The organism is Streptoverticillium olivoreticuli subsp. olivoreticuli (assembly GCF_003391135.1).
GTDB classification, from domain to species: Bacteria; Actinomycetota; Actinomycetes; order Streptomycetales; family Streptomycetaceae; genus Streptomyces; species Streptomyces blastmyceticus.
This window is the reverse complement of sequence record NZ_CP031455.1, coordinates 2,225,053-2,312,500: the sequence shown is the minus strand read 5'-3', so window position 1 is coordinate 2,312,500 and position 87,448 is coordinate 2,225,053. Positions and strand designations below refer to the sequence as shown.

Annotated in this window: 61 protein-coding genes, 2 rRNA genes, 1 pseudogene and 1 riboswitch (2 of these 65 running past the window's edge); of the genes and pseudogenes, 40 read left to right on the top strand and 24 right to left on the bottom strand. The window is 71.6% G+C overall.

Annotated elements, in window-relative coordinates; genetic code table 11:
- The 12 genes and pseudogenes from DXZ73_RS09470 to DXZ73_RS09415 all read left to right on the top strand — a co-directional run.
- A 23S ribosomal RNA gene (locus tag DXZ73_RS09470) occupies positions 1-1,261 on the top strand (it extends 1,863 nt beyond the left edge of the window).
- 73 nt (positions 1,262-1,334) lie between these two features.
- Positions 1,335-1,451, top strand: a 5S ribosomal RNA gene (gene rrf, locus DXZ73_RS09465).
- Positions 1,452-1,603: 152 nt separating this feature from the next.
- Positions 1,604-2,224, top strand: coding sequence for a CDP-alcohol phosphatidyltransferase family protein (locus DXZ73_RS09460; RefSeq protein ID WP_116210568.1), 621 nt, complete (start codon positions 1,604-1,606; stop codon positions 2,222-2,224).
- 104 nt (positions 2,225-2,328) lie between these two features.
- Positions 2,329-4,824: a mannose-1-phosphate guanyltransferase gene (locus DXZ73_RS09455; RefSeq protein ID WP_116210567.1), complete on the top strand. Its 2,496-nt coding sequence runs from the start codon at positions 2,329-2,331 to the stop codon at positions 4,822-4,824.
- Between the two features lie 102 nt (positions 4,825-4,926).
- Positions 4,927-5,850 (top strand): DUF881 domain-containing protein, encoded by a 924-nt coding sequence (locus DXZ73_RS09450; RefSeq protein WP_116210566.1) that lies wholly within the window; start codon positions 4,927-4,929, stop codon positions 5,848-5,850.
- Positions 5,847-6,179 carry a small basic family protein gene (locus DXZ73_RS09445; protein ID WP_116210565.1) on the top strand — a complete coding sequence of 111 codons (333 nt, stop codon included), beginning with the start codon at positions 5,847-5,849 and terminating at the stop codon, positions 6,177-6,179. Before DXZ73_RS09450 ends, DXZ73_RS09445 begins: the two co-directional genes overlap by 4 nt.
- A gap of 5 nt (positions 6,180-6,184) precedes the next feature.
- Complete coding sequence (locus tag DXZ73_RS09440; RefSeq protein ID WP_240351281.1) at positions 6,185-7,231, top strand: DUF881 domain-containing protein; 1,047 nt, start codon at positions 6,185-6,187, stop codon at positions 7,229-7,231.
- A 109-nt stretch (positions 7,232-7,340) separates the two neighbouring features.
- Positions 7,341-8,210 carry an FHA domain-containing protein gene (locus DXZ73_RS09435; RefSeq protein ID WP_116210564.1) on the top strand — a complete coding sequence of 290 codons (870 nt, stop codon included), beginning with the start codon at positions 7,341-7,343 and terminating at the stop codon, positions 8,208-8,210.
- A 43-nt stretch (positions 8,211-8,253) separates the two neighbouring features.
- Positions 8,254-9,027, top strand: coding sequence for a MerR family transcriptional regulator (locus tag DXZ73_RS09430; RefSeq protein WP_116210563.1), 774 nt, complete (start codon positions 8,254-8,256; stop codon positions 9,025-9,027).
- A 52-nt stretch (positions 9,028-9,079) separates the two neighbouring features.
- Complete coding sequence (locus tag DXZ73_RS09425) at positions 9,080-9,553, top strand: bifunctional nuclease family protein (RefSeq protein WP_006123076.1); 474 nt, start codon at positions 9,080-9,082, stop codon at positions 9,551-9,553.
- Positions 9,554-9,731: 178 nt separating this feature from the next.
- Positions 9,732-10,346, top strand: a complete 615-nt coding sequence (locus DXZ73_RS09420; RefSeq protein ID WP_116210562.1) for a MerR family transcriptional regulator — start codon at positions 9,732-9,734, stop codon at positions 10,344-10,346.
- A gap of 78 nt (positions 10,347-10,424) precedes the next feature.
- Positions 10,425-11,870 (top strand): annotated as a pseudogene (locus DXZ73_RS09415) (DNA polymerase IV); the annotation flags it as partial.
- On the opposite strand, the gene DXZ73_RS09410 reads toward DXZ73_RS09415, so the two are convergent.
- The gene (locus tag DXZ73_RS09410) at positions 11,786-12,217 is read right to left on the bottom strand and encodes a PRC-barrel domain-containing protein (RefSeq protein ID WP_240351280.1); all 432 of its coding nucleotides are present in this window, start codon (positions 12,215-12,217) and stop codon (positions 11,786-11,788) included. The pseudogene DXZ73_RS09415 and the gene DXZ73_RS09410 overlap by 85 nt on opposite strands.
- A 132-nt stretch (positions 12,218-12,349) precedes the next feature.
- A riboswitch (glycine riboswitch) is annotated at positions 12,350-12,457 on the top strand.
- A gap of 184 nt (positions 12,458-12,641) precedes the next feature.
- On the opposite strand from DXZ73_RS09410, the gene gcvP reads away from it, so the two are divergent.
- A complete protein-coding gene (gcvP, locus tag DXZ73_RS09405; RefSeq protein WP_116210560.1) occupies positions 12,642-15,524 on the top strand; it encodes an aminomethyl-transferring glycine dehydrogenase in 2,883 nt (960 codons plus the stop codon).
- A gap of 180 nt (positions 15,525-15,704) precedes the next feature.
- Here gcvP and DXZ73_RS09400 read toward each other — a convergent pair whose 3' ends face one another.
- Positions 15,705-15,911 (bottom strand): DUF5999 family protein, encoded by a 207-nt coding sequence (locus DXZ73_RS09400; RefSeq protein WP_205519140.1) that lies wholly within the window; start codon positions 15,909-15,911, stop codon positions 15,705-15,707.
- Between the two features lie 308 nt (positions 15,912-16,219).
- On the bottom strand, positions 16,220-16,807 hold the full coding sequence (locus DXZ73_RS09395) for a hypothetical protein (protein ID WP_116210558.1): 588 nt from the start codon (positions 16,805-16,807) through the stop codon (positions 16,220-16,222).
- 492 nt (positions 16,808-17,299) lie between these two features.
- On the opposite strand from DXZ73_RS09395, the gene DXZ73_RS09390 reads away from it, so the two are divergent.
- Together DXZ73_RS09390 and DXZ73_RS09385 are read left to right on the top strand one after the other, a co-directional pair.
- Positions 17,300-18,802 (top strand): glutamate--cysteine ligase, encoded by a 1,503-nt coding sequence (locus DXZ73_RS09390; RefSeq protein ID WP_116210557.1) that lies wholly within the window; start codon positions 17,300-17,302, stop codon positions 18,800-18,802.
- Between the two features lie 103 nt (positions 18,803-18,905).
- A complete protein-coding gene (locus DXZ73_RS09385) occupies positions 18,906-19,742 on the top strand; it encodes a CPBP family intramembrane glutamic endopeptidase (RefSeq protein WP_116210556.1) in 837 nt (278 codons plus the stop codon).
- A 71-nt stretch (positions 19,743-19,813) separates the two neighbouring features.
- On the opposite strand, the gene DXZ73_RS09380 is transcribed toward DXZ73_RS09385, so the two are convergent.
- On the bottom strand, positions 19,814-20,629 hold the full coding sequence (locus DXZ73_RS09380; RefSeq protein ID WP_116215510.1) for a PhzF family phenazine biosynthesis protein: 816 nt from the start codon (positions 20,627-20,629) through the stop codon (positions 19,814-19,816).
- Positions 20,630-20,698: 69 nt separating this feature from the next.
- Here DXZ73_RS09380 and DXZ73_RS09375 point away from each other — a divergent pair, with 69 nt between their 5' ends.
- The 4 genes from DXZ73_RS09375 (at position 20,699) to DXZ73_RS09360 (ending at position 24,331) form a co-directional block, all read left to right on the top strand.
- Entirely contained in the window at positions 20,699-21,382 is a 684-nt protein-coding gene (locus DXZ73_RS09375; protein ID WP_240351711.1) for a PadR family transcriptional regulator, read from the top strand.
- 187 nt (positions 21,383-21,569) lie between these two features.
- On the top strand, positions 21,570-22,136 hold the full coding sequence (locus DXZ73_RS09370) for a Clp protease N-terminal domain-containing protein (RefSeq protein WP_240351279.1): 567 nt from the start codon (positions 21,570-21,572) through the stop codon (positions 22,134-22,136).
- 12 nt (positions 22,137-22,148) lie between these two features.
- Positions 22,149-23,141 carry an EamA family transporter gene (locus DXZ73_RS09365; protein WP_116210553.1) on the top strand — a complete coding sequence of 331 codons (993 nt, stop codon included), beginning with the start codon at positions 22,149-22,151 and terminating at the stop codon, positions 23,139-23,141.
- Between the two features lie 158 nt (positions 23,142-23,299).
- A complete protein-coding gene (locus tag DXZ73_RS09360; protein ID WP_116210552.1) occupies positions 23,300-24,331 on the top strand; it encodes a DMT family transporter in 1,032 nt (343 codons plus the stop codon).
- Here DXZ73_RS09360 and DXZ73_RS09355 read toward each other — a convergent pair.
- Complete coding sequence (locus DXZ73_RS09355) at positions 24,318-25,028, bottom strand: pyridoxamine 5'-phosphate oxidase family protein (protein WP_116215509.1); 711 nt, start codon at positions 25,026-25,028, stop codon at positions 24,318-24,320. The genes DXZ73_RS09360 and DXZ73_RS09355 overlap by 14 nt on opposite strands.
- A gap of 59 nt (positions 25,029-25,087) precedes the next feature.
- On the opposite strand from DXZ73_RS09355, the gene DXZ73_RS09350 reads away from it, so the two are divergent.
- Complete coding sequence (locus DXZ73_RS09350; protein ID WP_116210551.1) at positions 25,088-26,428, top strand: aminotransferase class I/II-fold pyridoxal phosphate-dependent enzyme; 1,341 nt, start codon at positions 25,088-25,090, stop codon at positions 26,426-26,428.
- A 45-nt stretch (positions 26,429-26,473) separates the two neighbouring features.
- Here DXZ73_RS09350 and DXZ73_RS09345 read toward each other — a convergent pair whose 3' ends face one another.
- A complete protein-coding gene (locus DXZ73_RS09345) occupies positions 26,474-27,484 on the bottom strand; it encodes a DMT family transporter (RefSeq protein WP_116210550.1) in 1,011 nt (336 codons plus the stop codon).
- Between the two features lie 74 nt (positions 27,485-27,558).
- Between DXZ73_RS09345 and DXZ73_RS09340 the strand changes: the two genes are divergently transcribed.
- Complete coding sequence (locus DXZ73_RS09340; RefSeq protein ID WP_116210549.1) at positions 27,559-28,479, top strand: LysR family transcriptional regulator; 921 nt, start codon at positions 27,559-27,561, stop codon at positions 28,477-28,479.
- Positions 28,480-28,510: 31 nt separating this feature from the next.
- On the opposite strand, the gene DXZ73_RS09335 is transcribed toward DXZ73_RS09340, so the two are convergent.
- Complete coding sequence (locus DXZ73_RS09335; RefSeq protein WP_116210548.1) at positions 28,511-28,975, bottom strand: pyridoxamine 5'-phosphate oxidase family protein; 465 nt, start codon at positions 28,973-28,975, stop codon at positions 28,511-28,513.
- A 142-nt stretch (positions 28,976-29,117) separates the two neighbouring features.
- Here DXZ73_RS09335 and DXZ73_RS09330 point away from each other — a divergent pair, with 142 nt between their 5' ends.
- On the top strand, positions 29,118-29,729 hold the full coding sequence (locus DXZ73_RS09330) for an isochorismatase family protein (RefSeq protein WP_240351278.1): 612 nt from the start codon (positions 29,118-29,120) through the stop codon (positions 29,727-29,729).
- Here DXZ73_RS09330 and DXZ73_RS09325 read toward each other — a convergent pair whose 3' ends face one another.
- Both DXZ73_RS09325 and DXZ73_RS09320 read right to left on the bottom strand, forming a co-directional pair.
- Positions 29,730-30,203, bottom strand: coding sequence for a Rieske (2Fe-2S) protein (locus DXZ73_RS09325; protein WP_116210546.1), 474 nt, complete (start codon positions 30,201-30,203; stop codon positions 29,730-29,732).
- 59 nt (positions 30,204-30,262) lie between these two features.
- Positions 30,263-32,314 (bottom strand): S9 family peptidase, encoded by a 2,052-nt coding sequence (locus DXZ73_RS09320; RefSeq protein WP_116210545.1) that lies wholly within the window; start codon positions 32,312-32,314, stop codon positions 30,263-30,265.
- Positions 32,315-32,386: 72 nt separating this feature from the next.
- Between DXZ73_RS09320 and DXZ73_RS09315 the strand changes: the two genes are divergently transcribed.
- The 5 genes from DXZ73_RS09315 (at position 32,387) to DXZ73_RS09295 (ending at position 36,088) form a co-directional block, all read left to right on the top strand.
- On the top strand, positions 32,387-33,211 hold the full coding sequence (locus tag DXZ73_RS09315) for a HipA family kinase (RefSeq protein ID WP_116210544.1): 825 nt from the start codon (positions 32,387-32,389) through the stop codon (positions 33,209-33,211).
- Positions 33,208-33,603 (top strand): DUF3037 domain-containing protein, encoded by a 396-nt coding sequence (locus tag DXZ73_RS09310; RefSeq protein ID WP_116210543.1) that lies wholly within the window; start codon positions 33,208-33,210, stop codon positions 33,601-33,603. The genes DXZ73_RS09315 and DXZ73_RS09310 overlap by 4 nt, the downstream gene beginning before the upstream one ends.
- A 146-nt stretch (positions 33,604-33,749) precedes the next feature.
- Positions 33,750-34,511 (top strand): 3-oxoacyl-ACP reductase FabG, encoded by a 762-nt coding sequence (gene fabG, locus DXZ73_RS09305; protein WP_116210542.1) that lies wholly within the window; start codon positions 33,750-33,752, stop codon positions 34,509-34,511.
- Positions 34,512-34,528: 17 nt separating this feature from the next.
- The gene (locus tag DXZ73_RS09300; RefSeq protein WP_116210541.1) at positions 34,529-35,281 is read left to right on the top strand and encodes an SDR family oxidoreductase; all 753 of its coding nucleotides are present in this window, start codon (positions 34,529-34,531) and stop codon (positions 35,279-35,281) included.
- Between the two features lie 120 nt (positions 35,282-35,401).
- Positions 35,402-36,088: a uracil-DNA glycosylase gene (locus tag DXZ73_RS09295; protein ID WP_116210540.1), complete on the top strand. Its 687-nt coding sequence runs from the start codon at positions 35,402-35,404 to the stop codon at positions 36,086-36,088.
- A gap of 84 nt (positions 36,089-36,172) precedes the next feature.
- On the opposite strand, the gene DXZ73_RS38020 is transcribed toward DXZ73_RS09295, so the two are convergent.
- From DXZ73_RS38020 to DXZ73_RS09285, 3 genes are all read right to left on the bottom strand, one after another.
- Entirely contained in the window at positions 36,173-36,838 is a 666-nt protein-coding gene (locus DXZ73_RS38020) for a hypothetical protein (protein WP_162890127.1), read from the bottom strand.
- A 214-nt stretch (positions 36,839-37,052) separates the two neighbouring features.
- Complete coding sequence (locus tag DXZ73_RS09290; protein WP_116210539.1) at positions 37,053-37,568, bottom strand: DinB family protein; 516 nt, start codon at positions 37,566-37,568, stop codon at positions 37,053-37,055.
- A gap of 41 nt (positions 37,569-37,609) precedes the next feature.
- Complete coding sequence (locus DXZ73_RS09285; RefSeq protein ID WP_116210538.1) at positions 37,610-38,206, bottom strand: TetR/AcrR family transcriptional regulator; 597 nt, start codon at positions 38,204-38,206, stop codon at positions 37,610-37,612.
- A gap of 75 nt (positions 38,207-38,281) precedes the next feature.
- Between DXZ73_RS09285 and DXZ73_RS09280 the strand changes: the two genes are divergently transcribed.
- Both DXZ73_RS09280 and DXZ73_RS38755 read left to right on the top strand, forming a co-directional pair.
- On the top strand, positions 38,282-39,493 hold the full coding sequence (locus DXZ73_RS09280) for an FAD-dependent monooxygenase (protein ID WP_116210537.1): 1,212 nt from the start codon (positions 38,282-38,284) through the stop codon (positions 39,491-39,493).
- Positions 39,490-40,413: a Gfo/Idh/MocA family protein gene (locus tag DXZ73_RS38755; RefSeq protein ID WP_205519139.1), complete on the top strand. Its 924-nt coding sequence runs from the start codon at positions 39,490-39,492 to the stop codon at positions 40,411-40,413. Before DXZ73_RS09280 ends, DXZ73_RS38755 begins: the two co-directional genes overlap by 4 nt.
- On the opposite strand, the gene lnt is transcribed toward DXZ73_RS38755, so the two are convergent.
- Positions 40,396-41,976, bottom strand: a complete 1,581-nt coding sequence (gene lnt / locus DXZ73_RS09265) for an apolipoprotein N-acyltransferase (protein WP_205519138.1) — start codon at positions 41,974-41,976, stop codon at positions 40,396-40,398. The genes DXZ73_RS38755 and lnt overlap by 18 nt on opposite strands.
- Positions 41,977-42,334: 358 nt before the next feature.
- Here lnt and DXZ73_RS09260 point away from each other — a divergent pair, with 358 nt between their 5' ends.
- Positions 42,335-43,495, top strand: coding sequence for a terpene synthase family protein (locus DXZ73_RS09260; protein ID WP_116210535.1), 1,161 nt, complete (start codon positions 42,335-42,337; stop codon positions 43,493-43,495).
- Here DXZ73_RS09260 and DXZ73_RS09255 read toward each other — a convergent pair.
- Genes DXZ73_RS09255 through DXZ73_RS09235 form a run of 5 tightly spaced genes read right to left on the bottom strand, consistent with a single transcriptional unit; the run spans position 43,387 to position 47,739 of the window.
- The gene (locus DXZ73_RS09255; protein WP_240351277.1) at positions 43,387-44,778 is read right to left on the bottom strand and encodes a cytochrome P450; all 1,392 of its coding nucleotides are present in this window, start codon (positions 44,776-44,778) and stop codon (positions 43,387-43,389) included. The two genes, DXZ73_RS09260 and DXZ73_RS09255, sit on opposite strands and share 109 nt — an antisense overlap.
- A gap of 38 nt (positions 44,779-44,816) precedes the next feature.
- On the bottom strand, positions 44,817-45,455 hold the full coding sequence (locus tag DXZ73_RS09250) for a GTP-binding protein (RefSeq protein WP_116210533.1): 639 nt from the start codon (positions 45,453-45,455) through the stop codon (positions 44,817-44,819).
- Positions 45,436-45,801: a DUF742 domain-containing protein gene (locus DXZ73_RS09245; protein WP_116210532.1), complete on the bottom strand. Its 366-nt coding sequence runs from the start codon at positions 45,799-45,801 to the stop codon at positions 45,436-45,438. Before DXZ73_RS09245 ends, DXZ73_RS09250 begins: the two co-directional genes overlap by 20 nt.
- Positions 45,798-46,184, bottom strand: a complete 387-nt coding sequence (locus tag DXZ73_RS09240; protein WP_425315908.1) for a roadblock/LC7 domain-containing protein — start codon at positions 46,182-46,184, stop codon at positions 45,798-45,800. Before DXZ73_RS09240 ends, DXZ73_RS09245 begins: the two co-directional genes overlap by 4 nt.
- 25 nt (positions 46,185-46,209) lie before the next feature.
- On the bottom strand, positions 46,210-47,739 hold the full coding sequence (locus tag DXZ73_RS09235) for an ATP-binding protein (RefSeq protein WP_116210530.1): 1,530 nt from the start codon (positions 47,737-47,739) through the stop codon (positions 46,210-46,212).
- A 411-nt stretch (positions 47,740-48,150) separates the two neighbouring features.
- Here DXZ73_RS09235 and DXZ73_RS09230 point away from each other — a divergent pair, with 411 nt between their 5' ends.
- Complete coding sequence (locus DXZ73_RS09230; protein ID WP_116210529.1) at positions 48,151-50,862, top strand: ATP-binding protein; 2,712 nt, start codon at positions 48,151-48,153, stop codon at positions 50,860-50,862.
- A 32-nt stretch (positions 50,863-50,894) separates the two neighbouring features.
- On the opposite strand, the gene DXZ73_RS09225 is transcribed toward DXZ73_RS09230, so the two are convergent.
- Complete coding sequence (locus tag DXZ73_RS09225; RefSeq protein ID WP_240351276.1) at positions 50,895-51,896, bottom strand: Ku protein; 1,002 nt, start codon at positions 51,894-51,896, stop codon at positions 50,895-50,897.
- A gap of 41 nt (positions 51,897-51,937) precedes the next feature.
- Between DXZ73_RS09225 and ligD (DXZ73_RS09220) the strand changes: the two genes are divergently transcribed.
- Entirely contained in the window at positions 51,938-52,840 is a 903-nt protein-coding gene (gene ligD / locus DXZ73_RS09220) for a non-homologous end-joining DNA ligase (RefSeq protein ID WP_116210527.1), read from the top strand.
- Positions 52,841-52,856: 16 nt separating this feature from the next.
- Here ligD (DXZ73_RS09220) and ligD (DXZ73_RS09215) read toward each other — a convergent pair whose 3' ends face one another.
- Together ligD (DXZ73_RS09215) and DXZ73_RS09210 are read right to left on the bottom strand one after the other, a co-directional pair.
- Positions 52,857-53,810 carry a non-homologous end-joining DNA ligase gene (gene ligD / locus DXZ73_RS09215; RefSeq protein WP_116210526.1) on the bottom strand — a complete coding sequence of 318 codons (954 nt, stop codon included), beginning with the start codon at positions 53,808-53,810 and terminating at the stop codon, positions 52,857-52,859.
- 64 nt (positions 53,811-53,874) lie between these two features.
- Positions 53,875-54,891: a PHP domain-containing protein gene (locus DXZ73_RS09210; protein WP_116210525.1), complete on the bottom strand. Its 1,017-nt coding sequence runs from the start codon at positions 54,889-54,891 to the stop codon at positions 53,875-53,877.
- Between the two features lie 120 nt (positions 54,892-55,011).
- Between DXZ73_RS09210 and DXZ73_RS09205 the strand changes: the two genes are divergently transcribed.
- Positions 55,012-56,433, top strand: a complete 1,422-nt coding sequence (locus DXZ73_RS09205) for an NAD(P)/FAD-dependent oxidoreductase (RefSeq protein ID WP_116210524.1) — start codon at positions 55,012-55,014, stop codon at positions 56,431-56,433.
- 4 nt (positions 56,434-56,437) lie between these two features.
- Here DXZ73_RS09205 and DXZ73_RS09200 read toward each other — a convergent pair whose 3' ends face one another.
- Positions 56,438-57,865, bottom strand: a complete 1,428-nt coding sequence (locus DXZ73_RS09200) for a lipase maturation factor family protein (protein ID WP_116210523.1) — start codon at positions 57,863-57,865, stop codon at positions 56,438-56,440.
- A gap of 68 nt (positions 57,866-57,933) precedes the next feature.
- Here DXZ73_RS09200 and DXZ73_RS09195 point away from each other — a divergent pair, with 68 nt between their 5' ends.
- The 4 genes from DXZ73_RS09195 to meaB all read left to right on the top strand — a co-directional run bounded on the left by DXZ73_RS09195 (position 57,934) and on the right by meaB (position 65,206).
- Positions 57,934-60,033 carry a SpoIIE family protein phosphatase gene (locus tag DXZ73_RS09195; protein WP_116210522.1) on the top strand — a complete coding sequence of 700 codons (2,100 nt, stop codon included), beginning with the start codon at positions 57,934-57,936 and terminating at the stop codon, positions 60,031-60,033.
- A gap of 94 nt (positions 60,034-60,127) precedes the next feature.
- Positions 60,128-62,017, top strand: coding sequence for a methylmalonyl-CoA mutase small subunit (gene mutA / locus DXZ73_RS09190; protein ID WP_116210521.1), 1,890 nt, complete (start codon positions 60,128-60,130; stop codon positions 62,015-62,017).
- Positions 62,017-64,218 (top strand): methylmalonyl-CoA mutase, encoded by a 2,202-nt coding sequence (gene scpA, locus DXZ73_RS09185; RefSeq protein WP_116210520.1) that lies wholly within the window; start codon positions 62,017-62,019, stop codon positions 64,216-64,218. The genes mutA and scpA overlap by 1 nt, the downstream gene beginning before the upstream one ends.
- Positions 64,219-64,222: 4 nt before the next feature.
- On the top strand, positions 64,223-65,206 hold the full coding sequence (gene meaB, locus DXZ73_RS09180; RefSeq protein WP_116210519.1) for a methylmalonyl Co-A mutase-associated GTPase MeaB: 984 nt from the start codon (positions 64,223-64,225) through the stop codon (positions 65,204-65,206).
- A 52-nt stretch (positions 65,207-65,258) separates the two neighbouring features.
- On the opposite strand, the gene DXZ73_RS09175 is transcribed toward meaB, so the two are convergent.
- Positions 65,259-66,329 (bottom strand): enoyl-CoA hydratase/isomerase family protein, encoded by a 1,071-nt coding sequence (locus DXZ73_RS09175; RefSeq protein ID WP_116210518.1) that lies wholly within the window; start codon positions 66,327-66,329, stop codon positions 65,259-65,261.
- Positions 66,330-66,380: 51 nt separating this feature from the next.
- On the bottom strand, positions 66,381-66,929 hold the full coding sequence (locus DXZ73_RS09170; RefSeq protein WP_116210517.1) for a hypothetical protein: 549 nt from the start codon (positions 66,927-66,929) through the stop codon (positions 66,381-66,383).
- A 379-nt stretch (positions 66,930-67,308) separates the two neighbouring features.
- On the opposite strand from DXZ73_RS09170, the gene DXZ73_RS09165 reads away from it, so the two are divergent.
- The 3 genes from DXZ73_RS09165 to DXZ73_RS38015 form a co-directional block, all read left to right on the top strand.
- Complete coding sequence (locus DXZ73_RS09165; RefSeq protein ID WP_116210516.1) at positions 67,309-68,286, top strand: acyltransferase domain-containing protein; 978 nt, start codon at positions 67,309-67,311, stop codon at positions 68,284-68,286.
- Between the two features lie 5 nt (positions 68,287-68,291).
- The gene (locus DXZ73_RS09160; protein ID WP_116215508.1) at positions 68,292-69,356 is read left to right on the top strand and encodes an arylcarboxylate reductase; all 1,065 of its coding nucleotides are present in this window, start codon (positions 68,292-68,294) and stop codon (positions 69,354-69,356) included.
- Between the two features lie 344 nt (positions 69,357-69,700).
- On the top strand, positions 69,701-87,448 hold the 5' portion of the coding sequence (locus tag DXZ73_RS38015; RefSeq protein ID WP_425315907.1) for a type I polyketide synthase. Its footprint extends 2,667 nt past the window's final position; the window shows 17,748 of its 20,415 coding nt (coding positions 1-17,748); its start codon is at positions 69,701-69,703; its stop codon lies beyond the right edge, outside the window.

Below are 87,448 nucleotides of genomic sequence, written 5' to 3'. Positions count from 1 at the left end.
CGGGTGAACTATGGTTAAGGAACTCGGCAAAATGCCCCCGTAACTTCGGGAGAAGGGGGGCCATTTCCGGTGATGAGTCTTGCACTCTGAGCTGGGGGTGGCCGCAGAGACCAGCGAGAAGCGACTGTTTACTAAAAACACAGGTCCGTGCGAAGCCGTAAGGCGATGTATACGGACTGACGCCTGCCCGGTGCTGGAACGTTAAGGGGACCGGTTAGCTCCATTTCGGTGGGGCGAAGCTGAGAACTTAAGCGCCAGTAAACGGCGGTGGTAACTATAACCATCCTAAGGTAGCGAAATTCCTTGTCGGGTAAGTTCCGACCTGCACGAATGGCGTAACGACTTCTCGACTGTCTCAACCATAGGCCCGGTGAAATTGCACTACGAGTAAAGATGCTCGTTTCGCGCAGCAGGACGGAAAGACCCCGGGACCTTTACTATAGCTTGATATTGGTGTTCGGTTCGGCTTGTGTAGGATAGGTGGGAGACTGTGAAGCGGGCACGCCAGTGTTCGTGGAGTCGTCGTTGAAATACCACTCTGGTCGTGCTGGATGTCTAACCTGGGTCCGTGATCCGGATCAGGGACAGTGTCTGGTGGGTAGTTTAACTGGGGCGGTTGCCTCCTAAAGAGTAACGGAGGCGCCCAAAGGTTCCCTCAGCCTGGTTGGCAATCAGGTGTTGAGTGTAAGTGCACAAGGGAGCTTGACTGTGAGACCGACGGGTCGAGCAGGGACGAAAGTCGGGACTAGTGATCCGGCGGTGGCTTGTGGAAGCGCCGTCGCTCAACGGATAAAAGGTACCCCGGGGATAACAGGCTGATCTTCCCCAAGAGTCCATATCGACGGGATGGTTTGGCACCTCGATGTCGGCTCGTCGCATCCTGGGGCTGGAGTCGGTCCCAAGGGTTGGGCTGTTCGCCCATTAAAGCGGTACGCGAGCTGGGTTTAGAACGTCGTGAGACAGTTCGGTCCCTATCCGCTGTGCGCGTAGGAATATTGAGAAGGGCTGTCCCTAGTACGAGAGGACCGGGACGGACGAACCTCTGGTGTGCCAGTTGTCCTGCCAAGGGCATGGCTGGTTGGCTACGTTCGGGAGGGATAACCGCTGAAAGCATCTAAGCGGGAAGCCTGCTTCGAGATGAGTATTCCCACCCCCTTTGAGGGGTTAAGGCTCCCAGTAGACGACTGGGTTGATAGGCCAGGTGTGGAAGACCGGTAACGGTTGGAGCTGACTGGTACTAATAGGCCGAGGGCTTGTCCTCAGTTGCTCGCGTCCACTGTGTAGGTTCTGAAGTAACGACCGTGTTGCTATCCGGTTGGTTAATTTCATAGAGTTTCGGTGGTCATAGCGTTAGGGAAACGCCCGGTTACATTCCGAACCCGGAAGCTAAGCCTTTCAGCGCCGATGGTACTGCATGGGGGACCGTGTGGGAGAGTAGGACGCCGCCGAACAATTTTTAGCCTCAGGCCCTGGGTCATAGACCCGGGGCCTGAGGCATTTTTGCGTTCATGGCCGGTCCAACGACCCCTCTGCATGAGCCGACCGCGACTCCGGGTAGGGTCATGGGGCATCGTTGGTACATATCCCCACAGGAGGCCCCCGGGTGGAGGTCCAGGAGACGCGCGTACAGACCGACCGCGTGCTCACCATCCCGAACATCCTCAGCATGGCACGCCTCGTCGGCGTCCCCCTCTTCCTGTGGCTGATCCTCCGGCCGGAGTTCGGCGGCCCGCGCAGTGACGGATGGGCGCTGCTGGTGCTCGCGCTGAGCGGGATCAGTGATTACCTCGACGGAAAGCTCGCCCGGCGCTGGAATCAGATCAGCAGCCTCGGCCGGCTCCTCGACCCCGCCGCCGACCGGCTCTACATCCTTTCCACACTTGTCGGCCTCACCTGGCGCGAGATCCTTCCGCTCTGGCTGACCGCCGCCCTCCTGGCGCGTGAAGCGATGCTGCTGGTCATGGTGTGGATTCTGCGCCGCCACGGCTATCCGCCGCCACAGGTCAACTTCCTCGGCAAGGCCGCCACGTTCAATCTGATGTACGCGTTCCCGTTGCTGCTTCTCAGTGAGGGTGAGGGCTGGTTGCGCTCACTCGCGGCGATTTTCGGATGGGCGTTCGCCGGATGGGGTACAACCCTCTATTGGTGGGCAGGAATCCTCTATGTGGTTCAGGTCCGCCGACTCGTCAAGACGGACCGACAGGCCCGACTGACCTCGCCGTAGTTCCAGAGCCCCAGCGGGGCCGGATGCCGTATGTGCGATACGCAGGCCGGCCCGGGCGCGTGCAGTCGGGATGACCGTCGTCTCTCAAGGAGGACGCTTCCGACATGAAGGCCGTCGTGATGGCCGGTGGCGAAGGCACCCGGCTTCGCCCCATGACCTCGAGCATGCCCAAGCCGCTCCTGCCGGTGGCCAACCGGCCGATCATGGAGCATGTGCTGCGGTTGCTCAAGCGGCACGGGCTCACCGAGACCGTGGTGACCGTGCAGTTCCTCGCCTCCCTCGTCAAGAACTACTTCGGGGACGGCGAGGAGCTGGGCATGGAGCTCACCTATGCCAATGAGGAAAAGCCACTCGGCACCGCGGGCAGCGTGAAGAACGCCGAGGAGGCACTCAAGGACGATGCCTTTCTGGTGATCTCCGGGGACGCCCTCACCGATTTCGACCTGACCGACCTGATCCGTTTCCACAAGGCGAAGGGCGCTCTGGTCACCGTCTGTCTCACCCGGGTGCCCAACCCCCTGGAATTCGGCATCACCATCGTCGACGAGAACGGCAAGGTCGAGCGCTTCCTGGAAAAGCCCACCTGGGGCCAGGTCTTCTCCGACACCGTGAACACCGGCATCTACGTCATGGAGCCGGAGGTCTTCGACTATGTCGAGGCCGATGTCCCGGTCGACTGGTCGGGCGATGTCTTCCCGCAGCTGATGAAGGAAGGCAAGCCGATCTACGGCTATATCGCCGAGGGCTACTGGGAGGACGTCGGCACCCATGAGAGCTACGGCAAGGCCCAGGCCGACGTCCTCGAAGGCAGAGTCGACGTCGACATAGACGGTTTCGAGATCTCACCGGGCGTCTGGGTGGCCGAGGGCGCCGAGGTCCACCCCGACGCCGTCCTGCGCGGTCCGCTCTACATCGGCGACTACGCCAAGGTCGAGGCGGGCGCCGAGATCCGCGAGCACACCGTCGTGGGCTCCAACGTGGTCGTCAAGAGCGGGGCCTTCCTCCACAAGGCCGTCATCCACGACAACGTCTACATCGGCCAGCAGAGCAATCTCCGCGGCTGCGTGATCGGCAAGAACACCGACATCATGCGCGCGGCCCGCATCGAGGACGGCGCCGTGATCGGCGACGAGTGCCTCATCGGCGAGGAATCGATTATTCAGGGCAACGTCCGGGTCTACCCCTTCAAGACCATCGAGGCGGGCGCGTTCGTCAACACCTCGGTCATCTGGGAGTCCCGCGGCCAGGCCCACCTCTTCGGCGCGCGCGGGGTCTCCGGCATCCTCAATGTCGAGATCACCCCCGAGCTCGCGGTCCGGCTCGCCGGCGCGTACGCCACCACGCTCAAGAAGGGGTCGACGGTCACCACTGCGCGGGACCACTCCCGCGGCGCGCGGGCGCTCAAACGCGCGGTGATCTCCGCACTGCAGGCCAGCGCCATAGACGTGCGGGACCTGGAGAACGTACCGCTGCCCGTCGCACGCCAGCAGACCGCACGGGGCAGCGCCGGCGGCATCATGATCCGTACGTCGCCGGGCGTGCCGGACTCCGTGGACATCATGTTCTTCGACGAGCGCGGCGCCGACCTCTCCCAGGCGGGACAGCGCAAGCTCGACCGGGTCTACGCCCGCCAGGAGTACCGGCGCGCTTTCCCCGGCGAGATCGGCGACCTGTCGTTCCCGTCCAGCGTCTATGACTCCTACGCGGGGTCGTTGCTGAGGTCCGTGGACACCAGTGGGGTCGCCGAGGCCGGGCTGAAGGTCGTGGTCGACGCGGCGAACGGCAGCGCGGGGCTTGTGCTGCCCAGCCTGCTCGGCCGGCTCGGCGTGGACGCGTTCACCATCAACCTCGGACTCGACGAATCCCGCCCGACCGAGACGGCCGACGCCCGCCGCGCCGGACTGGTGCGGCTGGGGGAGATCGTCGCGTCGGCGCGGGCCGCCTTCGGCGTCCGGTTCGACCCGGTCGGGGAGCGGATCTCCCTCGTCGACGAGCGCGGGCGCATCGTGGAGGACGACCGGGCGCTGCTGGTCCTCCTCGACCTGGTGGCCGCCGAGCGGCGCAGCGGGAAGGTGGCCCTCCCCGTGACCACGACCCGGATCGCCGAGCAAGTGGCCGCGTACCACGGCACGCAGGTGGAGTGGACGACGACCTCGCCCGACGACCTGACCCGGGTCGGCCGCGCGGAGACCACCATCTTCGGCGGTGACGGGCGGGGCGGGTTCATCGTGCCGGAGTCCAGCAGCGTCTTCGACGGCACGGCCGCGTTCGTACGCCTGATCGGGATGGTGGCGCGCACTCAGCTCACGCTCAGCCAGATAGACGCCAGGATTCCCCGGGCCCATGTCCTCCGTCGCGACCTCGCGACCCCGTGGGCGGTCAAGGGGCTGGTGATGCGTCATGTGGTGGAGGCGGCCGGTGACCGGTCGGTGGACACGACCGACGGTGTACGGGTGGTCGAGGCCGACGGCCGCTGGGTGATGGTCCTCCCCGACCCCGCGGAGGCCGTGACGCACCTCTGGGCGGAGGGTCCTGACGACGCCTCGGCGCAGGCGCTGCTCGACGAGTGGTCGGCGGTCGTGGACGGCGCCGGGCGCTGAGCTGCGGGCGCCGCCGTCCGGGCGCCGTCTCCTTGTTCCCGGATCCGGCACGCCGGTGGGGCCATTGGGAGACGGCGCCCCCGACGTGCGACGATGTGCGGCATGTCGCAGCAGCCCCCCGTTCGGAGGACGGCACCGCCGTCCCCGCGCCCCGATGCCTCCATGTCGCTGCTGACCAATGCGATGCACCACAGCCTCGACGAGGGGTACGCCGAGGCCGCGGCCCGGCGGGAGGCGGAGGGCGGAGAGGGGCTGCCGACCAGGCTGCGCGCCAAGTTGGGGCTCGCAGCGGCCCTGCTGCTCGCCGCCGTGGTGGTGACGCTCGGGGCGGCGCAGGCGCGGATATCGGCACCGACGCTGGCCAAGGAGCGGCAGCAGCTCATCGACCGCATCAACAGGGAGTCCTCGGACGCCGACGAGCTCCAGAAGAACGTCGACACCCTGCGGAACGCGGTCGGCAACAAGCAGCGCGACGTCCTGCAGAAACACGGCGGGGACAAGACCGACTTGGTGGCCCTGCTCGCGGGTGCCACCGCCGTGCAGGGGCCAGGGGTCAAGCTGGTCGTGGACGACGCCAAGCAGACCAAGCAGAGCAGTGGCAATGGTCCCAGGGAGAGCAACGGTTTCTCCGACACGGGCCGGGTGCGCGACCGGGACATGCAACGCATCGTCAACGGCCTGTGGCAGTCGGGCGCCGAGGCGGTCGCGGTGAACGGGCAGCGGCTGACGGCGCTGTCCGCGATCAGGGCCGCCGGCGACGCCATACTGGTCGACAACAAGCCGCTGGTGCCGCCGTACACGGTGCTGGCGATCGGTGACGGGGAGCGCCTGAGCACTGCGTTCCAGAACAGCGCCGACGGGCTCTATCTGCGCGCCTTGCAGCAGAACTACGGGATCCGCACCAGCATTTCCGCTCAGAGCGAGGTACGGCTTCCGGCCGCGCCGAGCCTGATCGTACGAACAGCGAAGCCGCAGGAGGGTGCCGTGGCAGAGCGCGGCACCGACACAGGGAAGGGCACATCGTGATCGCCGTATTGGGCCTCGTCGTGGGAGTCGTGGTGGGCCTCGTGGTCCGACCCGTGGTGCCGACGGTGGTCGAGCCCTACCTTCCCATCGCCGTCGTGGCGGCTCTCGACGCGGTGTTCGGCGGCCTCCGGGCGATGCTGGACGGGATTTTCGACGACAAGGTCTTCGTCGTCTCCTTCCTGTCCAATGTGGTGGTGGCCGCACTGATCGTCTTCCTGGGCGACAAGCTCGGGGTCGGCGCGCAGCTGTCCACCGGTGTCGTGGTCGTCCTGGGCATCCGCATCTTCTCCAACGCGGCCGCCATCCGGCGGCATATCTTCCGGGCGTGAGGCCGATGAGCAGCGACGACACGCCCGAGGAGCCGACACCGGCCGACGGCCCGGCGAAGGCCGGCGAGCCGGGGCCGAAACCGGAGCCGGACAAGCCCGGTGAGCCCGGCAAGTCCAGCAAGCCCGCTGAGCCCGAGAAGGCGGCGGACGAGCCCGGCGAGGCCGCCGCTTCCGCCGAGCCCGTGGACACCGGCGAGGGCCGGAAGGACGAGAAGCCGGACGAGGCGACAGCGCCCGAGCCCGAGCCCGTGAGCCCGCCCGAGCCCGAGCCTGCGCCCCCCTCCGGGCCCGAGGCTCCGTCGCCGTCGCCGGAAGGTGCGGCCGAGGCCAAGCCGTTGACCGGGCGTCAACGACTGCTGAACGGCCTCTGGCCGCCCCGGCTGACGCGGGCCCAGCTCACGGTCGCCGTGCTGCTCTGCGTGCTCGGCCTCGGTCTGGCCATTCAGGTCCGTTCGACGAGCGACAACAGCGCCCTGCGCGGCGCCCGGCAGGAGGATCTCGTACGGATCCTGGACGAGCTGGACAATCGCACCAAACGCCTGGAGGACGAGAAGCGGCGGCTGGAGAGCCAGCGGACGGAGCTGGAGAGCAGCTCCAACCAGGCCGCCGAGGCCCGTAAGCAGACCGCGCAGAAGGAGCAGCAGCTCGCCGTGCTCGCGGGCACGGTCGCGGCGCAGGGGCCCGGCATCGAGCTCACGGTGAGCGACCCCAAGGGGTCGGTCGAACCGGACAAGCTGCTGGACACCATCCAGGAGCTGCGGGCCGCGGGCGCGGAGGCGATCCAGATCAATGACGTCCGGGTGACCGCCGATACGTATTTCTCGGGTGCCGCGGGGAAGGTGGAGATCGACGGCAAAAAGGTCTCGCAGCCCTATCGGTTCAAGGTGATCGGCAAGCCGCAGGACCTGGAGCCGGCGCTGAACATCCCCGGTGGTGTCGTGCAGACCCTGGAGAAGGAGCAGGCAGGCGTGTCGGTCAACAGGTCTGAGAAGATCATTGTTGATGCCTTGCGCCCGGCGAAGCGGCCTGACTACGCTCGGTCGTCATCGTAGTGAGGCGGGCGGGTCCGAGGGCTTCGAGCGGAGGCCACGAGGTTGCGGGGGGTCGGCGCATCAAGTCGAGGGTGCGTGGTGGAAACTGTCTGTTGACCGCGGACGTTGTATGGATGTCCAGGTCGGACGGTGTGTGCATCGAGGGTTCGTCCTGCCCCACGGGCGGGTCTGTTTCGGTCAAGGGGAATCGCCCGTGAAGTTGTTTGCGAAGTTGTTCGGCAAGAGCGCACGCCAGGAGGGTGGCAGCGGCTCGGCCCGCCACCGGGCGTCGCGCCCCGCGGAAGGCGCGGAAGGTGCCCAGGAGGGGCGCCCCCTGTTCCGCGACCAGGTGGGCGCGCCCGGAGGAGACGTTCCGGGCGGGCCCGGCGCGTCCGCTGTTGACCCTGCCGCGGCCGGACGCATAGGTTTCGGGGCACCAGCGACCTCAAGTGCGGGTGGAGGGTTTGCCTTGCCGGTGTGTACGAGGTGTGGCCATCGCAATGCCGAGGCCAGTCGGTTCTGCTCCAACTGCGGCGCGCCGCTGCGCCCCGGGGCCGTGGCGGAGCGGGCCTCGGAGACGACCTCGACCATCTCCATCTCCGGTCTCGAGGCGTACGACTCCGAGACCACCGGTCAGACGCCGATCCCGACGCTCTCCCCCGAGGCCCAGGCGGCCGTCGACGCCCTTCCGCTGGGCTCGGCGCTGCTGGTGGTCCGCCGCGGGCCCAACTCCGGCAGCCGGTTCCTGCTGGACGGCGACCTGACCACCGCGGGCCGACACCCGCAGAGCGACATCTTCCTGGACGACGTCACCGTCTCGCGGCGGCACGTGGAATTCCGCCGCGGGCAGCACGGCGGCTTCACCGTCGCCGACGTCGGCAGCCTCAACGGCACCTATGTGAACCGGGAGCGGATCGACTCGGTCGAGCTGTCCAACGGCGACGAAGTGCAGATCGGCAAGTACCGTCTGGTCTTCTACGGCAGCCAGCGGGGGATCTGACCCTCCTCCGGTCTCCGTCCGGGGGTATCTCCAGGGAAGGGCCATGCTGCGAACACCGTCAGGCGGCGCCGGGTCATCCGGTGCCGCCGGTGTCGAAGGGCGGCTGGTGAGCATCGGCACGGTGCTCAACCTGCTGCGTGAGGAGTTTCCCGAGGTCACGATCTCCAAGATCCGTTTCCTGGAGTCGGAGGGCCTGGTCGAGCCTCAGCGCACGCCGTCCGGATACCGGAAGTTCAGCCCGGAGGACGTGGAGCGGCTGGGATATGTGCTGCGCATGCAGCGCGACCACTATCTGCCGCTCCGGGTCATCAGGGAGCACCTCGACGCGCTCGCCAGGGGCGAGCACGTGCAGCTGCCCGTCGCCGGTCAGGTGCACGGTATCGACGCCCCCGCGGACGGGGCCCAGGGTGCGGGCGAGGTCGCCGTGGCGGCCTTCGAGCGGCCCACGGCCACCCGTCTCGGCAGGCAGGAGCTCCTGGGCGCCACGGGTGTCACGGAGAGCGAGCTGGCCGAGTGGGAGTCGTACGGCCTGGTCGTGGCCCACTCGGACGGCGGATTCGACATTGATTCGGTCAATGTCGCGAAGCTGGTGACGGACCTGGGGCGGTTCGGCCTGGAGCCCCGGCACCTTCGCGTCATGAAGGCCGCCGCCGACCGTCAGGCCGGCCTGGTCGAACAAGTGGTCGCACCGCTGCGCAGGCACCGCAACCCGCAGACCAGGGCGCACGCCGAGGCCACCGCGCGGGAGCTCGCGGCGCTCTCCGTACGGCTGCACGCGGCGCTCGTGCAGGCCGCGCTGCGGGCGCGTTCGCACTGACCGGCGAGTGCCCGACTACCCAAACCTGCCGGGCACGTCCTAGGGTTGCTGTGTGAACGAGCTCGATGTCGTGGGTGTCCGGGTGGAAATGCCCTCCAACCAGCCGATCGTGCTCCTGCGTGAAGTGGGAGGCGATCGATACCTCCCGATCTGGATCGGACCGGGAGAGGCTACGGCCATCGCCTTCGCCCAGCAGGGCATGGCACCGGCCCGGCCGCTGACCCATGACCTTTTCAAGGACGTGCTGGAAGCGGTGGGGCAGGAGCTCACGGAGGTCCGCATCACGGATCTGCGTGAAGGCGTGTTCTACGCGGAGCTCGTCTTCGCCAGCGGGGTGGAGGTCAGCGCCAGGCCGTCCGACGCCATAGCGCTGGCACTGCGCACCGGTACGCCGATCTACGGCAGCGACGGGGTGCTGGACGACGCGGGGATCGCCATCCCGGACGAGCAGGAGGACGAGGTCGAGAAGTTCCGCGAGTTCCTCGACCAGATCTCGCCGGAGGACTTCGGCACCAACAGCCAGTGAGGCGTACGGCGGCCCTGTGAGCGGCAGGCGCGGCGCATTCGATTAGCCTTTCCCGGCACACGGATACGTAAAACCACTCTCTGGGTGATTATCACTCGGCGTGCCGAGTGTGGCGATCGTTGACGCGCCCCGGGTGACTGCCTACCGTCGAGAAGGCAGGTCAAGGACGGAGGTCGGCGTGAGAAGCATGGGCGACGGTACAGCGGTCGGCAGTCCGTATCCGCTGTATGGGGGAACGGTCGAACAGCCCTCCCGTCATACCGTCCCGGCCGCGGTCAGCGCACCGCAGGGGCCGGAGACCGACAAGATCGGGTACCGGGGGCCGACGGCGTGTGCCGCGGCGGGTATCACCTATCGACAGCTCGACTACTGGGCGCGTACGGGCCTGGTCGAGCCGAGTGTGCGACCGGCCTACGGCTCGGGGAGCCAGCGGCTCTACAGTTTCCGGGACGTGGTCGTCCTCAAGATCGTGAAACGGCTGCTGGACGCGGGGGTCTCCCTGCAGAACATCCGCACGGCCGTGCAGCACCTGCGGGCGCGCGGGGTGGGCGACCTCCCGCAGATGACGCTGATGAGCGACGGAGCCACGGTCTACGAGTGCACCTCGCCCGACGAGGTCGTCGACCTGCTCCAGGGCGGCCAGGGCGTCTTCGGGATCGCCGTGGGCGTCGTCTGGCGCGACATCGAGCACGTGCTCTCACAGCTGCACGGCGAGCGTGTGGACACGGGCGAGACCCTCGTCGGCCACAACCCCGCGGACGAGCTGGCGAGGCGCCGCAACCGCGCGGTCTGAGGGCCGGGCGCGGCCCGCTCGCCGACGCTCCGTCGCACGTCAGCGCGATTGTCAGTGGTGTGCGGGAACATCGGTGGTGTGAGATCCGCACCGACGATCCTGCACCTGGACATGGACGCCTTCTACGCCTCGGCGGAGCAGGCGGCCAAGCCCAGTCTGCGCGGGAAGCCCGTGGTGGTCGGCGGGATCGGCCCGCGCGGTGTGGTCGCCACGGCTTCGTACGAGGCGCGCGTCTTCGGCGTCCACTCGGCGATGGCCACCGCCCAGGCGCGCCGGCTGTGTCCCAACGCCGCCTACCTCACCCCGAGGTTCACGCTCTACCGCGAGGTGAGCGAGGTGGTCATGGGCCTGCTGGGCGAGCTCTCGCCGCTGGTGGAGCCGCTCAGCCTCGACGAGGCGTTCGTCGACCTGGAGGCGGGCGGCGTCGAGCCCTCCGTGCATGCGGTCCGGGCCGTGGGCGAGCGGCTGCGGCGGGACATCCGCGCGGCGACGGGTCTCAGCGGCTCGGTGGGGCTCGCCGGGTCCAAGATGCTCGCCAAGATCGCCTCGGAGCAGGCCAAGCCCGACGGCCTGTTCCTCATCGAGCCGGGCACCGAGGCCGAGCTGCTGGGCCCCATGTCCGTCCGCGTCATCCCCGGGGTGGGCCCGGCCACGGCCGAGACGCTGCGCCGCGCGGGCATCACGACGGTCGCGGAGACCGGCGAGGCCGGTGAGGCGGAGCTGGTGCGGCTGCTCGGCAAGGCCCACGGCGCGGGGCTCCACGCCCTGGCCACGGGCCATGACGACCGGCCCGTCGTCGCCGAGCGGGACGCCAAGTCCGTGTCGGTGGAGGACACCTTCGAGGAGGACCTGACCGATCGCGTCCGGGTCCAGCTGGAGCTCGCCCGCCTCGCCGACCGGTGTGTGCAGCGGCTGCGGGCCGCCGGGCGCTCGGGGCGCACGGTCGTGATCAAGGTGCGCCGCTATGACTTCTCCACCCTGACCCGCTCGGAGACGCTGCGCGGGCCCACCGACGACCTGAGCGTGGTGCGGGAGGCGGCAGGGCGGCTGCTGGAGGGCGTGGACACCACGGCGGGCGTGCGGCTGCTGGGCGTCGGTGTCACGGGCCTCGCCGACTACACCCAGGAGGATCTCTTCGCCCAGGCGGCGAGCGAGGCGGCGGCCGCCGCCGAAGCGGCCGCCGCGGAGGTCCACCGGGCCGAGGGGGAGGAGCCCGAGGAGACCCCGGAGGCCGCCGGGGCGCGGCCGCGCCGCTGGCTGCCCGGGCTGGACGTCCGGCACGCGGAGTTCGGAGCGGGCTGGATCCAGGGCAGTGGGGTCGGCCGCGTCACCGTCCGGTTCGAGCAGCCCTGGTCCGAGCCGGGGAGGGTGCGCACGTTCGCCGTCGACGACCCCGCGCTGGAACCGGCCGAGCCCCTGTCCCTGATACGGGCCGGGGATCAGCCGCCCGAGCCGTTGACCGTGCCGAGCCCCCCGTCGGCCCGCTCGGGCGCCGGGGTCCCGGCCGGGCCGGACGCGGCATCCGTCGCGGGCGGGGAGCCCGTCGCGGGGAGCGCGAGGCCGTAGTGGTGGTAGAGCTGGAGCTCCTGCTCGGGGGAGAGGTGCCGGCCGACCCCGAAGTCCGGGGCGTCCTTGATCAGGGCGCGTTCGTAGGGGACGCGCAGCGTGTCGTCCACGACCTCGCTGGGCTCCAGGGGCACGAAGGCGTCGCGGCTGAACAGCCCGGTGCGTACGGCCGCCCACTCGGGCTCGCCGGTCTCGTCGTCGAGATACACCTCGTCCACGGTGCCGATCTTCGCGCCGTCGCGGTCGAACGCCTTGCGGCCGATGAGACTCCGCGGGTCGATATCGGTCTGCACCGTTCCTCCCATGGTTCACGCCGTCCCCGACCGCCTCGGCAAGCCCTTGAACACCCTCCCGACAACTACGAAAAGGCACAAAGCGGGAACCGGCCACTCGAGGGATCCCCTCCCGGCCGCGCTGGTAGGCTGGCGAGTGGCCGCAGACCCCGTGCGGGAGAGTCCTCCGAGAGCCCTGCCGGGCTTCGACGGGGGCGCCGAAGGAGCAAATCCTCCCCGGAATCTCTCAGGCACACGTACCGCATGGACGAGGTCACTCTGGAAAGCAGGGCGGGCCCCGGTAGGCACGACGCCGAAGCCCGTCCTCACCGACGGTGAAAGCCGGTCCCCCGCGGCCCGGTGAAGCTCTCAGGTTGAGATGACAGAGGGGGAGGCCGTCCGGGTACCCGCGCCGTGGTACCCCTCGCAGGTCGCAATGACCAGGAGGCCTCCGCAGATGACAGCCCACCGCATCTCCCTTTCCGACCTGGAGCGTGGCACGCCCTTCGAGCGGCGCCACATAGGGCCCGACAGCGCGGCCCAGGCCAAGATGCTCGCCCAGGTCGGATTCGGCTCCCTCGACGAACTCACCGACGCCGCCGTGCCGGACGTGATCAAGGCCACCGAGGCCTCGGCCCTGCCCGAGGCCCGCAGCGAGGCCGAGGTCCTCGCCGAACTGCGCTCGCTCGCCGACCGCAACCAGGTGCTCGCCCCGATGATCGGGCTCGGCTACCACGGCACCTTCACCCCGCCGGTGATCCTGCGCAACGTCATGGAGAACCCGGCCTGGTACACCGCCTACACCCCGTACCAGCCGGAGATCTCCCAGGGCCGGCTGGAGGCGCTCCTCAACTTCCAGACCGTCGTCGCCGACCTCACCGGCCTGCCCACCTCCGGCGCCTCCCTGCTCGACGAGGGCACCGCGGCGGCCGAGGCCATGGCGCTCTCCCGCCGCGTCGGCAAGGTCAAGCAGGGCGTCTTCCTCGTCGACGCCGACACCCTGCCGCAGACCGTCGCCGTGATCCGGACCCGCGCCGAACCGACCGGCGTCGAGGTCGTCGTCGCCGACCTCTCCCAGGGCATCCCCGAGGAGACCGCCGAGCGCGGGGTCTTCGGCGTGCTGCTGCAGTACCCCGGCGCCTCCGGCGCCGTGCGCGACCTGCGCCCGGTCATCGAGCGCGCCCACGAGCTCGGCGCGATCGTCACCGTCGCCGCCGACCTGCTCGCCCTCACCCTGCTCACCTCGCCCGGCGAGCTCGGCGCGGACATCGCGGTCGGCACGACCCAGCGCTTCGGCGTCCCCATGGGCTTCGGCGGCCCGCACGCCGGATTCATGGCCGTACGCGAACAGTTCGCCCGCAGCCTCCCCGGCCGGCTCGTCGGCGTCTCCGTCGACGCCGACGGCAACAAGGCCTACCGCCTGGCCCTCCAGACGCGTGAGCAGCACATCCGCCGCGAGAAGGCCACCAGCAACATCTGCACCGCCCAGGTGCTGCTCGCCGTCATGGCCGGAATGTACGCCGTCTACCACGGCCCCGACGGCCTCGCCTCGATCGCCCGGCGCACCCACCGCTACGCCACGCTGCTCGCGGCGGGGCTGCGGGCCGGTGGCGTCGAGGTCGCGCACGGCTCGTACTTCGACACCCTGACCGTGAGAGTCCCGGGCCGGGCCGCCGAGGTCGTCGCCGACGCCCGTGACCGCGGCGTCAACCTCCGGCCGATCGACGCCGACCTGGTCGGGATCGCCTGCGACGAGACCACCACCCGTGAGCTCGTGGCCTCCGTGTGGTCGGCGTTCGGGGTGGACGCCGACATCGAGGCGCTGGACGCCACCACGCCGGACGCCCTCCCCGAGGGCCTCCTGCGCACCGACGACTACCTCACCCACCCGGTCTTCCACGAGCACCGCTCCGAGACCGCGATGCTGCGCTACCTGCGCAGCCTCGCCGACCGGGACTACGCCCTGGACCGCGGGATGATCCCGCTCGGTTCCTGCACCATGAAGCTCAACGCCACCACCGAGATGGAGCCGGTCACCTGGCCCGAGTTCGGTGCGCTCCACCCCTTCGCGCCCGTGGAGCAGGCCGGCGGCTACCTCACGCTGATCACGGAGCTGGAGGAGCGGCTCGCCGAGGTCACCGGCTACGACAAGGTCTCCATCCAGCCGAACGCCGGCTCCCAGGGCGAGCTCGCGGGCCTGCTGGCCGTCCGGGCCTACCACCGCGCCAACGGCGACGAGCAGCGCACCGTCTGTCTCATCCCGTCCTCCGCGCACGGCACCAACGCCGCCAGCGCCGTGATGGCCGGGATGAAGGTCGTCGTCGTCAAGACCGGCGAGGACGGCGAGGTGGACGCCGACGACCTGCGCGCGAAGGTCGCGCAGCACGGCGACGAGCTGGCCGTCCTGATGGTCACCTACCCCTCCACGCACGGTGTGTTCGAGGAGCACATCAGCGACATCTGCGCGCTGGTGCACGACGCGGGCGGCCAGGTCTACGTGGACGGGGCGAACCTCAACGCCCTGGTGGGCGTGGCCAAGCCGGGCCGGTTCGGTGGCGACGTCTCGCACCTCAACCTGCACAAGACGTTCTGCATCCCGCACGGCGGCGGCGGTCCGGGCGTCGGCCCGGTCGGCGTCCGCGCCCACTTGGCGCCGTACCTCCCCAACCACCCGCTCCAGCCCGCCGCGGGCCCGGCGACCGGTGTCGGCCCGATCTCGGCCGCTCCGTGGGGTTCCGCGGGCATCCTGCCGATCTCCTGGGCCTACGTCCGGCTGATGGGCGGCGAGGGCCTCAAGCACGCCACGCAGGTCGCGGTGCTCGGCGCCAACTACATCGCCAAGCGGCTGGAGCCCCACTACCCGGTGCTCTACACCGGTCCGAACGGGCTGGTGGCGCACGAGTGCATCGTGGACCTGCGGCCGCTGACGAAGGCCACGGGAGTGAGCGTCGACGATGTCGCCAAGAGGCTGATCGACTACGGCTTCCACGCGCCCACCATGTCGTTCCCGGTCGCGGGCACCCTGATGATCGAGCCGACGGAGAGCGAGGACCTCGCCGAGCTGGATCGTTTCTGCGAGGCGATGATCGCCATCCGCGCCGAGATCGAGAAGGTCGGCTCCGGTGAGTGGGCGAAGGACGACAACCCGCTGCGGAACGCCCCGCACACCGCCGCCTCGGTGACCGGCGCGTGGGAGCACCCGTACACCCGCGAGGAGGCCGCGTACCCGGCCGGGGTGTCCGCCGACAAGTACTGGCCGCCGGTGCGGCGCGTCGACGGCGCCTACGGCGACCGCAACCTCGTCTGCTCCTGCCCTCCGATGGAGGAGTACGACAGCTGAGCCCGACCGGGACCCGGGAGCGCGGCGCCCGGGTCCCTTGAGGCCGGACGCGAGTCGGGGCCGGTTCGGCGACTGCGCCGGGCCGGCCCCTGTCTGTGCGTGGTGCTGTGCGGTACTGCCGTGCGTGGTGCGGATACGCGCTGTGCGCAGTGCCCGTACTGCGTGTGCGGTAGAGCCGTTTCAGGCAGCGGTCACCACATGACCGGTGCCCAGCGGCCGGTGCGGGGCGATGATCTGCCCGTCCGGCAGCAGCTCACCGGTGTCCTCGAAGCAGAGGACGCCGTTGCACAACAGGCTCCAGCCCTGTTCCGGGAAGTGTGCCACGAGGTGGGCGGCCTCCCGGTCGGCGGAGTCGGCTGACGGGCACATGGGCTGGTGCTGGCACATGGGAGGGTTCTTTCGCTGTGATGTGGTGGCTGTCCTGCGGCTCGGTGCTGTGGTCATGCCGCCCCCCGTTGGCGAATGGTTTGGTCGATACCAGTGTTGCCCCACGGGCGCGATTCCGCAGGGATTTCCCGGCAGCGCTCCTCTCCCGATGAGGACGCGTCACCCGTGCGGGCGGTTGCCGCCAACAAGACTGCCTCTTCGGGGGGTTCGGCGTGGCCGCGGTGGGCTAGTCCGGGAGGGTGAGCACAGATGTACGCCCCGTGGCTGCCGGGGCCACGGGGCGTGTCCGATCCACTGCGGAGAGCGGCTCAGGCCGGTGTTTTGAGCAGCGGCGGCGGAGCGAGCCGGTGGGTGAGCACGGACAGCAGCTCGGCGAAGCGGTGCGCGCGGTGCGCGGCGATCCCGGGCGGCGCGGGGGCGAGCGGCACCAGCAGGTCGCCGGGGCCCGGCAGCCCGGACGCCGCGTCCGCGGCGACGTCGCCGTGCAGCCAGAGGGTGAGCATGTAGAGCTCCGGCACGGACAGCAGCCGTGGCTGGTACGGCGTCGGCAGCGCCTCGGCCTGGCGCACCGCGAGCTCGGTGGAGGCGAGATACGGCCCCTCGAAGAAGTGGGAGAACGCCCAGCCGTCCGCGGTCGGCGCCGTCTCGCCCGCGGCCACCGCGCGCTCGGGCCCCCGGATCAGGAAACGCCAGCCGGTGAGCCGGGTGCGAGGGGTGCCGCCGCGCGGGGTGACCTGCTCCAGGACGTGTACGGGAAGCGGGAGTTCGGGGGTCAGCGGCCCGGCCGCGGACCGCAGGGAGGGGGTGCGGGCCTCGCGTACGGCGGTGGGGGAGCCGAGTGCGGCGACGATGCTGAGCAGGGCGGGCGCGGGGGCGGTCAGGGCGTGCAGCGGCATGGTGGGTCGCCTCTCACTTCGGAGACACGTGGTGCTGGGCAGGTGCGGACGACGCTGTCGGCGTGCGGGGTCAGAGGGGGCCGGGGACCGTACCGACTGCCGGGGCCGGGGCGCTGCTCTCTGCCCTGTTCCGAAGTTTATACGACACATGTTCACATGGTGTTTCGGCTAGCTGTCGCGAGTATTTCTCGCAAGAGGAAATCCGGTGCATCGCCCAAGGGTGGTTTCGGTGATTCTGTGCCGAATTCTCTTCCCTCGCCTCGGGTTATTCACCGGGGAGGGTAGGCTGGATCTCGTCGGTGTTTATCACCAGCGCAATGCGCAAAACCGGAGTATTGCACCATGCCGACGGAATGTGCCACGGCGCACGCCTCGCAGAGCCTACCGGGCATGCGGTGCCGACGGGGCGTTATCGATCACATTGGCTGGGCATCATCGACCGTGACGCGGGCCGCCGACGCCGCGGGCGGCCCAGGTGAGGAGGGCGCTGCGATGGGTGAGAAGCTGGTGGCCGAGGGGTTCGACCTCGCCGACCGGCAACGCCACCGGGACAAGCTCCGGCAGTGCCTGGACGCGCTGGCGCGGCTGCTGGCGGAGAAGCGGTTCGACCGGCCCCGGAATCTTATGGGCCTGGAGATCGAGCTGAATCTCGCGGGACCCGACGGGATGCCGAGCATGGTGAACTCGGAAGTGCTGAAACGTATCGCCAGTGGGGATTTCCAGACCGAACTCGGCCGCTTCAACCTCGAAGTGAACATTGTCCCCCACCAGCTCTCCGGGCGGGTTCTCGACCAGCTCTCCGAGGAGTTGCGCACCGGGCTTTCCTATGCCGACCGCAAGGCTATGGAGGTCGATTCGGGGATTGTGATGATCGGCATTCTGCCGACCCTGGAGGACCGGCACCTGGTCTCCTCGAACCTCTCCGACGACCACCGCTACGCGCTGCTCAACGACCAGGTGGTCGCCGCGCGGGGCGAGCACTTCACCATCGACATCGAGGGCGTGGAGCGGCTGACCTGCACCGCGGGCTCGATCGCCCCCGAATCCGCCTGCACCTCCGTGCAGTTGCACCTCCAGGTCACCCCGCGCCGGTTCGCCGCCGTGTGGAACGCCGCCCAGGTCGTCGCCGCCGCCCAGATCGCCGTCGGGGCCAACTCGCCCTTCCTCTTCGGGCGGGAACTGTGGCGCGAGTCCCGGCCGCCGCTGTTCGTGCAGTCCACGGACACCCGCCCGCCCGAGCTGAAGGCGCAGGGGGTCCGGCCGCGGACCTGGTTCGGGGAGCGCTGGATCGATTCGGCGTACGACCTCTTCGAGGAGAACCTGCGCTTCTTCCCGCCGCTGCTGCCCATCTCCCACCCGGAGGACCCGCTCCGGGCGCTGGAGGAGGGCAAGGTGCCCGCGCTGAACGAACTGATCCTGCACAACGGCACGGTCTACCGCTGGAACCGGCCGGTCTACGGGATAGCCGACGGCGTCCCCCACCTGCGGGTCGAGAACAGGGTGCTGCCCGCGGGCCCCACGGTCACCGATGTCATCGCCAACGCCGCCTTCTACTACGGGCTGATCCGCGCGCTCGCGGAGGAGTCCCGCCCGGTGTGGACCCGGATGCCCTTCGCGGTCGCCGCGGACAACTTCGACACCGCATGCCGCCACGGCATCGACGCCTGGCTGCGCTGGCCGAAGGGCGGCCGGAACGCGCCGCTCGTACGGATGCCCGCCGTGCGGCTCGTCCAGGAGGAACTGCTGCCGCTGGCCGCCGCCGGGCTCGACGCGTGGGGCGTCGAACCCGCCGACCGCGACCGCTATCTCGGCGTCATCGAAGGCCGCTGCGCGCGCCGGACGAACGGGGCGTCCTGGCAGGCGGCCACGTACCACCGGGCGCTGGAGCGGGGGTTGGGGCGGGACAAGGCCCTGGCCGCCACCACGCGTCGGTACTGCGAGCTGATGCGCACGGGGGAGCCGGTGCACCTGTGGAGGGCGGGGCTGGGGAGCTGACGGCGGGTCCCTCCCTCTGACGCGCCCGCACCGCGTGTCCCCGGACTCCCCGTCGGCGGGCTGGATTTCCCAGCCCGCCCGGCGTTTGACAAGCTGGGGGCCCATGACGCTGGGGATACGCAAGGTGGAGGCGGTCGTGCCGCAGAACGGGCGGGGTGAAGTCGGCACCCTGCCGAGCGCCGAGGCGGCCGCCCGCCGGCTGCTGGGCGGGGAGACCCTCCTCGTCCTGGCCCTGTCGCTCGGGGCCAGCGCCGTGTCCTCGCTGATCAGCTTCGTCGGAGCGGCCACCCGCCCCGGCGGCCTGGAGCAACAGGCCGCCCGGCTCAACGCCTCGCACGCCCCCGGCCGCCCCTGGCTGGACCTCGCCTGGCAGGTCTTCGGCATCGCGACCGCGCTGGTGCCCGTCTTCCTCGTCGCCCACCTGCTGCTCCGCGAGGGCGCGGGCCTGCGGGCCATCGGCTTCGACCGGCGGCGCCCCGGCTCCGACCTGGCCCGGGGCACGGCGGTCGCGGCGGCCATCGGCGGCACCGGGCTGCTCTTCTACCTCGGCGTACGGGCCGCGGGGTTCAACCTGACGGTGGTGCCCGAGTCGCTGCCCGACGTGTGGTGGAAGCTGCCTGTCCTGATCGCCTCCGCCGTGCAGAACGCCGTGCTGGAGGAGGTCGTGGTCGTCGGCTATCTCCTGCGCCGGCTGGGGCAGCTGGGCTGGACGCCGATGGCGGCCCTGGCGGCGAGCGCCGTGCTGCGCGGCTCGTACCACCTGTACCAGGGGATCGGCGGGTTCATCGGCAACATGGTGATGGGCGTCGTGTTCGTGCTGCTCTACCGGCGCTGGGGGCGGGTCGGGCCGCTGGTCGCCGCGCACGCCCTGATCGACATCGTGGCCTTCGTCGGTTACGCGCTGCTCGCGGGCAAGGTGGGCTGGCTGCCCACGGCGTGACCCACGGTGCGATGGGGCGGGGGCCGTCCGGCGGCCCCCGCCCCATCGCGTTCCGCCCCGTCTAGGCGCGTCTAGGCGAGCAGTTCGCCGTCGATGACGGTGACGGCGGTGCCGGTCAGCAGTGTGCGGTCGCCGCGCACCGAGGTGCGTACGAGACCGGTGCGCGCGGACGCCTGGAGGCCCGTCAGGTCCTCGCGGCCCAGGCGGGCGGACCAGAACGGGGCCAGCGCGGTGTGCGCGCTGCCCGTGACGGGGTCCTCGTCGATGCCGACGTTGGGGAAGAAGCAGCGCGAGACGTAGTCGTAGCCGCGCGAGGGGTCCTCCGCCGCGGCGGTGGCGATGATGCCCCGGCGGGAATGCCGGCCGAGCGCCGCGGTGTCGGGGGCCAGCGCCCGTACGGCCTTCTCGTCGGCGAGCTCCACCAGCAGGTCGCCGATGTTCGGGCCGGTGTCGTGGGTGCCGACCGGTTCGGCGCCCAGAGCCGTCGCGACACCCTCGGGAGGGGCGGTCGGGGTGAGCGGCGCGGTGGGGAAGTCCAGGGTGATCGAGCCGTCCTCGTGCGCGGTCGCGGTGAGGATCCCGCAGCGGGCGGAGAAGCGCACGGTCCCGGTGGCGGCCCCCGTCGTGTGCAGGACGTGCGCGGTGGCGAGCGTGGCGTGGCCGCACATGTCGACCTCCGCGACCGGGGTGAACCAGCGCAGCGCCCAGTCCGCGTCGCCGCCGTCGGGCAGTCGGCGGGCGAACGCGGTCTCGGAGAGGTTGACCTCGGCGGCGATCCGTTGGAGCCGGTCGTCGTCGGGGAAGGCGTCGGAGTCGAAGAGGAGGACCCCGGCCGGATTTCCGGCGAAGGGGCGGTCGGTGAAGGCGTCGACGATTCGTATCCGCATGACGGGACCGTAGAAGCCCGGCAAAGCCACAGGCCAGAGCCAATGCCTGGGAACTGGACCGGAAAGGTGTTGTCGTTCGATCGGTTCCGATATATCGTTGAAGTATCGCGACCGATCAACGATGGGAGGAACGTCGTGTGGCGTTCACAAGGACACGGACATGAGCACGAGCACCACGGACCCGGTCGGCGCGGCCGGGGCGACTTCGAGGGGCGGCGCGCCGCCTTCGGTCCCTTCGGGCCCGGCTTCGGCGGCCCGCCGTTCGGCGGCGGGGGACCGTGGGGGCGCGGGCGCGGCGGCGGCCCGGGCGGCAGGGCCCGGCGCGGTGATGTGCGCGCGTCGATCCTGGCGCTGCTGAAGGACCGGCCGATGCACGGCTACGAGATGATCCGGGAGATCGCCGAACGCAGCGGCGGCGCCTGGAAGCCGAGCCCCGGCTCCGTCTACCCGACGCTCCAGATGCTGGAGGACGAGGGCCTGATCGAGAGCGTGAGCGAGGGCGGCAAGAAGCTGTTCACGCTCACCGACGCGGGCCGCACCGAGGCGGACGCGGGCTCGCAGACGCCTTGGGAAGAGGTCGGCCGAGGGGTCGACTGGGAGGCGATGCAGGAGATCCGGCAGGCGGGCTTCGGGCTGATGGAGGCCTTCGGGCAGGTCTGGAAGACCGGCAGCAAGGAGCAGCGTCAGAAGGCGCTGGAGATCGTCAACGAATCGCGCAAGAAGCTCTATCTGATCCTCGCCGACGAGGGCTGAGGTCACGGAGCCGAGGAGCCGGTGCCCCCGCGGGATCTCCCGCGGGGGCACCGGCGTCCCTGAGACGCGTCCGCCCTTTGTCCTCCTCAAGGAGGAGGCGCCCGCCGCCCGTGCCCACCTCTCGTCGGATGCGCGAATGCTTCCCGCCGGGGATGCTCCGACGGCGCGTTCCTGGTGGGGTGGAAGGGTGCAAAGCCGTACATGTGACAGCGGACCGGCCGGCACCGTCTGCGCGGGCCGGTTCAGCATCGAGCTGGCCTCGGCGGCCGCGGGTGCCCGCAGGCGCGCCGTGCGCGACGCCGACCGTCAGATCGACACCGCCCACCTGCTGCACACGCTGCTCGAGGCGGACCCGGAGGCGCGGCGGTCGCTGGAGGAGGGCGGTGCGGGCGCGGTCGTACGGCTGCTCGGCTATCTCGTCCAGCGGACCATCGGCTACGGGCTGCGCTGGAGCGGCACGGCCGAGGACTCCGGCGCGCTGCCCGCGTTCCCCGTCGGCCGGTCGCCGGACTGGTCGCCCGCCGCGGCCGCGGCGATGGAGGGCGCGCTCGCCCGGGCCTGCGCGCGGGGTGCGGAGCGGGCCGAAGGGGTCGACCTGCTCGCCGCTCTCGCCCGGGACCGCGGCTGCCGGGCCGCCGAGGTGCTGCGCAGAGCCGGGGTCGACACCGATCTGCTCGTCGCGCGACTCGACGCCACAGCTCATGAGCCGACAGCTGTCATGAGTGAAAGGGGTGACAGTCCTGTCGCCAACTGAAATGCTGCCCCCATGGAGAGATCCCGGGGGAGAAGCACCGGTCTGGGGCCGGCCGTCGTGTCGGCGCTCGCGTTCGGCGGATCGGGTGTGGCGGCCAAGCCGCTGATACAGGCGGGCCTCGACCCGCTCCATGTCGTGTGGCTGCGGGTGGCCGGGGCGGCGCTGGTCATGCTGCCCGCCGCCTGGCGCCACCGGGCCCTGGTGACCCGCCGTCCGGCGCTGCTCGCCGGATTCGGACTGCTGGGCGTCGCCGGAGTCCAGGCGTGCTACTTCGCGGCGATCTCGCGCATCCCCGTCGGCGTGGCCCTGCTCATCGAATACCTCGCCCCCGCGCTGGTGCTCGGCTGGGTGCGCTTCGTCCAGCGGCGGCCGGTGAGCCGGTCCGCGGCCGTGGGCGTCCTCCTCGCCGTCGGCGGTCTCGCCTGTGTGGTCGAGATCTGGTCGGGGCTGAGCTTCGACGCGGTGGGCCTGCTGCTCGCCCTCGGTGCCGCGGGCTGCCAGGTGGGCTATTTCGTCCTGGCCGACCACGGCGGTGACGGCGAGGAGCCCGCCGACCCCGTCGGTGTCATCGCCTACGGGCTTCTCGTCGGCGCTCTTCTGCTGACCGTTGTCGCGCGCCCCTGGGGCATGGACTGGTCGGTGCTGACCGGGACGGCATATATGCAGGGAAGCGGGATTCCGGCCGCGCTGCTGCTCGCCTGGATCGTGCTGATCGCGACCGTCGCCGCGTATCTCACCGGCGTGATCTCCGTACGCCGGCTGTCGCCGCAGGTGGCCGGGGTGGTCGCGTGTCTGGAAGCGGTCGTCGCCACCGTGCTGGCCTGGGTGCTGCTGGGCGAGAGCCTCTCCGTACCGCAGACGATCGGTGGGGCCGTGGTGCTGCTGGGTGCCTTCATCGCGCAGCGGTCGACGCCCAAGGCGGCCGTGCCGGAGCCGGTGGCCCGGGGCGAGGGCGCCCCGGCCGCGGCCGAAGGGGAGTTGTCCAGCGGATCAAGGTCCGCGTAGGGTGCCCGTCATGCCGATGACTGTTCTGCCGCCTCCCGCCGTCTAGCGCGGGCGGCCGCTCCCGGAGGACCGGGCCCGGGGTGTCACCCCCGGGCGGATCGCCGCTGCCCGCACAGGGACCACGCGATCACCTCATGTCTTCCGCGGGAGAACCAGTCATGCAGTCCGTCCCTTCCTCTCTTTCGTCCTGCCCGTCTTCGGGCACGGCGCCCCGCCCCGCCCGGCGGCTTCCCGTCGCCCGGGGGCTCCTCTACGTCGCCTTCGCGGCCACTTCCTGGGGGACCACGGGCCCCTGCGCCGACCTGATCATGGGCAGCAGCGGGCTCGGGCCGATGGCGCTCACCTTCTGGCGCACGGCCGGTGGCCTCGTACTCCTGCTGGTCGTCCGGGCGTTGATGCCGCGCCGTACGCGACCGGACGGAGCGCACCCCGCCCGGACCCACGAGACGACGCGGAGCCGGTGCGCGCGCCTGCTCGTCACCGGTGCCGGGCTCACCGTCTTCCAGGCCGCCTACTTCGCGGCGGTCCAGGCGACCGGCGTCACCGTCGGCACCGTCGTCACGCTGGGCGCCGCGCCGGTGCTGGCGGCGCTGGGCGGGCGGCTGTTCATGGGTGAACGGCTCGGCGCGGGCGGCCGGCCGGCGGTGTCCGGCGCCTTCGCCGGGCTGGCCGTGCTGATGCTCGGCAACGACGGCACGGGCGCGGTGCGCCCCGCCGGGGTGGGGCTGGCGCTGCTCTCCGCCGCCGGGTACGCGGTCGTCACCGTCCACGGCCGTCACGTGGGGCGCACCGGGCGCGCGTCGGACCCCTTCACCACGACGCTGACGTCCTTCGCGGTCAGCGCGGCGTGCCTGCTGCCGCTCGCGGCCGTCGAGGGCCTGTGGCCGCACACCCGTGAACTGGGCCGCACGCTGGCGATGACGGCGTATCTGGTGAGCGTGCCGACCGCGCTCGCCTACGCGCTGTTCTTCGCGGGCCTCGCCGTCGTACGGGCCACCACCGTCACGGTGGTCACGCTCCTGGAGCCGGTCACGGCCGCCGTCATCGCGGTGCTGCTGCTCGGTGAACACCTGACCGCCGCGACCGCGCTGGGCACGGCGGTGCTGCTGTGCGCGGTGGCGGGGCTGGCCGTCGCCGAGACGCGCGTCCCGGCGGCCACCGAACCGGTGGCTCCGGTCAGCGGGCGGTGAGGTAGGAGGGCACCGGTATGCCCGGGGCCAGGTCGTCGGCCGGGACCGGGGTGCCGTAGGCGGTGGTCACGGGGACGACGCCGCTCCAGTACGGGAGGGCGAGATCCTCCTCGTCGTCCCCGGGGCCGGCGGCGCGGACCTTCGCGGACACCTCGGTGAGGTCGATGCGCAGGACCGCCGTCGCGGCGAGCTCCTTGGCCGTCGGCGGGCGGGAGTCCGCTGCCCGGCCCGGCACGACCTGGTCCACGAGGGCGTCGAGGGCGGCGCGGAGCTCGTCCTCCTCGGTCACCGGCCGGGCCGTGCCGTGCACCACGACCGAGCGGTAGTTGAGCGAGTGGTGGAAGGCGGAGCGGGCCAGGACCAGGCCGTCGAGGTGGGTGACGGTCACACAGACCGGCATGCCGGGGCCGTCCTCCCGGCCCGCGCTCCGCAGTGGGCGCGAGCCGGTCGAGCCGTGCACGTAGAGGCGCTCGCCGATCCGTCCGTAGAGCGTCGGCAGGACGACGGGGGCGCCGTCGCGCAGGAAGCCGAGGTGGCAGACGTAGCCCGCGTCGAGGATCGAGTGGACCAGCTCCCGGTCGTAGGAGGCGCGGTCGCGGTAACGGGTCGGGGTGCTCCGCTCGGTCCGCTCGTACGAGCTCTGCCCGGATGCGGCGGGTGGGGTGGATGCGTCAGGCGTGACGGATGCGGCGGACATGGCGGCGTCGACGGGAATTGCCATGGCGAACTCCATTGCACTAGTGCATACTGGGCTTTGTGCTAGGAGAGTATCGGATCGAAGGACGCCGCGCAGCGGACATCTCCACCAGCGTGGAGCGGGCCGTGGGGGCCGGGCTGCTCGCGCCCGGCGAACTGCTGCCGCCCATCCGCGAGTTGGCCATACAGCTGGACGTCAATCCCAATACGGTCGGGGCCGCCTACCGCATCCTGCGCGACCGTGGTGTGATCGAGACGGCCGGGCGCCGGGGCAGCCGCGTGCGCCACCGCCCGGCCAGCACCTCGCGCGAGCTGATCCGCGTGGAGGCGCCCGAAGGCGTGCGGGACGTCTCCACGGGCAACCCCGACCCCGCGCTGCTGCCCCCGCTCGGTGCGGCGCTCGCCGCCGCGGCGGCGAGCGCCGCCGAGCGCCCAGTGCTCTACGGGGCACCCGCCGTGGACACCGAGCTGGAGCGGATGGCGCGCGCCGCCTTCGCCGCCGACGGGGTGCCGGAGGGCCCGGTCGCGGTTACCTCGGGGGCGCTCGACGCCATGGAGCGCGCCCTCGCCGCGCATCTGCGGCCCGGCGACGCCGTCGCCGTCGAGGACCCGGGCTGGGGCAGCCTGCTCGACCTCGTCCCGGCCCTCGGGCTGCGGCCCGTCCCCGTGCGACTCGACGACGACGGCCCGCTGCCCGATGACGTGGACCGTGCGCTGCGCGAGGGCGCGCGGGCGCTGGTGGTCACCGACCGGGCGCAGAATCCCACGGGGGCGGCGATCGGCGCGGCACGCGCGCGTGAGCTGCGCGCCGTCCTCACGGACCATCCTCAGGTCCTGCTGATCGAGGACGACCACGGCCACGGCATCGTCGACCTGCCCCTGTGGCCGCTGGCCGGCGCCACCGACCACTGGGTCGTCGTGCGCTCCGCCGCCAAGGCGTACGGCCCCGACCTGCGGCTCGCGTTGCTCACCGGCGACGCCGTCACCGTGGACCGGGTGCGCGGGCGGCAGCGCCTCGGCCCCGGCTGGGTCAGCCATCTGCTGCAGGACGCCGTGATGTACCTGTGGCGGAGCGGCGCGGTGGATCCCGGGGCGGTCGCCGCGTCGTACGGCCGGCGCAGGGAGGCGCTCGTCGCGGCACTGCGCGAGCGCGGGATCACGGCGCACGGGCGCAGCGGGATGAACGTCTGGCTGCCGGTGCCCGACGAGACGGCGGCGGTGGCGCGCCTGCTGCACGCGGGCTGGGCGGTGGCGCCCGGCGCCCGCTTCCGGCTCGCGTCGCCCCCGGCCGTGCGGCTGACCGTGTCCCCGCTGGCCATGGACGACATAGGGCCGGTCGCGGACGCGCTGGCGTCCGCGACCGGCCCGGTCACGGCGGGGCGGTACGGACGCTACGACTGACGCCCGTACCGGCGGCTCCCGCGGGTCCGTCCTGTGCCTCCCGGGTCAGCTCCGGGCGGCCTTCGGCTTGGCCTTGCTCTGGGTGAGCGCCGCACCGGCGAGCACGATCAGTGCGCCGACCGGGGTGTTCCAGGAGAGCCGCTCGCCGAGGAGGGCGACGCCCGCCACCGTGGCGACGACCGGGGTGAAGTACGTCGTCAGGGTCGCGGTCGTCGGTCCGACCTCGGCCACCAGCCCGTACTGCACGAGGAAGGCGACCCCGGTGCCCAGCGCGCCGAGCGCGAAGACCGCCAGCACGGACACGGCGGGGAAGGAGGTCGGCAGGGGGCTGACCAGCGGCGCGACGACGGCGAGTTGGACGGTGCCGAGGAGGAGCTGGCCGCCGGCCGTCGACAGGTGGGAGCCGCCGGTCGAGGAGAGGGTGCGCCGCACATAGATCCAGCCGACCGCGTAGCTGGCCGAGGCGACCAGCGCCATCACCGTGCCCGCCGGGTCCTGCCCGGAGAAGCCCTGCCAGGCGCCGAGCACGGTGAGCACACCGAGGAAGCCGACGCCCAGCCCGGCGAAGCGGCGCCGGGTCGGCCGGTCCTCGGACAGCGCGACCAGCGAGAGCACCATGCCCCAGAGCGGGGTCGTGGCGTTGCAGATGCCCGCGAGCGTGGAGGGGATGCTCAGCTCGGCGTAGGCGAACAGCGTGAAGGGCAGGGCGTTGAGCAGGAACGCCGCGACGGCGAGATGGCCCCAGGTGCGGGCGCCGCGCGGCAGCCGCTCCCGTTTGACGGCCAGTGCCACGCCGAGCACGGCCGTGCCGAACAGCATGCGGCCGAGCGAGACGTAGAGCGGGGCGAAGCCGTCGGTGCCCACCTTGATGAACAGGAAGCTGCACCCCCAGATGAGGGCGAGCGCGCCGAACCGGATCCGCCAGTCCACGGCGGGGCGGCCCCGTTGGCCGAGGGCGGCAGGGTCCGTGCCACTCGCGGCCGTCGTGGTCGAAGCCGTCGTGCTCGAAGAGGTGGGAGACGTGGAGGAGGCGTGAGCGGTGGTCGTGGTGCGCATGAGCACAACAATGGCGGCCGTGACGCATTAGAACAAGCAAATAAAAATGCGCACCATCACGTAGCATCACTTATATGTTGAACCTGGACCGCCTGCGGACCCTCAGTGCCGTTGCCCGCCACGGCTCCGTCAGCGGTGCGGCCGACGGGCTGCATGTGACGACCTCGGCCGTATCGCAGCAGCTCGCCAAGCTGGAGCGGGAGACCGGCCAGCAGCTGCTGGCCAAGCAGGGCCGCGGCGTGCGCCTCACCGACGCCGGACGGCTGCTCGCCGACCACGCCTCGCGGATCCTCTCCCAGGTCGAGCTCGCCCAGGCCGATCTGGAGGCCCAGCGCGGCCGGGCCGTCGGCGAACTGCTGGTCGGCGCCTTCCCCACCGCGGCCCGCGGCCTCTTCCCGGCCGCCCTCGCCGAGCTGCGCCAGGCCCACCCCCAACTGCGCGCGCGGCTGACGGAGATGGACCCGGACATCGCGGTGCCGCGCGTGGTGCGCGGCGACATCGACCTCGCGGTCGTCCTCGACTGGTACAACAAGCCGCTGCCCATGCCGGAGGGCCTGGCCAAGGCGCCCCTCCTCGACGACCCCGCCGATGTCGCGATGCCCGTCGGCCACCCGCTCGCCGACCGGGACGAGGTGGACCTGGAGGAGTTCGCCGACGACGAATGGATCTCCTGGCCCAGCGGTGGGTTCTGCCACGACTGGCTGATGTTCACGCTGCGCGGCAAGGGCATCGAGCCCCGCTTCTCCCACATGGCCGAGGAACACCACACCCAGCTCGCGCTGATCGCGGCCGGGCTCGGCGTCGCCGTCGCCCCCCGCCTCGGCCGGGGACCCGTGCCGGAAGGGGTGCGCGTGGTGCCCGTGCGCCACACGATGTGCCGCCACGTCTACGCGGTGTGGCGCGCCGACGCCGACCGGAGGCCGTCGATCCGCGCGGCGGTCGACGCGCTGCGCTCGGCGGGGGAGAAGGTCTCCCAGTGGGGCGAGCGGGGCTGAGGCTCCCCTCCCCGCCGCGCCGCGGAAGCCGTCAGCCGTGCGGCAGTTTGCGGAAGTCCCAGGACGTCAGCGTCTCCGGGACCAGTCGCAGCCAGGCGTGGCGGCCGTCGTGCGGCATGGCCTGCAGGCCGAAGTACTTCGCGGCGAACAGGGCCTCCGGGGCGTCGAGCCCGGGGCACGCCCGCCCGGTGCGCGGTGCCTCGCCGACGAAGGCGGCCGTCCCGGTGAGCTCGACCCCGCGCAGTTCTCCGTACGCCCGGCCGTCGTCGATCACCGCCGCCATGCGGGCGTCGCGCCGGAGTTCGGCCCAGCGGCGGCTGCGGACGAGGGAGTACAGCCAGAGGGCGTGACCGTCCCAGACGAACCACAGAGGGGTGACGTGGGGGCTGTTCCGGCTGATCGTCGCGACCCGGCAGGTGCGCTGTTCCGTGAGGAAGGCGTCGAGCTCCGTGGAGGTCATCATGATGCGGCGGCCCCGGCGTTGGATGGTGGCCATCTGGTCTGCCCCTTCGCTCGTCTGACTGTGTGTCAGAAAGCGTGGGGCGCCTCGCGGTGCCGCGCAATGGGTGACGGTCTCTTTCCCCTGCGGGAAAATCGCGCCCAGCGCCGACCGACCCGCCTCCGTGAGGGAGCCCGCCGTGCCGTCCGAGACCGTGTTGCTCACCGTGGAATGCCAGCGCGGCGTCATAGGGCCGGACAGCGCCCTGCCCGAGCTCGCCGCCACCGCTCGCGCCTCCGGCGTCCTCGCCCGCGTCGCCCGCCTCGTCGCCGCCGCGCACACCGCGGACATCCAGGTCGTGCACGCCGTGGCCGAGCGCCGCCCCGACGGCCGCGGGGCCGGGCGCAACGCGCCGCTCCTGCGCGCCGTCGAGCGGCTGCCCGTGCGGCAATTGGCCGGCACCACGGCCGTCCGCGTCGCCGACCCGATCCCGGTCACCGACGCGGACCTCGTCGTACGGCGGCTGCACGGGCTCTCGCCCCTCGCCGGCACGGGCCTCGACGCGCTGCTGCGCAACCTCGGCTGCCGCACCCTCGTGGTCACCGGCGTCTCGGCCAACGTCGCGATCCCCAACACCGTCTTCGACGCCGTCAACCTCGGCTACACCGCGGTCGTCCCCACCGACGCCATCGCCGGGGTGCCCGCCGACTACACGGCGGCGATGATCCGCCACACCCTCGCGCTCGTCGCCGCCCTGACCACCACCGAGGATCTTCTGCGCGAGTGGCGCGGCCCCCACCGCAAGGGCTGATCACGCCAGCCGGATCGTGTCCCCCTGCACCGTGACCCGCTCCGCGGGCAGCGGCCGCTGCGCCGGCCCGTGCCGCACGCTGCCGTCCGAAGCGCTGAATTTACTGCCGTGGCACGGGCAGTTGATGGTGCCGCCCGATACGTCCCGCACCACGCAGCCCTCGTGCGTGCAGATCGCAGAGAACGCCTTGAACTCGCCCTTCACCGGCTGGGTCACCACCACCTTGCGGTCCGCGAAGACCTTCCCGCCGCCCTCCGGGATGTCGCCGGTCCTCGCCAGCGCCCCGGCCGCGGCCGATGAGGGGGCGGTGGAGGCCCCGGGGGCGGCGGGGGTCTCGGGTGACGCCGGTGCCGGGGTGCTCTTCTTGTCGCCCGAGCCGCACGCGGCGAGCGCGGCGACGAGGCCGGAGGCCCCGGCGGCCGCGACGACGGTACGACGGCTCGCGCCGGGCCCGGCCGGTGACGTGTGCGTCATGTTCGCTCCTCTGGACTTGTCGGTTCCCTGGAGTCATACGGCCCTGGTGGTGCCCGTGTTCAGTGATTCAGCGCGTTTCTCAGGAAATCCAACTCGAACAGCAGCAACTGCCCGGCCGAGCCACCACCCGCCATATGGGTCGCGCCGGACAGCGGCAGCACCGAGTGCGGCCGGCCCGCCGCCAGCAGCGCCGCGGACATCCGCAGCGTGTGGGCCGCGGCCACGTTGTCGTCCGCCATGCCGTGGACCAGCAGCAGCGGCCGGCGCAGCAGCGGCGCATCATGGATCGTGGACGAGCGGGCGTAGTTCTCCGGTTCCTCGTCCGGGTGGCCGAGGAACCGCTCCTTCCAGTGCGTGTCGTACAGCCGCTGGTCGCTCGGGGCCGCGCCCGAGACCGCCGCGTGGAAGACCTCCGGGTGCCTGAGCACCGCGGCCGCCGCGAGCGTGCCGCCGAACGACCAACCGCGGATGCCCACCCGGCCCAGGTCCAGGTCCGGGCAGTGCGCGGCCGCCGCCCGCAACCCGTCGATCTGGTCCTCCAGCACGGGCGTCAACTGGTCGCCGTGGACCGCCTTCTCCCACGCCGGTCCGCGCCCCGGCGTCCCCCGGCCGTCCACCGTCAGCACGGCGAAGCCCTGCTCGGCGAACCACTGAGCCACGCACGCCGCCCAGGTGCGCGCCCGCACGGCCAGCCGCACCCCTGGCCCGGAGTACGGGAAGAGCAGCACCGGCAGCCTCCGTGCGCCCGGCTCGTGCCAGGACGGCAGGAAGAGGGTGCCGGGCAGCTCCCGCCCGCCGAGCGTCAGGAACTCCGGTCGCGGCACGACCAGGGGATCGGCGACCAGGGAGCGGATCGTGCCGACGGGCTCGCCGTCACGGAGGACCGTCACGCAGTGCCCGTCGGGGGTCCGGCTGTCGAGCACCACCGTGGGCCCGCCCATGGCCGCGGTGTGCACCCCGGGCTCCCGGCTCAGCCGGACGAGGCCGCCCTCCGGCCCGTACGACCACACATGGCGCTCGAACGGGCCGTCCCAGGCGGTGAACAGGACCCGCTCGCCGTCCGTCCCGAGCACCTCGGCGACCTGGAGGCCGTCAGGAGTGAGGAAATCGCCGATCCTCAGCCGCCTGGTGCCGCCCCGCTCCCAGGGGACGGCCGGTGTGCCGGAGGCCGTACGGGCCGGGGTGCCGGGCACCAGCTCCACCCACGCCCGGTCGCGCCTCTCGTGCAGCAGCCGCGTCGCGCCCGTGTCCGGGTCCACTTCCAGCACGTGCAGCAGCCGCTGGTCGCGGCTCTGCACGCCGATCACCGGGCCGTGCGCGTCCCAGTGAACCGTGGCGAGATATTCGAAGGCCGCCCGGTCCCACACCACTTCGGTGCGCTCGCCGTCGAGCGTCACCACATGAAGGGTGACCTCGGCATTGGCGGTGCCGGCCGCCGGATAGCGGAAGGCCCGGGGTGGCTTCGCCGGGTCGGCCGGGTCGCCGAGATGCCACAGGGGCATGGGGGTGGGGTCCACGCGGGCGACGAGCAGGGCGTCGCCGCCGGGCGCCCACCAGTAGCCGCGCTGCCGGCCCATCGACTCGGCGGCGGCGTGCTCGGCCAGACCGTAGGCGACCTCGGGAGCCTCCGGTGCCAGACACAGCCGCTCCACGCCGTCCAGGGACATCACGCGCAGCGCGCCGTCGGTGACATAGGCGACGTGGCGGCCGTCGGGGGAGGGCCGGGGATCCACCGCCGGGCCCGCGGCGGGCAGGGGGAAGGGCGCCCCGCCGGACGTGCGGACCGCGTGGAGCGCGCCGTCGGCGGTGTGCACGACCAGCCGGACGTCCCGGTCCGTCGCGTACGACACGATGCCCCCGGACCGTTCGCGTGCCCGCTCCCGCCGGATCCGCTCCGCCTCCGGTATCTCCCCGTCCGCGGCCCGGGGCGAGGCGAGCAGCCGTTCCCGCCCGTCCTCGTACAGCCACAGCTCGCCGAGCGGGTCCAGGCCGTCCCGGGTGCGGGTGAACACGACGCGGCGGCCGTCGGGGGAGACGGTGAAACGGTTCGGGGCGCCGAGCGAGAAGCGCCGGCTGCGGGCGAAACGGCGGGGGAACGCGGAGAGATCCATGGCGGGCACCCTGACAGGGAGCGGGCGAAGGGCGCGACCGGATTCCGGGCACCACCGCAGTAGCCTGGGGCAATGCTCCCCGAAGTCATCGCCACCCGCTATGTCACGCCCTTGCGTGAGGGTGGCTCGCTCCCCGGCATCGTCGAAGCCGACGATCTCGGCACGTACGTCATGAAGTTCACCGGCGCCGGACAGGGCCGCAAGACGCTGGTCGCCGAGGTGATCTGCGGACAGCTCGGCCGCGCGCTCGGGCTGCGCGTCCCCGACCTGGCGCGGATCCAGCTCGACCCCGTCATCGGCCGGGGCGAGCCGGACCAGGAGGTGCAGGGGCTGCTCAAGGCCAGCGGCGGGCTCAACCTCGCCATGGACTTCCTGCCCGGCGCGCTCGGCTTCGACCCGCTCGCCTTCGAGGTCGACGCGGCCGAGGCCGGGCGCGTGGTCTGGTTCGACGCCCTCGTCAACAACGTCGACCGCTCCTGGCGCAACCCCAACCTGCTGGTGTGGCACGGCGAGATGTGGCTCATCGACCACGGCGCCACCATGATCTGGCACCACAACTGGCCGGGCGCGACGGCCGCGGCGGGCAAGGCGTACGACGCCTCCGACCACGTCCTCGCCTCCTTCGGCCCGGACCTGGCCGCCGCCACGGCGGACCTGGCCCCGCGGGTCACCGAGGAGCTGCTGACTGCGGTCGCCGCCGACGTGCCCGACGAGTGGCTCGCGGACGAACCGGGCTTCGACGGCCCGGACGCCCTGCGCCGCGCCTATGTGGAGGTGCTGCTGGAGCGCGCCGCGACGATCGGCGACCGCGTCACCCTCGGCGAACGCAGCAAGGACAAACCCTCGCAGGCGCCGGAGTGGGTGCGTGTCAGGCTCGACGGAAGGGCCGGGAAATGACCGGGCGCCACAACGGACGTGACGTTTTCGAGTACGCGCTGCTGCGCGTCGTCCCCCGCGTCGAGCGGGGGGAGCTGATCAACGCCGGGGTCGTCGTCTACTGCCAGGCGAAGTCCTTCGTCGCCGCCCGCGTCCACCTGGACGAGGCACGGCTGCTGGCCCTGGACCCGACGGCCGACGTCGAGGGCGTACGGGCCGCGCTGGGCGCCGTCGAGGGCGTCTGCCTCGGCGGGGAACGGGCCGGGCAGGCCGCCGGTGACGACCCGGGGCGGCGCTTCCGCTGGCTGATCGCCCCCCGCAGCACCGTCGTGCAGCCCGGACCGGTGCACACCGGCCTCACCGCGGACCCGGAGCGCGAGTCGGAGCGCCTCCTCGACCTGCTGGTCAGGTGAGCCACGAGGCGTTGACAGCGGGTGGCGGGGCTTCTAGCGTCTGATCCGCCGAAGGTACTAAGCGGTTGCTCACCCGCCGGTGCGGGAGGGCGGTCCGCCGGGGCCCCTCGGCGCCGTCGACGTTTCCGAGGTGAGGAGAGCCCCGCATGTCCACCACCGAGCAGCGCGTAGCCGTTGTCACGGGCGCGGCCCGTGGCATCGGCGCGGCGACCGCCGTCCGGCTGGCCGAGGAGGGCCGCGCGGTCGCCGTCCTCGACCTCGACGAGGCGGCCTGCGCGGACACCGTGGCCAAGATCGCGGCGGCGGGCGGCAAGGCCCTCGCCGTCGGCTGCGACGTCTCCGACTCCGCCCAGGTGGAGGCGGCCGTCGCCCGCGTCGCGGCCGGGCTCGGCGCCCCCGTGATCCTCGTCAACAACGCCGGCGTCCTCCGCGACAACCTGCTGTTCAAGATGAGCGACGACGACTGGGACACCGTCATGAACGTGCACCTGCGCGGTGCGTTCCTGATGTCGCGCGCCTGCCAGAAGCACATGGTCGACGCGGGCTTCGGCCGCATCGTCAACCTCTCCAGCAGCTCGGCACTCGGCAACCGCGGACAGGCCAACTACGCCGCCGCCAAGGCCGGCATGCAGGGCTTCACCAAGACCCTCGCCAAGGAGCTCGGCAAGTTCGGCGTCACCGCCAACTCCGTCGCCCCCGGCTTCATCGCCACCGACATGACCGCCGCCACCGCGGCCCGCGTCGGCATGGGCTTCGAGGACTTCAAGGCCGCGGCGGCGAGCCAGATCCCCGTGCAGCGCGTCGGCGAGCCCGCGGACATCGCCAACGCCGTCGCCTTCTTCACCGGCGAGCAGGCCGGTTTCGTCTCCGGCCAGGTGCTGTACGTGGCCGGCGGACCGCTCAACTGACGGGGGAGCACGGACACATGACCACACAGGACAGCGGAAAGGTCGCCCTGGTCACGGGCGCCAGCCGCGGCATCGGCTACGGCATCGCCGAGGCGCTCGTCGCCCGCGGCGACCGCGTCGTCATCACCGGGCGCAACGAGGACGCCCTCAAGGCCGCCGTCGAGTCCCTCGGCGCCGACCGGGTGCTCGGCGTGCCGGGCAAGGCGCACGACGAGGCCCACCAGGCCGCCGCCGTGGAGCGCGCCATGGAGGCCTTCGGGCGCATCGACCATCTGGTCAACAACGCCGGTACGAACCCGGTGTTCGGCCCGATCGCCGACCTCGACCTCGCGGTCGCCCGGAAGGTCTTCGAGACCAACGTCATCTCGGCGCTCGGCTTCGCCCAGCAGACCTGGAAGGCGTGGCAGAAGGAGAACGGCGGGGCGATCGTCAACATCGCCTCCGTCGCGGGGCTGGGCGCCTCGCCCTTCGTCGGGGCGTACGGCATCAGCAAGGCCGCCATGGTCAACCTCACGCTCCAGCTCGCGCACGAGATGGCACCGGGCGTGCGGGTCAACTCCATCGCCCCCGCGGTGGTGAAGACCAAGTTCGCCGCCGCCCTCTACGAAGGGCGCGAGGAGGAGGTCGTCGCCTCCTACCCGCTCGGGCGGCTGGGCGTGCCGGAGGACATCGGGGGCGCGGCCGCGTTCCTGCTCTCCGACGCCGCCGGGTGGATCACCGGGCAGACGCTCGTCGTGGACGGAGGGATCTTCCTCAACGCGGGGTTCTGAACCCTGGCGCGGGATTCCGGCCGGTCCGGCCCCCGCCCCCGGGGGCCGCGCGTCGGGCGTTGTCAGTGGTCGCCGGTAAGTTCTTCGGTGAGAACGGAACGAACCCCGGAGGTTGTTGGCGTGACCGTCACCGACATGCTGCCCGAGTCCTGGCGCGGAGTCCTCGGCGAAGAGCTGGAGAAGCCCTATTTCAAGGAGCTCACCGACTTCGTCGAGGAGGAGCGGGCGAAGGCGCCGGTCTACCCGCCGCGCGGCGAGGTCTTCGCCGCGCTGGAGGCCACGCCGTACGACCGGGTGAAGGTCCTCATCCTCGGCCAGGACCCCTACCACGGCGCCGGGCAGGGGCACGGCCTGTGCTTCTCCGTCCGGCCCGGTGTGAAGACCCCGCCCTCCTTGCGGAACATCTACAAGGAAATGCGGGACGAGCTGGGTTATGAGGTGCCGGACAACGGCTTCCTGATGCCCTGGGCCGAGCAGGGCGTCCTGCTGCTCAACGCGGTCCTCACGGTCCGTGGCGGCGAGCCCAACTCCCACAAGGGCAAGGGCTGGGAGAAGTTCACCGACGCGGTCATCCGCGCGGTGGCCTCCCGGCCGGACCCCGCCGTCTTCGTGCTCTGGGGCAACTACGCCCAGAAGAAGCTCCCGCTGATCGACGAGGAGCGCCACACCGTCGTCAAGGGCGCCCACCCCTCGCCGCTGTCGGCGAAGAAGTTCTTCGGCAGCCGCCCCTTCACCCAGATCGACGAGGCGGTGGCGGCCCAGGGCCACGAGCCGATCTCCTGGCAGATCCCCGACCTCGCCCTCTGACCCGCGGGCTCGGACCAGGCCGTGCCCGAAGGTATAAGGGCACGGCCGTCTCGCCGGGGGTGGTGAGCGCCGGACCGCCGGTGGTCAGTGTCCGTACACCTGGCCGCAGATGCGGGAGGCGTCGCTTCCCTGCTCCCAGTGGCCGTAGGTGTGCCCGAGCGAGCAGACGCCGCCGGAGCTCCGGGGCGGCGGGGCGGGCCGGGGGTCGGCGGCGCGGCCGGACGAGGGGGGTGCCTGCGGCGGGTGTTGGGGGAGAGGGGAGTCCTCGTGTGTCGGTGGCGCGGGTCGGCTCGGAGGCTCCGGAGGGTGTCCGGATGTCTCCGGCGGACGTGAGTCGTGCGACGGGGGCGAGGAGTTCTTCGAGGGGCTCCTCATGGAGTCCGAGGGGTGCGCACGGTCCGTCGGCTCCCGCGGGTCGGCCGGGTCCGCCGGTGCCGGGTCGACCGGATCCCTGGGGTCCTTAGGGTTCTTGGGGTTCCTGGGGTCCTTGGGATCCAAACCGTCCGCGGCCGTACCCGGTGGTGCGTGGGAGGTCGGATCCCGTGAGGGGTCGCCCGGCGGTCCGCCCGAGGCGTCCGGCCCGATGTCGATCAGGGCCTCGCGAGCGTGGCCCGGGCCGATCGGTCCGGCGGGGCGGGAGACGGAGTGCGGCCGGCCGTGGCCGGTGGTCTGCGGGGAGACGGCCACGCACCCGGTGGCGGCCACGAGGGCCGCTGCCACCAGGGTGGTCGCCGCGGGCAGGCGATGCATTCGGTCAACTCTGCTGCCTGGCCTGGTGTGTTGGGAACTCCCCGCATGGGTGATGTGCGCGTGTTGGTGCGGGCCATTGCTCCCCCAGCGGCGGGCTTTTCCCCAGTCCCGCCCCTTCCCGGCTGTGTCGATTTGCGGCTCCGCCGCGTGGGGGGCTTCGCCCCGCCCCCCAGCACCCTGCGGGCGCGTCCTCAGTCGCCGGACGGGCTCGATCTCACTCGCCCGTCGCCCCGTCGATCCGTTCGCGGATGAGGTCCGCGTGGCCGTTGTGGCGGGCGTATTCCTCGATCATGTGGGTGTAGATCCAGCGCAGGTCGAACTCCGTGCCGTGGCGGGGGTGGACGACCCGGTCGTCCAGGGACCGGCCGCGCGCCGCCTCGCGCGCCGCGGTGATCTCCGTCTGCCAGGTGGCGTACGCCTCTTCCCAGGTGTCCTGCCCGGTGACGTGGATATCGCCGTCGGGGTCCTCGTCGCTGTAGTAGATCGGCCCGGCGGACTCCTCTCCGGTGAGCACGCGCCGGAACCAGTTGCGCTCGACCTCGGCCATGTGCCGCACGAGCCCCATGAGGGTGAGCGGCGAGGGCGGCGTCGACGCCTCGCGGAGCTGCCGGTCGTCCAGCCCGGCGCACTTGAGGGCCAAAGTGGCGCGGTGGTAGTCGAGCCAGCTCTCCAGGCCCGGGCGTTCGCCGGAGACGGTGGGCGGTTCGGGGCGTTCATCCATGGTGGTCATGGCGCGCATCCTTCTGCCCGGGCGTACGACACCGCCACGGGTTATCCGTCCAGCATGCCGCGCAGCAGTTCCCCGACCCCGGCGTGGAGCTGCCCGGGGTCCGGGGCCTCGGTGTGGAAGGAACCGGCGACGCGGGAGAACATCATCCCCTCGCACCACGCCACGAGGGACAGGGCGTGGCGTTCGGGGTCGGAGGAGCCGTTCGCGGCCATCAGGAGTGTCAGCGGCTCGCGGAAGACACGGCCCGCCGAGTCGTAGATCCGCCGCAGTTCGGGCCGCCGGGTCGCCTCGAGCGCCAGCTCGTACCGGGCGATCAGCAGGGCGCGCTGCCCGGTCAGCGAGCGGTGCAGCGCGAGCGCGACGGCCTCGGCGAGCGCTTCGCGCCCCGCCGGCGGACCCGGCAGTCCGGGCACGCCGAGCACCTCGCTCTCGCGGTGGGCGAGCCGCCGCACCGCGGCCTCCAGCAGGGCGAGCCGGGTCCGGGCCTGGTTGGAGGTCGAGCCGAGCGGCAGCCCGGCCGCCTCGTCCACGGCACGGTGGGTCAGCCCGCGCATGCCCCGCTCGGCGAGCAGGGCGAGGGCGGTGTCGGCGATCAGCTGGGCGCGCGCGGAACCGGTGGCGGCTTTCTCGACTGGCATGCGACCCAACCTATCGCCATCACTACAACGGTAGTAGCCTCAGGATAACTACATCCGTAGTAATGGAGGGGAATCATGCGCGAGCTCCGTGCGGTCGTCATCGGCGGCGGGATCGGCGGCCTCACCGCCGCGGCCGCCCTGCACCACGGCGGCTGGACCGTCACCGTCCTCGAACGCGCCGCGGCACTCGAACCCGTCGGCGCGGGCATCGCCCTCGCCGCCAACGCCCTGCGCGCCTTCGACACCTTCGGCGCGGGCGACGCCGTACGGGCCCTGTCCGGTTGGCAGGCCGAGGGCGGGCTGCGGCTGCCGAGCGGCCGGTGGCTGTCCCGTACGAGCAACGAGGCCGCCGCCGAGCGCTTCGGCGACCCGGTCGTCGTCGCCCACCGCGCCGAACTCGTCGGCCTCCTCGCCTCGCGGCTCCCCGAAGGGGCCGTCCGCACCGGCGCCCCCGCGACGCTCGTCGACGCCGGCGGCCCGGGCCGGCCCGCCAGGGTCGCCGCCCCCGACGGCGACCTGGAGGCGGACCTCGTCGTCGGCGCCGACGGCATCCGCTCCGCCGTCCGCGCCACCCTCTTCCCCCACCACCCGGCCCCGCGCCACTCCGGGCTCACCGCCTGGCGCATGGTCGTCCCGCCCCCCGCCCGGCCCTTCCCCGCCCACGAGACCTGGGGGCGCGGCCTGCTCTGGGGCACCGTCCCGCTGCGCGACGGGCGCGTCTACGCCTACGCCCAGGCCAAGGCGGCCGCCGGCGGCCACGCGTCCGACGGCGAACTCGCCGCGCTGCGCCGCCTCTTCGGCGACTGGCACCACCCCGTGCCCGCCATCCTCGCCGCCGCCGACCCGGAGGCTGTCCTGCGCAACGACATCCACACCGCCGCCGCGCCGCTGCCCGCCTACCACCGCGGCCGGGTCGCACTGCTCGGCGACGCCGCCCACCCCATGACCCCGCACCTCGGCCAGGGCGGCTGCCAGGCCGCCGAGGACGCCGTGGTCCTCGCCCACCTCCTCGCCGAAGCCGACGGCGACCCCGCCCGCGCGCTGCCCGCCTACACCCGACAGCGCCTGCCCCGCACCATGGACGTCGTCCGCCGCTCGGCCCGCGTCGGCCGTCTCACCGCCCTCTCCTCCGCGCCCGCCTGCGCCCTGCGCACCGCGGCCCTCACCGTCGTGAACGGCTTCGGACCCCGCCTCGCCCTGCGCGGCCTCGACGGGGTGGCCGACTGGCGGCCTCCCGTACACCCGTATGCTGCACAAACGGAATCGCGCTCCCAGGAGGCTCTGTGAAGGTCGGCTGCATCGGGCTCGGAGACATCGCGGAGAAGGCGTACCTTCCCGTACTCGGCTTCCGGCCGGAGCTGGAGCTCCACCTCCACACCCGCACCGAGGCCACGCTCCACCGGGTCGCGGACACCTACCGCGTCCCGAAGGAGCAGCGCCACACCACCCTCGACGCGCTCCTCGCGGCCGGCCTCGACGCGGCCTTCGTCCACGCCGCGACCGCCGCGCACCCCGAGATCGTCACCCGCCTCCTCGAAGCGGGCGTCCCGGTCTACGTGGACAAGCCGCTCGCGTACGACCTCGCCACCAGCGAGCGGCTCGTGGCGCTCGCCCGGGAGCGCGGGGTGAGCCTGATGGTCGGCTTCAACCGGCGCTACGCACCCTCGTACGTCCAGTGCGCCGACCACCCGCGCGAGCTCGTCCTCATGCAGAAGAACCGCGTCGGCCTCGCCGAGGACCCCCGCACGCTCGTCCTCGACGACTTCATCCACGTCGTCGACACCCTGCGCTTCCTCGTGCCCGGGACGGTCGACCACGTCGACGTGCGGGCCAGGGTCCGCGGCGGGCTCATGGAGCACGTCGTGCTCCAGCTCTCGGGCGACGGCTTCACCGCCATCGGCACCATGAACCGGCTGAGCGGCTCCACCGAGGAGATCCTGGAGGTCTCCGGTCAGGACACCAAGCGGCAGGTCAGCAACCTCGCCGAGGTGACCGACCACAAGGGTCAGCCGACGGTCCGCCGCCGCGGCGACTGGGTGCCGGTCGCGCGGCAGCGCGGGATCGAGCAGATCGTGCTCGCCTTCCTGGACGCGGTGCGGGCGGGCACGGTGCTCGACGCGACGGACGCGCTGCGGACGCACGAGCTGTGCGAGCGGGTCGTGCTGGCCGCGCTGGAGCAGGCTTCTTCGTCAGCTTCTCGGCTGTGAACGGCCGGGCTTGCACACAGGGCGCCGCTTGAGACGGCGAACCACTCGCCAACAGACGTACAGCACCACACACCCCGCCGCGCCGGCCGGCGTCCAGTCGCCCGCGCGCACGTACGGGCTCGTGCCCCCTGCCAGCGGGACGTCATAGACCGCCGCCGCGCTGCGGTCCGTGCCCAGGCGGGGGCCGAGCGTCCGGCCGTGCGCGTCGGTCGCCGTGCTGACGCCCGTCAGGGTCGCGTGGATCATCGGGCGCCAGGTCTCGGCGGCGCGGAAGGACGCCAGGGAGGCGTGCTGTTCAGGGGCCCAGCTGTGCTGGAAGGTGGAGGTCGAGGACTGGGCGACGAGTACGGCCGCGCCGTCGTCCGCCAGCTTCCGGCTCATGTCGGGGAACGCCGACTCGAAGCACACCAACGGGCCGATCCGCAGCTCCCCCTGACGGGTGGGCACCCGCATCACCACCTGGTGGGTGCCCCGCATGCGGTCCTCGCCCGCCGCCTTGCCCACCGAGGTGGCCCAGCCGAGGAGCGAGCGCGCCGGTACGTACTCCCCGAACGGCACCAGCCGCATTTTGTCGTAGCGTTCGCCCGTCGGCCCGTCCGGTCCGACCAGTACGGAACTCTTGAAGATGCCGGGCCGGTCCGAGCGCCGCGCGTCGACGTTCACCAGCAGGTCGGCGCCGACGGCGCGGGACAGCGCGGCCAGCCGGTTCCGCAGGTCGGCACTGCGGCCCAGGTCCTCGCCGACGCTGCTCTCGCCCCACACCACCAGGTCGACGCGCTGCCCGGCCAGCCGGCGGGTGAGCTCCTCCTGGCGGTCGAAGCGCCGCTGCGGACCCGAGCCGCCGGAGAACACGCCCGGTTGGACGACGGCGATCCGTACGCTGCCCGCGCTCCGCGGCCGAGGGGCCCACAGCCATACGGCGGTGACGGACAGTACGCACGCCAGCACCCCCGCCAGGCCGGCGGCCGATCCGGTCGTACGTGCGCCGGGCGGCCAAATCAGCAGGGTGACAGCGGTGTTGAGCGCCACCAGGAGGAAACTAACCAGCCAGATCCCGCCTACCGAAGCGACCTTCAAAGCGGGTGCGACCTGCCACTGACTCGCCCCGAACACCCCCCAGGGACCTCCCAAATACTCCCAGGAACGGGCAAGTTCGACCATCAACCAGCCGGACGGCACCAGCAAGAGAGCGGCCGCGGCCCGGCCTGCCCCAGGTGAGCCACTCAGCAGCCGATGCGCGAGCACGCCCCACGGGGCCCACAGCAGCCCCAGCAGTGCGGCCAGCACCAGAATGAAGATATGGAGGCTCGGTAGCAGCCAGTGATGGACGGCCAGCAGGAAGCCCGCGCCGCCGAGCCAGCCGTCGAGGGCCGCCCGGCGCGCGGTGGCGGCCGAGCGGATCAGCAGCAGCCATGGAACAAGGGCCACATAGGCAAGCCACCACCACGCCGGCACCGGGAACGTCAGCGCGGGCAGGGCGCCCACCAGGGCCGAAGCGGCAGCGCGCGGCCAGGGGCGGGTGAGAAGAGCGGCGCACCGCTCGGCCGACGGCGTGATCGCCATCCCGTGCCTCCCTGTGACCCGACGGCCCTCGGGCCTCGGAGATCGTCGATCATTCGTCCGTCCCACGCGTGAGCGAGTTCCGGCCATCCCCGGGATCTTCGAACAGCGCGGGCGGCTGAGGAAAAAACCCCGACAACGGCGTGCAATATTCAACCGTTCCTACCCACCTGGAAAATGCCTTTGGCTTGATTCGATCAAAAACGGTCCATTGTGAACCTTGCGTCCCACGCTGGAAAGGTGTGACCGGGTATGTGCGGCGGGTTATCCGTGGTCCACCATGGGCAGGTAACCGCGCAAAAGTGGACAGGAACGCTGTGAGTCGGCCTGGGGAGGCGGCGTGACAGGCGTGCGAGACCGTATGGCAGTGCAGCCCTTGGAGAGCCTGCCCTTCTACTGTCCGATACCGCCGGCCGTCCATCCTCGCGTCCGGGAGATCGATGACGCCTCGGTGGACTGGATGCTCGAACGGGAGCTCGATACCTCGTCCCATCAGCGGCAGCGTCTCATCAGGTGCGACTTCGGCGGGCTGACCGCCAAGACCATGCCCTACGGCCAGACCGGCCCGCTGGGCGTGGTCGCGAAGCTGCACTCGGTGCTCTTCTCCTTGGACGACGCCGTCTGCGACGAGGCGGGTGCGACGGCTCACGGTCTGGCGCATGTCACCTCGCGCATCATGCGGGTGCTGGAGGCGCCCACTCCGCACTGGCCGGACGACACGCCCCACGCGGCGGCACTTCGCGCCATCCGTATGGAGCTCGACGAGCACGCGACCCCGCGCCAGCTGCGGCGCTGGACCGAAGGCATGCGCACCTATCTGTCCGGTCTGGTGTGGGAGGCGGCCTGCCGCCGCGACCGGGCACTGCCCTCCGTCAATGACTACGCCGCGATGTGGATGCGCGCGATCGGCATGGCACCGTCCACGGCGCTCATGGACATCGCGGGTGGCTATGAACTCCACGACCACGACCTCGACCGGCCCGAGGTCCGGGCCCTCACCGAGATGACCTGGACCCTCGTGGCCTGGGACAACGACTTCTACTCACGGAACAAGGAGATCCAGCGTGCCGGTGACAACCTCAACCTGATCGACGTCCTCGCCCAGGAGCGGGACTGCGAGCCCGCCCGCGCCCAGGAAGAGGCCATGGCGATGCGCGACCGCGTCATGACCCTCTTCCTGCGCTTACGCGAACAGCTCTGGTCACGGGCCGGAGTGGAGCTGCGCTGCTATCTGGTGGCGCTGGGCCACTTCGTCCGGGGCCATCTCGACTGGGCCTCGGAGTGCGCCCGCTACGCCGACCCGTACGGCAAGGCCGTCGCCCGATGGTGGAAGTCGGCCCCCTCGGACGACAGCCTGGCACCCTTGCCCATTCCCTCCATCGCCTGGTGGTGGGAACAGCTGGAGGGCATGTCCTACCAGCGCCGCAGCCAGCTCCGGAGCGACCGCCACCACGACCGCGACCCCGGCGCGGTCGGGGCGTGGGCCGGGGGAGCGGGGGTCGCCACCGGCTGCACCGGCTGAGCGACCCGGTCCGGCGCCGCCGGACCGGGCTTCTCGGCGGCCTCCGGTGGCGCCGGCTGCTGAGGCGTGAACTTGGCGGGAAGTTCCAGCAGATGACGGGACATCAGCGCGGAGGAGTACCTCAGCTCCGACTCCTCCACCGCCATGGTGAGGTCGGGCAGTCGCAGGAGCAGGGCGTCGATGCCCGTGTCCGCGATCGCCCGGCCCACATCCTGGCCCGGGCACTCGTGCTGGCCCCCGCTGAAGGCCAGGTGCGAGCGGTTGCCGTGGATGGGGATGTCGGGGTCGGGGCGGACCACCGTGTCCATGTTGGCGGCGGCCAGCCCCAGCACCAGGGCGTCGCCCTCCTTGATCTGCTGCCCGGCCAGCTCGGTGTCCTGCGTCGCCCAGCGGCCGAGGATGGTGATGAACGGCGGCTCGTCCCACAGCACTTGCTCGACGGCGTCCGGCAGCGTCATATGGCCGCCCGCGAGCGAGGCCCGGAAGCGGACGTCGGTGAGCACCATCTTCAGCGTGTTGGCGATGAGGTTCGCCGTGGTCTCGTACGCCGCGATCAGCACCAGCCGCAGATGCTGCTGCACCTCGTCGTCCGTGAGCCCGGCCGGGTGCTCCAGCAGCCAGCTGGTGAAGTCGGCGCCCGGCTCGACGTGTTTGCGGGCCACGAGCTTGCGGAGCGTCTCCTGGACGTACTCGTTGCTCTCGACCGCCGTCGCGGACCCCTTGATCATGTCCCGGGCGGCGTTGACCAGCCGGGGGCCGTACGCCTCCGGCATGCCGAGCAACTGGGTCATCGCCATCATCGGCAGCTGCTCGGCGAACTGGTGGACGAGGTCGGCGCGGCCCGACGCGCAGAAGCGGTCCACCAGTTCATTGGAGAAGCGGGTGACGTACCGCCGGATCCCGCGCTTGTCGAAGCGGGCGATGCTGTCGTTGACCGCTCCGCGCCAGCGCTCGTGCTGCTGCCCGTCGGCGAAGACGCAGACCGCCTGCCAGGTGGCGATCGGCGCCAGTGGGTGAGTGGGCGTCAGGCGGCCTTCGCGGGCCTCGCGCCAGAGCCGGGAGTCGCGGGAGAACCGCGAGGGGGTGCGGGCCACGTCGAGGTTCTCGCGGTAGCCGAGGACCAGCCACGCGGGGAGGTCGCCGTGCAGCAGGACGGGCGCCACCTGGCCGTGCTCCTTGCGGAGCCGCTCGTACAGCCCCATGGGGTTGTTCTCGGCCTCCGGCCCGTACAGCCGTGTGACACCGCCCGGGCCGTGGGCCGCCGGGCACTGGGGGGGAGGCACGACGGCTGCGTCGGCGCGGGAGTGTTCTGGGGGGAGGTTCACTGGGGCTCCGGGGAGACGGTCGTGAGGGTGTAGAGATAGCGCATGAGGGTGAGCAGGGTGTCGCGGCAGGAGGCGCGGTCCCGGGCGTCGCACTCGACCATGGGCACGGAATCGTCGAGGTCCATCGCCGCCCGCAGCTGTGCCATGGGGTAGGTGGGGGCCTCGGGGAAGCGGTTGACGCCGACGACGAACGGCACACCGCGCTCCTCCAGGCGGCCGATCACGTCGTAACTGACCTCCAGCCGCCGGGTGTCGAGCAGCACCACCGCGCCGAGGGCGCCCTCGAAGAGGCCGTTCCACAGGAACCAGAAGCGCTCCTGACCGGGGGTGCCGAACAGATACAGCACCAGCTGCTCGTTGATGCTGATCCGGCCGAAGTCCATGGCCACGGTGGTCTCGGTCTTGTGCTCGATCCCTGCGAGGTCGTCCACACCGACCCCGGCCTGGGTCATCGTCTCCTCGGTGGTCAGGGGCCGGATCTCGCTGACCGCGCCCACCAAGGTCGTCTTGCCGACCCCGAACCCGCCGACGATGACGACCTTGACGGCCGCGGTGGCCGAGGCCGGCAGGACGTCCTCGCTGCGTGGCCCCGCATGGATGTCGGGGCCACGGGCGTCAGAGCCTTTGCAGTCCATTCATCACCGCCTCCAGAAGTTGGACGTCGGGCAGTGCCGCCGCCGGCACCGGCGGCCGGGCCTCCACCTGGCTGCCGGCCAGCAGCTCCGTGAGCAGCAGGGTCAGCGTGCTGACCGGCAGTTCCAGATAGGCCGATATCTCGGCGACGGACAGTGGGTAGTCGCACATCCTGACAATGGCGGCGTGCTCGGGCTGGAGCCCGGGGTCGGTCTCCGTCCGGGACACGATCAGCGTCACCAGGTCGAGCTCCGCCTTCTTCTCCCCGCGGGCCTGACCGCCGGTGAGGATATACAGCCGGTCCGGACTGCCTGGCGCCGTCGCGGGGTCGGGTCCGGCGCCGCTCATGTCACCGACCCGCTGACCCGCGGCGGGCTGGTGAGGTGCGATCCGATGCGGGCCACCAGGTCCCGCATCCGCATCCCCATCAGCTCGGCGTCCACGTCGTCGTCGGCCAGCACCGCCAGGAACGCCCCGGCCCCGGCGGCCATCAGATAGAAGAAACCGCCGTCGACCTCGATGACGACCAGGCGCATCTGCCCGTCCCCGTGCGGGAATTCCGCGGCGATGGCCGTCGAGAGACTCTGCAGACCGGCGCAGGCGGCGGCGAGGCGGTCCGCGGCATCCGGATCCGTGCCGTGCTGGGCCATGCGCAGGCCGTCCGAGGACAGCACGATCACGTGGCGGGTCTGCGGAACACTGGTTGCCAGGTCCTTGAGCATCCAGTCCATGTTGAACCGCGGCTGCGTCACTTGGCTACTCTTCCTTGTCTGACGAGCTGTCACTGGTGGGCCGGGTGGCATCCGGCTCCGGGAGCTCCCCGTTGAGTCCTCTGGTGAAGGCGCCCAGCCACATGCCGGGCTGCTTCGGGGGCTCCTCCGGGCCGTCCTGCCGGACCGGCCGCGCGGTCTCGGCCCGCTCCCGCTCCCGTTCGCGCTGGGCGGCCGCCGCCCGGCCGAAGGGGAGCGGCGCGGGGCCGCGCCGCCGACGGCGCTGCGGCAGCCCGCTGTCCCCGAGCGGCGGGGGGACGAGGTGCTCCATCATCGGTGGCGGCGTCTCGGGGCCGGGGGCGGGGATCTTCTGGCCGGGCCGCCGCCTGGACTTGAAGGGGGGGAGCTTGGGGGCGCGCGCGATGTCGCCTCCGGGGTGCTTGCTCGCGGTGATCAGGTCCATGGGGATGACCAGCACCGCGCGCACCCCGCCGTAGGCGGAGGGCCGCAGCGACACCAGGAAGTTGTAGTCGCGGGCGAGCCGGCTGACCACCGCCAGGCCCAGCCGCGGCGCCTCGCCGAGGTCGTCCAGATCCAGGGCGCCCTCGCGGTTGAGCACCCGGTCGGTGCGTCGGCGGGCCTCGTCGGTCAGGCCGACACCGGCGTCCTCGATCTCCACCGCGATGCCGGACTGGATGTCCACGGCGGTGAGGTGCACCCGGGTCTGCGGGGGCGAGTAGCGGGTGGCGTTGTCCAGTAGCTCGGCCAGCGCGTGGATCACGGGCTCGACGGCGGCCCCGACCACGGCGACGTCCGCCACCGAGTGCAGGTCGACCCGCCGGTACTCCAGGATCCGCGACATGGCGCCGCGCAGCACGTTGTAGAGGGGGATCTCGTTCTTCCACTGGCGGCCGGGGCGGGAGCCGCCCAGCACCGCGATGCTGTCCGCGAGCCTGCCGGTCAGGGCGTTGCCGTGGTCCAGGTGGAGGAGGTCGCCGAAGACGTCCGGGTCGTTGCCGTGCTTGTGCTCCATCTCCCTGATGTCATAGGCCTGTTGGTGGACGATGGCCTGCACCCGGCGGGCGATGTTGACGAAGGCGCGCTGCGCGGAGTCGCGCAGCCCCTCCTCCGCCTGCACCGCCTCGATGACGGACTTGAGCACCGAGCGGTGCGCCGACGCGTACCCCGGCTCCAGGTCGTGGACCGGGAGGGTGTGGCGCAGCACGACCTCGGTCGGCTCCCCCCGCTGGAGCAGGTGGATCGCCTTGGGCAGCAGCTCCTTGGCCAACCGCCTTGTCTCCGCCTCGTGTTGGTCGAGCCGGTGGCGGAGTGCGGCCTCCTGCTCGGTGCACCGGCGGCGCAGCGCGGCGATCACCCGTCCCCGCCGGGCGGCCTCGGAGGCCGCCAGCGCCACGGCCACGGTGGCAGAGGATCCGCACCAGGCCACCGGTGCGCGGGCGTCCGGTGTCACGGCGAGAATCGCCGTTCCCGTGCACACCGCCAGCACCAGGGGGGAGATCAGCCATATCAGAGCGGAGACGGGCCGCCGTTGAACAGACGAACCGGTACCAACCATCGAGATCCTCGGAACTGTTCGGGAAGGCGTGGGTGCCGGAGCGCAGCGCTCCCCGTGACCCCGGAGAACGGCGGCAGCACAGCACTTGTCCGCAGCGTGCCGTGGTCGTCACGACCCGTTGCGCGTCATGGAGCGTAGCCTGTCGCGCGCCGCTCCGGCGTGAAGTTGTCATATTCGCTGATTGGACTGACGAGGGAATTCGAAAGCCTTCATAATGCCCTGGACGGCAAATTCCGAAAGGGCTTCCGAATTACCTGAATGAGAGTTCGACGATTTTCGGACGTCATGATCCGGCCGGTTCCGGGTCCGGCGTGAAGGTCACGCTCCCGGGTGGTGCCTCCGCCGAACGCTGCCCCCGGCCCCGCGGACGGGGTTAGGCTCGCCCCACCACATCTCCGGGGAGACAACGCCATGTCAGGGCCTCAGCGTGAACAGAACGCATCCGCCGCCCTGTTCGAGCGTGAGCTCGAGCTCAAGACGGCGGTACAGGCCGTGCACCGCTTGTGCGGGCACGTCGAAGAAGGGAGGACCCGGCTCGGTGGCCTGCTGCTCTACAGCGGCGAAGCGGGCCTCGGTAAAACGGCATTGCTCACCGAGGTCCGGCGGTACGCCACGGACAGCTGCCGGTGCACCGTGCTCTTCGCCCGCGGCAGCGAGTCCGCGCAGTCCGTCCCGTTCAACGTCGTCCGGCAGCTGGTGCAGCCACTTCTCGCCACGATGTCGCCGACGGCGCGCAAGGAGCTGCTCAGCGGCTGGTATGACATCGCCGGCCCCGCGCTCGGCATCGCCCCACCGATCGGGCCGCAGGACCCCCAGGGCGTCCGGGACGGACTCGACTGGCTCATCACCCAACTCGCCTCGATCCACGAGTCGGTGGTCATCGTCATCGACGACGCCCACTGGGCCGACGCCGAGTCGCTGTCCTGGCTGACCGCCTTCGCCGCGCGGCTGCGCGAGACGCCGATGCTCGCCGTCATCGCCTACCGGCCGGCCGAACTGCCCGAGCACACACCGGCGTTCCGCGATCTGGTGGAAGGCCGTACCTCCCGGCCCGTCGAGCTGAGGGCGCTGACGCCCGACGCCGTCGCCCAGTTGGTGCACGGAGCCTACGGCGACAAGGCCGACGCCCCGTTCTGCCGCGAGGTCTGGGCGGTCACCGGCGGCAACCCCTACGAGGCCGTGGAGCTGATCGCCAAGTCCCGCGACCGCGAGCTCAAACCGATCGAGGAATCCGCCTCCCTGCTGCGCGACCTCGGCGCGGAGACCCGAGGCAAGGGGCTGGTGGCCGCCGTCGAGCAGCTCGGCGCCCCGGTCCTGCGGTTCGCCTACGCCGCGGCCGTCCTCGGCACCGAGATCTCGCCGACCATGGCCGCGAACCTCGCCGCCATGGGGCCCGCGCAGGCCGACGAATGCGCGGACAAGCTGCGCAAGGCCCGTATCCTCAGCGGCACCGAGCGCCTGGAGTTCGTCCACCCGCTGATCGCCACCGCCTTCTACAAGGGCATCCCGGCGGCCACCCGTACGGCCATGCACGGCCAGGCGGCCTGGTCGGTCACCGAAGCCGGCCAGGGCGCGGCCGCCGCCTCCCGCCACCTGCTGGAGGTCCACCCCGACGACGACGCCGAACTGGTCGCGCAGCTGCGGGTGGCGGCCCAGGAGCACCTCGCCGTCGGCGCCCCGGACGCGGCCCGCCGCTGTCTGGAGCGCGCGCTGCACGAGCCCCCGCCCGAGGAGGAGCGGGCCTCGCTGCTGTACGAACTGGGCTGCGCCACGCTGCTGACCTCGCCGCCGACCACGGTCAACCACCTCAGGACGGCGCTCGCCCTGCCGCACCTCTCCGAGGAGCTGCGCGTCGACGCCACCTTCAGGCTCTCCCAGGCGTACGCCCACAACAACCAGCTCAAGGAGGCGGCGGAAGTCGTCGCCGTCCAGGCCGGGCACACCCCGCCGGGGCCCGGCAGGATGCGGCTCCAGGCCGCCCACTATCTATGGCAGGGCATCCAGGTCGAGGAGGAGGACTCCCACAGCCGGTCCCGGCGGATCGCCGAGCTCGCCGACCACCTCCCCGGCCGGGACAACTCCGAGCGTGCCCTGCTCGTGCTCCGCGCCTTCGACAGCATGATCCGCAGCGAGGACGCCGTGCACGTCGTCGAACTCGCCGACCGCATCATGGTGGACGGCCGGCTGCCCAAGGGCCTGGACTGGACGAACAGCGAGTGGGGCTTCGAGCTCCCCAGCATGATCGGCATCACCTACGCCTACACCGACCAGCTCGACCGCGCCGAGGAGCTCTTCAGCGAGGCCGTGCACGACTTCGAGCTGTCCGGCTGGCGCGGTGCCCATCTCGCGTTCGCCCACCACTTCCTCGGCCTGGCCCACCGGCGTCGCGGTGACCTGCTGGAGGCCGAGAAGCTGATCCGCAACGGACTCAAGCTGGCCAACCGCCTCGGCCCCGACCTGCCCATCCAGTGGGACGGCACCTGTCTGCTGATCGACACCCTGCTGGCCCGCGGCAAGGTCGAGGCCGCGCAGATCGTCGCCGAGGAGAACGGATTCCGCGCGCCCTACTCCCCGGCGATCGTCATTCCGGACGCCGCCTGCCTGGCCGGTCGGCTCCTGCTCGCCCAGGGGCGCACCAAGGAGGCCATCGCCGAACTGGAAGCCGCGGGCCGCAGGCTGGAGGAGCGCGGCAGGTCCAACACCCTCTGGGCGCCCTGGGCGTTCGACCTGGCCGTCGCGGTCGCACCCGACGACCCCGAGCGCGCCCGCTCCCTCGTCGACCAGGCCGTGCGGCACGCCGCCCGGTCCGGCACCGACACCGCCGTCGGCGAGGCGCTGCGCCGGGCGGCCGCCGTGTGCGAGCCGGAGGAGGCGCTGGCGAAGCTCGATCAGGCCGTGACCCACCTGCGCAGGTCACCCTGTGTGTACGAGTTCGCGGCCGCCCTGGTCGACCACGGTGTGGCGCTGCGCAAGGCGGGCCGCACCGAGGAGGCCGCCGAGCGGTTCCGCGAGGGCGGGGCACTGGCCGAGAAGTGCGGTGCGGACGGCCTGGTCGAGACGGTCCGCGTCGAGACCGAACTGGTCGCCGTCCCCGGCGAGGAGGTCGAGTCGCGCTGCCGGTGACCATGACGATCTGAACCCGGTGGGGGAGCGGATCAGGAGGCGCGGCGACCCGTCTTCTTCGCGGCGGCCTTTTTCGTTCCTTTACCGGCAGTGCTCCCGGAGGCGGTGCTCTTGGCGGCACTCTTCGCCGTGGCCTTTCCGGCCCGGGGAGAGGCCGCCGACGGCCCTGCTTTCCTGGTGGCCGTCCGCTTTTCCGTGCTCGACGTCTTCGCCGGGGCCCGCGTCGATTTCCCGGTCGGCCGGCCTTTCCCGGATTCCGCCGTGGTTTTCCCGGCGGCCGTGTCGATGGACGCCTGCAAAGCCGCCATCAGGTCGATGACATTGTCGGGCGCCGGGGTCGTGTCCTTCCTGGACGGCGCCGGTCTGTCGGACAGATGGGCCGAGATGAGTTCACCCAGGGCGACTTCGTACTCGTCCTCCAGCGCGTCGAGGTCGAAGTCCTCGGACAGCGTGTCCATCAGACTCGTGGCCATCTTCAGCTCCTGCGGCCGCACGGTCACCGAGCCGGGCGGGGCCAGGCCCGCGCTGTCGCGGACCTCGTCGGGCCAGTACATGGTGTGGAGGGTCAGCAGCTCGTCGTGGACCCGCAGCAGCGCCAGCGACTCCCGGGTGCGCAGCGCGATCTTGGTCACGGCGACCCGGTCGGTCTGCTTGAGGGTCTCCCGCAGCAGGACGTACGGCTTGTTCGCCGCGGCGCTCTCCGGCGCCAGGTAGTAGGAGCCCGCCAGCTGGAGCGGGTCGATCCGGGCGGAGTCGACGAACGCCAGGACGTCGATGAGCTTCTTGCTGGGCAGCGGCAGCCCCGCCAGGTCGTCCTGGGTGACGACGGCGGTGTGCCCCTCGTCGTCCTCGAAGCCCTTGGCGATGTGCTCGTAGTCGACCTGCTCGCCGCACGCGTCGCAGACCCGCTTCAGATGGATCCGGCCGCCGTCCGCGTCGTGGACCTGGTGCAGCTTGATGCCGTGCTCCTGGGTCGCGGCGTAGAGCCGTACGGGCACCGAGACCAGCCCGAAGCCGATTGCACCCTTCCACATGGTTCGCATAGTTTTGTCCCTCCACGGGGAATTCCTACCTTATGCCCGCACCTTCGGAGAGGCAGACGGTGGAGGTCGGGGGACACCGGCTCTCCCTCACCCACCTCGACCGCGTCCTCTTCCCCGCCTCCGGGCACACCAAGGCCCAGGTGCTGCACTACTACGCCCGGATCGCCACCGTGCTGGTGCCCCACACCACCGGCCGCCCCGCCTCCTTCGTCCGTGCGCCCGAGGGGCCGAAGGGCCAGTCCTGGGTCGCCAAGAACCCGCCCGGAGGGGCGCCCGGCTGGGTGCCCCTGGTCCCGGTGGAGCACCGGGAAGGCGTCACCGAGCAGGTCGTCGTCGACTCCACCGCCGTCCTGATCGCCATGGCCAACCTCGGGGCGTACGAGGTCCACGTCCCCCAGTGGAAGTCCGCCGCCGGGCCCGACGCGCACGACCGCCTCGTCCTCGACCTCGACCCCGGGCCGGGCGCCGACCTGGTCGTCTGCTGCCGCGTCGCCCAGCGGCTGCGCCAGCTCCTCGACGACGACGGGCTCACCGCCCACGCCGTCGTCTCCGGCTCGAAGGGGCTGCACCTCTACGCCCCGCTGCACCCCGCGCCCGGACGTGCCGTCTGCGCCTACGCCAAGGAGCTCGCCGCCCGGATGATGGGCGAACACCCCGGGCTGGTGGTGGTCTCCATGGCCCGCATGGAGCGCCGGGGCAAGGTGCTCATCGACTGGTCGCAGAACGCGAGCGCCAAGACCACCGCCGCCCCCTACACCGTGCGGCTGCGCGAGCGGCCCGGTGTCGCCGCCCCGGTCACCTGGGACGAGGTCGCGGCCTGCCGCGATCCGGACGAGCTCGTCTTCACCCCCGAGCGGGTCCTCGGCCGCGTCGCCGACTACGGCGACCTGCTGGCCCCGCTCACCGGCGACGCCACGCGCGCCGCGCTGCCCTGAACCGACCTGCGGACCGTCATCCCAGGCGGGTCAGGTCCGGGCGCAGCCGGTGCCAGACGGGGTGCCGCAGGTGGCCCGCGGGCGTCCAGCCGGAGAACGTGATCTCGGCGATGAGCTTGGGCTCGACCCAGTGCGCGGCCGGCATGTCGACCGGGCCCGCGAAGGGCGGGTCGGGGCGCGCCACCACGTCCAGATAGCGGGCGAGTTCCCGCCGTTCCCGCTCGGACATGCCGGAGCCCACGGAGCCGACGTAGCGCAGGCCGGTCGGTTCCGCCAGCCCGACGATGACGGCGCCGGGCAGCCCCGTGAGCATGCCGCGGCCCTCCGCCCAGCCGCCGATGATCACGTCGAGGGTGTTCACATGCTTGGTCTTGCGCCATTCGGGTGAGCGGACGCCCGGGGTGTAGACGGACGTCAGCCGCTTGGCGACGACGCCCTCGTACCCGGCCTTCAAGGTGGCCTGCCACGCCTGCCGCCCGTGTCCCTCCATGTGGGCCGGCACCGAGCAGTGCGGCCCGCCGAGGCCCAGCGCGGCGAGGGCGGTACGGCGCTCGCGGTAGGAGGTGGCCAGCAGCGACCGGCCGTTGAGGAACATGATGTCGAACAGCATCAGGTGGACGGGGTACTCCATCGCCAGCTGCGCCGCGCGGCGCGGGTTGAGCACGCCCATCCGGCGCTGCAGCAGCCCGAAGTCCGGCTGCCCCTGGGCGCCCAGGACCACCACCTCGCCGTCGAGGACCGCGGCCCGGCGCCGGAACCGCTCGCCGAGCGCGCGCAGCTCGGGATAGGTCACGGTCGCGTCGTTGCCGGTCCGGGTGACCAGCCGCAGGCTCCCGTCGCCGGGCGCGGCGACCACGCACCGTACGCCGTCCCACTTGACCTCGAAGGCCCACTCGGTGTCCTCGCCCTCGGCGGGGAGCGGGGCGGCGGTGGCGAGCATCGGCTGGATGGCGGGGATGGGGGCGCCCATGTCTCGATGATCGTGGGGAACGGCCGTGCACGCAGCTCGGCGCCCGACCGCGCCCGCCGCACGCTCACCCCGACCCCGCCCACTCCAGGAGCTCCGTGGCCGCCCAGGTCGTGATCACCCGGTCCGCCGGGACCCCGCATTCCGCGGCCCGTGCGCACCCGTACGCCTGCCAGTCCAGCTGCCCCGGCGCGTGCGCGTCGCTGTCGATCGAGAACAGCACGCCGGCGTCGAGCGCCTGCCGGATGAGCCGGCGCGGCGGATCCAGCCGCTCCGGACGGCTGTTGATCTCCACCGCCGTGCCGAAGCGGGCGCAGGCGGCGAAGACCATCGCTGCGTCGAACACGGATTCCGGCCGGCTGCCGAGCAGCCGTCCCGTGCAGTGGCCAAGGACGTCCACGAGCGGACTGGCGACGGCCGCGACCAGCCGGCGGGTCATGCTGTCGGCGTCCATGCGCAGCTTGGAGTGAACGGACGCGACCACCACGTCCAGCTCCTCCAGCAGCCCCGGTTCCTGGTCGAGCGATCCGTCGTCGAGGATGTCGCATTCGATCCCCGTGAGCAGCCGGAACCCGTCGCCCTCGGCGGCGAACCGCTCATTGACCTCGGCCACGACGCCCAGCTGGGCGCGGAGGCGGTCGGGCGACAGCCCGCGGGCGATCGTCAGCCGGGGGGAGTGGTCGCTCAGCACGGCCCACTCGTGCCCGAGCGCCCGCGCCGTGCGGGCCATCGTCTCGACCGGGCTGCCGCCGTCCGACCAGTCCGAGTGCAGGTGGCAGTCGCCCCGCAGCCGCGCCCGCAGCGTCTCGCCGCCCTCGGCGAGCGGCCCGGAGGACTCTTCCTCCAGCCGCGCCAGATAGCCGGGGACGGTACCGCCCAGCGCCTCGGCCACCACGGCGGCGGTCTTGGGCCCGATGCCCTTCTTCTCGGTCAGAGAGCCGTTCTCCGCCCGCCGCCGCACCTCGTCCGCGGGCAGCGCGCCGATCACCTCGGAGGCCGTACGGAACGCCTTCACCCGGTACGTGGGGGCCTGCGCGCGCTCCAGCAGGAACGCGATCCGCTCCAGGGCCTCCACCGGGTCCATGACTCCCACCGCCTCGACTCGTCGGCCGCCCCCGCTCCCCACGGTGCGGGATCGCGGTGCGCCGCGCACCCGCGGGTGGGCCCGTGAGTAACGGCCGCTCCGCCAGGGGAGGGTTCCGGCATGAGCGCCCCCCACAACAGCAGTGCCACCCGCCACGGCAGCCGCGCGGTGGTCCTCGGCGCGGGCATGGCCGGGATGCTGGCCGCGTCCGTCCTCGCCCACCACGTCGAGGAGGTCGTGATCGTCGACCGCGACCGGATGCCCGACGGCGCCCGGCCGCGCAAGGGGCTGCCGCAGGCCCGCCACGCCCACCTGCTGATGTCCGGCGGCGCGCGGGCCGTCGACGCGCTGCTGCCCGGCACGCTGGAGCGGTGGCTGCACGCGGGCGCCCGGCGGATAGCGCTGACGGCGGGCCTGGTGGTGATGGGACCGCAGGGCTGGTTCCCGCGCCTGCCGGGGACGCAGTTCCTCCTGTCCTGCACCCGTGACCTGCTGGACCTGGTGGTCCGCGAGCAGGTGCTGGCCCTGCCCGGCGTCGTCCTGCGCGACGGTACGGAGGCGCTGGCGCTGCTGGGCGACACCGGCCGGGTCACGGGCGTGCGGATCCGCGAGGACGGGGCGCACGCCGCGGAGGAGCTCGGCGCCGACCTGGTCGTCGACGCCTCGGGCCGGGGTTCCCAGGCCGCGCACCGGCTGACGGACCTCGGGCTCCCGGTCGTCCACGAGGAGACCGTCGACTCCGGTCTGGTCTATGCCACCCGGGTCTTCCGGGCGCCTCCGGGTACCGAGCGCTTCCCCGTGGTGAGCGTCCAGCCCACCCCCCGCTCGCGGCGGCCCGGCCAGGGCGCCACGATGCTGCCCATCGAGGGCGGCCGCTGGCTGGTCACCGTCTCCGGCACGCGCGGCGGTGAACCCTCGCGCAGCGCCGAGGAGTTCGAGCCCTTCACCCGCGCCCTGCGCGACCCGCTCGTCGCCGACCTGATCGACCGGGCCGAGCCGCTCACGGACGTCCACGTCACCCGCAGCACCGTCAACCGGCGCCGCTTCTTCGAGCGCCTCCCCTCGTGGCCCGAGGGCTTCGTCGCGCTGGGGGACGCCGTCGCCACCTACAACCCGGTCTACGGGCAGGGCATGTCCGTGGCCGCCCAGAGCGCCGCCGCGCTCCGCGACGCCCTGCGGGAAGGGGGCGTGGACTCACCCGGCCTGGCCCGGGGAGTGCAGCGGTCGGTGGCCCGGGTGACGGGCGGCGCCTGGGACCTGGCCACCGGGGAGGACATCAACTACCCCGGCGCGATCGGCAAGAGGCCGCCCGCGGCGGCCCGGCTGCTGCAGGGCTATTTCCAGCGCATGATGTGGGCGGCGACCGGTGATCCTCTGGTGCTGCGGGCGCTGATGGACGTCATGACGCTGTCCGCGCCCATGACGCACCTGGTCAGGCCGTCGGTGGCGCTCGGTGTGGCGCGTGGGCCCGGCCGCCGGGCGCAGCGGGGGCCGTCGATCACCGCGGCGGAGCTGGCGCTGTGCGGGCTGGGGCCGCGTTGAGGGGTCAGCGGCGGAGCGCCACCGGCGGCAGGAATTCGTGTTCGAGCGTCCGGTGCCACCAGGCGCCGGTCTCCCGCCGTTCCCGCCGGGTGGTGAAGCGGTAGAGGTAGACCCGGGCCCGGACGTGGGTGGGCGGGGCGTCGGGGAAGGGGTTGTGCCGCAGCAGCCGCAGCGTGGCGGGGTCGCCCAGCAGCAGGCGTTCCACGAACGGGCCGAACCACGGCTCGGCGTACGCGGGGGAGATCCCGGCGAACCACATCATCCAGTCGAGCCGCAGGTGGTACGGCGCGAACTGGCGCGGCAGCCGCCGGGGATCGCCGGGCTTCCCCTTGAAGCCGTACTCCCGCCAGACCGTCTCCCGGGTGAGCCGCTCCTCGTCGGTGCCCTCGACGACGACCTCGTGGCGGCGGCGGTTGATGCTGCCGAACGCGCCGTAGGTGTTGACCAGGTGCAACGCGTTGAAGGACATGTTCATCCGCTGGTGGTGCGAGAGCATGTTGCGGGCCGGCCACCAGCTCAGCACCGCCACCAGCGCCGTCGCGGCGAGGACCAGGACCTCGAACCAGAGCGGGGGCCCGGCGAGGGGGACGTGCCGGGGGAGCCGGAGGAGACCGGCCAGGGCCGTGCCGTCGACCGCGGAGAAGGCCAGCACGATCGTCAGCCAGTTGAGCCAGGCGAAGTTGCCGGAGGTGACCAGCCAGAGCTGGGTGCAGATGATCACGCCCGCGGCGAGGCTCGCGACGGGCTGCGGGGCGAAGAGGCCGAGTGGGACGACGAGCTGGGCCACGTGGTTGGCGGCGGTCTCGACGCGGTGCAGCGGGCGCGGCAGCCGGTGGAAGTACCAGCTCAGCGGGCCCGGCATCGGCTGGGTCTCGTGGTGGTAGTACAGGCACGTCAGATCCCGCCAGCAGCTGTCCCCGCGCATCTTGATCAGCCCGGCGCCGAACTCGACGCGGAACAGCAGCCAGCGCAGCAGCCACAGCACGAGAATGGGCGGGTCGGTCCGCGCGTTGCCGAGGAAGACCGCCAGGAACCCCGCCTCCAGCAGCAGGGACTCCCACCCGAAGCCGTACCAGGTCTGGCCCACGTTGACGATGGACAGGTACATCACCCACAGCGCCGTCCACATCAGCATCGACGCCCACAGCGGCACCGCGTCCGCACCGCCCGCCACCACCGCCGCCGAGAGCAGCGCGCCCGCCGACGCCCACCCGGCGAAGAAACGGTCCGAGTAGTGGAGGTGGAAGACGCCGGGCGAGCGCCGGAAGGGCACCCTCCCGGTGAAGCGCGGCACGGGCAGCATGCCCCGCTCGCCGATGAGCGCGCGGAACTGGAGGAGTGCCGCCAGGAAGGCGACCAGGTAGACCGCGGCGAGCGCCCGCTGGAGCACCAGCCTGCTCAGCCAGTACCCGGACCCCGTGAACCACTCCATGGCGTATCCGTACCACCGAAGCGCACAGTCGCATCGAAGAAACAGGCAAAAGGTGTCAGAGTAGCCCTATGGTTGATCGGGGAGCGTCGCCTGCCGCCGTCCCGGACGCTTCGGTACCGGACGAATGGCCCGCTCGCCCGGAAGTGAGCCTTGCCCTCAACCGCCTCGGCAGCTTCGACTGGGACCTCGACAGCAGCCGGCTGCACCTCGACACCGTGGCCCTGGACCTCCTCCACGTCGACCCGGAGGACTTCGCCGGCCGGCTCGCCGACCTCGCCGGCCGCCTGCCCAGGAACGACGCCGCCCGGCTCGACGGCCTCGTCGCCCGCGCCATGAAGGACGGCAGCGAGAGCTTCGGCACCTACTGCCGCGTACGCGACGACGACGGCGCCCTGCACTGGACCTACGCTCAGGGCCGCATCCTGCGCAACGGCGAGGGCCGCCCCAACCGCATCATCGGGATCGTGCGCGACGCCGACGAGGAACTCCGGCACGCGGGCGAACCCCGCGAGCCGCACGAGGAACACCGCCACCAGACCACCGTCGTCGAGACCACCACCGCCGCCCTCGCGCACGCCAGGACCGTCCAGGACGTCATCGACTTCTTCAAGGACTCCCGCGCCGTGCGGCACCTCGGCGCCGACCTCCTCGTCCTCGGCCTGCTGGAGTCCGGCCGCATCCACATGGTCGCCGAAGGGCCCGAGGAGCACTACATCCCCGGCACCCGCTACACCCGCATCGACGACAACTTCCCCATGAGCGAGGTCATCCGCACCCTCGCCCCCCGCTTCATCGAATCCCCCGAGGAGTTCGCCGGCTCCTACCCCTGGCTCTGGGACAAGATCGAGGACATCGGCATCTCCTCCGCCGCCTACCTCCCCCTGATCGCCCAGGGCCGCCCCATCGGCGCCCTCGGCCTCCTCTACCGCGAGGGACGCGGCTTCACCCGCCAGGAACGCAACCTCTTCATCGCCCTCGGCAGCAGCCTCGCCCAGAGCCTGGCCCGCGCCATGCTCTACGACCAGGAGCACGACCTCGCCGAGGGCCTCCAGCAGTCCATGCTGCCCCGGCGCATCCCCGACATCCCCGGCGCGCAGATCGCCGTGCGCTACCGCTCCGCCCGGATGGGCCGGGACATCGGCGGCGACTGGTACGACGCCGTCCCCCTCCCCGGCGGCCGGGTCGGCGCCGTCATCGGCGACGTCCAGGGCCACGACACCCACGCCGCCGCCGTCATGGGCCAGCTGCGGATCGTCCTGCGCGCGTACGCCTCCGAGGGCCACGCCCCCGCCACCATCATGGCCCGCGCCTCCACCTTCCTCCACGAACTCGACACCGACCGCTTCGCCACCTGCGCCTACGCCGAGGCCGACCTCTCCACCGGCCTCGTCCAGATCGTCCGCGCCGGACACATCGACCCCCTGCTGCGGCACAACGACGGCACCTGCCGCAGACTGCCCGTCGCCGGCGGGCTGCCGCTCGGCCTCTCCGCCGAGTTCGGCCGCCTCGACTACCCCGTGACGACCGTCGAACTCGACCCCGGCGAGACCCTGTTGCTCTTCACCGACGGCCTCGTCGAACAGCCCGGCTCCGACCTCGACGAAGGCATGCAGCTGCTCTCCGACATCGTCCGCGACGGCCCCTACGACCTCCATGAACTCGCCGACCGCCTCTGCGACGTCATCGAGGAACGCGTCGGCGAGGACGACATGGCCGTCCTCCTGCTCCGCCGCCACGGCGCCACCACCCGCAGCGGCAGCCGCCTCCAGCAGCACATCGCCCCCGCCGACCCCGAAGCGCTCCAGGCCGCCCGCCACATGATCCGCGCGGCCGTACGGTCCTGGGGCGCGCGGGAGCGCTCCGACGAGATCGAACTCGTCGCCGACGAGTTGGTCACCAACGCCCTGCTCCACACGGACGGCGCCGCCGTGGTCACCATCCGCATGCTCTCCGGCCCCGGGCGCCGGGTGCGCGTCGACGTCGAGGACAAGTCCAGCGCCCTGCCGAGGCGCCGGGAACCGGGGGAGTCGGGGGTGTCGGGACGCGGCCTGCTGCTGGTCGACCGGCTCACGGACGTCTGGGGCGTGGAGTCACGCGGAACGGGCAAGTCCGTCTGGTGCGAATTCCTCCTGCCGGAGGGTCAGCTGCCCGACCGTCACGAACCCTGAAGGGGCTCCGCCCCGCGTGGCGACCCGACGAAGAGGCCAAGGTCACAGCCGTATGGGCTGCTGCCGGGTGCCTGTACTCCCCTAGCCTTCCCCCATGACGGTCCTGCCAGACGAAGGCTTCCCCCTGGCCGCCGAGTTCCCGGACTCCACCCGCGAGCAATGGCAGCGCCTCGTGGAGGGCGTGCTGCGCAAAGCGGGCACAACGGATGCATCCGGCTCGGCCGCCGAGGGCGCGCTGACCACCCCGCTCCAGGACGGGCTCGCGACCCGCCCGCTCTACACCGCGGAGGACGCCGCCCCCGCGCCCGGCTACCCCGGCTTCCCCCCGTTCGTCCGCGGCGGGCGCACGGAGGGAACGGCCGTCTCGGGCTGGGACGTCCGGCAGCGCCACACCCACCCCGACCCCCGGCGAGCCAACGAGGCCGTCCTCGCCGACCTGGAGAACGGGGTCACCTCCCTCTGGCTGACCGTCGGCACCCACGGCCTGCCCGTCAGCGGCATCGCCACCGCCCTCGAAGGCGTCTACCTCGACCTGGCCCCCGTCGTCCTCGACGCCGGACCCGACGTCGAGGCGGCCGCCCACGAACTGCTCCGCCTCCACGACGAGCACGGCGTACCGCGCGACGCCGCCACCGGCAACCTCGGCGCCGACCCGCTCGGCACCCTCGCCCGCACCGGCGCCGACACCGACCCCGCCGGACCGCTCGCCGTCGCCGCGGACCTCGCGGCCCGCTGCCTGCGCGACCGCCCCGGCATCCGCGCCCTCACCGTCGACGCCCTGCCCCACCACGACGCGGGCGGCTCGGCCGCCCAGGAACTGGGCGCCTCCCTCGCCACCGGCGTCGCCTACCTCCGCGCGCTCACCGGCAACGGACTCGACATCGACCAGGCCTGCGCCCAGCTGGAGTTCCGCTACGCGGCCACCGCCGACCAGTTCCTCACCATCGCCAAGCTCCGCGCCGCCCGCCGCCTGTGGGCCCGCGTCACCGAGGTCAGCGGAGCCACCACCGCGCGCGCCGCGCAGCGCCAGCACGCCGTCACCTCCGCGGTCATGATGACCCGCCGCGACCCCTGGGTGAACATGCTGCGCACCACCATCGCCTGCCTCGGCGCCGGAGTGGGCGGCGCGGACGCCGTCACCGTGCTGCCCTTCGACGACGCCCTCGGCCTGCCCGACGCCTTCGCCCGCCGCATCGCCCGCAACACCTCCTCCATCCTCCTGGAGGAGTCCCACCTGGCCCGGGTCATCGACCCCGCGGGCGGCTCCTGGTACGTGGAACGCCTCACCGACGAACTCGCCCACGCCGCCTGGGCCTGGTTCCAGGAGATCGAGCGCGCCGGCGGCCAGGCCGCGGCACTGCGCTCCGGCCTGATCGCCGAACGCCTCGCCGACACCTGGCGGCAGCGCACCGAGGACCTCGCCACCCGCCGCGAACCCATCACCGGCGTCAGCGAGTTCCCGAACCTCGCCGAGCCGCCGGTGCCCCGCGAACCCGCACCCGCCGCCCCCTCCGGCGGCCTGCCCACCGTCCGCCGGGACGAGGCGTACGAAGCGCTGCGGGCCCGCTCCGACGCCCACCTGGCGGCCACCGGCGCCCGGCCCCGCGTCTTCCTCGCAGCCCTTGGACCCGCCGCCGCGCACACCGGGCGGGCGACCTTCGCCGCCAACCTCTTCCAGGCGGGCGGCATCGAGCCGGTGCACGACCCCGGAACCGTCGACGCGGACACCGCCGCCGACGCCTTCGCCCGCAGCGGCGCCGGCGTGGCCTGCCTCTGCTCCAGCGACAAGCTCTACGCCGAACAGGCCGAAGCCGTCGCCACCGCCCTCCGGCAGGCGGGCGCGGCACGGGTGTTCCTCGCCGGACGCCCCGACGCCGCACAGCAGGAAACGTACCGACGGGCCGGAGTCGACGAATTCGTCTTCGCGGGCGGCGACGCCGTCACCGTCCTCACCTCCGTCCTCGACAGTATGGGAGTGGCGTGATGCCCGTCCCCGACTTCTCCGGCATCGAACTGGGCGCGGCGGACCACGCCCCCGCCGACCCCGGACCGTGGCGGGCCGCCCTCAAGGAGAGCACCGGCCACAGTCCCGAGGACCTCGTCTGGGAGACCCCCGAGGGCATCGGCGTCAAACCGCTCTACACCGCCGAGGACCTGCGCGGGCTGGACTTCCTGGGCACGCACCCCGGCATCGCGCCGTACCTCCGCGGCCCGTACCCCACGATGTACGTCAACCAGCCGTGGACGATCCGCCAGTACGCCGGGTTCTCCACCGCCGAGGAGTCCAACGCCTTCTACCGCCGCAACCTGGCGGCCGGTCAGAAGGGCCTCTCCGTCGCCTTCGACCTGCCCACCCACCGCGGCTACGACAGCGACCACCCGCGCGTGACCGGCGACGTCGGCATGGCGGGCGTCGCCATCGACTCCATCTACGACATGCGGCAGCTCTTCGACGGCATCCCGCTGGACCGGATGAGCGTGTCGATGACGATGAACGGCGCCGTGCTGCCCGTGCTCGCCCTCTACATCGTCGCCGCCGAGGAGCAGGGCGTACCGCCCGAGAAGCTGGCCGGGACCATCCAGAACGACATCCTCAAGGAGTTCATGGTCCGCAACACCTACATCTATCCGCCCGGGCCCTCCATGCGGATCATCTCCGACATCTTCTCGTACACCTCGCAGAAGATGCCGCGCTACAACTCCATCTCCATCTCCGGCTACCACATCCAGGAAGCCGGGGCGACGGCCGACCTCGAACTCGCCTACACCCTCGCCGACGGCGTGGAATACCTGAAGGCGGGCATCGACGCCGGGCTCGACGTCGACGCCTTCGCGCCGCGCCTGTCCTTCTTCTGGGCGATCGGCATGAACTTCTTCATGGAGATCGCCAAGCTCCGCGCGGCCCGCCTGCTGTGGGCCCGGCTCGTCAAGCGCTTCGACCCGCAGAACGCCAAGTCGCTGTCGCTGCGCACCCATTCGCAGACCTCCGGCTGGTCGCTGACCGCGCAGGACGTCTTCAACAACGTCGCACGGACCTGCGTCGAGGCCATGGCGGCCACCCAGGGGCACACCCAGTCCCTGCACACCAACGCCCTCGACGAGGCCCTGGCCCTGCCCACCGACTTCTCCGCCCGCATCGCCCGCAACACCCAGCTGCTCCTCCAGCAGGAGTCCGGGACCTGCCGGGTCATCGACCCCTGGGGCGGCAGCGCGTACGTTGAGAAGCTCACCCACGACCTCGCGCGCCGCGCCTGGCAGCACATCGAGGAGGTCGAGGCCGCGGGCGGCATGGCCCGGGCCATCGACGCGGGCATCCCCAAGCTGCGCGTCGAGGAGGCCGCCGCCCGCACCCAGGCGCGCATCGACTCCGGCCGGCAGCCCGTGATCGGCGTCAACAAGTACCGGGTCGACAGCGACGAGCAGATCGACGTCCTCAAGGTCGACAACTCCTCCGTGCGCACCCAGCAGATCGAGAAGCTGCGGCGGCTGCGCGCCGAGCGCGACGAGGCCGCCTGCCAGGACGCCCTGCGCGCCCTCACCGCGGCGGCCGGCTCCGGCCCGGGCGCGGGCCTGGAGGGCAACCTGCTGGCCCTCGCCGTGAACGCCGCCCGCGCCAAGGCGACCGTCGGCGAGATCTCCGACGCCCTGGAGAAGGTCTACGGACGGCACGCCGGGCAGATCCGTACGATCTCCGGTGTGTACCGCGAAGAAGCAGGATCGTCCTCAGGAGTGGAGCGCACCCGCGCGCTGGTGGAGGCCTTCGAGCGGGAGGACGGCCGCCGCCCGCGCATCCTCGTCGCCAAGATGGGCCAGGACGGGCACGACCGGGGCCAGAAGGTCATCGCCACCGCCTTCGCCGACCTCGGCTTCGACGTCGACGTCGGCCCGCTCTTCCAGACGCCCGAGGAGGTCGCCCGGCAGGCGGTGGAGGCCGACGTGCACGTCGTCGGCGTCTCCTCGCTCGCCGCGGGCCACCTCACGCTCGTCCCCGCGCTCCGTGAGCAACTGGCCGAGCAGGGCCGGGAGGACATCATGATCGTCGTCGGCGGTGTCATCCCGCCGCAGGACGTCGAGCCGCTGCGGGAGATGGGCGCCGCCGCCGTCTTCCTGCCCGGCACCGTCATTCCGGACGCCGCCCACGACCTGCTGAGGACCCTCGCCGGGGTCCTCGGCCACGAGTTGTGAGCCCATGGCACGCTCGATCGATCCGGACGCCTACGTCAAGGGCGTGCTCGACGGCAAGCGGGCGACCGTCGCCCGCGCCATCACGCTCGTGGAGTCGACCCGCGCCGACCACCGGGAGCTCGCCCAGCGGATGCTGACCGAGCTGCTGCCCCACGCGGGCACGGCGCGGCGCATCGGCATCACGGGCGTCCCCGGCGTCGGCAAGTCCACCTTCATCGACGCCCTCGGCACCATGCTGACCGGGCTCGGACACAAGGTCGCCGTGCTCGCCGTCGACCCGTCCTCCAGCCGGACCGGCGGCAGCATCCTGGGCGACAAGACCCGTATGGAGCGGCTCGCCGTCGACCCCGCCGCCTTCGTCCGGCCCTCGCCCACCGCCGGGACGCTCGGCGGGGTGGCCCGCGCCACCCGCGAGACCATCGTGGTGATGGAGGCCGCCGGTTACGACGTGGTGCTGGTCGAGACCGTCGGCGTCGGCCAGTCGGAGACCGCGGTCGCCGACATGGTCGACACCTTCCTCATGCTCACCCTCGCCCGCACCGGCGACCAGCTCCAGGGCATCAAGAAGGGCGTACTCGAACTCGCCGACGTCGTCGCCGTCAACAAGGCCGACGGCCCGCACGAGCGCGACGCGAAGTCCGCGGCGCGTGAACTCGCGGGAGCGCTGCGGCTGTTGCAGGCCCCCGACGCGACCTGGAACCCGCCGGTCCTCACGTGCAGCGCGCGCGAGGGCACGGACCTCGACACGCTGTGGGAGCGGCTGGAGCAGCACCGGCGGGTGCTCGACGCGACGGGCGAACTGGCCGCGCGCCGCCGCGACCAACAGGTGGACTGGGTCTGGACGATGGTCCGCGAACAGCTCCTGACGGAGCTGCGCGAGCACCCTGGGGTGCGGGCTCTTGGACCCGATCTGGAACGGGCCGTACGGGAAGGATCGTTGCCGGCGAGTACGGCGGCCGAGCGGTTGCTTCGCGCGTTCCGGTCGTGACGGGTGGCCGGGGCTCCGCCCCGGACCCCCGAAGCGGCTGCGCCGCTTGTCCTCAGACGCCGGACGGGCTGGGGGCCAGGCCCAGTTCGCGCGCACCCAGCGGAGCGAAGTGGCGGGCAACGTGTGCCTCCGTCACTTCCTGAAGTGCCGCAGGCGACCACCGCGGGCGGCGGTCCTTGTCCACCACCTGTGCCCTGATGCCCTCCACCAGATCCGCGTCGGACAGCGACGCGCACGACACCCGGTACTCCTGATCCAGCACCTCCGCCAGCGTCGGCAGCCGGCGGGCCCGCCGCAGCGCGGCCAGCGTCACCTTCAGCGCCGTGGGCGACTTCGCCGACATCGCCTCGGCCGCCTCCTTCGCCTCCGGGACGCCGGACTCCGTCAGCCGGGCGAGGATCTCCTCGACGGAGTCGGCCGCGTAGCAGCGGTCGATCCACTCCTGGTGCGCGGCGAGCGGGCCGGCCGGGGCGGGCGCGGCGTGGGCGCGTACCGCCTCGGCCGGATCCGTGTCCGCCAGGGCCGCGGCGAAGGCCGCCAGCCGCGCGCGCGGTACGAAGTGGTCGGCGAACCCCGCGCGCACGGCGTCACCCGCGTCGAGCCGCGCCGTGGTGAGGGCGAGGTGCGTGCCCAACTCGCCGGGCGCCCGGGAGAGGAGATAGGTGCCGCCGACGTCGGGGGCGAAGCCGATGCTGGTCTCCGGCATGGCGATCGCCGACCGCTCGGTGACGATCCGTACGCCGCCGTGCGCCGAGACACCGACGCCGCCGCCCATCACCAGACCGTCCATGAGGGCCACATAGGGCTTGGGGTAGGTGGAGATACGGGCGTTGAGCAGGTACTCGTCCCGCCAGAACGCCCTGGTCGCCGTGGCCCCGCCGCCGGCCCGGGCGTCGTCGTGGATCAGCCGGATGTCCCCGCCCGCGCACAGCCCGCGCTCACCGGCGCCGTCGATCACCACGGTGGTCACCGCGTCGTCGTGCTCCCAGGCGGTGAGCGCCGCGTCGACGCGGCGCACCATGTCATGGGTGAGGGCGTTGATGGCCCGGGGGCGGTTGAGGGTGATGCGGCCCGCCCGGCCGTCCCGGCGCAGGATCACCGCGTCGTCGTCAGTGCTCGTCATCGTCCCACTCTCGCAGGAGCGGGGCGGGCGGTGGACGAGGGGGCCGGTGGTTCAGCGGGCCGAGCCGGTCCAGTGGACGCTGTTGTACTTCACGCCGAAGTCCGGGCGCACCTCGACGTCCACCTTGCCGGTGTTCGCGGCCGGCACGTCGAAGGCGAAGGTGGCCGTGTCGGACTTCCCGGGCGGCAGGGAGCCTGTCAGGGGGTTGCCGACGCCGCGTGCGGTGTCGAAGATCTGCTCGGTCGGGTCGCCCTTCTCCCCGGCCTTCACGCGGATCAGCACCCCCGACACCTCGAATGTCTGCTTGGTGTCGTTCGTCAGCGTCACCATGAACGCGATGGGGGAGTTCTCCGGCTTGTGGCCGAGCGATGTGACGCTCGGCTTGAACGCCGTCGGCCGGGTCACCTTGACCTTGAGCCCGTCCTCGTACGCGTAGGTGTCCTCGAACGCCACCACGCGGGAGCCCTCCGCCGACGGCGAAGCGGCCGACGGCGACACCGTGTGCCCGGCGGCCTTGCCACCGCCGCTCCCGCAGGCGGCGAGGGCGGCCAGCGCGCCTGCCACGACCAGGGCGCCCGTCGTCCGCGCGGCGCGCGGCATTCCCGCGCCCCGAGCCCGAACGTGCGCCGCCCGGGGCGGCAGCCTCCTGCCCATGCTCCCAGCCTGCGCCCGACCGGCCCGGAACGCATCTCGAATCGGCCGCCGCGGCCCCGCGCCCGGCGCCACCGGAATTCCGTGACGCAGCTCACGGAGTTTCCCCCGTACGGAAAAGCGGGCCCCTGTGAAGGTATGTCCGCATTGGGGGGCGGTAGTTGGTTGACATTCGGTCGCACCGGCAGGTTGGATAACCGCAAGGGGGACGGTTGTTCTGCATCTTCGCTCGTCACTGTCTGACTCGCCCGAGGGACTCCGCGAGATCACGGTGAGGTGGCGTGCCGCCGTGCCCTAACGGGAGACAGCGTAAGGCGGGGATTCAAGCGTGACGCTTGCTTATGTGCTTGACGGCGGCATGAACGATCAACCAGGAGCCGGGGCGGAGCTCTATGAGCTTTTCCCCGTCGTTCGCCGGAGTTATGAGCAAATAGAGGAGTGGACGGGCCTCGACGCCCAGCGCATTTTCGCCGAGCAGCGCGAGGCCGGGCAGCAGCACCGGCAGGGCATCGGCGCGATTCGCCAGGCCGCCGCCGTGTTCGGCATCGCGGACGTCCTCGCCGAGGAGTACGGGATCGTTCCGGGCGCCGTGTGCGGACTGAGCTTCGGCGCCCTCGTCGGCGCGAGCCTCGCCGGTGCCGTCGACCGCTCCGACCTGTTCAAACTCCTTATGCGCATGCGGGAAGTGCCCACCCCCACGGCCCCCGCCGACAGCGGGTCGGCCCATGGCGTCGCCGCCGTCCGCCTCGCGTACGACACCGACCTCGAGGCGCGCCTCGAAGGGCACCCCGACGTCCATCTGTCCGCGGATCTCGGCCGGGTCGGCACCGGCAGCGAGCGAATGGTGCTGTTGGCCGGATATCGCGCGGCACTTGCCGAATTCGGCACTCAACTCCCCGCCGGGGCACTCCAGATATCCGAGGAGCATGGCGTCGCTTTTCACTCGCCGCTCCAGCAGGACATCAGGGACTTCCTGGAACCGACGCTCCAGGAGATGACCTTCCGTGACCCCAGGGTGCCCGTGCACTCCTGCATGGAGGTAAAGGCCCTCACCACCGGTGAGGAGATCCGCGATCTGTTCCGCCGCAACCCCACCGACCCGGTGAGCGTGCCGCATATGCTCAGCGGCCTGGAGCAGGGCGGCGCCGAACTCGGGCTCGTACTGGGCCCGTGCTCCTTCGGCACCTTCCTCCGTTCCTCGTTCCCCGTCGTGCACGTGGAATCCCCGGACCACGTATTCGAAGCCATGACGGCCATCTATGAGCTCGGCATCGAGCTTCCCTCGCCTGACGCAGTGGGCCGGTGAACGAGATGAAGAACGTAACTCCGCTGATCGAAGAGTGGCTGTCGCAGGACATCGACGAGTGGACGCGACGCGTGGTGCGCCGCCACTTCGACCCCGAGACCGGCAGCCCGTACTGGCTCGAGCGTGCGGCCGAACTCGCCTTCGACCCCCGGGACATCACCCGCTACGAGGACCTGACCCGGTTCGGTCCCATGTCCCTCGGCGACCTGCGCACCCTCGACCCCGCCGACCTCGTGCCGCTGGCCGTGCCCCGGCCGCTCGTGGGCCGCATCTGGGAGTCCGGCGGCACCACCGGTTCGCCGTGCCGCGTGTACTACACCGAGCCCATGCTGGAGCAGCGGGCCGCGTGGCGGCGCTGGGTCATCGAGAAGGAGGGCTTCGAGCCCGGCCGCAGCTGGCTCCAGGCCAGCCCGACCGGACCCCACCTGATGGGCCACGGAGCCTGGGACCTCGTCGACCTCTACGACGCCCGTGTCTACGGCATCGACTTCGACCCGCGCTGGGTGAAGAGGATGCTGCGCGCCGGCCGCCTCAAGGACGCCCAGGAGTACACCGACCACCTCGTCGGACAGATGTCGGCCATCCTGGAGACCCAGCCGGTCGACTACATCGTCACCACGCCCGCGCTGTTCCAGGCCCTCGCCAAGAGCAGGCCGGATCAGGTCGCCAGGCTCAAGGGCGCCCGCCTCAGCGGCACCCACGCCACACCGGCCATGCGCCGCAGCTTCCTCGAGGCGCTCGACGGCGGCCTGCTCGTCGTCACCTACAACAACACCTTCGGCAACACCGTGGCCCTGCCGGTGGAGCAGGACGACCTCATCCCGTGCGTCCCCAACTACCCGCAGGTCACCATGGCCGTGGTGGACCGAGACGACTGGACGCGGACCGTCGGGTACGGCGAGCACGGCCAGGTCCGGCTGACCGTCATGCACGACGACCTGTTCCTGCCGAACATCCTGGAGCGCGACCTCGCGATGCGCTTCGACACCGGCAGCGAGTGGCCCTGTGACGGCGTGGCCAACGCGCGTCCGCTCCAGGTCGTCCGGACCGCGCCGGAAGGCATCTACTAAGCCGTATCCGGCAGGGGGTTCGTCTCCGGGGGCCGCACGCCCCCGGACCCCCGGGCGCGGCGGCGCCGCAATTTCTCGATCACCGAACGGGCTGTCCGCGCCCGCGGTTCGAGCGCTGCGTGTCCAAGGGCCGCGCATCGGACAAGTCGCATCGGAAGAGTCCGGCCCGTCGGGGGCACCTCCGGCGTCGGCCGGGGAAGCCCGAGGACCGGGTCCGGGGCGGAGCCCGCGCTGAGCCACGCCCGCCCCCACCATCACCTCCATCACACCGCCACCGCGAGGAAGCGCGCAACGCGCCCGCGGTCGCGACCTGCTTTGCACGAACAGCTCCTGGGGGAGTCACACTGATGAACGTTTCCGACGCCTCGACCAGCCCGGCGGATACGGCAATCGCTGTGGTCGGCCTGTCCTGCCGACTCCCGGGAGCACCCGACGCGACGGCGTTCTGGCGGCTGCTCCGCGACGGCGTCGACGCCATCACCGACGCACCCGCCGACCGCTGGAACGCGGACGCCCTGTTCGACCCCGACATCACCGCCCCGGGAAAGATCAACACCCGGCGCGGCGGATTCCTGGGCCAGGACCAGGTCGCCGGATTCGACCCCGCCTTCTTCGGCATCTCGCCCCGCGAGGCCGCGGCCATGGATCCCCAGCAGCGCCTGATCCTCGAACTGAGCTGGGAGGCCCTGGAGGACGCCGGGATCGTCCCCGAGCGGACCAGGGGCAGCCGGACCGGCGTCTGCCTCGGCGTGATCTGGGACGACTACGCCACCCTGCAGCGCAGGAGCGACCCCGCAGCGACCGGCATCAACCAGCACAGCGTCACCGGCCTCCACCGCAGCATCATCGCCAACCGTGTCTCGTACACCCTGGGCCTCCGCGGCCCCAGCCTCACGATCGACGCGGGGCAGGCGTCGTCCCTGGTCGCCGTCCACATGGCCTGCGAGCAGATCCGGCGCGGCGAGGCCACGCTCGCCATCGCGGGCGGCGTCAACCTCAACCTCGCCCCGGAAAGCACCATCGGAGCGGCCAAGTTCGGCGGGCTCTCCCCGGACGGGACCTGCTACACCTTCGACGAGCGGGCCAACGGCTATGTACGCGGCGAAGGCGCGGGCGTCGTCGTCCTCAAGCCCCTCGCCGACGCCCTCGCCGACGGCGACCCCGTCTACTGCGTCATCCGCGGCGGCGCCGTCAACAACGACGGCGGCGGCGAGAACCTCACGGCCCCGCACCAGCCGGCCCAGGAGGACGTCCTGCGGCGCGCCTACGAGCACGCCGGAGTCGACCCCTCCGAGGTCCAGTACGTGGAACTCCACGGCACCGGCACCAAGGTCGGCGACCCCGTGGAGGCAGGTGCGCTCGGAGCCGTCCTGGGCACCGCCAGGCCGGCCGGCTCACCCCTGCTGGTGGGCTCGGCCAAGACCAACGTCGGCCACCTGGAAGGGGCCGCGGGCGTCGTCGGCCTCATCAAGACCGCCCTGTGCCTCAAGCACAAGGAACTCGTCCCGAGCCTCCACTTCAGGACCCCCAACCCCCGGATCCCGCTCGACGAACTCAACCTGCGGGTCCACACCGGGACCGGACCGTGGGCCCGCGAGGAGCGCCCGCTGACGGCCGGCGTCAGCGCCTTCGGCATGGGCGGTACGAACTGCCACCTCGTCCTCTCGGAGGCACCCGCACGGGAGCTCCCGGAGCCGGACACCGACGCGATGCCGCCCGTGGTGCCGTGGGTGGTGTCGGGCCGTTCGGACGCCGCGCTGCGGGCGCAGGCGGAGCGGCTCCGGGCATACGCGGACGACCGCCCCGAGCCGGCCGTCGGCGATCTGGGTCTGTCGTTGGCGACGACGCGGTCGGTGTTCGAGCACCGCGCGGTGGTGGTCGCCGGGGACCGTGACGGGCTGCTGGACGGCCTGGGCGCGCTGGCGGAGAGGCGGGACGCCCCGGGACTGGTGCGGGGTGTCGCGGGCGCGGATGCCCGGGTGGCGTTGGTCTTCCCGGGTCAGGGTTCGCAGTGGGTGGGGATGGCGGCGGGGCTGCTGGATGCCTCGCCGGTGTTCGCGGAGCGGGTTGCTCAGTGTGAGGTTGCGCTGGCGCCGTATGTGGACTGGTCGTTGACCGATGTGCTGCGGGGGGTGCCTAGGGCTGCGTCGTTGGAGCGCGTCGATGTGGTGCAGCCCGCGTTGTTCGCGGTGATGGTGTCGCTGGCGGAGTTGTGGCGTTCGTACGGTGTTGAGCCTGCTGCGGTGATCGGTCATTCGCAGGGTGAGATTGCTGCGGCGTGTGTGGCGGGTGCTCTCTCGCTGGAGGACGCGGCGAAGGTGGTCGCGCTGCGGAGCAGGGCGCTGCTGGCGCTGTCCGGTCAGGGTGGGATGGTCTCGGTTTCCTTGCCGGTCGGTGAGGTCGAGGCGCTGCTGAACGACCGGCTGTCGGTTGCGGCTGTGAACGGCCCGTCCGCAGTGGTGGTTTCGGGTGATGCGGAGGCTCTTGACGGGCTGTTGGCTGAGTGTGAGACGAACGCGATCCGTGCTCGTCGTATCCCGGTGGATTACGCCTCGCATTCCGCGCATGTGGAGCGGATCGAGGGCGAGCTGCTGGAGATCCTGAAGGGGATCGAGCCGCGTTCTTCTTCGGTGCCGTTCTATTCCACGGTTTCCGCCGAGTTGATCGATACGGCCGTCATGGACGCGGGTTACTGGTACCGCAATCTCCGTCAGACGGTCCGTTTCGATGAGACCGTACGCGCCCTGCTGGCCGACGGCCTTGAGATCTTCGTAGAGGCCAGCGCACACCCCGTGCTGACCGTCGGCATTCAGCAGACCGCCGAGGCCATGAACGCCCCGGTCGCCGCCATCGGTTCGTTGCGTCGTGACGAGGGCGGTCCTGAGCGCTTCCTGACCTCGCTCGCGGAGGCTTTTGTCGCCGGTGCGCCGGTGGACTGGTCGGTGCCTTTCGCCGGCACGGGCGCGCGGCGGGTCGAGCTGCCCACGTATGCCTTCCAGCGCCGCCGCTACTGGTTCGAGAAGTCGTCGTCAGCGGTGACTCCCGAGGCGGCACCGGCATTCGAGGCAACAGCCGTATTCGAGACGGAATCCGCGCCGGCCGACGATGCCGCGACGTTCCTCCGGCAGCGCCTCGCCCCGCTCGGCGCGGCCGAGCAGGACGGCTTCCTGCTGGACCTGGTACGCGCACAGGTCGCGACGGCTCTGGAGTACGACGGTTCGGAAGCCGTCGACGCCAAGCGGACCTTCAAGGAGCTCGGCTTCGACTCCCTCACCGCCGTCGAATTCCGCAATCGACTCAACGGCGCCACGGGCCTCAAGCTGGCGACGACACTGCTCTTCGACCATCCCACGCCCACGGTGCTCGTCCAGCACCTTCGAGACGCGCTGCTGGGGACGGGGACCGGGACCGGTGCCGCCGGGAACGCGCCTGTGTCCGCGGTGGACGACGACCCGATCGCCATCGTGGCGATGAGCTGCCGATACCCGGGTGACGTCCGTTCACCGGAAGACCTGTGGCAGCTCATGACCTCCGGCGGGGACGCGATCGCGGAATTCCCGGTGGACCGCGGCTGGGACCTGGAAAGCCTCTATGGCGCGGGTGAGGGCCGCCCCGGCCTTTCGTCCGCCCGAGAGGGCGGCTTCCTTTACGACGCCGGTGACTTCGACCCGGCGTTCTTCGGGATCTCCCCGCGTGAGGCCCTCGCCATGGACCCCCAGCAGCGGCTGCTGCTGGAGACCTCGTGGGAGGCCTTTGAGCGGGCCGGAATCGACCCGGAATCCGTACGCGGCAGCCGGACCGGCGTATTCGTCGGCGCGATGGCGCAGGACTACGGCCCCCGGATGCATGACGCGTCCGAGGATCTCCAGGGCTATTTGCTGACGGGAAATACCGTCAGCGCGGCGTCGGGCCGGATCTCCTACACCTTCGGTTTCGAGGGTTCCGCGGTCACGGTGGACACGGCGTGTTCGTCGTCGCTGGTGGCGCTGCATCTGGCGGCGCAGGCGCTGCGCCAGGGCGAGTGCACCATGGCGCTCGCGGGCGGTGTGACGGTGATGTCGACACCCGGTCTGTTCGTGGAGTTCAGCCGACAGAGCGGGCTGGCCCCGGACGGCCGATGCAAGCCGTTCTCCGCGGCCGCGGACGGCACGGGCTGGGCGGAGGGCGCCGGCATGCTCCTCCTGGAGCGGCTCTCGGACGCCCGGCGCAACGGGCACCCCGTGCTGGCCGTGGTGCGTGGTTCGGCTGTCAATCAGGATGGTGCGTCGAATGGTTTGACGGCGCCGAATGGTCCTTCGCAGCAGCGGGTGATCCGGCAGGCGTTGGCGAGTGCGGGTCTGTCGGCGGCGGATGTCGACGCGGTGGAGGCGCACGGTACGGGCACCGCCCTGGGTGACCCGATCGAGGCGCAGGCGCTGCTGGCCACTTATGGCCAGGACCGCGAAGACGGTCGGCCGCTGTGGATCGGCTCGGCCAAGTCCAACATCGGTCACACACAGGCAGCCGCCGGCGTCGCCGGTGTGATCAAGATGGTGCTGGCCATGCAGCACGGCATGCTGCCTCAGACGTTGCACATCGATGAGCCGTCGCCGCATGTGGATTGGTCTGCGGGTGCGGTGGAGTTGCTGGCGGAGTCGGTGCCGTGGCCGGAGGTGGAGCGGCCGCGTCGGGCGGGCGTGTCGTCGTTCGGTATCAGCGGTACGAACGCGCACGTGATTCTGGAGCAGACGACTGAGGCTCCTGTGGAGCGGTCGGCCGAGAGCCCTTCCGCTGTGGGTGTGGTGCCGTGGGTGGTGTCGGGTCGTTCCGTGGCGGGGTTGCGGGCGCAGGCGGGGCGGTTGGTGCCGTTTGCGGGTGCTGATGTCCCGGTGGCGGGTGTGGCGCGTTCGCTGGTGGTGACGCGGTCGCATCTGGAGCATCGTGCGGTGGTGCTGGCCGGTGGTCGTGAGGGTTTTGCGGCTGGGCTGGTTGGGTTGGCTGCGGGTGGGTCTGTGCCGGGTGTGGTGCAGGGGTCTGTGGTGGCTTCGGGTAAGTCGGCGGTGCTGTTCTCGGGTCAGGGGAGCCAGCGGGCGGGCATGGGCCGCGAGTTGTATGAGGCGTACCCGGTGTATGCCGAGGCTTTTGATGCTGTGTGTGCGCGGTTCGATCTTGGCCGGCCGTTGCGTGATGTGGTGTTCGGTGGGTCGGATCTGCTGGATCAGACGGTGTTCACCCAGGCGGCTTTGTTCGCGGTTGAGGTGGCGTTGTTCCGGCTGGTGGAGTCGTGGGGTGTGCGCCCGGACTTCGTGGGTGGTCATTCGATCGGTGAGATTGCTGCCGCGCATGTGGCGGGTGTGCTCTCGTTGGATGATGCGTGTGTGTTGGTGGCCGCTCGTGGCCGTCTGATGCAGGCGCTTCCCGCTGGCGGTGCGATGGTGGCGGTGCAGGCATCGGAGGCCGATGTGCTGCCGCTCCTTGTGGGTCGTGAGGCCGAGGTCAGTATCGCGGCGGTCAATGGGCCCGTTTCCGTGGTGCTTTCGGGTACTGAGGGTGCTGTCGAGGACGTCGCCACCCAGCTCGCGGCGCGGGGTGTGAAGACGAAGCGGTTGCGGGTTTCGCACGCGTTCCACTCGCCGTTGATGGACCCGATGCTGGCCGACTTCGCGAAGGTAGCGGAGGAGCTGACGTATGCGGCTCCCTCGATCCCGGTCGTTTCGAACCTGACGGGTTCGATTGCCGCGCCGGAGGAGCTGTGCTCTCCCGCGTACTGGGTGCGTCACGTCCGTGATTCCGTCCGCTTCGCCGATGGAATCGAAGCCCTTGGCTCCGAAGGTGTTTCCACCTTCCTGGAGTTGGGCCCTGACAGTGTGCTGTCCGCGATGGGCCAGGACTGTCTGCCCGACGCGGCCTTCACCCCCGCCCTCCGCACCGATATCAGTGAGACGCGCACAGTCCTGGAGGCTCTCGCTGGAGTCCATGTGCGCGGTGTACGCGTGGACTGGGTGGAGGTGCTGCGCGCGGGCGGCGTGACCGGCGGCCGTCGCGTCGAGCTGCCCACGTACGCGTTCCAGCGCGACCGCTACTGGCTGGAGACCACGACCGCGGCCACGACCGATACCGCTGATGCCGGGTTCTGGGACGCGGTGGAGCGTGAGGATCTGCCCGCGCTGGCCGACGCGTTGGACACCGAGAGCAGCGAGTCTCTCGCAGCTGTCCTTCCTGTTCTCTCCGCCTGGCGTCGGCAGTCCCGTGAGCGGTCGCTCGTGGACAGCTGGCGCTACCAGGTGCAGTGGGCTCCCGTCTCAGGTGTGACCCCCGAGGCGCTGACCGGTCGGTGGCTGGTCGTGGTTCCTGCCGGTCTCGCGGAGGATGCGTGGATCGCGGAGTGCGTCCGGGCGCTGGAGGCGTCCGGCGTCGGGTTGTCGGTGGTCGAGCTGGATGCCACGGTCGCCGACCGTGCTTCTGTGGCCGAGCGGCTTCGAGAGGTGACGGTCCCGTACGACCGTGTGGTCTCCCTGCTCGGCGAGGCCGGGGGCCGGGATCCGTACGCGCCGTCCGTGCCGGTGGGTGTCGCGCTGACGCTCTTGCTGGTGCAGGCCCTCGGTGATGCCGATATCGACGCGCCCTTGTGGTGTGTCACCCGGGGTGCGGTATCCACCGGCTCCTCGGACCCTCTGCACAATGCCGAACAGGCCCAGATCTGGGGCCTCGGGCGGGTCGCCGCCACGGAGGCCGCGGACCGCTGGGGCGGCCTCGTCGACCTGCCGGACACACTGGACGAGCGTACGGCCGGGCGCCTGCCCGCCGTGATCGCCGGGGCGACCGGCGAGGACCAGATCGCGCTGCGCTCCTCGGGCGTGCTCGCGCGGCGCCTCGCACGCGCGACGGCCCCGGCTTCCGCCGAGTGGCGACCGTCGGGAAGCGTGCTGGTCACTGGTGGTACGGGTGCCCTGGGTGCTCATGTCGCGCGTTGGCTGGCTCGTAATGGTGCCGAGCGCCTGGTGTTGGTCAGCCGTCGTGGTCCCGCTGCCGAAGGGGCGGAGGAGCTGCGTACGGAGCTCACTGCTCTTGGCGTGCGGGTGACGGTGGCCGCGTGTGACGCGGGCGACCGTGACGCGCTTGCGGGGCTGCTCGCGGGTGTTCCGGATCTGACTGCTGTGGTGCATACGGCGGGTGTTCTCGACGACGGTGTGCTGGACGCGCTGACGCCCGAGCGGTTCGAGACCGTGCTGCGGGCCAAGGCGGAGGCCGCGCGACACCTGCACGAGCTCACCGTCGGCATGGACCTGTCGGCGTTCGTCCTCTTCTCGTCGTTCACCGGTGCGGTGGGTGCGGCCGGTCAGGCCAACTACGCGGCCGCGAACGCCTATCTCGACGCGCTCGCCGAGCAGCGCCGGGCCGCGGGCCTGCCCGCCACCTCCATCGCCTGGGGCCCCTGGGCCGACGGCGGCATGGCCGACGCCGTCGCGGAGCGCTGGCGGCGGCACGGCCTGCCGGCCATGTCGCCCGAACTCGCCGTCGACGCCATGCACCAGGCCGTCCGCCGGTCCCTGGCCTGCCCGGTCGTCGCCGATGTCGACTGGGAGAGCTTCGCGCGTGCCACAGCCGATGTCCGCCCGAGCCGACTGCTGGACGGGCTGTTCGACGTACGGCGGTCCGTCACCGGGACCGACTCGGCAGCAGACGCCGGCACGTCCTTGCGGCAGCGCCTGGCCGGACTCTCCGGCACCGAACAGGGCCGCCTGCTCGTGGAGTTGGTGCGGACCCATGTGGCGGCCGTGCTGGGGCACTCGAAGGCGGAAACGGTCGAGACGGGGCGTGCCTTCAAGGAGCTCGGATTCGACTCGCTGGCCTCGGTCACCCTCCGGAACCGGCTGAACGCCGCCACGGGCCTGCGCCTGCCGAGCACCCTCCTCTTCGACCACCCCACCGTCGTGGCAGTGGCCCGGCACCTGCGCACCGAGGCCCTGGGCGCGGACACCGCCTCGGCACTCGTGGTCACGACCTCGGCCGTCGCCGACGAGCCGATCGCCATCGTCTCCATGAGCTGCCGCTTCCCCGGCGGCGTGCGGACCCCCGAGGACCTGTGGCGGCTGCTGATCTCGGGCGAGGACGTCCTCACGGACTTCCCCGCCGACCGCGGCTGGAACCTCGAATCGCTCTACGCCGCCGACCCGGACGCCCTGGGGAAGAGCTACGTCAAGGAAGGCGCCTTCCTCGCCGACGCCGGTGACTTCGACCCGGGCTTCTTCGGGATCTCCCCGCGCGAGGCGCTGGCGATGGACCCGCAGCAGCGGCTGCTGCTGGAGACCTCGTGGGAGCTGTTCGAGCGCGCGGGCATCGACCCGGCCCTGCTCCGGGGCAGCCGCACGGGCGTCTTCGTCGGGAGCAACGGCCAGGACTACGGCACCAGTCTGCGGCAGGCGGCGGAGGGCGTCGAAGGCCACCTGGTGACCAGCAGCGCGGCCAGTGTCGTCTCCGGCCGCATCTCGTACACCTTCGGTCTCGAAGGCCCGGCGGTCACGGTCGACACGGCGTGCTCGTCCTCGCTGGTGGCCCTGCACCTCGCCGCGCAGGCGCTGCGCCAGGGCGAGTGCACCATGGCGCTCGCGGGCGGTGTGACCGTGATGTCCACCCCCGAGCTGTTCGTCGAGTTCAGCAGGCAGCGCGGGCTGGCCGCGGACGGCCGCTGCAAGCCGTTCGCCGCCGCGGCGGACGGCACCGGCTGGGGCGAGGGCGTGGGCGTGTTGCTGCTGGAGCGGCTGTCCGACGCTCAGCGCAACGGTCACCGGGTGCTGGGTGTCGTACGTGGTACGGCCGTCAACCAGGACGGCGCGAGCAACGGCCTCACCGCTCCCAGTGGCCCGTCGCAGCAGCGGGTGATCCGCCAGGCACTGGCCAACGCGCGGCTGTCGGCGGCCGATGTCGACGTGGTGGAGGCGCATGGTACGGGTACGACGCTGGGCGACCCGATCGAGGCGCAGGCGCTGCTGGCCACTTATGGTCAGGAGCGCGCCGAGGGACAGCCGTTGTGGCTGGGTTCGGTGAAGTCGAACATCGGTCATACGCAGGCTGCTGCCGGTGTGGCGGGTGTGATCAAGATGGTGCTGGCGATGCGGCACGGTGTGCTGCCGCAGACCTTGCACATCGACGAGCCCAGTACCCACGTGGACTGGTCCGCGGGCGCGGTCGAGCTGCTCACCGAGTCGGTGCCGTGGCCGGAGGTGGAGCGGCCGCGCCGGGCGGGCGTGTCCTCGTTCGGCGTCAGCGGTACGAACGCGCACGTCGTGGTGGAGCAGGCACCGGTGGTCGCCGAGGAGACCGTCCCTGCGGAGGTTCCCGCCGGTGTGGTGCCGTGGGTGGTGTCCGGCCGTACGGACGCGGCGCTGCGGGCGCAGGCGGAGCGGCTCCGGGCACATCTGGAAGAGCACACCGAGGAGTCCATCACGGACATCGGCCTCTCGCTGGCGACGGCAAGGACGGTGCTCGAGCGTCGCGCGGTGGTGGTTGCCGAGGACCGTGACGGGCTGCTGGACGGCCTGGGCGCGTTGGCGGAGGGTCGTGGCGCTGCGGGTCTGGTCGAGGGTGTGGCTGGTGCCGGTGCCCGGGGGGCGTTGGTGTTCCCGGGTCAGGGTTCGCAGTGGGTGGGGATGGCGGCGGGGCTGTTGGATGCTTCGCCGGTCTTTGCCGAGCGGATTCATGAGTGTGCGACTGCTCTGAGTGCTTATACGGACTGGTCGTTGGTCGATGTGCTGCGTGGTGCGGATGGTGCGGCGTCGCTTGAGCGGGTGGATGTTGTCCAGCCTGCGTTGTTCGCGGTGATGGTGTCGCTGGCTGAGCTGTGGCGTTCGTACGGTGTCGAGCCTGCTGCGGTGATCGGTCATTCGCAGGGTGAGATTGCTGCTGCGTGTGTGGCGGGTGCGCTGTCGCTGGATGATGCGGCGAAGGTGGTCGCGCTGCGGAGCAGGGCGTTGCTGGCGCTCTCCGGTCAGGGTGGGATGGTCTCGGTTTCCCTGCCGGTCGGTGAGGTCGAGGCGCTGCTGAATGACCGTCTTTCGGTTGCTGCGGTGAACGGCCCGTCTGCGGTGGTGGTTTCGGGTGATGTGGATGCTCTGGATGAGCTTCTGGCGACGTGCGAGGCGGGCGGGATTCGTGCCCGTCGTATTCCGGTGGATTACGCCTCGCATTCCGCGCATGTGGAGCGGATCGAGGGCGAGCTGCTGGAGATCCTGTCCGGGATCGAGCCGCGTTCTTCTTCGGTGCCGTTCTATTCCACGGTTTCCGCCGAGTTGATCGATACGTCGGTGATGGACGCGGGCTACTGGTACCGCAATCTCCGTCAGACGGTCCGTTTCGACGAGACCGTACGCGCCCTCCTTTCCGACGGTGTCGGGATCTTCGTAGAGGCCAGTGCGCATCCCGTGCTGACGGTCGGTATCCAGCAGACCGCTGAGGCCGTCGGCACACCTGCCGCCGCCATCGGTTCCCTCCGTCGTGACGAGGGCGGCCTGGACCGCTTCCTGACCTCCCTCGCCGAAGCACACACAGCCGGTGCGTCCGTCGACTGGCGCCCGCTCTTCGCGGGCGCCCGGCAGGTCGACCTTCCCACCTACGCCTTCCAGCACCAGCGCTACTGGGTGCAGCCCTCCGCCGTCGCGGGTGATGTGGCCTCGGCCGGTCTGGGGGCAGCCGACCACCCGCTGCTCGGCGCGGCGGTCGCGTTGCCGGAGTCCGGTGGTTTCCTGTTCACGGGGCGGTTGTCGCTGCGTACGCACGCCTGGTTGGCCGATCATGCCGTTCTTGGGCGGGTGTTGTTGCCGGGTACGGCGTTTGTCGAGCTTGCGCTGCGGGCCGGTGACTCCGTCGGCTGCGATCGTGTGGAGGAGCTCACCCTGGAAGCTCCGCTGGTGCTGCCGGAACACGGTGGAATCCAGCTTCAGTTGATCATCGGCTCCTCGGAGGGTGTCGAAGGCCGCCGTGCGCTGAGCGTCTACTCCCGCCCCGAGGACGCCCCGGACCAGAGCCTCTGGACCCGGCACGCCAAGGGCGTACTCGCCCCTGCCGGTCGGACGCAGCTGTCGGCGCCGTCTTCCGTATGGCCGCCGGCGGGTGCCGAGGTGATCGATACGGAGGGGTTCTACGAGCGGTTGGCGGGGACGGGTCTGGAGTACGGGCCGGTGTTCCGGGGGCTGCGATCGGCCTGGCGGCTCGGTGAGGAGATCTTCGCCGAGGTCGTGCTTCCGGAAGGGGACGCGGCGGGCTTCGGTGTCCACCCGGCGTTGCTGGATGCGGCGTTGCATGCGGGGGTGGGTACGGTCTTCGGTGGTGCGGAGCAGGTGCGGTTGCCGTTCGCGTGGACCGGTGTGTCGTTGTACGCGACGGGTGCGTCCGTGCTGCGCGTGAAGCTCTCGCCCGTCGGCGGTGACGGCGTCGCCGTGCTGGTGACCGACGCGTCGGGTGTTCCCGTGGCGTCGGTGGACTCGCTGGTCACGCGACCCGTCTCCGCGGAGCGGTTCGCCGTCGACCGTGGGCCCGAGTCGCTCTACCGCGTGGAGTGGGTGAGCGCGCCGGCCACCTCCGGAGCGAGCTCCGTCGGCCGGTCCGTGGTGATCGGCGATGGCGGCTTCGGCGCGACCTGGGGGGCCGCGGGGTCCGAACTCCCGCTCCTCGCCGACCTGGAGGCGCTGAGCCGGGCCGTCGGCGCGGGCGACCCGCTGCCGGACCTGGTCCTCGTCCCCTTCGACGCCTCCTCGGCCACCGATGTGCCCGCGGCGACGCGCGGCACGCTGCACCGGGCGCTGGACGTGGTGCAGACGTGGCTGGCGGACGACCGGTTCGTCGGCTCGCGGCTGGTCCTGGTGACCAGGCGCGCGGTGGCGGCGGGCGCGGGTCAGGACGTCCGGGACCTCGCCTCGGCCGCGGTGTGGGGCCTGGTGCGGTCCGCGCAGTCCGAGAACCCGGACCGATTCGTCCTGCTCGACCTCGACAACGAGGATCCCTCGCTCGACGCCCTCGACGCGGCCCTCGCCGCCGGGGAACCGCAGGTCGTGATCCGCGACGGTGCGGTCCTCGTACCGAGGCTCGCCACCGGCACCTCCGACACCGTGCTGAAGCCCGCCGACGGCTCGGCCGCCTGGCGGTTGGAGGCGGGTGGTGGTGGCACGTTTGAGGGTTTGTCGTTGGTGGGGTGCCCGGATGGGGTGCGGGTGTTGGGGGAGTTGGAGGTTCGGGTCGCTGTGCGTGCGGCTGGGGTGAACTTCCGTGATGTGTTGATTTCTCTGGGGATGTATCCGGGGGAGGCGTTGCTGGGTGGTGAGGGTGCTGGTGTGGTGGTGGAGGTCGGTTCCGGTGTGACGGGGCTGGCTGTGGGTGATCGTGTGATGGGGTTGTTCTCGGGTGGTTTCGGGCCGTTGGCGGTGACGGATCACCGGATGCTCGTCCGTATCCCGCAGGGCTGGTCCTTCACCCGGGCCGCATCCGTGCCGGCGGTGTTCACGACGGCGATGTACGCGCTCCGGGACCTCGCCGACGTCCGCTCGGGCGAGTCGTTGCTGGTGCATGCCGCTGCGGGTGGTGTGGGTATGGCGGCGGTGCAGTTGGCCCGTGCCTGGGGCGTGGAGGTCTTCGCCACCGCGAGTCCCGGCAAATGGGAGACCGTACGGGCCCTTGGCGTGGACGACGACCATCTCGCGTCATCGCGAACCCTGGACTTCGAGCACCTCTTCACCTCGGTCACCGAGGGTCGTGGTGTGGATGTGGTGCTGGATTCGTTGGCGGGTGAGTTTGTCGATGCTTCCTTGCGGTTGTTGCCGCGTGGGGGGCGGTTTGTGGAGATGGGCAAGACGGATGTCCGGGACGCGGGTGCGGTGGCTTCGGGGTATCCGGGTGTGCGGTATCGGGCGTTTGATCTGGTGGAGGCCGGTCCGGGTCGGATCGGTGAGATGCTCGTGGAGATTGTGGGGTTGTTCGAGGCGGGGGTTCTTGAGCCTTTGCCGGTGAGTGTGTGGGATGTGCGTCGGGCGCCGGAGGCGTTCCGGTTCATGAGTCAGGCGCGGCATGTGGGCAAGGTTGTGCTGAGTGTTCCGGCGGTGCTTGATGGTGGGGGCACGGTTCTGGTCACGGGTGCCACGGGTGTGCTGGGTGGTCTGGTGGCGCGGCATCTGGTGGCTGAGCATGGTGTGCGGCATCTGTTGCTGGTGAGCCGGCGTGGCCGTGAGGCCGAGGGTATGGCGGAGCTTGAGGCTGAGCTGTCGGCTGCTGGTGCGCAGGTGAGCATCGAGGCGTGTGATGTTGCGGACCGTGATGCTCTGGCTGGTGTGCTGGCGGGGATTCCTGTGGATCGTCCGCTGTCTGGTGTGGTGCATGCGGCGGGTGTTTTGGATGACGGTGTGGTGGAGTCGCTGACGCCGGAGCGCATGGATGTGGTGTTGCGGGCGAAGGTGGATGCTGCGGTCAACTTGCATGAGTTGACGTTGGATTGTGATCTGGCGTTGTTTGCTTTGTTCTCGTCGGCGGCTGGTGTGCTGGGTGCTGCGGGGCAGGGTAATTACGCGGCGGCGAATGCTTTTGTTGATGCTCTGGCTGCGTGTCGTCGGTTTGTGGGTTTGCCTGCGGTGTCGTATGCGTGGGGTCTGTGGGCCGAGCGCAGTGCGATGACGGGGCATCTGGATACGGCGGATCTGGCGCGTATGGCGCGTGGGGGAATGGTTCCGCTGCCCTCCGACGAAGGACTCGCCCTCTTCGACGCATCCCTCACCATCGCCGAATCCCTTGTCGTCCCCGCGAAGTTCGACGCCGCAGGGCTCGCCGCCCTCGCCGGGACCGGCACCGTACCGGCTCTCCTGAGTGCCCTCGTGCAGCGGCCGAGGGCCGCGACCCGACGCGTCCTCAGCGCCGACAATGGTGGCGCCGACGACTCCTCTCTCCTGCGGCAGCTGTCCGCACTGAGCGAGCGGGAGCGCGACCGCTTCCTCCTCGAACTCGTCCGCGCCAACGCGGCCACCGTCCTCGGCCACACCGAGGCGGACGCCGTGGAGGCCGAGCGCCCGTTCAAGGAGCACGGCTTCGACTCGCTGACCGCCGTGGAGCTGCGCAACCGCCTCAACGCGGCCACCGGCCTCCGGCTGTCCGCGACCCTCGTCTTCGACTACCCCAACCCCGCCGCCCTGGCGCACCACCTGCGGACCGAGCTGCTCGGCGCACCGGAGGAGGCCGACGACACGGCCGTCTCCGTACGGCAGACGGCGTCGATCGACGACGACCCGATCGCGATCGTGTCGATGAGCTGCCGCTTCCCCGGCGGGGTGCGTTCCCCGGAAGACCTGTGGGAGCTGCTCACCGAGGGCCGGGACGCCATCACCGGCCTCCCGGCCGACCGGGGCTGGGACCTCGACGGCCTCTACGACCCCGACCCCGACGCCCTCGGGAAGAGCTACACCCGGCACGGCGGCTTCCTGCACGATGCGGGCGACTTCGACCCGGGCTTCTTCGGGATCTCCCCGCGTGAGGCCCTCGCCATGGATCCGCAGCAGCGGCTGCTGCTGGAGACTTCCTGGGAGGCGTTCGAGCGCACGGGCATCGACCCCGCGTCGCTGCGCGGCAGCCGGACCGGCGTGTTCGTCGGCGCCGCACCCCAGGGCTACAGCACCGGACCGCACCAGGGCGCGGACGGCGTCGAGGGCTATCTGCTGACCGGCGACGCGCTGAGCGTCACCTCCGGCAGGCTCGCGTACGTCTTCGGGCTCGAAGGCCCGGCCGTCGCCGTGGACACGGCGTGCTCGTCGTCGCTGGTCGCGCTGCACCTCGCGGTGCAGGCGCTGCGGCAGGGCGAGTGCTCGCTGGCCCTGGCCGGGGGTGTGACGATCATGTCCACTCCCAGCACCTTCATCGGCTTCAGCAGGCAGCGCGGCCTGGCCCCCGACGGGCGGTGCAAGCCGTTCTCGGCGGCGGCCGACGGCTTCGGCCCGGCCGAGGGCGTGGGCGTCCTGCTGCTGGAACGCCTCTCCGACGCCCGCCGCAACGGTCACCGGGTGCTGGGTGTCGTACGCGGCACGGCCGTCAACCAGGACGGCGCGAGCAACGGCCTGACGGCGCCGAACGGCCCGTCGCAGCAGCGGGTGATCCGCCAGGCCCTGGCCAACGCCGGGCTGTCCGCCCGGCAGGTGGACGCGGTCGAGGCGCACGGCACCGGCACCAAGCTCGGCGACCCGATCGAGGCACAGGCCCTGATGGCCACCTACGGGCAGGAACGCGCGGAGGACCGTCCGCTGCTGCTCGGCGCCCTGAAGTCGAACATCGGCCACACCCAGGCCGCCGCCGGTGTGGCCGGTGTGATCAAGATGGTGCTGGCGATGCAGCACGGTGTGCTGCCGCAGACCCTGCACCTCGACGAGCCGTCCCCGCACGTCGACTGGTCGGCCGGCGCGGTCGAACCGATCACCGACGCGGTCTCCTGGCCGGAGACCGGTGAACCCCGCCGGGCAGGCGTCTCCTCCTTCGGCATGAGCGGTACGAACGCCCACGCGGTGCTGGAGCAGGCGCCGGTGGCCGCCGAAGAGGCTGCCCCCGCGGAGGTTCCCGCCGGCGTTGCGCCGTGGTTGGTGTCGGGTCGTTCGGAGGCTGCGCTGCGGGCGCAGGCGGAGCGGTTGCGGGTGTTTGTGGATGGCCGTCCGGGGTTGGCTGTCGGCGATGTGGGTCTGTCGTTGGTGACGGGGCGGTCGGTGTTCGAGCACCGTGCGGTGGTGGTCGCCGGGGACCGGGCCGGATTCCTCGACGGTTTGGGTGCGTTGGCGGAGGGTCGTGGCGCTGCGGGTCTGGTCGAGGGTGTGGCTGGTGCCGGTGGCCGGGTGGCGCTGGTGTTCCCGGGTCAGGGTTCGCAGTGGGTGGGGATGGCGGCGGGGCTGTTGGATGCCTCGCCGGTCTTTGCCGAGCGGATTCGTGAATGTGCGACTGCTCTGAGTGCTTATACGGACTGGTCGTTGGTCGATGTGCTGCGTGGCGCGCCTGGGGCTGCGTCGTTGGAGCGCGTCGATGTGGTGCAGCCTGCGTTGTTCGCGGTGATGGTGTCGCTGGCGGAGCTGTGGCGTTCGTACGGTGTCGAGCCCGCGGCCGTGATCGGTCACTCGCAAGGCGAGATCGCCGCGGCGTGTGTGGCGGGTGCGCTGTCGCTGGATGATGCGGCGAAGGTCGTCGCGCTGCGCAGCAAGGCTCTGCTGGCCCTGTCGGGTCAGGGCGGGATGGTGTCCGTGTCCCTGGCGGTTGACGAGGTGACGGCGCTCCTGGACGATCGTCTTTCGGTCGCTGCGGTGAACGGGCCGTCCGCGGTGGTGATTTCCGGTGACACGGAGGCGCTGGACGAGCTGCTTGCCGTGTGCGAGGCCGGTGGCATCCGTGCCCGTCGTATTCCGGTGGATTACGCCTCGCATTCCGCGCATGTGGAGCTGATCGAGGGCGAGCTGCTGGAGATTCTGTCCGGGATCGAGCCGCGTTCTTCTTCGGTGCCGTTCTATTCCACGGTTTCCGCCGAGTTGATCGACACGTCGGTGATGGACGCGGGTTACTGGTACCGCAACCTTCGCCAGACGGTCCGTTTCGACGAGACCGTACGCGCCCTCCTTTCCGACGGTGTCGGCATCTTCGTAGAGGCCAGTGCGCACCCCGTGCTGACCGTCGGTATCCAGCAGACCGCCGAAGCCGTCGACACCCCGGTCACTGCCATCGGTTCCCTCCGTCGTGACGAGGGCGGGCTCGACCGCTTCCTGACCTCCCTCGCCGAAGCGCATGTCTCCGGCGCCCCGGTCGACTGGCGCCCCCTCTTCGAGGGCGCCCGGCAGGTGGAACTGCCCACCTACGCCTTCCAGTACGAGCGGTTCTGGCTGGAGACGTCCTCCGCTGTGGGCGACGTGACCTCGGCGGGGCTCGCCTCGGCCGACCATCCGCTGCTGGGCGGGGCGGTCGCGTTGCCGGAGTCCGGTGGTTTCCTGTTCACGGGGCGGTTGTCGCTGCGTACGCACGCCTGGTTGGCCGATCATGCCGTTCTCGGGCGGGTGTTGTTGCCGGGTACGGCGTTCGTCGAGCTCGCGCTGCGGGCCGGTGACTCCGTCGGCTGCGGCACGGTGGAGGAGCTGACGCTGGAGGCTCCGCTCGTGTTCCGCGAGCGCGAGGCCGTCCTGATCCAGGTCACCGTCGGCGGGCCCGACGAGGAGGGACGGCGCACGCTGAGCGTGTACGCCCGCCCCGAGGCCGCTTCGGAGCAGGCCCCCTGGACGCGGCACGCCACCGGCACCCTGCTCGGCGGCGAGCCCGAGGCCCCGGCCTCCGGGGCGCTGTCGGTCTGGCCGCCGGCGGGTGCCGAGGTGATCGATACGGAGGGGTTCTACGAGCGGTTGGCGGGGACGGGTCTGGAGTACGGGCCGGTGTTCCGGGGGCTGCGGTCGGCCTGGAGGCTCGGTGAGGAGATCTTCGCGGAGGTGACGTTGCCCGAAACCGATGCGACAGGTTTCGGCATTCACCCGGCGTTGCTGGACGCGGCGTTGCATGCGGGGGTCGATACGGTCTTCGGTGGTGCGGAGCAGGTTCGGTTGCCGTTCGCGTGGACCGGTGTGTCGTTGTACGCGACGGGTGCGTCCGTGCTGCGCGTGAAGCTCTCGCCCGCCGGTGGCGACGGCGTGGCCATCGAGCTCGCCGACGGCGTCGGACAGCCGGTGGCCTCCGTGGACGCTCTCGTGGCCCGTCCGGTGTCCGTCGGACAGCTCGGGACCGACTCCGCCCACGACTCGCTGTTCCGCCTGGAGTGGGTGAGCTCCCCGGACGGGGCCACTGATCCCGTGGCCGCGGTCCGCTGGGCCGTGATCGGCGATGCCTACGGGCCGGAGCTGGGCGCACTCTCGGAGTCGGCCGCGGGAGACGCCGACGCCTACGCGGATCTCGCTGCCCTGTCCGAGGCCATCGGCTCGGGTGCGATCAGCGCACCGGAGCTCGTCCTCCTCCCGCTCACGGCACCGGCAGCGGTGGCGGACGCCCCGTCCGCCACCCGGGCGGTCACCCATCGGGCGCTGGACGTGGTGCAGACGTGGCTGGCGGACGAGCGGTTCGCCGACTCACGGCTGGTCGTT

Excerpts from the sequence above, each read along its gene's own strand:
- DXZ73_RS09455 (WP_116210567.1), top strand. The coding sequence starts at position 2,329 with ATGAAGGCCGTCGTGATGGCCGGTGGCGAAGGCACCCGGCTTCGCCCC.
- DXZ73_RS09450 (WP_116210566.1), top strand. The coding sequence starts at position 4,927 with ATGTCGCAGCAGCCCCCCGTTCGGAGGACGGCACCGCCGTCCCCGCGC.
- DXZ73_RS09440 (WP_240351281.1), top strand. The coding sequence starts at position 6,185 with ATGAGCAGCGACGACACGCCCGAGGAGCCGACACCGGCCGACGGCCCG.
- DXZ73_RS09435 (WP_116210564.1), top strand. The coding sequence starts at position 7,341 with ATGGATGTCCAGGTCGGACGGTGTGTGCATCGAGGGTTCGTCCTGCCC.
- DXZ73_RS09430 (WP_116210563.1), top strand. The coding sequence starts at position 8,254 with ATGCTGCGAACACCGTCAGGCGGCGCCGGGTCATCCGGTGCCGCCGGT.
- DXZ73_RS09410 (WP_240351280.1), bottom strand. The coding sequence starts at position 12,217 with ATGGGAGGAACGGTGCAGACCGATATCGACCCGCGGAGTCTCATCGGC.
- gcvP (WP_116210560.1), top strand. The coding sequence starts at position 12,642 with ATGACAGCCCACCGCATCTCCCTTTCCGACCTGGAGCGTGGCACGCCC.
- DXZ73_RS09400 (WP_205519140.1), bottom strand. The coding sequence starts at position 15,911 with ATGTGCCAGCACCAGCCCATGTGCCCGTCAGCCGACTCCGCCGACCGG.
- DXZ73_RS09395 (WP_116210558.1), bottom strand. The coding sequence starts at position 16,807 with ATGCCGCTGCACGCCCTGACCGCCCCCGCGCCCGCCCTGCTCAGCATC.
- DXZ73_RS09390 (WP_116210557.1), top strand. The coding sequence starts at position 17,300 with ATGGGTGAGAAGCTGGTGGCCGAGGGGTTCGACCTCGCCGACCGGCAA.
- DXZ73_RS09385 (WP_116210556.1), top strand. The coding sequence starts at position 18,906 with ATGACGCTGGGGATACGCAAGGTGGAGGCGGTCGTGCCGCAGAACGGG.
- DXZ73_RS09380 (WP_116215510.1), bottom strand. The coding sequence starts at position 20,629 with ATGCGGATACGAATCGTCGACGCCTTCACCGACCGCCCCTTCGCCGGA.
- DXZ73_RS09365 (WP_116210553.1), top strand. The coding sequence starts at position 22,149 with ATGGAGAGATCCCGGGGGAGAAGCACCGGTCTGGGGCCGGCCGTCGTG.
- DXZ73_RS09360 (WP_116210552.1), top strand. The coding sequence starts at position 23,300 with ATGCAGTCCGTCCCTTCCTCTCTTTCGTCCTGCCCGTCTTCGGGCACG.
- DXZ73_RS09355 (WP_116215509.1), bottom strand. The coding sequence starts at position 25,028 with ATGTCCGCCGCATCCGTCACGCCTGACGCATCCACCCCACCCGCCGCA.
- DXZ73_RS09345 (WP_116210550.1), bottom strand. The coding sequence starts at position 27,484 with ATGCGCACCACGACCACCGCTCACGCCTCCTCCACGTCTCCCACCTCT.
- DXZ73_RS09340 (WP_116210549.1), top strand. The coding sequence starts at position 27,559 with ATGTTGAACCTGGACCGCCTGCGGACCCTCAGTGCCGTTGCCCGCCAC.
- DXZ73_RS09335 (WP_116210548.1), bottom strand. The coding sequence starts at position 28,975 with ATGGCCACCATCCAACGCCGGGGCCGCCGCATCATGATGACCTCCACG.
- DXZ73_RS09325 (WP_116210546.1), bottom strand. The coding sequence starts at position 30,203 with ATGACGCACACGTCACCGGCCGGGCCCGGCGCGAGCCGTCGTACCGTC.
- DXZ73_RS09320 (WP_116210545.1), bottom strand. The coding sequence starts at position 32,314 with ATGGATCTCTCCGCGTTCCCCCGCCGTTTCGCCCGCAGCCGGCGCTTC.
- DXZ73_RS09315 (WP_116210544.1), top strand. The coding sequence starts at position 32,387 with ATGCTCCCCGAAGTCATCGCCACCCGCTATGTCACGCCCTTGCGTGAG.
- DXZ73_RS09310 (WP_116210543.1), top strand. The coding sequence starts at position 33,208 with ATGACCGGGCGCCACAACGGACGTGACGTTTTCGAGTACGCGCTGCTG.
- fabG (WP_116210542.1), top strand. The coding sequence starts at position 33,750 with ATGTCCACCACCGAGCAGCGCGTAGCCGTTGTCACGGGCGCGGCCCGT.
- DXZ73_RS09300 (WP_116210541.1), top strand. The coding sequence starts at position 34,529 with ATGACCACACAGGACAGCGGAAAGGTCGCCCTGGTCACGGGCGCCAGC.
- DXZ73_RS38020 (WP_162890127.1), bottom strand. The coding sequence starts at position 36,838 with ATGCATCGCCTGCCCGCGGCGACCACCCTGGTGGCAGCGGCCCTCGTG.
- DXZ73_RS09290 (WP_116210539.1), bottom strand. The coding sequence starts at position 37,568 with ATGACCACCATGGATGAACGCCCCGAACCGCCCACCGTCTCCGGCGAA.
- DXZ73_RS09285 (WP_116210538.1), bottom strand. The coding sequence starts at position 38,206 with ATGCCAGTCGAGAAAGCCGCCACCGGTTCCGCGCGCGCCCAGCTGATC.
- DXZ73_RS09280 (WP_116210537.1), top strand. The coding sequence starts at position 38,282 with ATGCGCGAGCTCCGTGCGGTCGTCATCGGCGGCGGGATCGGCGGCCTC.
- lnt (WP_205519138.1), bottom strand. The coding sequence starts at position 41,976 with ATGGCGATCACGCCGTCGGCCGAGCGGTGCGCCGCTCTTCTCACCCGC.
- DXZ73_RS09260 (WP_116210535.1), top strand. The coding sequence starts at position 42,335 with ATGGCAGTGCAGCCCTTGGAGAGCCTGCCCTTCTACTGTCCGATACCG.
- DXZ73_RS09250 (WP_116210533.1), bottom strand. The coding sequence starts at position 45,455 with ATGGACTGCAAAGGCTCTGACGCCCGTGGCCCCGACATCCATGCGGGG.
- DXZ73_RS09245 (WP_116210532.1), bottom strand. The coding sequence starts at position 45,801 with ATGAGCGGCGCCGGACCCGACCCCGCGACGGCGCCAGGCAGTCCGGAC.
- DXZ73_RS09240 (WP_425315908.1), bottom strand. The coding sequence starts at position 46,184 with ATGGACTGGATGCTCAAGGACCTGGCAACCAGTGTTCCGCAGACCCGC.
- DXZ73_RS09235 (WP_116210530.1), bottom strand. The coding sequence starts at position 47,739 with ATGGTTGGTACCGGTTCGTCTGTTCAACGGCGGCCCGTCTCCGCTCTG.
- DXZ73_RS09230 (WP_116210529.1), top strand. The coding sequence starts at position 48,151 with ATGTCAGGGCCTCAGCGTGAACAGAACGCATCCGCCGCCCTGTTCGAG.
- DXZ73_RS09225 (WP_240351276.1), bottom strand. The coding sequence starts at position 51,896 with ATGTGGAAGGGTGCAATCGGCTTCGGGCTGGTCTCGGTGCCCGTACGG.
- ligD (WP_116210527.1), top strand. The coding sequence starts at position 51,938 with ATGCCCGCACCTTCGGAGAGGCAGACGGTGGAGGTCGGGGGACACCGG.
- ligD (WP_116210526.1), bottom strand. The coding sequence starts at position 53,810 with ATGGGCGCCCCCATCCCCGCCATCCAGCCGATGCTCGCCACCGCCGCC.
- DXZ73_RS09210 (WP_116210525.1), bottom strand. The coding sequence starts at position 54,891 with ATGGACCCGGTGGAGGCCCTGGAGCGGATCGCGTTCCTGCTGGAGCGC.
- DXZ73_RS09205 (WP_116210524.1), top strand. The coding sequence starts at position 55,012 with ATGAGCGCCCCCCACAACAGCAGTGCCACCCGCCACGGCAGCCGCGCG.
- DXZ73_RS09200 (WP_116210523.1), bottom strand. The coding sequence starts at position 57,865 with ATGGAGTGGTTCACGGGGTCCGGGTACTGGCTGAGCAGGCTGGTGCTC.
- DXZ73_RS09195 (WP_116210522.1), top strand. The coding sequence starts at position 57,934 with ATGGTTGATCGGGGAGCGTCGCCTGCCGCCGTCCCGGACGCTTCGGTA.
- mutA (WP_116210521.1), top strand. The coding sequence starts at position 60,128 with ATGACGGTCCTGCCAGACGAAGGCTTCCCCCTGGCCGCCGAGTTCCCG.
- scpA (WP_116210520.1), top strand. The coding sequence starts at position 62,017 with ATGCCCGTCCCCGACTTCTCCGGCATCGAACTGGGCGCGGCGGACCAC.
- meaB (WP_116210519.1), top strand. The coding sequence starts at position 64,223 with ATGGCACGCTCGATCGATCCGGACGCCTACGTCAAGGGCGTGCTCGAC.
- DXZ73_RS09175 (WP_116210518.1), bottom strand. The coding sequence starts at position 66,329 with ATGACGAGCACTGACGACGACGCGGTGATCCTGCGCCGGGACGGCCGG.
- DXZ73_RS09170 (WP_116210517.1), bottom strand. The coding sequence starts at position 66,929 with ATGCCGCGCGCCGCGCGGACGACGGGCGCCCTGGTCGTGGCAGGCGCG.
- DXZ73_RS09160 (WP_116215508.1), top strand. The coding sequence starts at position 68,292 with ATGAAGAACGTAACTCCGCTGATCGAAGAGTGGCTGTCGCAGGACATC.